The sequence below is a fragment of the Enterobacter sp. BIDMC92 genome (assembly GCF_001030225.1).
GTDB lineage: Bacteria > Pseudomonadota > Gammaproteobacteria > Enterobacterales > Enterobacteriaceae > Enterobacter > Enterobacter sichuanensis.
The window spans coordinates 629810-745152 of the sequence record NZ_KQ087598.1 but is presented as its reverse complement, the minus strand read 5'-3'; the positions used below and the strand labels follow the sequence as shown (position 1 = coordinate 745152).

The following is a 115343-nucleotide window of genomic DNA, read 5'->3' as shown; positions in this document are numbered from 1 at the left end:
GGCGTCGACAGCACTGGCTCCACGCCCGCCCCTGTGGATGCCGAAGGGCGCGTACTCGCGCTGCGCCCGGAGTTTGCCGACAACCCGAACGCCATGTTCGTGTTGTGGAAAGACCATACCGCCGTGGAAGAGGCCGAAGCTATCACCCGCCTGTGCCATCAGCCAGGTAAAACAGACTACTCGCGCTACATTGGCGGGATTTACTCCAGCGAATGGTTCTGGGCCAAGATCCTGCACGTTACCCGCGCGGACGCATCGGTTGCCCAGGCAGCCGTCTCCTGGATTGAACTGTGCGACTGGGTTCCCGCCCTGCTCTCTGGCACCACGCGGCCACAGGATATCCGCCGCGGCCGCTGCAGCGCCGGACATAAATCCCTCTGGCACGAAAGCTGGGGCGGCCTGCCTCCGGCGGCGTTCTTCGATGAACTCGACCCGATCATCAACAAAAACCTGAAATACCCGCTGTTTACCGACACCTTCACCGCCGATATTCCCGTCGGCACGCTTTGCGAAGAGTGGGCGACGCGTCTCGGCCTGCCGCAGAACGTGGCGATCTCCGGCGGCGCGTTTGACTGCCATATGGGCGCCGTCGGTGCCGGCGCGCAGCCTAATACGCTGGTGAAAGTGATTGGCACCTCCACCTGCGACATCCTGACGGCGGATAAAGCCACCGTCGGCGAGCGTGCGGTGAAAGGTATTTGCGGCCAGGTTGACGGCAGCGTGGTGCCGGACTTCATTGGCCTCGAAGCCGGTCAGTCCGCGTTTGGCGATATCTACGCCTGGTTTGGTCGCGTGCTGGGCTGGCCGCTGGATCAGCTGGCGGCCGCGCATCCGGAACTGAAAGCGCACATTGCCGAGAGTAAAAAACAGCTTCTGCCGCAGCTCACGGACGCCTGGGCAAAAAATCCGTCTCTCGATCACCTGCCGGTAGTGCTGGACTGGTTTAACGGTCGCCGCACGCCGTTTGCCAACCAGCGCCTGAAAGGGGTCATTACCGATCTCAACCTCGCGACCGACGCACCAGCGCTGTTCGGTGGCCTGATTGCCGCCACCGCCTTCGGTGCCCGCGCGATTATGGAGTGCTTCACCGAGCAGGGCATCGACGTGAATAACGTGATGGCGCTGGGGGGCATTGCCCGTAAAAACCCGGTCATCATGCAGGCCTGCTGCGACGTGCTGAACCGTCCGCTGCAGATTGTCGCGTCCGATCAATGCTGCGCGCTGGGCGCGGCAATTTTTGCCGCCGTGGCCGCCGGTGTTCATGCCGATATCCCGACTGCGCAGCAGCACATGGCAAGCGCCGTTGAAAATACGCTCCAGCCGCGTACCCAGCAGGCAGAACGCTTCGAACAGCTTTATCAGCGCTACCAGCAATGGGCAAAAAGCGCCGAACTTCACTATCTCCCTGTCGCCGCCCCGGCCAAAAGCACCGCGGACACTACGGCAACCCTGACCCATTAAGGACACGATGATGACCATTTTTAATAACTATGAAGTGTGGTTTGTGATTGGCAGCCAGCATCTGTACGGACCACAGGCGCTGCAACAGGTAACGAAACACGCGGAGCACGTTGTTAACGCGCTGAATGCGGAAGCCAAACTGCCCTGCAAACTGGTGCTGAAACCGCTGGGCACGACACCGGATGAGATCACCCATATCTGCCGCGACGCGAACTACGACGATAAATGCGCCGGTCTGGTGGTGTGGCTGCACACCTTCTCACCGGCCAAAATGTGGATCAACGGTCTCTCCATCCTTAACAAACCGCTGCTGCAGTTCCATACCCAGTTCAACGCCTCCTTGCCGTGGGACAGCATTGACATGGACTTCATGAACCTGAACCAGACCGCGCACGGCGGCCGCGAGTTCGGCTTCATCGGCGCGCGTATGCGTCAGCAGCACGCGGTGGTGACCGGCCACTGGCAGGACAGCCATGCACAACAACGTATCGGCTCCTGGATGCGCCAGGCGGTCTCTAAACAGGACACCCGCCATCTGAAAGTGGTGCGTTTTGGCGACAACATGCGTGAAGTGGCGGTGACCGACGGCGACAAAGTGGCCGCGCAGATCAAGTTTGGCTTCTCCGTCAACACCTGGGCCGTGGGCGACCTGGTACAGGTGGTGAATGAAATCAGCGACGGCGACGTCAGCGCGCTGGTGGATGAGTACGAAAGCCGCTACCGCCTGACGCCTGCGGCACAAATCAACGGCGACAAGCGCCAGAACGTGCTGGATGCGGCACGCATTGAGCTGGGCATGAAGCGCTTCCTGGAACAGGGCGGTTTCCACGCCTTTACCACGACGTTTGAAGATCTTCATGGCCTGAAACAGCTGCCCGGCCTGGCAGTACAACGTCTGATGCAGCAGGGCTACGGCTTTGCCGGGGAAGGCGACTGGAAAACTGCCGCTCTGCTTCGCATCATGAAGGTGATGTCGACCGGTCTGCAGGGCGGCACCTCCTTCATGGAGGACTACACCTACCACTTCGAGAACGGCAACGATCTGGTGCTCGGCTCACACATGCTTGAGGTGTGCCCTTCTATCGCGGTGGAAGAGAAGCCGATCCTCGACGTGCAGTACCTCGGCATTGGCGGTAAAGCCGATCCGGCACGTCTGATCTTCAACACCCGTACCGGCCCGGCCATCAACGCCAGCCTGATCGATCTGGGGGATCGTTTCCGCCTGCTGGTGAACTGCGTTGATGCCGTTGAAACGCCCCATTCTCTGCCAAAACTGCCGGTCGCTAACGCCCTGTGGAAAGCACAGCCGGATCTGCCAACCGCGTCAGAAGCGTGGATCCTGGCCGGCGGCGCGCACCATACCGTCTTCAGCCACGCGCTGGATCTGAACGACATGCGTCAGTTCGCCGAGCTGCACGATATCGAGCTGACCGTGATTGATAACGATACCCGCCTGCCGGCTTTCAAAGACGCGCTGCGCTGGAACGAAGTTTATTACGGTTCAAAACGCTAAGCCCTGAATGCCCGGTGGCGCTGCGTTGACCGGGCCTACGGTTCTGTAGGCCGGATAAGCGAAGCGCCATCCGGCAGGAGACAACAATGTTAGACGATCTCAAACGTCAGGTTCTCGAAGCTAACCTGGCGCTGCCGAAACACAATCTCGTCACCCTCACCTGGGGCAACGTGAGCGCCGTTGACCGTGAAAAAGGCGTCTTCGTGATCAAGCCTTCCGGCGTGGATTACACGGTGATGACCGCAGACGATATGGTCGTTGTCAGCATCGAAACGGGTGAAGTGGTGGAAGGGAACAAAAAGCCCTCCTCCGATACGCCAACCCACCGGTTGCTGTATCGTTCATTTCCGACCATCGGCGGTATTGTGCATACCCATTCGCGCCATGCCACCATCTGGGCGCAGGCGGGCCAGTCCATTCCGGCGACCGGCACCACCCACGCAGACTACTTTTACGGCACCATCCCCTGCACGCGCCTGATGACCGACGCTGAAATTAACGGCGAGTACGAGTGGGAAACCGGCAACGTGATTGTTGAAACCTTCGAGAAACAGGGAATCGACGCGGCGCAAATGCCCGGCGTGCTGGTACACTCCCACGGCCCATTCGCCTGGGGTAAAAACGCGGAAGATGCGGTGCATAACGCGATTGTGCTTGAAGAAGTTGCCTATATGGGGATCTTCTGTCGCCAGCTGGCGCCACAACTGCCTGACATGCAGCAAACCCTGCTGGATAAACATTATCTGCGCAAGCACGGTGCAAAGGCCTACTACGGGCAGTAAGCTGTATATATCCCCAGCATAAAACATTCAACCAGGCTATAATCAGGCCTGGTTTTGTTTTATGGGATAACGGCGTGGCGCAGGCGCAAGAAGGCTTTTTACTGACCCGACACTGGCGGGATACCCCTCAGGGCACTGAAGTTGAATTCTGGCTGGCAACGGACAACGGCCCGCTGCAGGTCACGCTGCCCCCACAGGAGTCCGTCGCGTTTATTCCTGAAGCGCATGTCGGGAAAGTAAAGCAGCTGCTGCGCGGCGAAAACGGCTGGCGTTTGACACCGCTTGAACTGAAAGACTTCCACCGTCAGCCGGTTTTCGGCCTCTACTGCCGCGCACATCGCCAGCTGATGCGCTATGAAAAACTGCTTCGTGAAGCGGGCGTGACGCTCTACGAAGCCGATATCCGCCCACCTGAACGCTTTCTGATGGAGCGGTTTATTACCGCTCCCGTCTGGGTCGATGGCTCATTGCAAAACGGCAAAATTAGCAACGCGCGCCTGAAGCCGAACCCGCACTACCGCCCGCCGCTAAAATGGGTGTCGCTGGATATCGAAACCACCCGCCACGGTGAACTGTACTGCATCGGTCTTGAAGGCTGCGGCGATCGCGTTGTCTATATGCTTGGGCCGCCGAACGGTGATGCCTCCGCGCTGGATTTCCGGCTTGAGTATGTTAACAGCCGGCCACAGCTGCTGGAGAAGCTCAACCAGTGGTTTGCCGACTACGATCCCGACGTCCTGATCGGCTGGAACGTGGTGCAGTTCGATCTGCGCGTACTGCAAAAACATGCCGAGCGGTATCGCATCCCGCTGATGCTCGGGCGCGGCAACAACGAGCTGGAGTGGCGCGAACACGGTTTTAAAAACGGCGTCTTCTTCGCCCAGGCGACTGGCCGCCTGATTATCGATGGCATTGAGGCGCTGAAATCCGCCTTCTGGAATTTCTCTTCCTTCTCCCTTGAAGCGGTCGCACAGGAGCTGCTTGGCGAGGGCAAATCCATCGACAACCCCTGGGACAGAATGGATGAGATTGACCGGCGCTTTAACGAAGATAAACCGGCGCTCGCCACCTATAACCTTAAAGATTGCGAGCTGGTCACGCAGATTTTCCACAAAACCGAGATTATGCCGTTTTTGCTGGAGCGTGCGACGGTGAACGGTCTTGCGGCTGACAGGCACGGCGGCTCCGTGGCGGCCTTTAGCCACCTCTACTTCCCCCGGATGCACCGGGCAGGCTATGTCGCCCCTAACCTCGGCGAGGTGCCGCCGCAGGCCAGCCCTGGCGGCTACGTTATGGATTCCAGGCCAGGACTGTATGACTCCGTACTGGTGCTAGATTACAAAAGCCTCTATCCGTCGATTATCCGCACCTTTCTGATCGATCCCGTCGGGCTGATTGAAGGCATGGCCCAGCCGGATGATGAACACAGCACAGAAGGCTTCCTCGGCGCCCGCTTCTCGAGGGAAAAACACTGCCTGCCTGACATTGTGGGAAATATCTGGCATGGCCGCGACGAGGCAAAGCGCCACGGCAACAAGCCACTCTCACAGGCGCTGAAAATCATCATGAATGCCTTTTACGGTGTGCTGGGCACCAGCGCCTGTCGCTTCTTCGACCCACGGCTGGCTTCCTCGATCACCATGCGCGGGCACGAGATTATGCGCCAGACCAAAGCGCTGATTGAATCTCAGGGCTATGACGTTATCTATGGCGACACGGACTCCACTTTTGTGTGGCTTAAGGGCGTGCATTCAGAAGAGGACGCCGCGCACATCGGCAAAACGCTGGTCGAATTCGTGAACGGCTGGTGGCAGGAGCATTTGCAAAAAGCGCGGTTAACCAGCGCGCTGGAGCTGGAATTTGAAACCCATTTCGCCCGCTTTTTAATGCCCACGATTCGCGGGACCGAACAGGGCAGCAAGAAGCGCTACGCCGGATTGATTCAGGAAGGCGACACGCAGCGGATGGTCTTTAAAGGGCTGGAGACCGTACGTACCGACTGGACGCCCCTGGCGCAGCAGTTCCAGCAAACGCTCTATCTGCGGGTGTTTCGCAATGAGCCCTATCAGGATTACGTGCGCGAGACGATAGCCAGCCTGATGGCGGGTGAGCTTGACGCACAGCTGGTCTATCGCAAGCGCCTGCGCCGCCCGCTCGCAGAGTACCAGCGTAACGTCCCTCCCCACGTTCGCGCCGCGCGGCTGGCGGATGAAGAAAACGTGCGCCGGGGTCGTGCACCGCAGTATCAGAACCGGGGAACCATTAAATATGTCTGGACGATTAACGGCCCGGAACCTGTGGATTATCAACACTCTCCTCTGGATTACGATCACTATCTGACGCGTCAGCTTCAGCCCGTCGCAGACGGAATTTTGCCCTTCATCGACGACGATTTTGCTACACTGGTTACAGGGCAACTTGGCCTATTTTGACGCGTGACGAAATGGCTGCCATCCAGTACCATAGCGCCCTTTCCATTCCCGGACCCATTTTTCGATGACCGTCTTTTTTGACGGGGTCGAACTATTGCCTGCAATTAAAGATTAGAGCCGAACAACTATGCCTTTTACACTTGGTCAACGCTGGATCAGCGATACAGAAAGCGAACTTGGATTGGGAACCGTCGTTGCTGTCGATGCGCGTATGGTTACCCTCCTCTTCCCCGCCACCGGTGAAAACCGCCTGTACGCTCGCAATGACTCCCCTGTGACCCGCGTAATGTTTAATCCGGGTGACACCGTGACCAGCCATGATGGCTGGCAGCTCAAGATTGAAGACGTAAAAGAAGAGAATGGACTGCTCGCCTACATTGGCACTCGCCTGGATACCGACGAGACCAATGTCGTCCTGCGTGAAGTGCTGCTCGACAGCAAACTGGTTTTCAGCAAACCGCAGGATCGCCTGTTTGCCGGGCAAATCGATCGAATGGACCGCTTCTCGCTGCGCTATCGCGCGCGTAAGTTCCAGAGTGAACAGTACCGTATGCCGTGGAGCGGCCTGCGTGGCCAGCGTACCAGCCTGATACCCCACCAGCTGAACATCGCTCATGACGTGGGCCGTCGTCACGCCCCGCGCGTGCTGCTGGCAGATGAAGTGGGCCTGGGTAAGACCATTGAAGCAGGCATGATCCTGCATCAGCAGCTGCTTTCCGGCGCCGCCGAGCGCGTGCTGATTGTGGTTCCAGAAACCCTGCAGCACCAGTGGCTGGTCGAAATGCTGCGTCGCTTTAACCTGCGCTTCTCCCTGTTTGATGACGAGCGCTATGCCGAAGCCCAGCACGACGCGGATAACCCGTTCGAAACGGAACAACTGGTGATCTGCTCCCTGGACTTCGTACGCCGCAGCAAGCAGCGCCTTGAGCACCTGTGTGATGCCGAATGGGATCTGATGGTGGTCGATGAAGCGCACCATCTGGTCTGGAGCGAAGAGGCACCGAGCCGCGAATATTTGGCTATTGAGCAGCTTGCCGAGCGCGTGCCTGGCGTCCTGCTGCTGACCGCAACGCCGGAACAGCTGGGTCTGGAAAGCCACTTCGCCCGTCTGCGTCTGCTCGACCCTAACCGTTTCCACGATTTTGCGCAGTTCGTCGAAGAACAAAATAACTACCGTCCGGTCGCGGATGCCGTCGCCCTGCTGCTGGCGGGCAAGCGTCTCTCTAATGACGAACTTAATACCCTGAGCGATCTGATTGGCGAGCAGGACATTGAGCCGCTGCTGCAAGCTGCCAACAGTGAAAGCGATAACGCAGAATCCGCGCGTAAAGAGCTGATCGACATGCTGATGGACCGCCACGGCACCAGCCGCGTGCTGTTCCGTAACACCCGTAACGGTGTGAAAGGGTTCCCGAAACGCGAACTGCATACCATAAAGCTGCCGCTGCCGACACAGTATCAGACGGCGATAAAAGTCTCCGGCATCATGGGCGCACGCAAAACTCAGGAAGAGCGTGCTCGTGACATGCTCTATCCGGAACAAATCTACCAGGAATTCGAAGGTGATACCGGCACCTGGTGGAACTTCGATCCGCGCGTGGAGTGGTTGATGGGCTACCTGACCGCCCACCGTTCCCAGAAAGTGCTGGTGATCTGTGCCAAAGCGGCGACTGCGCTACAGCTGGAACAGGTCCTGCGTGAACGCGAAGGTATCCGCGCCGCCGTGTTCCATGAAGGCATGTCCATCGTTGAACGCGACCGCGCCGCGGCGTGGTTTGCCGAAGAGGACAGCGGCGCTCAGGTGATGCTGTGCTCTGAAATCGGTTCTGAAGGCCGTAACTTCCAGTTCGCCAGCAACCTGGTCATGTTCGATCTGCCGTTCAACCCGGATCTGCTGGAACAGCGTATCGGCCGTCTCGATCGTATCGGCCAGGCGCATGATATCCAGATCCATGTCCCTTATCTGGAAAAAACCGCCCAGTCCGTGCTGGTACGCTGGTTCCACGAAGGTCTGGATGCGTTTGAACATACCTGCCCGACGGGCCGCACGATTTACGATCAGGTGCATGGCGATCTGATCGGCTATCTTGCCGCACCGGAAAACGTGGACGGGTTCGATGAGCTGATCGCCACCTGCCGTGAGAAACACGAGGCGCTGAAAGCGCAGCTGGAACAGGGCCGCGACCGTTTGCTGGAGATCCACTCCAACGGCGGTGAAAAAGCGCAGGCGCTTGCCGAGAGCATTGAAGAGCAGGATGATGACACCAGTCTGATCAGCTTCTCCATGAATCTGTTCGACATCGTGGGCATTAACCAGGACGATCGCGGCGAGAACCTGATTGTCCTGACCCCGTCCGATCACATGCTGGTTCCGGATTTCCCGGGCCTGCCGGAAGATGGCTGCACCATCACCTTCGAGCGTGATGTGGCGCTCTCCCGTGAAGACGCTCAGTTCATCACCTGGGAACACCCGCTGATCCGCAACGGCCTGGACCTGATCCTGTCCGGCGATACCGGCAGCAGCACCATCTCCTTGTTGAAAAACAAGGCGCTGCCTGTCGGCACCCTGCTGCTGGAGCTGATTTATGTTGTGGAAGCGCAGGCGCCGAAACAACTGCAGCTCAACCGCTTCCTGCCGCCAACGCCTGTCCGTCTGCTGCTGGACAAAAACGGCACTAACCTGGCAGGACAGGTTGAATTTGAGAGCTTCAACCGCCAGCTGAGCGCGGTGAATCGCCATACGGGCAGCAAACTGGTTAACGCAGTTCAGCAGGATGTGCATGCCATTCTGCAACTGGGTGAAACCCAGATTGAAAAATCGGCCCGAGCGCTGATTGATACCGCGCGCAATGAAGCCGACGAGAAACTGTCTGCGGAGCTGTCACGTCTGGAAGCGTTAAAAGCGGTTAACCCCAACATCCGTGACGACGAACTGACGGCGATTGAAAGCAACCGTCAGCAGGTGCTGGAAAGCCTGAATCAGGCGAGCTGGCGTCTGGACGCCCTGCGTCTTATCGTTGTGACGCATCAGTAAACGGAGCGCAAGATGGTGATGGAGCCGTACAATCCACCGCAGGATCCCTGGCTGGTCATTCTGTATCAGGATGAGCATATTATGGTGGTCAACAAGCCCAGCGGCCTGTTGTCCGTGCCGGGGCGTCTGGATGAGCACAAAGACAGCGTGATGACGCGTATTCAGCGTGATTATCCTCAGGCGGAGTCCGTCCATCGCCTGGACATGGCCACCAGTGGTGTGATTGTGGTGGCGCTGAATAAAGCCGCGGAACGCGAGTTAAAACGCCAGTTCCGCGAGCGTGAGCCGAAGAAACAGTATGTCGCCCGCGTCTGGGGCCATCCTGCGCAGGCGGAAGGGCTGGTGGATTTACCCCTGATTTGCGACTGGCCGAACCGGCCAAAGCAGAAGGTGTGCTATGAAACCGGCAAGGCCGCGCAGACCGAGTATGAAGTGCTGGAGTACGCAACGGATAACACCGCGCGCGTCCTGCTTAAGCCGATTACCGGACGTTCACATCAGCTGCGCGTGCATATGCTCGCCCTGGGGCATCCGATTCTGGGCGACCGGTTTTACGCCCCGCCTGAGGCGCTGGCGTTAGCGCCGCGTCTTCAGCTCCATGCGCAGACGCTCACCATCACCCATCCGGCCTTCGGTAACGCGATGACGTTTAAAGCCCCGGTGGATTTCTAAAAAAAAGCCCGACATCGTCGGGCTTTTTTTATTTGAAACCTTTCTTCTCTTTAATGAGCTCGTAGGCCTTCTGGATTTCCTGCGCTTTTTGCTTCGCCATCTCCATCATTTCCGGCGGTAAACCTTTCGCGACCAGTTTGTCCGGGTGATGTTCACTCATCAGCTTGCGATAGGCACGTTTAATGGTGGTCACATCGTCGGTGGGCTTCACGCCTAGTACGTTGCAGGCATCTTCCAGCGTCGGGCCACGCTGCGCCTGCTGCCAGGTGCCGCCAGACGACTGCTGGTGATAACCGCCGCCAAACTGTGCCCCGCCCTGCATCATGCGCAGGAACTGGTCGAACTGCATACGGGAGATACCCAGCTCTTCCGCAATGACGTACAGTACGTCGCGTTCATTGGGGTGCAGGGAACCGTCGGCAAAGGCCGCCTGGATCTGGATTTCCAGAAACATCCGAATTAAATCAAAACGTCCGAAGCAGATGCTGCGGAACTGACGCATTTTTTCGCGCAGCGGATAGTTGTCCGATTTGCCAATGCGAAACGCATTCTGCGCGGCCAGACGGGAGTCACCATGCAGGTTCATGCGATCCATAAAGACGCTGGCAATCTGAATATCGGCTTCTGTTACCCGCCCTTTGGATTTGGTTAAGTGCCCCATCACCTCAAAGGTGGTAGAGAAAAAGAGCGACTGACGCTCGCGCTGATTGGCAAACCAGGCCATTTTGCGGCTGCGCGCCTTATCAAACATATGCCCGATAATCAGCCCAAGCACGATTCCCCAGAACCCGGCACCCATGATGATGGCGAACGCAACGCCGATTATTTTACCCCAATACTGCATATACTCCCCGGATAGTCATATTCCTTGCCGACGCAACGTCATCATCACTGTGTTCAAGTCACGGTCAATTGAAGGACATCGCCTATAATTTGCTTTATCATACTCGTCATTCGATAGCGAGCCTAACACTCTGGCACGCAAACAGGCAGGATTAACGCTGGTACTGCGCAGATGAGTAAGATAGTCTCTGAGCGTTTGTAAGCCGTAGCCACTGATGACGGAACAATAAAATACAACGTATGAAAAAACGTATCCCCACCCTCCTGGCCACAATGATTGGCTCCGCCCTGTACAGTCAACAGGGGCTGGCGGCCGATCTCGCCTCGCAATGTATGCTTGGCGTCCCAAGCTATAATCGTCCACTGGTGAAGGGCGATACAAATAGCTTGCCGGTAACCATTACTGCCGACAGTTCGAAAGGTACCTATCCTGACAATGCCACGTTTACGGGCAATGTGGATATTAACCAGGGCAACAGCCGCCTGCAGGCAGATGAAGTGCAGTTGCACCAGAAGCAGCCGGAAGGTGCGGCCGAGCCGGTACGAACGGTGGATGCGCTGGGTAATGTGCACTATGACGACAATCAGGTCATCCTGAAAGGTCCGAAAGCCTGGTCAAACCTGAACACCAAAGACACTAACGTCTGGGAAGGTGATTACCAGATGGTGGGTCGTCAGGGGCGTGGTAATGCAGACCTGATGAAACAGCGCGGTGAAAACCGTTATACGATCCTGGAAAATGGCTCCTTTACCTCCTGTCTGCCGGGTTCTAATACCTGGAGCGTGGTCGGAAGCGAGGTTATCCACGACCGTGAAGAGCAGGTCGCAGAGATCTGGAACGCCCGCTTCAAGCTGGGTCCGGTGCCCGTTTTCTACAGCCCTTATCTGCAGCTTCCTGTCGGTGACAAACGTCGCTCAGGCTTCCTGATCCCGAATGCCAAATACAGCACCTCGAACTATTTTGAGTTCTACCTGCCGTATTACTGGAACATCGCGCCCAACATGGACGCGACGATCACGCCGCACTATATCCATAAGCGCGGCAACGTCATGTGGGAGAACGAGTTCCGCTACCTGACCCAGGCGGGTACAGGCCTGATGGAGCTCGATTATCTGCCGTCAGATAAAGTCTTCCAGGATGAGCATCCGACCGAAGGCGATAAACATCGTTGGTTGTACTACTGGCGCCATGCGGGTGTGATGGATCAGGTCTGGCGTTTTAACGTCGACTACACCAAGGTCAGCGATCCTTACTACTTCAACGACTTTGACTCCAAATACGGTTCAAGTACCGATGGTTATGCGACGCAGAAATTCAGCGTTGGCTATGCTCTTCAAAACTTTAACGCCACGGTCTCAACGAAACAGTTCCAGGTCTTTAGTACCCAGACGCGAAGCACTTACGGCGCAGAGCCGCAGCTGGATGTGAACTGGTATCAGAACGATGTTGGGCCATTTGACACCCGCGTTTACGCGCAGGCGGTACATTTCGTGAATACCAACTCGGATATGCCGGAAGCCACACGTATCCACCTGGAGCCGACCATCAACCTGCCGTGGTCTAACGACTGGGCAAGCCTGAACACAGAAGCCAAGCTGATGGCGACACACTATCAGCAGAAAAATGTGGATGATTACAACGCCACTAACAACACCGATCTTCAGGAATCGGTTAACCGTACCCTTCCGCAATTTAAAATGGACGGTAAGCTGATCTTTGAACGTGATATGGGGTTACTGGCTGATGGCTATACGCAAACGCTGGAACCGCGGATGCAGTATCTCTACGTTCCGTATCGCGACCAGAGCAAAATCCAGAACTACGACTCGTCCTTCCTGCAGTCTGACTACAGCGGCCTGTTCCGTGACCGTACCTACGGCGGTCTTGACCGTATTGCCTCCGCTAACCAGTTAACGACCGGTGTCACAACGCGCGTATATGATGACGCTGCCGTTGAACGTTTTAACGTTTCTGTTGGTCAAATCTACTATTTCACCGAGTCTCGCACCGGTGATGACAACATTAACTGGGAGAAAGACAACAAGACCGGTTCCCTGGTCTGGGCGGGCGATACCTACTGGCGCATGACGGACCGCTGGGGCTTACGCGGTGGGCTGCAGTACGATACGCGTCTCGACAACATTGCGACCAGCAGTGCGGCAATTGAGTACCGTCGTGATGAAGACCGTATGGTGCAGCTGACGTACCGTTATGCCAGCCCGGAATATATCCAGGCGACATTGCCAGACTATGCGAACAGAGAACAGTATAAAGACGGTATTTCGCAGGTCGGTGGCGCAGCAAGCTGGCCTATCGCCGACCGTTGGTCAATCGTAGGTGCTTACTACTTTGACACCAACACCAGTAAGCCTGCCGACCAAATGGTCGGTTTGCAATATAACTCCTGCTGTTACGCGCTGCGCGTCGGTTACGAACGTAAGCTTAACGGCTGGAATACTGACAACAATCAGAGCAAATACGATAACGTGATTGGCTTCAATGTCGAGCTGCGCGGCCTGAGCTCCAACTATGGCCTGGGCACGCAGCAGATGCTGCGCTCGAACATTCTGCCTTACCGCAGTTCCTTGTAATGTGCTTGATTTGCAACGTAATCCGCTTTGCGGTTAATTGAAATGGAAAAAGTATGAAGAACTGGAAAACGCTGCTGCTCGGTGTCGCTATGGTTGCGAATACCAGCTTCGCGGCCCCCCAGGTTGTTGATAAAGTCGCCGCTGTGGTTAACAACGGCGTTGTACTCGAAAGTGACGTTGACGGTCTGATGAAGTCGGTGAAGCTCAATTCCGGCGAAGCAGGTCAGCAGCTGCCGGATGACGCCACATTGCGCCACCAGATCCTGGAGCGTCTGATCATGGATCAGATCGTTTTGCAGATGGGTCAGAAAATGGGCGTGAAGGTCACTGACGAGCAACTCGATCAGGCCATCGCTAACATCGCGAAGCAGAACAATATGTCTTTAGACCAGATGCGCAGCCGTCTGGCCTATGACGGTATCAGTTATGCCACCTACCGTAACCAGATCCGTAAAGAGATGCTGATTTCAGAAGTGCGTAACAATGAAGTGCGTCGCCGCGTCACGATCCTGCCGCAGGAAGTGGACGCGCTGGCAAAACAGGTGGGCAACCAGAATGACGCCAGTACAGAGCTGAACCTGAGCCACATTCTGATCCCGCTTCCTGAGAATCCAACCTCCGACCAGGCTGCGGAAGCCGAAAGCCAGGCGCGTTCCATTGTCGAGCAGGCGCGTAATGGCGGTGACTTCGGCAAGCTGGCCATTACCTACTCCGCTGACCAGCAGGCGCTGAAAGGCGGCCAGATGGGCTGGGGTCGTATTCAGGAGCTGCCTTCCATCTTCGCCCAGGCACTGAGCACCGCGAAGAAAGGTGATATCGTCGGTCCAATCCGTTCAGGTGTGGGCTTCCATATTCTGAAAGTGAACGATCTGCGTGGACAGAGCCAGAGTATTTCCGTCACCGAAGTGCATGCTCGCCACATTCTTCTGAAACCGTCACCGATCATGACTGACGATCAGGCTCGTGCAAAGCTTGAGCAGATTGCTGCTGACATTAAGAGCGGTAAAACCTCGTTTGCAAATGCGGCAAAAGAGTTTTCTCAGGATCCCGGCTCTGCTAACCAGGGTGGCGATCTGGGTTGGGCGGCTGCAGATATTTACGATCCTGCGTTCCGTGATGCCCTGATGAAGCTGAACAAAGGCCAGATCAGTGCGCCAGTACACTCTTCATTTGGCTGGCACCTCATCGAGCTGATGGACACCCGTAACGTGGATAAAACCGATGCGGCGCAGAAAGACAGAGCCTACCGTATGCTGTTTAACCGTAAGTTCTCTGAAGAAGCGGCAACCTGGATGCAGGAACAACGCGCCAGCGCTTACGTAAAAATTCTGAGCAACTAATGAAACAGCATCGTGTTGTGATCACGCCCGGCGAACCCGCCGGGATTGGGCCTGACCTCGTCGTTCAGCTTGCCCAGCGCAGCTGGCCGGTGGAGCTGGTCGTCTGCGCTGATGCAACACTGTTACAAGACCGGGCAACGCTGCTCGGTCTGCCTTTAACGCTCATCCCCTACGTTGAAGGCCAACAGCCTGCACCACAGCAAGCCGGTACGCTCACGCTCCTTCCTGTTCCCCTGCGTACACCTGTTATTCCGGGCCAGCTCAGCACGGAAAACGGTCACTATGTCGTTGAAACTCTTGCGCGCGCCTGCGACGGTTGTCTGAAGGGTGAATTTGCTGCCCTGATTACCGGCCCGGTCCACAAAGGCGTCATTAACGAAGCGGGTATTCCCTTTACCGGGCATACAGAGTTTTTTGAAGAGCGCTCGCACAGCCCGAAAGTCGTCATGATGCTGGCAACGGAGGCGATGCGTGTTGCGCTTGTCACAACCCATCTGCCCATCAAGGCCATTCCGGATGCCATTACCCCGGAACTGCTGCGGGAGATCATCGGGATCCTGCATCATGATCTGCAAACCAAATTCGGCATCAAGCAGCCGCACGTTCTGGTTTGCGGCCTGAATCCGCACGCCGGTGAAGGCGGGCATATGGGTACCGAAGAGATCGACACCATTATTCCGGTCCTTGAAGAAATGCGCGCAAAAGGGATGCACTTAAGCGGGCCGCTGCCTGCTGATACCCTTTTCCAGCCGAAATACCTGGATAATGCCGACGCCGTGCTCGCGATGTACCACGATCAAGGCCTGCCCGTGCTAAAATACCAGGGCTTTGGCCGCGGGGTGAATATCACTCTCGGTTTACCCTTTATTCGAACGTCCGTTGACCACGGTACTGCGCTGGATCTGGCAGGCCAGGGAAAAGCGGATGTCGGCAGTTTTATTACGGCGCTTAATCTCGCCATCAAAATGATTGTTAATACTCAATGACTAATCGAGTCCATCAGGGCCACTTAGCCCGTAAACGTTTCGGGCAAAACTTCCTTAACGATCAGTTCGTGATCGAAAGCATTGTCTCGGCTATCAACCCGCAAAAAGGTCAGGCGATGGTCGAAATCGGCCCGGGTCTTGCCGCACTGACCGAGCCGGTCGGCGAACGCCTTGACGCACTTACCGTCATCGAACTGGACCGCGATCTGGCCGCACGCCTGCAAACGCACCCGTTCCTTGGGCCGAAGCTGACCATTTATCAGCAGGATGCCATGACCATGAACTTTGGCGAGCTGTCAGAGAAAATGGGTCAGCCGCTGCGCGTGTTCGGCAACCTGCCGTACAACATTTCCACCCCGCTGATGTTCCACCTGTTTAGCTATACTGATGCCATTGACGACATGCACTTCATGTTGCAAAAAGAGGTTGTGAACCGTCTGGTTGCAGGCCCGAACAGTAAAGCGTATGGTCGTTTAAGCGTGATGGCGCAATATTACTGCAACGTGATCCCGGTTCTCGAAGTTCCGCCATCCGCCTTTACGCCACCACCGAAAGTGGATTCTGCGGTTGTACGCCTGGTGCCGCATAAAACGAAACCGTACCCGGTAAAAGATCTGCGTGTACTGAGCCGCATCACCACAGAAGCTTTTAATCAGCGCCGGAAAACGATCCGCAACAGTCTGAGCAATTCGTTCACCGTTGAGGTGTTAGCGGAACTGGGGATCGACCCGGCAATGCGTGCGGAAAACATTTCCGTAGAGCAGTACTGCAAGCTGGCTAATTACATCAGCGAAAATGCGCCGCCGAAGGAGAGTTAAGCCATGATTGATTCGCCCCGCGTATGTGTCCATGTACAAAGCGTCTATGTTGAATCGCAATCCTCGCCGGATGAAGAACGTTTTGTCTTTGCTTACACTGTGACCATTCGTAATCTGGGGCGGGTGCCTGTGCAGCTGCGTGGGCGCTACTGGCTTATTACCAACGGCAATGGCCGCGAAATCGAAGTTCAGGGAGAGGGTGTGGTCGGTGAACAACCCCACATCGCCCCTGGTGAAGAGTATCAGTACACCAGCGGTGCAGTGATTGAAACGCCGATGGGTACCATGCAAGGCCATTATGAAATGGTCGACGTCGATGGCAATGGATTCCGCGTTGCCATTCCTGTGTTCCGTCTCGCCGTTACAACACTCATTCATTAATCTAATGTCTACATATCTGATTGGCGACGTTCACGGTTGCTACGATGAACTGATCGCATTATTAAAACAGGTCGACTTTACGCCAGGGCAGGACACGCTCTGGCTGACGGGCGATCTGGTCGCGCGTGGCCCTGGCTCACTGGAGGTTCTGCGCTTCGTAAAATCACTCGGCGACAGTGTACGCATGGTGCTGGGCAATCACGATCTGCATCTGCTGGCGGTCTTCGCCGGGATCAGTCGCAACAAGCCTAAAGATCGCCTCACTCCGCTGCTGGATGCGCCGGACGCCGACGATCTGATTAACTGGCTGCGCCGTCAGCCCTTGCTGCAGATCGACGAAGAGAAAAAGCTGGTCATGGCGCATGCCGGGATCACGCCACAATGGGATCTGGAGACGGCGAAAACCTGTGCTCGTGACGTGGAGGCGGTACTGGCGAGCGACTCCTATCCTTTCTTCCTTGATGCCATGTACGGCGATATGCCGAACCACTGGAGCGAGGATCTCAGCGGCCTGGCTCGTCTGCGCTTTATCACCAACGCCTTCACACGTATGCGTTTCTGCTTCCCGAACGGGCAGCTGGACATGTATTCCAAAGAGACGCCGGAAAGCGCGCCAGCCCCGCTCAAGCCGTGGTTTGCCATTCCGGGGCCGGTGACAAGCGAGTACAGCGTGGTATTTGGTCACTGGGCGGCACTGGAAGGAAAAGGGACCCCGGAGGGGATTTACGGTCTGGATACCGGATGCTGCTGGGGTGGAGAGTTAACCTGTCTGCGCTGGGAAGATAAAGCTTACTTTGTTCAGCCATCCAACCGACAGCTGGACTTAGGGGAAGACGAGGCCGTTGCCTCCTGATACGTCATTCCCTCTCCCAACCGGGAGAGGGAAAAATCACTTAACGACGTTCCAGAATCTCGAAGCAGTAGCTGTGGGAGTTCTGAGCATCCGCGTCGTGGAATTCGCTGAATACGGATTCCCACTCGTCCGGATCGTAGTCCGGGAAATGGGTATCCCCTTCCACTTCCGCATCAATGTGGGTCAGATACAGCTTCTGCGCTTTTGGCAGGAACTGTTCATATACACGCCCACCGCCAATCACCATGATCTCTTCGGCATTGCCACACGCAGCAATCGCCTCGTCGACAGATTTTACCCATTCGACGCGATCGTCAGTGCCTGGCTGGCTACTGATAACGATATTCTTCCGGCCCGGCAATGGACGACCAATCGACTCCCAGGTCAGGCGGCCCATCACTACCGGCTTGTTTAACGTAGTACGTTTAAACCATGCAAGATCGGCAGGCAGGTTCCACGGCATGGCATTTTCCATACCGATAACGCGGTCCACCGCCAGCGCTGCAATCAGACTGATCATTGAAAATTTCCCGGATGCAAAAAATTGCCGCCACTATACGGAAAGCTTAATCTTTCGTCGACTGGCGGCAGGGTAAAGATAAAGAAATTTTTTATTATTGCTGGCAACTCCACTTCACGCGGAAGGTTTACTCTCAGGCTCATCAGCCGGATCGCCGGTGTGCTTGCCCTCTTCCGTGCCCTGCCAGCCATGACGCTGGATCAGCGACAGATGATTGCGGTCCTCATTAATGATTTCCGTCAGCATCGCACTGGTGCGTTTGAACACGGCCGCGCGCTCCGTGGCCGAGCTGCCAGCCATTGCCGCCATCTCTTCCACCATCCCGGTATTAAAGCGGCGGAACAGGTCTGCACGCTCGCGCGCTTCATACGCGCCGAGCCCCAGATTTTCCAGCGCCATACGGCCAGATTTCAGCGCACCTTCAAACGTTTCACGCTCCGGTGCTTCTACCCCAGCCTGCCGCAGCCGGATATAGTGATCTACATCGCGGGCGCGGGAGATAATGGTCAGCGCCGGGAAGTGCTCTTTGACCAGTTCCACCATCTGCATGCTGGTTTCCGGATCGTCAATGGCGTTAATCAGTACCTCGGCTTTTGCCGCGCCAGCAGATTCCAGCAGATCGACGCGCGTTGCGTCGCCGTAAAAGACTTTCATGTCGAACTTACGCAGGGTATCGACATGGTCGGGATCGTGATCGAGGATGACCATTTTCACGCCGCTCGACAGCAGTAAACGTCCCACGATCTGCCCATAGCGACCAAATCCGGCGATGATCACGCGCGGCTGCTCCTCGTCGATCTCATCAGCTTCGCGCTCCTGTTCGCTGCCCGATTTTTCCAGGCGCGTCAGTACGACCAGCAGGACGGGCGTCGCCGCCATCGACAGGGCGACCGCCAGCGTCAGGGCTTTCGCCCACTCCGGATCGAGAACATTTGCCATCTGCGCTGCGCCGAAGACCACGAACGCAAATTCGCTCCCCTGCCCCAGCAGAACCGCAAACCAGCTGCGCTGCTTATTTGGCACCTTCAGCGGACGCGCAATCAGCCACAGCATCGCCATTTTAATGACCAGGAAGCCGACAAGCAGGATGACAATACGCAGCGGGTGCGTCACCAGCGTGCCGAAGTCAACGGACATCCCCACGCCGATGAAAAACAGCCCCAGCAGCAATCCTTTGAACGGCTCGATATCGCTTTCCAGCGCGTGACGATATTCAGAACTCGCCAGCAGAACGCCGGCGAGGAACGCCCCCATCGCCATTGACAGCCCGGCCTCTTCCAGCAGCAGACCAAAGCCAAACACCAGGAACAGCGCCACGGCGCTGAACACTTCGCGCAAACCGGAGCGGGCAACAAACCGCAGCAGCGGACGGGTGACATAGCGTCCAAGCAGAACCACCAGCGCCAGAGCACCCACCACTTTCAGTGCGGACAGCGCGAAAGCGCCCAGCGTCGTCGAGGACCCACTGGCCGCCAGCAACGGGATCATCGCCACCAGCGGAATAGCGGCAATGTCCTGGAACAGCAGCACCGAGAACGCGCTGCGCCCCATCTGCGAAACCGTCAAATTGCGCTCGTTCATCGCCTGCATGGCAATCGCCGTCGAGGAGAGCGCCAGCGTCATGCCGATAAGCTCTGCCACTTTCCAGTCCATTCCCAACAGGATGCAGAACCCACCCAGCAGCAGGCCACAGGCCACCATTTGCAACGCCCCACCACCAAATACCGAAGCGCGAAGTTTCCACAGGCGCTGCGGATCGAGTTCCAGGCCAATCACAAAGAGCATCAGCACGACGCCAATCTCTGCGAAATGGAGAATCGCCTCGGCATCCGTCACCAGACGAAAGCCCCAAGGACCAATGACGCAGCCCGCAATCAGGTAGCCCAGAACAGAGCCCAGCCCCAGGCGAACCGCGACGGGCACAATCAGCGCCGCCGCGCCGAGGTAAATCAGCGCCTGTATTAGCGTATGGCTATCCATGATGCGTCTCCTGCCATTCAAGTAAGCGTTGTTTATAATGACGAGCCTGCGCCTGCAGCGTTTCATCATCGCAGACAAACGTACAGTGCATCGCAAATGGCGGGAGCCAGTTCAGACCGCAGTAGAGCGCCGTCGCCTGCAGCGGCTGCGCCAGAACGTCAAACCCCGGGAAGGTGCCAATATCAAAATGACTTTCCCCGCCGCCGGTGGTGACCGCCCACATCAGGCTTTTCCCTTTTAGCGCATGGCCATTGTGGCCATACGCCCAGCCGTGGGAGAACACTTTATCAATCCACAGTTTCAGAAGCGGGGGCGTGCTATACCACTGCATGGGATGCTGCCAGACGATCAGATCGGCACGGGAAAGTGCCTCCTGCTCGGCGGCGATATCGATATTAAAATCGGGATAGAGTTGATACAGGGAGCGTATCTCTACGTTATCAAGCGTCCTTACCTGCTCAAGCATCCGCTTATTCGCATGCGAGTGTTGCGGATAAGGATGGGCGTAAATTATCAGAATCATCAATGGGCCTGCGTTGACTGGCTTATCTCTCTTGTAGGTGTGAGTGTAGACAGTTAACCAGCCTGCTGAAAGTGTTGATTGGCATCGCAGATGCAAAACGCAAGTATTGCTACTCACGGTGCCCCATGCTCGTGATTATGCCAGCACTTATCTGAACATCGTTAATCTTATTAATCTCACCAATAAATGACTCTTTTTCATTTGCACATATGAAATATTAAGAATAATTAAAATCGCATTTTAATAAATAGATGTATACATAACCCATTGAAAATATAATAATTTAACCCCTTTCCGAATAACAACTCTCTTTAAAAGAGAAGATACTTCTTTGTTCTTCAACTTTCATTTTAAATGGATGTGAATATGAGTGACAAACACCACATATTAAACAGGACAACCCAATTGCTGGGAAAGTTATTTCCCGTCCTGTTAGTTTTTACGCCAATAATAAGCCATGCAGCAACCATTGATCAGTCGACTTCTGTCCCGCAAGATTTTTCCTCAGAATCTGAATATATCATTAATAAAAACGTCACGATTTCCTCTCTTGATAATGTTGCCGCAGTAACTGTTTCTGGTATGGACGTTACCTCTGTCACCAATAAAGGAAAAATCACCGCAAAAGCGGACGGACTTGATATTAATACTAACGCACAGCGTGTTGTGATTAACAACGAGGAGGGGGCAACTATTTCCTCAACAACCGCAAACGCAGTAAACATTCAATCCATGCAGGGCGAACTCAATAACAAAGGAAGTATCATTGGTTTTGAAAATGGTATTTATATTGATGAAGAGTCCTCAGCAGTAAATATTTCAAACAGCGCAACAGGCCTTATTGAAGGCAAGACGGGTATGCTGGTGAACATCGGCACGCCCATTAATAACGAGGGTTCTATCAAAGGCACTCAAAATGATGGAATTGCCCTAAGTGACGGAAACTCGAAAATTATCAATAGTGGTATTATTGATGGTTATCAGAATGGTATTAACGTCATGGGCTCATCCAAAATTGAGATCATTAATACAGGTTCAATTGGCGGCGGTAGTACTGCAATCCTGTTCGCCAGCAACAAAAATAATACACTGACGCTTAACACAGGATCGTCACTGTCAGGTGATGTCATTTCTACCCTTTCAAAAGGGAACATCCTAAGGCTGGTGGGAACCGGCGCCGAGGACAGCAATTTTATTGGGCTAAACGAAGGTGATGGTTTCGCTTCTCTTGCTATGGACGGGGAAGACTGGACGCTCACTGGTGATGTCGACATTATCGGCACGGGTGATTCACTGCAGGTCAATAGCGGCACTCTGACCCTGGCCGGAACCGTCGCAAATGCGGGGAACACGCTGGTCGCTGAAAATGCGGTTCTGCAGTTGGGTAATGGCGAAAGCGTCGCAAACCTGAGTGGGGGACTCACGAATAACGGCTCGGTTATCTTCAACCAGGGCGATAATTTCACCTTCACCACTAACATGACCGGCAGCGGGAGTGTTGAAAAAAGGGATTCGCATACGCTGACGTTGACCGGTAACAACAGCTACAGCGGTGATACTACCCTGTATAGCGGCACCACGCTGGTCGCGTCCGGTGCGACCCTGGGCGTTGAAAACAGTCATGCCACGGTGACCGTGCAGAGTGGAGCAACGTTTGCCACGGCCGGGACGGTATACGATAACATCTCTATTCTTGGCGGCGGCACGCTGGCTGCATGGAATGCCATTCAGGGCAACCCGACATTGCGCAACTCGGGCGCGGATACCATCAACGGCAACGTGACCAACAGCGGTACGCTTTTACTGAGCGCAGCGGATAATTCAGTCGGCAATGACTTTACCATCAATGGAGATTATACCGGCACTGCGGGGAGCCAAATCGTATTGAACAGCACGCTGGGCGCGGATGATGCACCTACCGATCATCTTACGATTACGGGCAGCAGCTTTGGGCAGTCAGGCGTTACTGTCTCCAATATGGGTGGGTTAGGCGCTCAAACGGTCAATGGCATGGAAATTGTCAGCGTGAGTGGAAGCTCTGAAGCTCAACTGACGCTTGCTAAACCCGTCGTTGCCGGCGCGTGGGAATATAATCTTTATCAACACAGTAATGGCAACTGGTATCTGGAATCGAAGGCTTCACCCTCCGACGATCCGGCTGACGATCCCGATAACGGAGATAACGGAGATAACGGTGGCAATGGTGACAACGGCGACAACGGTGACAACGGCGGTAACGGAGACAACGGCGACAACGGTGACAACGGCGGCAATGGTGACAATGGTGACAATGGTGACAATGGTGACAATGGCGGTAACGGAGACAACGGCGGTAATGGCAGCAACAATAACCCTGAAGTCATGGCTCCGGAAGTCGGCGCATATTTAGGCAACTACCTTGCTGCTCAAAGCATGTTCCTCCACAAGCGCGACGATCGCGATCAAATCACCTTCCGCAATGAAGATAACCTCAATACCTGGATGTACGTTAAGGGCCGCTATCATGAAAACGACGCAGGTGGCGACAGAGTCAATTATGACACCACCACTACCGTGCTTCAGATAGGCAGCGATTTCATGAGCAAGCCACTGGATAACGGTATCCTGCGAGCGGGCGGCATGTTTGGTGCGGGTCAGGCGAAAACCCATTCGGAGGCCAGACACAATGTGCGTGATGCGCAGGGTAAAGTCGACGGCTTCAATGCAGGTTTATACGCCACCTGGCAGGAAGATCAGAACTTACGCCTTGGCAGCTACATTGATACCTGGGCCGCCTATAGCTGGTACAACAATAAAGTGACCAGCAACCGTAATGACGAAGATTACGACAGTGAAGGTTTCGCTGCCTCTGTCGAAGTGGGTCATGCGTGGGTGATTAATTCAGAAAATGAGCGCACCTGGAAAATCGAACCTCAGGCGCAGATCGTTTACAGCTACCTTGATCAGGAAAACCATACCGACCGTGACGGCGTCCGGGTGACAACCCTGGACAACGACGGTCTGTTTGGTCGTCTGGGCGTCAAATCAAGCTACTTCCAGCAGAAGGATGTCAAAGCCTGGCAGCCGTACGTTGCCGTGAACTGGCTGAAGGGCGCGGGTCAAAACGATCTGGCGTTTAACGGTGAAACTGTCAGCAACGACACGCCGGAAGACCGTGGCCAGCTAGAGCTGGGCGTTACCGGGAATTTGAACGAGACTACCACCGTTTCTCTGCGGGCCAGCGGCGAATGGGGTGAAAACAGCTTTGCTGCCTATGGCGGTCATATCCTGTTGAACCACCGCTGGTAAGCGTTCCTGAAAGGCTAAAAGCCGTGGCATTTGCCACGGCTTTTTTATTAGTTATCCAGTTCGCCCATGGATTTCACCTGGTCACGGTTAATCTGCTCGGTTTGACCGGTTTCGGCGTTTTTATACGACACCAGACCGGTATCGTCATCCACCTGCGGTTTGCCGTCGGTGACAATGGTTTTGCCATCGGTCGTTTTTACAGCCTGGTTGGATGAACAGCCCGCAACGGTGAACAATGTTGTGGCAGACAGAAGAGACGCGATCAGTAATTTATTTTGCATGGTGTTTTCCCCTGCTCTCAGTTGAATTTCGTTATCGACCTAACAATTTTAGGCTAACTGACTGAATGCGGATGGAAAACCAGAAGGTTCTGAAGAGAGGGAGAGTGCCCGGCAACGCTACGCCGCCGGGCATGTGAACTTACTTATTAATCTGCGCGTGCATTTCCTGAACCGAAATCACCTTCTCGGTGGCATCCGCATTCAGCGCCATGGCCGTCGCGAAACCGCCGTTCAGGGTGGTGTCGTAGTGCACTTTATACTGCAGCGCGCTGCGGCGAATCAGCTTGGAGTCTTCAATCGCCTGGCGGCCCGCAGTGGTGTTGATGATGTAGGTATATTCGCCATTCTTGATGCGATCCTGAATGTGCGGACGACCTTCATGCACCTTGTTCACCAGACGCGGGTTAATACCGGCTTCACCCAGCACAATCGCCGTACCGTGAGTGGCATCCAGCTCGAAGCCCTGCTTAAGCAGCTTGGCAGCCAGGTCAACCACGCGCTCTTTATCGCCTTCGCGAACGGAGAGCAGCGCACGGCCAGATTTCTTCATGGTGGAGTTACTGCCCAGCTGCGCCTTCGCGAATGCTTCAGCAAAGGTGCGGCCCACGCCCATCACTTCCCCGGTAGAGCGCATCTCTGGCCCTAACAGCGGGTCAACGCCCGGGAATTTGTTGAATGGCAGAACCACTTCTTTCACCGAGTAGTACGGCGGAATGATCTCTTTGGTTACGCCCTGCTGAGCCAGCGTCTGGCCCGCCATCACGCGTGCCGCCACTTTCGCCAGCGGAATACCCGTGGCTTTGGAGACAAACGGGACGGTACGCGCCGCACGCGGGTTCACTTCAATCAGGTAAACTTCGTTGTCTTTCACCGCAAACTGAACGTTCATCAGACCACGAACCTGCAGTTCGAAGGCCAGCTTCTGTACCTGCTGGCGCATCACATCCTGAATTTCCTGACTCAGGGTGTACGCTGGCAGAGAACAGGCAGAGTCACCGGAGTGTACGCCCGCCTGCTCGATGTGCTCCATGATGCCGCCAATCAGCACCATTTCGCCGTCGCAGATGGCGTCAACGTCCACTTCCACCGCATCGTCGAGGAAGCGGTCGAGCAGAACTGGCGCATCGTTGGAGACGCTCACCGCCGTCTGGAAGTAGCGACGCAGGTCTGCTTCGTCATAGACGATTTCCATCGCGCGGCCGCCCAGTACGTAGGAAGGACGTACCACCAGCGGATAGCCAATCTCTTTCGCCTTCTCAACAGCCTGTTCAATGGCCGTTACGGTGGCGTTCGCCGGCTGCTTCAGCTTCAGACGATCAACCGCCTGCTGGAAACGCTCGCGGTCTTCCGCACGGTCAATCGCGTCCGGGCTGGTACCGATAACCGGTACGCCAGCGGCTTCCAGGGCACGCGCCAGCTTCAGTGGGGTCTGGCCACCGTACTGCACGATAACGCCTTTTGGCTTCTCGATACGCACGATTTCCAGCACGTCTTCCAGGGTAACGGGCTCGAAGTAGAGGCGATCAGAAGTGTCATAGTCGGTAGAGACCGTTTCCGGGTTACAGTTGACCATGATGGTCTCATAACCGTCTTCGCGCAGCGCCAGCGAAGCGTGCACGCAGCAGTAGTCGAACTCGATGCCCTGGCCGATACGGTTTGGACCACCGCCCAGCACCATAATCTTGTCGCGGTCAACGGACGGGTTCGCTTCGCACTCGTCTTCATAGGTGGAGTACATGTACGCGGTGTCGGTCGAGAATTCCGCCGCACAGGTATCCACACGCTTGTAGACCGGGTGCAGGTCATACTGGTCACGGAGCTTACGGATTTCCGCTTCACGTACGCCCGCCAGTTTTGCCAGACGCGCATCGGCGAAGCCTTTACGCTTCAGCATGCGCAGGAAGTCCGCGTCCAGACCGTTGATGCCCAGCTCTGCTACTTTCTCTTCGAGACGTACCAGCTCTTCAATCTGCACCAGGAACCAGCGATCAATGTTGGTCAGGTTGAATACGCCGTCGACGGAGAGGCCTGCACGGAAGGCATCGGCGATGTACCAGATACGCTCCGCGCCCGCGTCTTTCAGCTCGCGGCGGATTTTGGTCAGTGCTTCCGGGTCGTCCAGGCTCACTTTCGGATCGAAACCGGTCGCCCCCACTTCCAGGCCGCGCAGCGCTTTCTGCAGGGACTCCTGCTGCGTGCGGCCAATCGCCATCACTTCACCAACAGATTTCATCTGGGTGGTCAGACGGTCGTTCGCGCCGGCGAATTTCTCGAAGTTGAAGCGAGGAATTTTGGTCACAACGTAGTCGATGGACGGTTCGAAGGACGCAGGCGTGCGGCCACCGGTGATGTCGTTCATCAGCTCGTCAAGGGTATACCCCACCGCCAGCTTCGCTGCTACTTTGGCAATCGGGAAGCCGGTCGCTTTGGAGGCCAGCGCGGAAGAACGGGACACGCGCGGGTTCATTTCGATAACGATCAGACGGCCGGTTTTCGGGTTCACCGAGAACTGTACGTTTGAGCCGCCGGTTTCCACGCCGATTTCACGCAGTACCGCCATCGAGGCGTTACGCATGATCTGATACTCTTTATCGGTCAGCGTCTGGGCTGGCGCAACGGTGATGGAGTCACCGGTGTGGATCCCCATCGCATCGAAGTTTTCGATGGAGCAGACGATGATGCAGTTGTCGTTTTTATCACGCACCACTTCCATCTCGTACTCTTTCCAGCCAATCAGCGATTCATCAATCAGCAGCTCTTTGGTTGGGGAGAGATCCAGACCGCGTTCGCAAATCTCTTCGAACTCTTCGCGGTTGTAGGCGATACCGCCGCCGGTGCCACCCATGGTGAAGGATGGACGGATGATGCACGGATAACCCACTTCAGCCGCGACGGCCAGCGCCTCTTCCATATTGTGAGCAATACCGGAACGTGCGGTGTCGAGGCCGATTTTCTTCATCGCCACGTCGAAACGGCGACGATCTTCAGCTTTATCAATCGCGTCGGCGGTCGCGCCAATCATGGTTACACCGAACTCGGCCAGCACGCCCTGACGCTCCAGCTCCAGCGCACAGTTCAGCGCCGTCTGGCCACCCATGGTTGGCAGCACCGCATCCGGGCGCTCTTTTTCAATAATTTTACGTACCACTTCCCAGTGAATCGGCTCGATGTAGGTTGCATCCGCCATTTCCGGGTCGGTCATGATGGTAGCCGGGTTCGAGTTCACCAGGATAACGCGGTAACCCTCTTCACGCAGGGCTTTACATGCCTGCGCACCGGAGTAGTCGAATTCGCAGGCCTGGCCGATGACGATCGGGCCAGCGCCAAGGATCAGGATGCTTTTTATGTCTGTACGTTTTGGCATTGTCTTCTCGGCTCCTGATTATTTAGCGGTCTTACGGTATTGCTCGATAAGTTCGATGAAGTGATCGAACAGCGGCGCGGCATCGTGTGGGCCCGGACTGGCTTCCGGGTGGCCCTGGAAGCTGAACGCTGGCTTATCGGTGCGATGGATACCCTGCAGGGTGCCATCGAACAGTGACTTATGAGTCACGCGCAGGTTAGCCGGCATCGACGCTTCATCGACGGCGAAACCGTGGTTCTGCGCGGTAATCATCACCGTGTTGTTATCAATGTCTTTCACCGGGTGGTTACCACCGTGGTGACCGAACTTCATCTTGATGGTGTTCGCACCGCTCGCCAGCGCCAGCAGCTGATGGCCGAGGCAGATACCGAATACCGGGATGTCTGTTTCCAGGAAGGACTTGATGGCATTGATGGCGTAGTCACAAGGTGCCGGGTCGCCTGGGCCGTTAGAGAGGAAGATGCCGTCCGGATTCATTTTCAGCACCTCTTCAGCGGACGTTTTCGCCGGCACCACAGTCAGGCGGCAGCCGCGGTCAACCAGCATGCGCAGGATGTTGCGCTTGGCGCCGAAATCGTAAGCCACCACGTGGAACGGCAGCTCGCTCTCTTTTTTCGCTTCCGGCAGGTCGCCTTCGAGCGTCCAGCTCCCCTGCGTCCAGCTGTAGGCTTCAGCTGTGGTCACTTCTTTGGCCAGGTCCATGCCGTTCAGGCCCGGGAAGGCTTTCGCTTTTTCCAGCGCCAGAGCCGCATCCAGGTTATCCCCTGCGATGATGCAGCCGTTTTGTGCACCCTTCTCGCGCAGCAGACGCGTTAACTTACGGGTATCAATATCGGCAATCGCCACGATGTTATGGCGCTTCAGGTAAGAAGAGAGGTCTTCAGTGTTGCGGAAGTTGCTGGCAATCAGCGGCAGGTCACGAATGACCAGACCTTGCGCATGTACCTGAGAGGACTCTTCGTCAGCCGCATTGGTGCCGACATTGCCGATATGAGGATAAGTAAGAGTAACGATTTGGCGAGAATAGGAAGGATCAGTGAGGGTTTCTTGATAACCGGTCATTGAAGTATTGAAAACGACTTCCCCAACCGCCGAACCCGTTGCCCCTATGGCCCGACCGATAAACTGGGTTCCGTCTTCCAGAACCAATAGCGCTGACTTAATCAAAACACCCTCCAGAGAATATTCACTCACTTTATTTGCATATTAATTCATAACCATGTCATGGATCAATGCAAATGTGTTGCCAGCGGATTTTTGGCAAACGGCGGCATTCTGGAGATTTGGTCGGTAAAAGTCAACTTAAAACGGATATTTTGTTTACTCTTTTGCAGACCTGAAACGCGGAATGCAGCTTAAGCGACAAAAAGATCAGGTAAATCACTGCAGAAAACGCTTGCGCGGCTGGTTTAATAAAAAACCACGAGATGGAACATGATAAAGTGGACCAAATGGTCAAAATTTACATTTTAGCAACGAAAAATCAGAACAATAGACAGATTTTTAGAGGCTTAATGGAGAAAACGTAATGTACAGGCAAAAATAAAAGGGCAATAAAATATTGCCCTATGCAATCAATTAATTACGACTGCAATAACCACATCACGATGGGTAATAACATTTACAAATTGTTGAGATCCAGGACATCTCTCATATCAAAAAGCCCGTTCTCTTTGTTTTTTAGCCACAAAGCGGAGCGTACGGCACCATTGGCGAACGTCATTCGGCTGGAAGCTTTATGCGTGATTTCTACACGTTCGCCAATATCGGCGAACATCGCGGTGTGTTCGCCGACGATGTCACCCGCACGGACCGTGGCGAAGCCAATCGTGCCAGGCACGCGTTCACCGGTGTGACCTTCGCGGGTATAGACCGCGCAGTCTTTTAAATCTTTATCGAGTGCATGGGCAATCGCTTCACCCATCGCCAGCGCCGTGCCTGATGGCGCATCCACTTTGTAGCGGTGGTGAGCTTCCACGATCTCAATGTCGGTGTAGTCACCCATGACTTTCGCAGCCTTCTCCAGCAGCTTAAGCATGACGTTAACGCCCACGCTAAAGTTTGCGGCGAAGACAATCGCAATCTCTTTTGATGCATCCTGGATAGCCTGCTTACCCGCATCGTCAAAACCGGTGGTGCCGATCACCATCCCTTTGCCGTGCTGACGGCAAAACGCCAGATGCGTGAGCGTCCCTTCCGGGCGGGTAAAATCGATAAAGACATCGAAGTCCTCTTTTACCGCATCCAGACTGCTCTGTACGGTGACGCCCGTCCTGCCCGCGCCCGCCAGCTCGCCAGCATCGGTCCCCAGAAGCGATGAACCGTCACGCTCCAGCGCTGCGCCAAGGGCGACGCCCTCCATCTGAAGTGCCGCCTGAATCAGCTGACGACCCATACGTCCACCCGCGCCCGCAATGGCGACACGGATCTGTGCATCATGCATAGTTATTCTCTTACGTTAAAATGATGTAAACCGTTTTCAGATTAACCAGCCTTTCTGAGCACTGCCAACTGAAAACACCAATAATTAGAATTTAACGTGAAACCGACTTAAATATCAGTAAAAGACATGATTTTGTCGTCACGATAAAGTAACGGGTAAAAAAAAGGCCAGCACAGGAGGTGCTGGCCTTTCATCAGAAAAGGGATTATTCGACTTCCCGGGCATCGATTCTCAGTTCTTTCGGGACTTCGAAAACAATGTTCTCTTCACGTCCTTCCAGCGGCACCGCTTCGCCACCGCCCAGCTCCTGCAGACGGGCAATGACGTTCTGTACCAGAATATCCGGCGCAGATGCGCCGGCCGTCACGCCGACACAGGTCGCGTTTTTAACCCACGCTTCCTGAATATCCGTCGCGTCATCAATCAGGAAAGCCGTTTTCCCCATCCGTTGCGCCAGTTCGGCCAGACGGTTTGAGTTAGAGGAGTTTTTCGAGCCGACCACCAGCACCACATCCGCCTGTTCAGCCAGGGCACGCACCGCTTCCTGACGGTTCGTGGTCGCGTAGCAGATGTCATCCTTACGCGGACCGACGATCTTCGGGAAACGCTGGCGCAGGGCATCAATCACGTCAGAGGTATCGTCGACAGAGAGTGTTGTCTGGGTCATGAACGACAGACGGGCTTCATTTTTCACGTTCAGCGTAAGCACATCTTCTGGCGATTCAACCAGATACATGCCCCCTTCCGGGTTACTGTACTGGCCCATGGTGCCTTCGACTTCCGGGTGACCCGCATGGCCAATCAGAATCGACTCTTCACCACGACGGCTGGCACGTGCCACTTCCATATGCACTTTCGTGACCAACGGACAGGTAGCGTCAAACACTGTCAAATCGCGGCTTTTCGCTTCGTTACGTACTGCCTGAGAGACACCATGCGCAGAGAAAATCAGGATGGCACCGTCCGGCACTTCGCTGATTTGCTCGATAAAAATAGCACCGCGCTCGCGCAGACTGTCGACCACGTAACGGTTGTGCACCACTTCGTGACGCACGTAAATCGGCGCGCCGTAAATCTCCAGCGCGTTTTCAACAATGCTGATAGCGCGGTCTACACCGGCGCAGAAGCCGCGCGGGTTAGCCAACAGGATCTGCATTTCAGGCCTCCAGTACCGGATCAATCTCCAGCACTTCAATATCAAAATGGACAGTGCGCCCGGCAAGCGGATGGTTGAAGTCAACGGTAACAGAGTCGCCGTTGATTTCGCGGATCACGCCAGGCATTTCGCTGCCGTCCATAGCGGTAAAGAGCATAATCGCTCCGATTTCAGGTTCCCCCGCGTCCATAAACTCACGACGGGAGAAGTACTGGATCAGATCCGGGCTTGGCACGCCAAACGCCGCATCCGGCTCAAGCGAAAAGGCTTTTTTCTCCCCCTCTTTCAGGCCCAGAAGCTGCTGTTCAAGTCCTTCAGACAGGGAGGTATCGCCAAGACGAAACAGGGCCGGTTTGCCATTATTGCGGGTGGATTCAGCCGTGGAGCCGTCATCCAGTTTCAGCGTGAAGTGAACGAGAACCGCGCTGTTGCTCTGTACGGATTTAGACATGCACATTGCTCTTTATGTTGTCTCACCTGTGTGCCGGGTGGCGCTTCGCTTACCCGGCCTACAAGTGTCGGCATATTCGGTAGGCCGGGATCGCTACGCGTCACCCGGCTGGTTTTGTTACGCCTGCTCTTTCGCGGTCGGTTTCGGTAAGAAACCCTCCAGCACGATTAACGCCGCACCGATACAAATTGCGCTGTCGGCGAGGTTAAAGGTCGCGAAGTGCCAGTCGCCGACGTAGAAGTCGATCATATCGACCACAAAGCCGTGCCACAGGCGGTCAAACAGGTTACCTAACGCGCCGCCAATAATCAGCGCGTAGGCGATGTTGTTCAGCTTTTGCGTCGCTTTCGAACGGTACATCAGCAGCGTTAGCACCACACAGATACCGATTGCAATACCTGCAAAGAACCAGCGCTGCCAGCCACCGCTGTCAGCAAGGAAACTAAACGCCGCACCATAGTTACGTGCGTAGTGCAGGTTAAGCGACGGGAACAGCGAAACCGTATCCCCCAGCGCAAAATTCTGGAGGATCAGGAATTTGCTGCCCAGATCAATAATCAGCACCACCACAACCAGCCACAGCCAGCGCAGTCCTGTTGAACAGAGAGTTTTACTCATCAGGCAAACTTACGTTTTTCGCCGTCACCGGCGACGTTGCTTACACAGCGTCCGCAGATGTCTGCGTGTTCCGCCACCTGGCCAACATCGGTAGTGTAATGCCAGCAACGCGGGCATTTCTCACCGTCGGCTTTGCTCAGCGCGACTTTCAGTCCCTTGAGCAGTTCGCTCTGCTGAGCATCAGCAGTAGCTTCGGCATAATCCGCAACTTGCGCGCCTGAGGTCAACAGGACAAATCGCAATTCATCGCCCAGCGCCGTCAGTTTCGCCGCCAGCTCAGGTTCGGCGTACAGGGTTACTGCCGCTTCCAGAGAGCCACCGACTTTCTTGTCAGCACGCGCCTGCTCAATCACCTTGTTCACTTCACCACGCACTTTCAGCAGCTCGTCCCAGAAGGCATCGTTCATCGCTTCGGTGCTGGAGAGGTCGAACAGACCTTCGTACCACTCGCCGGTGAAGACATACTTCTCACGGTCGCCTGGCAGATAACCCCAGATTTCATCCGCGGTGAAGGACATGATCGGCGCCATCCAGCGCACCAGCGCTTCTGCGATGTGGAACAACGCGGTCTGGCAGCTACGACGCGCCACGCTGTCCGCTTTCGCGGTGTACTGACGGTCTTTGATGATGTCGAGGTAGAACGAACCCATCTCGATGGAGCAGAAGCGCATCAGACGCTGCACCACTTCATGGAAGTCGTAAGATTCATAGGCTTTCAGGATATCTTCCTGCGCCGCTTTCGCGCAGCCTACCGCCCAGCGGTCCAGCACCACCATCTCTTCCGGTTTCACCATGTCTTTAGCCGGATCAAACCCGTTCAGGTTCGCCAGCAGGAAGCGCGCGGTGTTACGGATACGACGATAGCTGTCTGCGGCACGTTTCAGGATCTCGTCAGACACCGCCATTTCGCCGGTGTAGTCGGTGGAAGCCACCCACAGACGCAGAATGTCTGCGCCCAGCTTGTTCATCACATCCTGCGGAGACACGGTGTTGCCGATAGATTTGGACATCTTACGGCCCTGACCATCCACGGTGAAGCCGTGGGTCAGTACCTGACGGTAAGGCGCTTTTCCTTTCATGGCGGTGGAGATCATCAGGGATGACATGAACCAGCCGCGGTGTTGGTCAGAACCTTCCAGATACATATCGGCGGCGTGACCGGCAAACTCAGGACGCACGTCAACCACGGAAGAGTGAGTGGATCCGGAGTCGAACCATACATCCAGGGTATCCGGCACTTTCTCGTAGTTGTCGGCGTCAGCGCCCAGGATGTCGCGGGCGTCGAGATCCCACCATGCCTGAATGCCGTCAACTTCGACGCGCTTCGCCACTTCTTCCATCAGTTCCAGGGTGTTCGGATGCAGTTCCTGCGTCTCTTTATGCACGAACAGCGACATCGGCACGCCCCAGGTACGCTGACGGGAGATACACCAGTCAGGGCGGTTAGCAACCATGGATTCGATACGCGCCTGGCCCCAGTCTGGGATCCACTGCACGCCTTTGATCTCTTTCAGAGACTGCGCACGCAGGCCTTTCTGATCCATGCTGATGAACCATTGTGGGGTCGCACGGAAGATGATCGGCGTCTTGTGACGCCAGCAGCACGGATAGCTGTGCTGCATTTTCTCAACGTGCAGCAGTGCGCCGCTGGTGCGCAGCATATCAACGATAATGTCGTTAGCTTTAAAGACGTTGATACCGTCCAGCGCCGGGTAAGTGCCAGGCAGGTAAGAACCGTCCGGCCCCACCGGGTTAGCGATTTCCAGACCGTACTTCAGGCTGATGTTGTAGTCGTCAGGACCGTGGCCACCGGCGGTATGGACCGCACCGGTACCGGCTTCCAGCGTGACGTGGTCGCCCAGGATCGCTGGCACATCAAAGTCCAGGAACGGGTGTTTAAAGCGCATCAGCTCCAGCGCGTCGCCTTTCACGGTGCCCAGCACGGTGTAGTCGGTGATATTCGCGCGTTTCAGCACGCTCTCGACCAGATCTTTTGCCAGGATAACCGCCTGACCGTCAACCTGCACCAGCGCGTAGTCGAACTCACCGGACAGGGAGATCGCACGGTTCGCTGGCAGGGTCCACGGGGTAGTGGTCCAGATCACCAGTGAGATCGGGCCATTAACGGAGGAGACGCCAAATTTGGCTTTCACCGCATCCTGATCAACGGCGTGGAACGCCACGTCGATAGACGGAGAGGTTTTGTCGTAATACTCCACTTCCGCTTCTGCCAGCGCAGAACGGCAATCCACACACCAGTGTACAGGCTTAGCGCCTTTGTGCAGGTGGCCATTACCGATGATTTTGCCCAGCGCACGGATGATGTTGGCTTCGGTTTTGAAGTCCATGGTCAGGTACGGGTGCGACCAGTCGCCCAGCACGCCCAGACGGATGAAATCCGCGCGCTGACCTTCAACCTGCGTAGCGGCGTATTCGCGGCATTTCGCACGGAACTCAGCGGCGGTGAATTTCTCACCTGGCTTACCGAATTCCTGCTCCACTTTCAGTTCGATTGGCAGACCGTGGCAGTCCCAGCCCGGAACGTATGGCGAGTCATATCCCGCGAGGCCTTTCGACTTCACGATAATGTCTTTCAGAATCTTGTTAACCGAGTGACCAATATGAATGCTGCCATTCGCATAGGGAGGGCCATCATGCAGAATGAAGGTTTTTTTGCCTTTTTTGGCTGCACGAATGATGCCGTACAGGTCATCATCAGTCCAACGCGCCAGCATTCCCGGTTCACGCTTGGCGAGATCGCCGCGCATCGGGAACCCTGTTTCCGGCAAATTCAGGGTTGATTTATAGTCACTCATCAGATTCTCGGTTCCGTATTTATCACGTAGGCAGTTAAGCCGGTTCTAAAGCCCAAAAAACTCGCGGGCCGTCAATTCATCTCGCGCAATTTGCGCTTTGAGTTCATCCAGCGAACCAAATCGCTGCTCGTTGCGTATTTTTTTACGCAGTATCACATCTATATGGCGACCATAAAGGTCCATTACAACGTCCAGCAGGTGCACTTCTAGCTGTTGACGCACACCGGCGACGGTCGGACGCGTGCCAATGTTGGCGACACCGTAAAACGGCTTATCGCCCAGTCCTGCCACTTCCACCGCATAGACCCCTTTGACCGGGGAAACCTGACGGCGTAGCGGTATATTCGCCGTCGGGAAACCAATGGTGCGGCCGAGAGCATCGCCATGGACGACGCGACCGGAAATAGTGAACGGATGCCCAAGCAGGGTTTCTGCCGTCCCCAGTTCATCATCGGCCAGCGCCTGACGTACCGCCGTGCTGCTGACGCGAACGCCGCCTTCACAGAAGGTCATCGCACTGGTGACGTCAAAACCGTACTCCAGACCAGCCTTCTGTAATAGCAAGAAATCGCCCTGACGACCAGCGCCAAAGCGGAAATCATCCCCCACGGCCAGAAACTGCACGCCAAGACGTTCAACCAGCAGGTCGCTGACGAAATTTTGTGCTGTCAGCGCGGCAAAGCGACGATCGAAACGTACGCACAAAACGTAGTCCACGCCGGACTCGGCCAGATAGCGCAACTTTTCGCGCAGGCGAGTGAGACGGGCGGGAGATTTATCGCCCGCAAACAGCTCCAGCGGCTGTGGTTCGAAAATCATCACTACTACGGGCAGGCCACGGGCCTCCCCTTCTTTACGCAATCCCTGCAACAGCGCCTGATGACCACGATGCACGCCGTCGAAATTACCAATGGTCAGCACGCACCCGTGCGGTGCTCTGCTGAGATTATGTATGCCGCGTATCAGCTTCATGTCTGGCTCAAAACAGTGAAAATCGCCAAAGTATACCTTGTACAGCGGTCAAGGTTAACCGGCGATTGTTCGCGCAAAACAGAAAGCCGTAATGATTTCATCAGGCTGACCTTTCACAGCGAAAAAATCTGCTCCTGAACTGCGATTTTTATGCCGAAAGGCTGTATTCAGGGAAGACAAGCTGGTAGAATCCTGCGCCATCACTACGTAACGTAGCGTCGCTAATTAACGGCGCTTATTTGCACAAATCCATTGACAAAAGAAGGCAAAGAGGGCATATTCCTCGGCCTTTGAATTGTCCACATAGATCATATTTGGGAGTTGGACTTGGCTAATATCAAATCAGCTAAGAAACGTGCCGTTCAGTCTGAAAAGGCTCGTAAGCACAACGCAAGCCGTCGCTCTATGATGCGTACTTTCATCAAGAAAGTATACGCAGCAATCGAAGCTGGCGACAAAGCTGCAGCGCAGAACGCATTTAACGAAATGCAACCAATCGTGGATCGTCAGGCTGCTAAAGGTCTGATCCACAAAAACAAAGCAGCGCGTCATAAAGCAAACCTGACCGCGCAGATCAACAAACTGGCTTAATTGCCGCTTGTTGTTGCTTGTTTAAAGAACCCGCTTAACGCGGGTTTTTTTATGCCTTCAGATTGCCGGTGGCGTAAACAGCGCCGAGTAGTCGCGGTTACAGATACGCTGCACCGCCGGGTGCTGAATCATCCTTTCGGCAAAAATCGCGTGATACTCTTCCATTACGTTATCGACCCGACCAATCTCCGTAATCTTGCTATCTGAATAGAGATCGTGCGCGTAGAGTGTCGGTGCAACGAAGATCGCATTGTGCGCTTCGCCAAAGGCTTTCATCAGCGCCGCATCGTCGAACTCACCGAGGATTTCGACATTCAGCCCCTGAGAGTTAAACCAGTTCAGCAGCTTGCGTCCCAGCATGGAACGTCTTCCTGGCACCAGCAAGCGACGCTCTTCCAGGCAGGCCGGGAAGGGTTTTTGCGGCGGCGGGTTAATACACCAGAAGCTTACGCCGCATTCACCAATCTTCACCGAAAACAGCCCTTCCTGCTGCGTGGAGTCGATCGGACAATCCGAGATGATCATGTCCAGCTTGTGCTGGCTCAGCTGTTCCAGCAGCATCTCGTGGGTGGATTCAAAACAGCGCAGATGGATTTGCTCATCTTCGACCACAGCCGCATCCAGCACGCCGCTCACCAGTCGTTTTGACAGCGCGTCCGCCACGCCAACATCAAAGAGCAGGTTCGACTCTTTGCGGTAGTTGACGATATCCAGCATTTCCTGGCTCAGGGTGAACATTTTATCCGCGTAGCGGAAAACCAGCTCACCCAGCTCGCTGGGTTCAATTCCGCGTCCCTTACGCTTGAACAGCTTGCCCTGCAGACGTTCTTCCAGCGCCTTGATCTGCCCGGTGATGGTTTGCGGCGTCAGGTAAAGCGCCTCTGCCGCCCCGACCACCGAGCCCTGTTTGTAGACATGCCAGAAGTAGTAAAGATGGTTGTAATTCAAATGAGACATCGCGTCTTCTCTCCCTGAGTGCCTGTCGGGAGAAGGTCACCCTCCTCCCGGTTTTCCGTTATGCCTGGACGGCCTGCCCGGACAACTTCACCTTCAACAAGGTGTAACCGATCACCGCGGCCAGTAATGACCCGATGAGAATGCCGAGTTTCGCCCAGACGATAAGCTCAGGTGCATGCGCACCAAACGCCAGCGTCGAGATAAAGATCGACATCGTAAAGCCTATCCCGCACAGCACGCCGACGGCCATGATCTGCGTAAACGTGGTGCCGTGCGGCAATGACGCCAGCTTAAGCTTCGTCGCCAGCCAGCAGAACAGGCTAATGCCCAGCGGCTTGCCGATAAACAACCCGGCGATGATACCCAGCGGCAGCACGGAGGTCAGCCCGTCCAGCGTCACGCCGCCGAGGGAAACACCCGCGTTAGCAAATGCAAACAGAGGCAGGATCATAAAGGCGACCCAGGGGTGCAGCACATGCTCCAGCTGCTTCGCAGGTGATTTGCCCTCCTGCGGTTTAAGCGGCACGAAGAAGCCGACGATCACTCCTGCCAGCGTGGCATGCACGCCCGATTTCAGCACCGCAGTCCACAGCACCATCCCCACGAGGATATAGATACCGATGCGACGAACATTCAGGATGTTCAGCAACGCCAGAACCGCAATCGCCCCTGCAGCCACGCTCAAAGACAGGATCGACAGATCGCTTGTATAAAACAGCGCGATAATCACAATTGCGCCCAGGTCGTCGATGATCGCCAGCGCCATCAGGAAGATTTTCAGGGCAACCGGAACGCGGCTTCCCAGTAAGGCCAGCACCCCGAGTGCAAAGGCGATATCCGTTGCCGCCGGGATCGCCCAGCCGTGACGTGCAACCGGATCCTGCCATGTAAACGCGAGGAAGAGCAGCGCCGGAACCACCATCCCACCGAGCGCGGCAATGACCGGGAACGCCGCTCGCTGGCGACTGGCAAGCGAACCCAGTACCAGCTCCCGCTTAACCTCAAGCCCGACAAGCAGGAAGAACACCGCCATGAGCGCATCGTTGATCCACAGCAGCATGTTCTTGTGGATTTCCAGCGCCCCAACCTTCAGCTCGACGGGCGTTTCCAGAAAAGCATGATACAGATCGCGGGTAAATCCGACGTTTGCCAGCACCATCGCGGCGGCGGCAGCCAAAATCAGGATCACGCCCCCGGATGCTTCGCTACTAAAAAAACGGTGTAGTAATTTCACTTTAATTCTCTCTTATACAGCAATACCTCGATAAAACCATAATACCAGGCCTTATAGCTCGGCAAAAACAGATTAATATTGAGTATTGATTCAGTTTAACCGAACAATACCGATAAACAAAAAAGCCCGGAATCTCTTCCGGGCTTTTGCGAATACCTGCGACAAACAGATTAGCGGGTCAAATCATCGAAGAATTTTTTGACGCCATCGAAGAAGCTTTTGGAGCGTGGGCTGTTTTTCTCACCCGTCGGGCCACCAAAGCTCTCCTGCAACTCTTTCAGCAGCTGTTTCTGCTTATCGTTCAGGCCAACCGGTGTTTCCACAACGACGCGGCACAGCAGGTCGCCCTGTGCGCCCCCGCGAACGGATTTAACGCCTTTACCGCGCATGCGGAACAGCTTACCGGTCTGGGTTTCGCCAGGAATTTTCAGGTTCACGCGGCCATCCAGCGTCGGGACTTCAATTTCGCCACCGAGGGCTGCCATCGCGAAGTTGATCGGCACTTCACAGTACAGGTTGTTGCCTTCGCGCTCGAAGATAGCGTGCTGCTTGACCTGCACCTGAACGTACAGATCGCCCGCCGGTGCGCCGTGTTCGCCGGCTTCGCCTTCGCCAGCCAGACGGATGCGGTCGCCCGTATCGACCCCAGCCGGGATTTTAACGGACAGGGTTTTGGTTTTCTCAACGCGACCGTGACCATGGCATTTGGTGCAGGGATCTTTGATCAGCGTACCGCGACCATGGCAGTGCGGACAGGCCTGCTGCACCGCGAAGAACCCCTGACGCATCTGTACCTGGCCAGAACCGTGACAGGTTGGACAGGTCTGCGGCTGAGTGCCCGCTTTCGCGCCGCTGCCGTGGCACACGTCACACTCTTCCAGCGTTGGAATACGGATCTCTTTGGTGACACCGCGAACGGCCTCTTCCAGCGTCAGCTCCATGTTGTAGCGCAGGTCCGCGCCACGCGCCGCGCGCTGACGTCCACGACCACCACCGAAGATGTCGCCAAACACATCGCCAAAGATATCGCTGAAGTCAGCGCCGCCGCCAAAGCCGCCGCCGCCGAATCCACCGCCGCCCATGCCGCCCTGTTCAAAGGCTGCGTGACCGTACTGGTCATAGGCTGCACGTTTTTGTGCATCGGTCAGGACTTCGTAGGCTTCTTTGATCTCTTTAAATTTGGCTTCAGCCTCTTTGTCACCCTGATTACGGTCCGGGTGGAATTTCATGGCCAGGCGCTTATACGCCTTTTTGATTTCACGCTCTTCCGCAGTTTTCGGAACGCCTAAAATCTCGTAATAGTCTTGCTTTGCCATTGGTTTTTTTAAGCCCCTTAACATGCGAGCACGGGCGTGGAGAATTCTCCTACGCCCGTGCCGATTAATTACCCTGCATCAGGGCGATTATTTTTTATCTTTAACTTCTTCGAACTCAGCGTCGACAACGTCGTCGTCTTTCGCGTTGTTCGCTGAAGCGTCAGCACCTGCCTGCTGTTGCGCGTGCTGCTGCTGAGCGATTTCCATCAGCTTCTGAGAAGCCTGAGCCAGTTCCTGCATCTTCGCTTCGATGTCCGCTTTATCTTCACCTTTCAGTGAGGATTCCAGCGCACTCAGTGCAGCGTCGATAGCCGTTTTGTCTTCCGCTGGCAGTTTATCGCCTGCTTCTTCAACCTGCTTACGGGTGCTGTGCAGCAGATGGTCGCCCTGGTTACGGGTCTGAACCAGCTCTTCGAACTTACGGTCAGATTCCGCGTTAGCTTCCGCTTCACGAACCATTTTCTGGATCTCTTCCTCGTTCAGACCGGAAGAGGCTTTGATGGTGATCTTCTGCTCTTTACCGCTGTTTTTGTCTTTCGCAGACACATGCAGAATACCGTCAGCATCGATGTCGAAGGTGACTTCGATCTGAGGCATACCGCGCGGCGCCGGGTTGATACCGTCCAGGTTGAACTGACCCAGAGACTTGTTATCAGATGCGCGCTTACGTTCACCCTGCAGCACATGGATGGTTACCGCAGACTGGTTGTCTTCGGCGGTAGAGAATACCTGGCTGTGCTTGGTTGGGATAGTGGTGTTTTTGTTGATGAGCGCAGTCATCACACCGCCCATGGTTTCGATACCCAGAGACAGCGGGGTAACGTCCAGCAGCAGTACATCTTTCACTTCACCGGTCAGTACGCCACCCTGAACCGCCGCACCGATAGCAACCGCTTCGTCCGGGTTAACGTCTTTACGTGGCTCTTTGCCAAAGAACTCCGCCACTTTCTTCTGAACCATTGGCATACGGGTCTGACCGCCAACGAGGATAACGTCGTTGATGTCAGACACGGACAGGCCGGCATCCTGCAGCGCTACTTTCAGCGGCTCGATAGAACGGTTCACCAGATCTTCTACCAGGCTTTCCAGTTTCGCACGGGTCACTTTGATGTTCATGTGTTTAGGACCGGTCGCGTCTGCAGTGATGTACGGCAGGTTCACGTCGGTCTGCTGAGCGGAAGACAGTTCGATCTTCGCTTTCTCAGCGGCTTCTTTCAGGCGCTGCATAGCCAGCGGGTCGTTACGCAGGTCAATGCCCTGATCTTTCTTGAACTCGTCAACGAGGTAGTTGATCAGACGGGTATCGAAGTCTTCACCACCCAGGTGAGTATCACCGTTGGTTGCCAGAACTTCGAAGGTTTTTTCGCCGTCAACGTCGTCGATTTCGATAATAGAGATATCGAAGGTACCACCACCCAGGTCGTAAACCGCGATAGTACGGTTGCCGACTTCTTTATCCAGACCGTAAGCCAGTGCAGCCGCGGTAGGTTCGTTGATGATACGTTTGACTTCCAGACCTGCGATACGGCCAGCATCTTTGGTTGCCTGACGCTGTGCATCGTTGAAGTAAGCAGGTACTGTGATAACAGCTTCAGTTACCGGCTCACCCAGGTAATCTTCAGCCGTTTTCTTCATTTTTTTCAGCACTTCAGCAGAGATCTGCGGTGGTGCAGTTTTGGTGCCTTTCACATCAAGCCACGCATCGCCGTTGTCTGCCGCGATAATTTTGTAAGGCATGATAGAAACGTCACGCTGAACTTCTTCGTCCTGGAAGCGGCGGCCGATCAGGCGTTTAATCGCAAACAGGGTGTTTTGCGGGTTTGTCACTGCCTGACGTTTAGCCGGCTGACCAACCAGAGTTTCACCATCCTGGGTATAAGCAATGATAGAAGGCGTGGTGCGATCGCCCTCGGCGTTCTCCAGCACACGTGCAGTAGTGCCATCCATAATCGCTACACAAGAGTTGGTCGTACCCAGGTCGATACCAATAATTTTACCCATCTAAACGTCTCCACTAAAAATTCAGTCAACATGTGGTTGTGTACCTGTAATAAGGGCAGATCGTGCTTTTTCAACTGCCCAGATTTGATTTTTTTCAGGTCCACACACTGCGGTTGACTACAAGATGGGGTCGCTGCGACATCCATCAAGGGGGAATGATAAAAAAAATTTTAATTTCACCCTGATGAGATCATAGACGCCATCGATTGCGCCCATTATGATGCCGCGCCCCGTCAGGGAGAACTGACGCGGGTTTAACCATTTCACCATTTTAATGATGATTTTTTTGAGGACTTATGGGCAACACTAAGTTGGCTAATCCGGCTCCGCTGGGCCTGATGGGTTTTGGCATGACCACTATTCTGCTGAACCTGCACAATATCGGGATGTTCCCGATGGATGGCATCATCCTGGCGATGGGCATTTTTTACGGCGGTATCGCGCAAATCTTCGCGGGCCTGCTGGAATATAAGAAAGGTAATACCTTCGGCTTAACCGCCTTCACCTCTTACGGTTCGTTCTGGCTGACCCTGGTCGCCATTCTGCTGCTGCCTAAAATGGGTATGGCAGAGGCGGCAAACGCCCACTTCCTGGGCGTCTACCTGGGCCTGTGGGGCGTTTTCACCCTGTTTATGTTCTTCGGTACTCTGAAAGGCAACCGCATGCTGCAGTTCGTTTTCCTGAGCCTGACCGTGCTGTTCGCCCTGCTGGCGATTGGCCACCTGGTGGATAACGAAGGCATTGTTCACGTGGCCGGCTGGATTGGTCTGGTTTGCGGCGCAAGCGCTATCTACCTGGCAATGGGTGAAGTGCTGAACGAACAGTTTGATCGCACCGTTCTACCGATTGGTGAAAAACACTGATCCCTCTGTCGTGCCCGTCTCGCGGGCACGACATCCCCACTCCTGACGAAGCCATATCCCCAGTACCAGCCCCATCACCGAAAGTGCGAGAACATACCAGGCGGGCGCCATCGGTGACACGCCCATCAGCACGGTAACCGCAATCGGCGTCAGTCCGCCAAAAATGGCATACGACACGTTGTAAGAGAATGAGATCCCGGTGAAGCGAACCTCTGGCGGGAACGCACGCACCATCACATAGGGCACCGCGCCGACAACGCCCACACACAGCCCGACCACGCCGTACAGCAGGAACAGCTGTTCAGGATGACTGCCTGCAAGGTGGTAAAACGCCCAGCTGGCGGCGGCCAGCAACAGGCTGCCGACGATAAAGCTGATGCTGGCACCGAAACGATCCGCCGCCAGCCCGGCGGCCAGGCAGCCAAAGCAGAGCATAATGGTTGCGATACTGTTCGCCTGTAACGTCACGGCTGGCGCGAAACCATACTGTTTCTGCAGCCAGACCGGCGACATTAATATCACCACCACAATCCCTGCTGAAAGCAGCCAGGTGAGCAGCATCGACACCACCACCGCTTTTTTATGGCGTACCACGACGGCTTTCACCGGCAGCTCCTGCGCCAGCGCCTTACGCTGCTGCATCTCGAGGAATATTGGCGTTTCCTGCAGCCAGCGACGCAGATACATCGCCACCAGACCAAACGCCCCGCCCAGCAGGAACGGCACACGCCAGCCCCAGTCGTGAACGGCCTGCTGCGTCATGCTGGTGTTTACAATGGTCGCGACCACCGACCCCAGCAAGATCCCGACGGTCAGACCCGCCGTTAAGGTTCCACAGGCGATACCCATCCGCCGCGCCGGAACATGCTCCGCTACAAACACCCAGGCTCCCGGGACCTCACCACCAATGGCTGCCCCCTGCAGCACGCGCATCAGTAACAGCAGCAATGGCGCGAGTATGCCTATCGAGGCATAGGTGGGCAACAAACCAATGGCCAGCGTGGGTACCGCCATCAGCAGAATGCTGAGGGTAAACATCTTCTTACGGCCAACCAGATCGCCAAAGTGAGCCATGATAATGCCGCCCAGCGGACGCGCCAGATACCCGGCGGCAAAAATGCCGAAGGTTTGTACCTGACGCAGCCACTCGGGGATATCCGCCGGGAAGAAGAGTTCTCCCACCACGGCGGCGAAGAAGACGAAGATGATAAAATCGTAAAACTCCAGCGCGCCGCCTAAGGCCGCAAGCGTAAGGGTTTTATAGTCCTGTCGATTCAGAGGTCGGGTGTTATGTGACATAGCGAACCCTTTAGCATAGTTGTGGATTTATTTTTACAGCAAACGTAAAGAAAAAATTACTATACCGTAAAACCTTTACCACGCCATCGCCGCTTCAGCTAATGTCACATAATCATTATTTTCAGGAGATTGTTTCGCGACGCGCGCTTTTAGGACGAAATGCTGCTACCACTTTCTCATCGGTTTCCACATAAGGACCGTCAAGCAGCTGTATACAATACGGTACACTGGCGAAAATGCCCTGCACGATGACGTTACCGTCGTCCGATTTCAGCCCTTCCAGCGTCTCTTTGATCGACTTCGGCTGGCCAGGCAGGTTCAGAATCAACGCCTGTTTGCGGATTACGCCCACCTGACGGGAGAGAATGGCCGTCGGGACAAAGTGTAGACTGATCTGCCGCATCTGTTCGCCAAAGCCCGGCATTTCACGATCGGCGATGGCCAGCGTCGCGTCCGGCGTCACATCGCGACGCGCAGGACCGGTTCCTCCGGTGGTCAGCACGAGGTGGCAGCTCATCTCATCCACCAGCTCACAAAGCGTCTGCTCAATGATTGGCTGTTCGTCAGGGATCAGGCGGGTCTGGATTTCAAACGGCGTGGTCAGCGCGTTGCCAAGCCACTCTTCAAGCGCAGGGATGCCTTTATCCTGATATACACCGCTGGAGGCGCGGTCAGAAATCGACACCAGGCCGATGCGTAAGGTATTCATATTCATTCCATTCAAAAGTACTGATTAAAGGGAATGATACACGCAGAGGGGAATTTCAGACAGAGTACGTAAGAAGTCGCGTGGCCGGGAACCCAGCCACGCGGAATGATTACAGCAGGTCGCCGATCATTTTTTCCAGTTTTTCCTGGTCGATAGCAAACTTACGGATACCGTCCGCCAGTTTGTCTACCGCCATTGGATCCTGGTTGTGCTGCCACAGGAACTCAGACTCAGTGATGCGCTCCGGACGTGCTTTCACTTCACCGGTGTAAGACAGTTTACGCTCCAGGGTACCTTCGCTTTCAGCCAGCTCTTTCAGCAGTGCAGGCGCGATGGTCAGGCGGTCACAGCCAGCCAGCTCAATGATTTCGCCGACGTTACGGAAGCTTGCGCCCATCACGACAGTCTCATAGCCGTGCTGCTTGTAGTATTCGTAGATTTCAGTCACGGAAATCACGCCTGGATCTTCAGACGCCGCGTACTCTTTCTTATCGGTGTTGGCTTTGTACCAGTCCAGAATACGGCCCACGAACGGAGAAATCAGGTACACACCGGCTTCGGCACACGCACGCGCCTGCGCGAAGGAGAAGAGCAGAGTCAGGTTACAGTTGATACCGTCTTTTTCCAGCTGCTCTGCCGCACGGATGCCCTGCCAGGTCGAAGCCAGTTTGATCAGGATACGGTCGTTGCTGATGCCCGCATCGTTGTACATTTTGATCAGGCGTTTTGCTTTCGCGATAGACGCTTCGGTGTCGTAGGACAGACGCGCATCCACTTCGGTAGAGATACGGCCAGGCACCAGCTTCAGAATTTCCAGACCGATGTTCACGGCCAGTTTGTCAGTGGCATCCACAACCTGCTGCGCGCGGTCGTTGCTCTGCGCTTTCGCCCAGGTCACAGCGTCGTCAATCAGTTTGCGATACTCAGGGATCTGTGCGGCGTTAAGGATCAGAGAAGGGTTAGTTGTGGCATCCTGCGGCTGGTACAGCTTCATTGCCGCGATATCTCCGGTGTCAGCTACGACAGTGGTGAACTGACGAAGGGAGGTCAATTTATCCGTCATGATAGTGTTTCTCTTTTAACGTGCCCTGGATAATTCACGCTACCGACAGCATGCCTGCAGCGGAAAAATGACAGGTTTACTTGTTAGGGGGATGTAACCGGTCTGCCCTGATGATAACACGACAGAGGGGTAGCGCAACCGCAGACAGTGCGCTTAGGCAGAGTATGATAAACTCGGAATATTAACAGCCTGCTAAGCAACAGCATGCTCAATCAGTGGTAGCGCTTACATATTCACTTTGGCATCAACAAGAGGGACGTTAATGCCTGATTTCTTTTTCTTTATTAACGAAGTCCTTTGGGGTTCGATAATGATTTACCTGCTTCTGGGAGCAGGTATTTGGTTTACGCTACGCAGCGGGTTTATCCAGTTTCGCTATATCCGCAAGTTTGGCAGAAGTCTGAAAAACAGCGTCACGCCCCAGCCGGGTGGATTAACCTCGTTCCAGGCACTCTGCACCAGCCTTGCGGCACGCCTCGGTAGCGGAAATCTGGCGGGGGTGGCGCTGGCCATCAGCGCCGGCGGGCCAGGCGCAGTGTTCTGGATGTGGGTGACGGCGCTGCTCGGTATGGCCACCGCTTTTGCCGAAAGCGCGCTCGCACAACTCTACAAAGAGAAAGACAAAAACGGTCAGTTCCGCGGAGGTCCTGCCTGGTACATGGCGCGTGGCCTGGGGATGCGCTGGATGGGCGTCCTGTTCTCGCTTTTTTTACTGCTCGCTTACGGTCTTATCTTTAACACCGTCCAGGCTAACTCGGTCGCCCATGCCCTGCGCTATGCCTTCGCGTGTCCGGAGTGGCTCGCCGGTAGCGTTTTAGCCCTCGTCGTTCTGCTCACCCTTTCTGCCGGTCTTAAAGGTATCGCCCGCCTGATGCAATGGCTGGTTCCTCTCATCGCGCTGATCTGGATCGCCGCGAGCCTGCTCGTCGCGGCACTGCATCTCGATCAGGTGCCGGGCGTCATAATGACCATCGTCAAAAGCGCCTTTGGCTGGCGTGAGGTCGCATCCGGCGCGCTGGGCTACACCTTCAGTCAGGCGCTGATGGCGGGTTTTCAGCGCGGCATGTTTTCCAATGAAGCCGGTATGGGGTCAACACCCAATGCAGCCGCAGCCGCGGCTTCGTGGCCGCCGCACCCGGCCGCACAAGGCATTGTGCAGATGATCGGCGTCTTTACCGATACCATCATTATCTGTTCCGCCAGCGCCATGATTTTGCTGCTGGCAGGCCCTGTCTCACATTCGTCGGGAACGGCCGGAATACAGCTTCTCCAGCAGGCGCTCGTGAACCTCACCGGCGGCTGGGGAGCGGGGTTTGTCTCGCTCATCCTGCTGCTGTTTGCCTTCAGTTCGATCGTGGTAAATTACCTCTACGCCGAAAACAACCTTATTTTCCTGAAGTTTGACTCCCGCGCCGCCATCGGCACGCTTCGCCTGGGCGTCATACTGATGGTGGTAGCAGGCTCCCTGCTCAGCATGCCGCTGGTCTGGCAACTGGCTGATATCATCATGGCGCTGATGGCGATCACTAACCTCACGGCGATCCTGCTGCTCTCGCCCGTAGTGACCCTGATTGCGAAAGACTACCTTCGTCAGCGTAAACTGGGTGTGCCACCGGTCTTTGATCCCGCGCGTTATCCGGATATTAAAGCGCAACTTGCCCCCGGCACGTGGGATGATTTGCCGCGGCAATAACAGCTATCGATCAATTCAGGGCGATTTTTTGCTAAAGTCGCTCTAAATTTCCTGCAAGGACTGGATATGCTGATTCTGATTTCACCTGCAAAAACGCTCGACTACCAGAGCCCGCTCGCCACCGAGCGCTATACCCAGCCTGAATTGCTGGACTATTCCCAACAGCTGATTCACGAAGCGCGCAAGCTCTCCGCACCGCAAATCGCCTCGCTGATGAGCATCAGCGATAAGCTGGCAGATCTTAACGCAACCCGTTTTCACGAGTGGCACCCGGATTTCACCCCCGCTAACGCCCGCCAGGCCATTCTGGCATTTAAAGGCGATGTCTATACCGGCCTGCAGGCGGAAGATTTTAGCGAAGCTGATTTCGATTTTGCCCAGCAGCATCTGCGCATGCTGTCGGGTCTGTATGGCGTACTGCGTCCGCTGGATTTGATGCAGCCGTACCGTCTGGAGATGGGCATTCGCCTGGAAAATGCCAAAGGCAAAGACCTGTACCATTTCTGGGGCGATATCATCACCGACAAGCTAAATGCGGCGCTGCGCGCTCAGGGCGATAACGTGGTGATTAACCTGGCGTCGGATGAATACTACAAGTCGGTGAAACCGAAAAAACTTGATGCGGAAATCATCAAGCCGGTATTCCTCGACGAGAAGAACGGTAAGTTCAAAGTGATCAGCTTCTACGCCAAGAAAGCGCGCGGCCTGATGAGCCGTTACATCATCCAGAACCGCCTGACGAAGCCGGAGCAATTAACCGCCTTCAACAGCGAAGGCTATTTCTTTGACGAGGCGTCGTCAGGGAAAGGTGAACTGGTGTTTAAGCGCCACGAGCAGTAAAACAGAACCCCGCCAGCTGGCGGGGTTTTGCATTAATGGTGTTTCCAGTCCGGGCCCGGACGATGATCGTCATGGCGACGATCGTCATGATGGTGGTCACGCTCGCGATGTTCATCGTGGGGACGCCAGTGGTTATCGCGCCAGTCATAATGCGCCTTCCACCAGTCATGATCGCGCCAGCGACCGCCATCCCAGTAGTGACCGTTATTATCCCGATCGCCAATCTGCAGTTTGACCGCCGGAACCAGAGTAATTTCGGATGCCTGTACCGCCATGGGAGCGACCAGCATCAGTGAAAGCGCAATCAGCGCAGGTTTCAGTTTTGACATCGGTGACTCCTTATTCTCTGTGCCCGATATGGGCCGATGTAAGGAGATTACGCGAGGGGAACGGGGGATGTTATTCTCTGCAATCCTAAACGCTAAGTGACCGCATTTATTGGGAATTTCTGCTTTTTCCCTGCTATTTTTCTCCTTAATTTCTTCACAAAAAAAACCGGGTGGCGGCTTCGCCTTACCCGGCCTACGTTATGAGCTGTTGTAGGTCGGGTAAGGCGTAACCGCCACCCGACGAAAATCACGCTCGAGCCATCATCAGCTTACGCAACGCGGCAAAATCCGCCGGCAGCTCATGGGACAGCAGCGGCAGGTCAGCACGCTCGGCCAGCTCTTTCGGCAGCGGCAGCGTTTCGCCGAGGATCGCTTCCACGCTCTCTTTGAACTTAGCCGGATGCGCGGTGCCCAGGAACAGGCCATATTCACCCGGATTCAGCTGGTCGCGCAGCGCACGGTAAGCAATCGCCGCGTGCGGTTCAGAAGTGTATCCGACCGCTTTTAACTCACGCATGGTGGATTTAGTGGTGTCATCCGTCACCGCCGCGTAGCCCAGGTCGCCCAGACGCCAGATCTTACGGCGGAACAGCTCTTCCACGCGCGGCCAGTTGTTCGGCTGGGAAACATCCATCGCGTTGGAGAGCGTCGCCTGCGTCGCGTTTGGTGCCCATTTACCGTCTTTCAGGAAGCGCGGCACGGTATCGTTGGCATTGGTGGCGGCGATAAAGCGTTTCACCGGCAGCCCCAGTGATTTCGCCAGCAGACCTGCCGTCAAATCGCCGAAGTTACCGCTCGGCACAGAAATCACCAGCTGGTTGCGGGCTTCCTGCGGCAGTTGCGCCACCGCTTCGAAGTAGTAGCAGATCTGCGCCAGCAGACGGCTGATGTTGATGGAGTTGGCGGAGTTCAGACCCAGCGCCACCTTCAGCTCTTCGTCGTCGAAGGCCTGCTTGACCAGCGCCTGGCAGGCATCGAAGTCGCCATCGATCGCCACAGTTTCAATGTTGCCGCCGAGGGTACAGAACAGTTTTTCCTGCAGCGGACTGATTTTGCCTTTCGGATAGAGGATCACCACGCGGACGTTTTTCAGGCCGTAGAAGGCATGGGCGACCGCCGCGCCGGTATCGCCGGAAGTTGCCGTCAGGATGGTTACCGGTTTGTCGCCGCTGATGTGGGTCAGCATCTGCGCCATGAAGCGGCCGCCGAAGTCTTTAAACGCCAGGGTTGGGCCGTGGAACAGCTCCAGACAACCGACGTCAGGCTCAACCTGCTGAACCGGTGCCGGGAACGCGAACGCCGTACGCACGCGTTCTTCCAGCAGCTCCTGCGGAATTTCGTCGCCGATAAACGCCGACAGAATTTTGGTGCTGCGGGTGACAAAGTCCAGCTTCAGCAGTTCATCAATCTCGGTCAGCTGAAATTCCGGCAGGTCATGTGGAAAGAACAGCCCCTGATTTTTGCCCAGTCCCTGCGTTACAGCCTGCGCGAAGCTGACCTGCTCGTTATGATCTTTAAGATTGTAGAGTTTCATTAATTATCCCAGTACTCGTGCGCCAGCCGTGTCCAGACGGCAAATATGAACAAAGCCTTCCTGATTTTGCAGGTAGTGTTTAGAGAGCCAGTCCGCCACGCGCTGCGCAGTGTCTGGCTTATCGCATAAGGCAAACAGCGTCGGGCCGGAGCCGGAGATGCCGCATGCCTGCGCGCCAATATCCATTGATGCCTGTCGCGCCTCGTTAAAGCCAGGCAGCAGCTTGGTGCGATACGGCTCGGCAATAACGTCTTTCATCAGTTTCGCCGCCAGCTGTGGCTGACGGGTGTAGCAGGCGTGGATAAAGCCCGCCAGATGACGCCCGTGGGCGATACAATCCTGACGTCGATACTGCGCGGGCAGGATCGCACGCGCTTCGGCCGTAGACACTTTGATGCCCGGATAGGCCAGCACCCACAGCCACTCATCAAACCCTGGCACCTGCTGGCTAATGATGCCATTTTCTTCGATCATCAGCTGCATGCCGCCGAGGAAGCACGGTGCAACGTTGTCGTAGTGAATGCTGCCGGAGATACGGCCTTCCAGCTCGCCCATTAGCCCCAGCAGACGGCTATTGTTGAGGGGCTTACCGCAGTGCTCGTTCATCGCCACCAGGGCAGCCACCACGGAACAGGCGCTGGAGCCCAGCCCGGAGCCAATCGGCATACTTTTTTCCAGCGTCATGGCGACCGGCACGTTTTTACCGATCTCCTGACAGAAGCGTTCCCAGCACTGATAGACGATATTCTCGCGTGGCTCCGACGGCAGCTTGCTGGCAAAACGCCCTACGTTATTCAGGCTGAAGCTTTCTGCCGCTTCAACCGTCACCGTGTCGCCCAACAGCGAACCGTCTACCGGCGTAACCGCCGCACCCAGCACATCAAATCCGACGCTCATATTGGCGCTGGAAGCCGGGGCATAAACTTTGACCATGTTAAACTCCTAACTTCCATGACAGGGTACGCAGCAGATCGGCAAACACACCCGCCGCTGTAACATCGTTCCCTGCGCCATAGCCGCGAAGCACCAGCGGCAATGGCTGATAATAGTGGCTGTAAAACGCGAGGGCGTTTTCGCCGTTTTTGACTTTGTACAGCGGATCGTTGCCGTCAACTTCGGCAATCTTTACCCGGCACACGCCATCTTCTTCAATGTTGCCAACATAGCGCAATACCTTACCTTCATCACGGGCTTTCGCAACGCGGGCGGCAAAAACGTCGTCAAGCTGCGACAGCCTGGCCATAAAGGCGCCGACATCACCGCTGCTGTCAAATTCTTCCGGCAGTACCGGTTCAATCACGATATCTGAAAGCTCAAGCTCGCGGCCCGTTTCACGCGCAAGGATCAGCAGCTTGCGCGCCACGTCCATACCGGAAAGATCGTCGCGCGGATCCGGCTCGGTGTAGCCCAGCTCACGCGCGGCGCGGGTCGCTTCCGACAGGCTCATGCCTTCGTCCAGTTTGCCGAAGATAAACGACAGCGAGCCGGAGAGAATGCCGGAGAATCGCTGCAGCTCGTCACCCGCGTTCAGCAGGTTCTGCAGGTTCTCAATCACCGGCAGGCCTGCCCCGACGTTGGTGTCGTAGAGGAACTTGCGGCGCGACTTGCTCGCCGCCAGACGCAGCTGGTGGTAGTAATCCATCGACGAGGTGTTGGCCTTTTTGTTCGGCGTGACCACGTGGAAACCTTCACGCAGGAAGTCTGCGTACTGATCGGCAACGGCCTGGTTTGACGTACAGTCAACAATCACCGGGTTAAGCAGGTGATACTCTTTTACCAGACGGATCAGGCGGCCCAGGTTGAACGGCTCTTTTGCCTCCTTCATCTCGGCCTGCCAGTTTTCCAGATTCAGACCGTGAACGTTGGTCAGCAGCGCTTTTGAGTTGGCAATCCCGCAGACGCGCAGATCGATATGCTTCTTCTTCAGCCACGCCTGCTGACGCTTCACCTGCTCCAGCAGTGCACCGCCCACGCCTCCGACGCCGATCAGGAACAGCTCGATGACCTGATCGGTGTTGAACAGCATCTGATGAACCACGCGAACGCCGGTGGTGGCATCGTCGTTATCCACCACCACGGAAATAGAGCGCTCTGACGAGCCCTGGGCAATTGCCACGATATTGATATTAGCCCGCGCCAGCGCGGCAAAGAATTTGGCAGAGATACCGCGCAGGGTGCGCATGCCGTCGCCCACCACGGAGATGATCGCCAGACGCTCCTGAATCGCGAGCGGCTCCAGCAGCTCTTCTTTCAGCTCCAGATAGAACTCTTCCTCCAGCGCGCGGCGGGCGCGCAGGCAGTCAGCCTGCGGCACGCAGAAGCTGATGCTGTATTCGGAAGAGGACTGGGTGATCAGTACCACAGAGATACCGTTGCGGGACATGGCCGCAAACACGCGGGCGGCCATGCCGACCATCCCTTTCATCCCCGGACCGGAGACGCTGAACATCGCCATGTTGTTCAGGTTAGAGATACCTTTCACCGGCAGACCGTCTTCATCGGTGCTGGCGCCAATCAGCGTACCCGGCGCTTGCGGGTTACCGGTGTTTTTAATCAGGCAAGGGATCTGGAACTGGGCAATCGGGGAGATGGTACGAGGGTGAAGCACTTTAGCGCCGAAGTAGGAGAGCTCCATCGCCTCCTGGTACGACATCGACTTCAGCAACCTGGCGTCCGGTACCTGACGCGGGTCGCAGGTGTACACGCCGTCGACGTCAGTCCAGATTTCACAACAGTCCGCGCGTAAACAGGCGGCCAGTACGGCGGCGGAGTAGTCGGAGCCGTTACGGCCCAGCACCACCAGCTCGCCCTTCTCGTTCCCGGCGGTGAAACCGGCCATCAGGATCATATGGTCAGACGGAATTTTGCTGGCGGCGATACGGCGGGTTGATTCGGCAATATCAACGGTGGATTCGAGGTAGTGGCCCACCGCCAGCAGTTTTTCAACCGGATCGATCACGGTCACGTTGTGGCCTCGCGCTTCCAGCAGGCCGGCCATGATGGCAATCGACAGCTTTTCACCGCGGCAGATCAGCGCCGCGTTGATGCTGTCCGGGCACTGACCCAGCAGGCTAATACCGTGCAGCACGTGCTTAATTTGCGCGAATTCCTGCTCAACAAAAGACTTAAGCTGTGCCAGCGGGAAGCCCGGTTGTGCCTCAGCCAGCCCCTGCAGCAGCTCAGCGAAGATACGCTCGGCGTCGCTGATGTTCGGGAGTGCATCCTGGCCACCGATGGTCTTTTCAATCATTGCCACCAGATGGTTCGTGATTTTTGCCGGGGCAGAGAGCACGGTCGCAACCTGCCCCTGCCTGGCGTTGCTCTCCAGGATATCGGCAACACGCAGAAAACGTTCTGCATTTGCCACTGATGTACCGCCGAACTTCAACACTCGCATGGTTCTACCTCGTTTCCTTTAGCCGAAAAAAAAGCCCGCACTGTTCAGGTGCGGGCTTTTTTCTGTTTTTCCTGTACGCGTCAGCCCGCATCGTTACCTGTGGTAATGATGATGGTTGTGGTAATGGTGGTGATGCTGATGCGTTTCATGGATGTTGTGTACTCTGTCATTATTATCTGTCTGTGCTGTATTCTTTTAGGGTTAAAGGATCGGGACCCTTAAGTCAATGGATTTTTAATTTGATCACATTTCAGAAGACTCTCACGTCCCGCTGCAGGCAGATTTATTTTCATCCGATTCCCCCAGATGCAACCCTTTGCAACAGACTTATCCGCCATAGTAAAAACTTATGGCAGCATTTTACTCGGCCAATTTTTTTTCAATATCGTGCAGCAAACGATGCAACATTGCGGTGTCCCGCTGCTCAAGACGCCCAAGACGCTGCTGCAGCCAGTCCGCCATTTTGCGATCGTCCGCCACCCCTAACCGGGATAACAGATGCTCAACGCGTGTGCGCAGCGCAGCCAGCTGGTTTTCATTTGCCCCTTCCGCCTGGGGCTGGGGAATTTGTATTAGGGAGGCTAATTGGTAGCAGTAGACCATGACCGCCTGGCCTAAATTCAGGGAAGGATAATCAGCCACCATGGGTGCCCCCGTTAGCACGTCAGCGAGTTCCAGCTCTTCGTTTGTTAATCCGGAATCCTCACGACCAAATACCAGCGCCGCTCTCTCCAGCCACTGGCTTTTCTCACTCAGCATCGGCACCAGCTCCGCGGGCGTAGCGTAATAGTGGAACTTCGCCCGGCTGCGCGCCGTGGTGGCAACGGTAAAGGAGATGTCGTGCAACGCCGCGGCAAGCGTGTCGTAAGTGGTTATATTATCGAGAATATCGCCTGAACCATGTGCCACCCAACGTGCCGAAGGCTCAAGGTGGGCGGTGCTGTCCACAATACGTAAATCGGTAAAACCCATGGTCTTCATGGCGCGCGCGGCAGCACCAATATTTTCTGCTCTGGCTGGGGCGACCAGTACAATCGACAGATGCATTTATGCTCTCTTTTTAATCGGTTAGCGGGTAGAAATGTGATGCGCTTCAACATATTACGCAGCGCGAATTTACAAAATTGCAACACAAATCACCGAAATAGCGTTTCATAACAAATTAAAAACGCTAAACTATTCCTTGTCTGAACAATCAGTTAGAATGTTAACAGAACACTATTATCCCTATGTTTTATAATGATAATAGCGGTATGAATACCCTATTCTGATTGGATTCGCTTCGTTTATAAATCAATGACCGCAACTAGTTGGTTTATTGAAAAATTGTGACAAAGGCTAGCATTCCGCTACGATGATTTCATCAAACTGTTAACGTGCTACAATTGAACTTGATATATGTCAACGAAGCGTAGTTTTATTGGGTGTCTGGTGTCACTTAGCCTGTTATGTTGCTGTTAAAATGGTTAGGATGACAGCCGTTTTTGACACTGTCGGGTCCAAAGGGAAAGTACCCAAGACCAAGCTAATGATGTTGTTGACGTTGATGGAAAGTGCATCAAGAACGCAATTACGTACTTTAGTCACGTTAAGCCGATCATGTTAATTTGCGACATGCATCAGGCAGGTCAGGGACTTTTGTACTTCCTGTTTCGATTTAGTTGGCAATTTAGGTAGCAAACATGCAGACCCCGCACATTCTTATCGTTGAAGACGAGTTGGTAACACGCAACACGTTGAAGAGCATTTTCGAAGCAGAAGGCTACGATGTCTTTGAAGCGACCGATGGCGCAGAGATGCATCAGATCCTTTCTGAAAATGATATCAACCTGGTGATCATGGACATTAACCTGCCGGGCAAAAACGGTCTTCTTCTGGCGCGCGAACTGCGTGAGCAGGCGAACGTCGCGTTGATGTTCCTGACGGGCCGTGACAACGAAGTTGATAAAATTCTTGGCCTGGAAATCGGTGCGGATGACTACATCACCAAACCGTTCAATCCTCGCGAGTTAACCATTCGTGCACGCAACCTGCTGTCCCGCACCATGAATCTGGGTACGGTCAGCGAAGAGCGTCGTAGCGTTGATAGCTACAAATTCAACGGCTGGGAACTTGATATCAATAGCCGTTCGCTGATTAGCCCGAACGGTGAGCAGTATAAACTGCCGCGCAGTGAATTCCGCGCGATGCTGCACTTCTGCGAAAACCCGGGCAAAATTCAGTCCCGTGCAGAACTGCTGAAGAAAATGACCGGCCGTGAGCTGAAACCGCACGACCGTACCGTAGACGTGACCATCCGTCGTATTCGTAAACATTTCGAATCTACGCCTGATACGCCGGAAATCATCGCCACGATCCACGGCGAAGGGTATCGTTTCTGTGGTGACCTGCAGGAGTAATCCCGCAGTTAACGCATGAAAAAACGGCGCATTAGCGCCGTTTTTTTTATTCCCGCCACGGCATAATCGGCACCGCGCTGATGGCGTTTTTCGGTGATCCCTCCACCACTTTGTCAGAATAGGCCAGGTAAGCCAGCGTATTGCGTTTCGCATCGTAGAAGCGCACGACCTGCAGCTTTTTAAACACCAGCGAGGTCCGTTTCTGGAACACCACGTCGCCCTGCGCTTTGCCGTTTTTAATTTTATCGCTCAGTTCAACCGGACCTACCTGCTGACAGGAGATCGCCGCGTCGGAGGTATCTTCCGCCAGCCCCAGACCGCCCTTAATCCCGCCCGTTTTCGCACGGCTGACATAGCAGGTGACGTTTTTCACGTCCGGATCGTCAAACGCCTCCACCACGATTTTGTGGTCCGGGCCAAACATTTTAAACACGGTATCGACGGAGCCAATCTGTTCAGCCTGCGCGGCGCGCCCGACCATCAGCATCAATGCGGTGAAGATCAAAGTCTTGTATTTCATATTGTTACCATTCTTAAAAATTACGCTGAGCGATTATTCAACACTTTAGACAAAAATGTAGCAAGATCACAGGATTAGAATATATTTGCCCATAATGTGCGCCAAAAAGCATGAATGCGCAAAAAAAACACTGAATGCTAAAACATCAAAAAATGCTATTATCCGCTAACCTGTTATCAGGCACCTGCTGTTTTAAGGATGAGGATAGTATATGGATCAGGCTGGAATTATTCGCGACCTGCTCACCTGGCTGGAAGGTCACCTCGACCAGCCTTTGTCACTGGACAATGTGGCGGCTAAAGCAGGCTATTCCAAGTGGCATCTGCAAAGGATGTTCAAGGATGTCACCGGTCATGCTATCGGGGCCTATATACGCGCACGTCGTCTGTCAAAATCTGCTGTGGCATTGCGCCTGACCGCGCGCCCGATCCTGGATATTGCCCTGCAGTATCGTTTCGATTCGCAGCAGACCTTTACCCGCGCCTTTAAAAAACAGTTCTCGTTGACGCCAGCGCTTTATCGTCGCTCGCCTGACTGGAGCTCGTTTGGTATGCGTCCGCCGCTGCGTCTGGGCGAGTTCGCGATGCCGAAATATGAAATCGTCACGCTGCCTGAAACCCATCTGATCGGGACAACGCAGAGTTACTCGTGCTCCCTTGAGCAGATTTCTGAGTTCCGTCATCAGATGCGCGTCCAGTTCTGGCGCGACTTCCTGAGCCACGCGCCGGCGATCCCGCCGATTCTGTATGGCCTCAACGAAACGCACCCAAGCCAGGAAAAAGATGACGAGCAGGAGGTGTTCTACACCACCGCGCTGACGCCAGACATGGCCAATGGCTACATTCAGGGTTCAAAGCCTGTGGTGCTGGAAGGCGGCGAGTACGTGATGTTCGCCTATGAAGGACTGGGAACGGGTGTTCAGGAGTTCATCCTGACCGTTTACGGGACCTGCATGCCAATGCTGAATCTGAATCGCCGTAAAGGTCAGGACATTGAGCGCTACTACCCGGCGCAGGACGCTAAACCGGAAGAAGGCCCAATCAATCTGCGTATGGAATTCCTGATTCCAATACGTCGTTAACGCTGCAGTTCATCGAGCGCAGGGGCATCAAGATGTGAAATGTCCCCTGCCATCTCCACCACCCAACCCGACGCCAGCCATGCGCTTTCCTGATAATCAATTCGGGAAATGGAGCAGTTACGCAGACGCAAACGGCGCTCAGCATAAGCGGGTAATCCGAGGATCGTGCTCACCAGGCAACCCAACGCAATCCCGTGACTCACCAGCAGCGGACGGCTTCCCGCCGGCAGCTTCAGGCATTCCGCCAGTGCGGCATGCATACGTACGCTGAGCTCCTGCATGGATTCACCTTCAGGGATACGGCCATCTTCGGTACCGTTCACCAGCGTGCGACGCCAGCCCTCTTCCGTTTCAGTCAGCGTATCGATATGACGTTTTTCCAGCACGCCCATATCCAGCTCACGCAGACGCGGCTCAAGCATAACATCACAGCCGCAGGCGTCCGCGATGATGCGCGCCGTCTGCTGTGTGCGACCTAAGTCGCTGGTGATGACGTGGGTAATGCCCAGCGTTCTGGCACGCTCTGCCACCTGCCACGCTTGCTGCACACCCTTCTCAGTGAGAGGACTGTCTGACTGGCCTTGAATACGTCGCTCGGCGTTCCACTGCGTTTCACCGTGGCGAACAAGGTATACCTGTAACATGCTTTTTTTCCGTTATACTGCGATGAGTTTTTTTTGAATCGAGCTTAATTATGCACCATGTTGTCTCTGCTACCACTAATCCTGCCAAAATTCAGGCAATTCTAAGGGCATTTGAAGAGATCTTCGGCGCAGGATCCTGCCATATTGAAGCCATCGGCGTCGAGAGTGGCGTTCCTGAACAGCCGTTTGGCAGCGAGGAAACGCGCGCTGGCGCACGAAATCGCGTGGCAAATGCCAGAGCGGCAGCACCGGACGCTGACTTTTGGGTCGCCATTGAAGCCGGTATCGATGAAGGCGCAACCTTTAGCTGGGTGGTGATTGAAAGTCGTGAACAGCGCGGTGAAGCGCGTTCGGCCACCCTGCCGCTGCCGGCGATCATTCTGGAAAAAGTGCGTGCGGGTGAAGCGCTCGGGCCGGTGATGTCGCAGTACACCGGCATTGACGAAATTGGCCGTAAAGAAGGGGCGATCGGCGTCTTTACCGCCGGCGCGCTGACGCGTTCAGGTGTTTACCACCAGGCGGTGATCCTGGCGTTAAGCCCGTTCCATAACGCGATTTATCGTTAGGCATTTTTCAACAACACCGCTTCCAGCCACTGGCGCAGCTCGACCGGGGCCGACTTCAGGCTGTTCGAGCCGCGGGTAATCGTTGCGATGCCCGCGCCGAGCTCATTTTTGAGCTCGCGCTGGCTCATCTCACCGCGCAACAACTCTTCAATGATCCGCACGCGCGTGCCCAGCGCCTCGCGCTCGTCCGGCGTGAGCATCAGCTGCATCAGGGGTAGATGCAGATCCTGATCGTATGACTGGCGAAGCAACTCCACAAAACGAAGCCACTCCTGGTGACGTTGTTCGGCCATTGCCGAGGAATACGGGGAATGCGGGGTCATGTTATGCTGCCTCTTGTACTCATTAGCGAGTACAGCATAACACAACCCACGCCGATCAGTAACGTCTCTGCCACTCGGCATCGCTCATCAGGGTATCTTTCTGCCCCATGAAGTAGCGATAGTAGGCATCATACGCCAGCACGTTTTTCACGTATCCGCGGGTTTCCGAGAACGGAATACTCTCGACAAACGCCACGGCGTCGATGCGTCCGGCGCTGTTGCCGAGCCAGGTACGCACGCGACCCGGCCCCGCGTTATAGGCCGCCGAAGAGAAGATGCGGTTATTGCCGAACTGCTGATACACGTACTGGAGATAGCTGGTACCGATGTTAATGTTTGTATCCGGATCCAGCAGCTGTGACGGGCTGCTGTACCCTGGAATATTAAACATCTTCACCGTATGCGTCGCCGTACCCGGCATGATCTGCATCAGGCCACTGGCACCTACCGGGGAACGGACTTTCGGGTTCCACGCGCTCTCCTGACGGGCAATCGCCATCGCGTAACTTTGCGGGATATCTTTACCGCGGGTGTAGCGTTCGAAAAGATCGTTATAAGCCAGCGGGAAACGCTCTTCGAGATGATCCCACAGCTTACCGGCTATCGTCGCCTGCACGCTCAGATCCCACCAGTGATTATCAAAGGCATAGCGGGCAAGCTGGGCTTTTTCGTCGGTGGTGCGGCTGGTCACCAGATTCGCCCACTCGCTGCGCGCGGTATTGTCCATGTTCCAGTACATCAGCTCGCGCACGCGCGCCATTTCCGGCCCCTGCGTCAGCGCCGGGTTAGCATTCGCGGGCGCTTTATCAATGCGGAAGGTGTACTCCTCGCCCAGACGCTGTGCGGCCGCCATCGGGTAGAACCCGCGCTGCTGCATCAACGCATGGAGGATCTCTTTGGCTTCATCATCACGACCGCGCTCCATTAGCAGATCGGCCTGCCAGTAACGCCATTCGTCCTTCTCTTTGGCTTCCATAGGCAAACGCGCCAGCCAGGTATTCAGCCCCCGGCGATCGCCCGTCCCCAGCGCCATTCGCACACGACGTTCCACCAGCGAGGTGGAGTTTGAGCGCATAATCGCATCGTCTCGCCAGCGCGCCTGTTCGTCGGTCACATCCGTGCCCATCAGTCGCCATGCAACGATGTCGCGCAACTCCTGGGTTTGGTCTTCATTAAGCTGCTGCGCCTGCACCAGCTGCGGGATCATCAGCCGCGCGTTTTCCACATCGTCACGCGCTACGCTGGCAAAGGCTACCGCCGCCATCTGGCGGGTAAAATCAGTCGCCCCCGTACTGCGCGCAAAGGTGAGAACGCTGTTGGGATCGTTTGCCAGTGCAATAACTGCCGAGGAGATCGTCTGGTAATCAGACGGCATCTGCCCCGCCAGCGCGGTCACCAGACGCGTGTTTCCGGCTTTCATCGCCAGACGGATGCGCTCAAGGTAGGCCAGCGGGTCCTGCTTGCCGGAGGCGCGCCATGCGCCAAACAGCGAATCGCAGGCGTTTGGCTGGCTTTTTCCGGTCAGCCACAGCTCTTTCGCCCCAGCCCAGGCCTCCTCCTGCTGACCGGTGGCCCATTTTGCATAGTAGTAGTTACACTGGGCTTCGGTGGTAGTCGGCTTATCAGGACTGAACGCCAGCAGGCCACGCCAGTCTTCACGGCGCGCCAGTTCGTTCACAAAGCGAGACTGCAGAGTCCGCGCCGGCGGCAGGGTCGGGTTCGCCTGAATGAAATTATTCACGGTGACGGTCGGTTGATTCATGAGATCGTCCGTGATCTGACGATACTCCAGATACGGATACAGCGGATAATCCTTCAGCGTCGGCATCAGCGCCTGCACGGTCTCCATCTGCTTGTTGTCCCACGCCTGTTTAATCTGGGCGTAGCGGTTACGTTGTTCATCCAGTGAATCGGCATGCACCGCCTGGCTTACCGCCATTACGCATACGCTGGCAGCCAGCAGACGCCAGACCACCCGTTTGGCTTTTTCCACAAGCTCTTCCTCATTGTTTTTTCGTCAATTGCAGCGTCTTGCCACGTCAAAGTCTAATCAACTTATGCTAACCAGGCATCCTGCAACGCGCCACGTCATGGACACTTTTTTACCTTTCTTGCGCGTTTTAACACTCCCGACGTTCCTGGCTGGGATTAGGACGGGAAAAAGGCTACACTTCGAGGCTGAATTCCATTCTCATTACGATAAAAGAGGCGAAGTCCAACGTGGCTCAATTCGTTTATACCATGCATCGTGTCGGCAAAGTGGTTCCGCCGAAACGTCATATTCTTAAAAATATCTCGCTGAGCTTCTTCCCGGGCGCAAAAATTGGTGTTCTGGGTCTCAACGGTGCCGGTAAGTCCACCCTGCTGCGCATCATGGCCGGCATCGATACAGACATCGAAGGTGAAGCCCGTCCGCAGCCTGGCATCAAAATTGGTTACCTGCCGCAGGAACCTCAGCTGAACCCGGAACACACCGTCCGTGAGTCCGTCGAAGAAGCCGTTGCTGAAGTCGTCAACGCGCTGAAAGGCCTGGATGAAGTGTATGCCAAATACGCCGAGCCGGATGCGGACTTCGATAAACTGGCCGCACAGCAAGGCAAGTTTGAAGAGATCATCCAGGCGCATGACGGCCACAACCTGAACGTGCAGCTGGAGCGCGCCGCTGACGCTCTGCGTCTGCCGGACTGGGATGCGAAAATTGCAAACCTCTCCGGTGGTGAACGCCGCCGCGTGGCGCTGTGCCGCCTGCTGCTGGAAAAACCAGACATGCTGCTCCTCGACGAACCAACTAACCACCTGGATGCAGAATCCGTAGCGTGGCTGGAACGCTTCCTGCACGACTTCGAAGGCACCGTGGTGGCGATTACCCACGACCGTTACTTCCTCGACAACGTTGCCGGCTGGATCCTGGAGCTGGACCGCGGTGAAGGTATTCCATGGGAAGGCAACTACTCTTCCTGGCTGGAGCAGAAAGATCAGCGTCTGGCGCAGGAAGCGTCTCAGGAAGCGGCGCGTCGTAAGTCTATCGAGAAAGAACTGGAGTGGGTACGTCAGGGCACGAAAGGCCGTCAGTCCAAGGGCAAAGCCCGTCTGGCACGCTTTGAAGAGCTTAACAATACCGAATACCAGAAACGTAACGAAACCAACGAACTGTTTATTCCACCTGGAGCACGTCTGGGGGATAAAGTGGTTGAAGTGACCAACCTGCGTAAGTCCTACGGCGACCGTGTGCTGATCGACGATCTCTCTTTCTCCGTACCGAAAGGGGCTATCGTTGGGATCATCGGTCCGAACGGCGCGGGTAAATCGACCCTGTTCCGCATGATGTCCGGTCAGGAACAGCCTGACAGCGGTTCTATCACCCTGGGTGAAACCGTGAAGCTGGCGTCCGTTGACCAGTTCCGTGACGCGATGGATAACAGCAAAACCGTCTGGGAAGAAGTTTCCGGTGGTCTGGATATCATGCGTATCGGCAACACCGAGATGCCAAGCCGCGCCTACGTTGGCCGCTTTAACTTCAAAGGCACCGACCAGGGCAAACGCGTAGGCGAGCTGTCCGGCGGTGAGCGCGGTCGTCTGCACCTGGCGAAGCTGCTGCAGGTGGGCGGTAACGTACTGCTGCTCGATGAACCAACCAACGACCTGGACATCGAAACCCTGCGCGCGCTGGAAAACGCCCTGCTGGAGTTCCCGGGCTGCGCGATGGTTATCTCGCACGACCGCTGGTTCCTTGACCGTATCGCAACCCACATTCTGGACTACCAGGATGAAGGTAAAGTGGAGTTCTTCGAAGGTAACTTCACCGAATACGAAGAGTACAAGAAACGCACGCTGGGCGCAGACGCGCTGGAGCCGAAGCGTATTAAGTACAAGCGTATTGCGAAATAAAAGCAAAACGGCAACTTCGGTTGCCGTTTTTTATGGTTGCTCCCTCTCCCCGTGGGAGAGGGTCAGGGTGAGGGCATCAGGCCGCACATAATCACCCGCCCACGTAATACCGCTTCACCTCATCAAACTGCATTGCAAAGTCGATATAGCTCATCAGCGCAGGCGAGTTGAGCTTACGGCTCGGGTAGGCCAGCCACAGGTCGTTTCCTTCGACGCGCCATTCCGGCAGCACCTGCACCAGTGCCCCTTTCTCGACTTTATCTTCCAGCAAAAATGCCGGAAGCAGCGTGATCCCCGCACCGGCAATCGCACACTCGCGGGCGTATACCAGATTATCGGTCATGTGCGCGTTATCCGGCAGGTAGCGGTAATCTTCGCCTGCGCTTTGCAGCAGCCACTCAGACCAGGCTTTGTGGGTAATACAGCGGTGCTCCACCAACTGGCGAGGATGCGTCAGCGGCTCCCGACGCGCCAGATACGCCGGTGAGGCCATCATATAGCGCGGGCAGTGGCCGATCATCCGACCTATCAGAGAGGAGTCCTGCGGCTTACCGGTTCGCAGTGCCACATCAAAGCCTGACTCGACCAGATCCAGCACGTCGTCAGAAATGGAAACATCGAGCGAAACGTCAGGATAGCGGAGCTGAAATTCGGCGTTCAAATGCGCCAGTAATGTCGCACCAATCCCTGCCGGGCAGGTGATGCGAAGCCGCCCGCTTGGGTTTTCGCGCAGGCGCTGTATGGCGTACTCTGCCCGCTCGCTGGCCGCCAGCATCTCCCGGCAGTGGACAAGATAGTGTTCACCCGCAAACGTCAGATTCAGCCGGCGCGTGGTGCGGTTAAGCAGGCGGATCCCCACCTGCTGTTCAAGCTGGCTGATGCGCTGGCTCACGCTGGATTTCGGCAGACCGGCTTTCTGCGCTGCGGCAGTGAAGCTCCCCATCTCAGCCACCAGCGCAAACAGCGTCATGTCCTGCAGCTGTTTAAACATGATTGTTCATCCTGTACGAACGCTGAGTTCTTGATTGTCCATCTTATCACGCGCATGGCCACTTAATAGACTAGTCTCAACAAAACGTATTCCATTGAGGAGCACACCATGTCAGTCAAAGCCATTGCCGTTAACCCAGAAAATCCTTCCACTTTCATTGAAATCACTTCGCCAATGCCGCAGCCCGGCGAGCACGATCTGCTGGTAGAGGTGAAAGCCGTCTCCATTAACCCGGTGGACACCAAGGTGCATGCAAGCCTGACCCAAAACGGGCTGAAAGCGCCGCGCGTGCTCGGATGGGATGCCAGCGGGATCGTCAAAGCCGTAGGGGCGGGCGTCACCGGATTCAAACCGGGGGATGAAGTGTGGTACGCAGGGGACATCACCCGTCCGGGCAGCAACACCACCCATCAGTTGATTGACGCGCGCATTGTCGGGCACAAACCCTCAAGCCTCGGCTGGGCGGCTGCCGCTGCTCTCCCGTTGACCGCACTCACCGCGTGGGAAGGCCTGTTTGAACGGCTGAACATTCAGGATGCTGGCGCAGACAAAACGCTGCTGATCATCGGCGGTGCGGGTGGGGTGGGATCGCTGGCGATCCCCTTTGCGAAGCACAACAGCAAGGTGAAGATCATTGCCACGGCTTCACGAGACGATTCCGCCCGGTGGTGTCGCGATCGCGGTGCAGATATGGTGGTGAACTACCACGACCTGAAAGGCGAGCTGGCGAAACAGGGACTCACCTTTGTGGATTATATTTTCATCCTCAACGACACCGACGGACACTGGGATGCGGTAAGTGACCTGATTGCGCCTCAGGGCCATATCTGTTCCATCGTTGAGAACGCGCATCCGCTGAACCAGGACAAACTGAAATCGAAATCCGCCGCCCTGCACTGGGAATTTATGTACACCCGCAGCATGTACCAGACCGCTGATATGGCACGTCAGGGTGAAATCTTAAATGAGGTGGCGAAGCTCGTGGATACCGGCGTGGTGGAAAGTTCGCTGAGTGAAACGCTGCACGGGCTGAGCGTGGAAAGCATTACCGAGGCGCACCGTAAAGTGCTGGACGGACATATGCGCGGGAAAGTGGTGGTTGAGTTCTGAGTGGTTTGATGCCCTCACCCCAGCCCTCTCCCACAGGGAGAGGGCGGTTAACGCTTATCCCTGCTCCCCCATCATCTCCCTCACCAGCTCGACGCAGCGCAGGAAACGGGAGTCGTAATCCGACTCTTCCACATGCACAAACTCAACGTTGTTCTCCCTGAGCATATCCACCAGCATGGTCTGGAACTCACGCCTGTCCACGGAGCTGCCAAGGCTACGCATGCCGTCAGCCACCCACGGGGTGTTGTTTTCCAGCAGGATCACCAGGTCAAAGCGGTATTCATCAATCAGCGCCTGCACGAACGGGTGTTCGCGCCCTTCGTACTTTTTACAGAACGCCTGCGTGGTCACGAAATCGGTATCGATAAACGCCACCTTGTTGGCGTATTTCACCGCGAAATCAATGTACTGGGCATGCCCAAGCGCGATTTTATCGTAGTCGGAATACTGCAGGGCCATCTCATCCCCACCCAGATGGGAGAAGACATAATCGCGTCCGTACTCCCAGGCGCTGGTGGTGTTGAAGATATTCGCCAGCTTGTTGACCAGCGTTGATTTCCCGCTCGACTCGCCGCCCAGGATCGCCACCGTACGCACGAAAAACGGCTTCACCTCAGTCGGGATGTAATCCCAATAGCGGAACGGGTTTTCGCGGATCTGCGCCCCGCTGATGTTCATAAAGGTGCGCTTCGGATCGATAAGCACCGTTTCAATGCCCAGATGCTCGCGGAACTGCGGCGCGTCGGACGCTTCAGAGGTGTAGATCCAGTTCGGGGCAATGCCCTTCTCTTCCATAAACGCCTTAATGCCGTTGCTCCACACGTCCCAGCCGTGCGGATAGGGCTCCATGCCCTCTTCATTGAAAGCATGAATGCGAATATTTTTCTGATACTTGAAGGTCTGAAGCAGCCAGCGCAGGCGGTCCGGCACCGTCGGCTGCTGCGACATGGCGCTGTCCTCAAACAGCTGGCGATCGCGGGTTTCGTCGTACCCCATGATGATATGCAGTTCATCCACCTGACTACAGGCGCGCTGGATCAGATAGATATGCCCGGTATGCAGGGGATAAAACTTGCCAAACACCACGCCGATGTTCTTTTGCATACGCGGGAATTCAAGCCCCAGAAAGCGGTGCAGCGCTTCCAGCTTCTGCGCGCTGGGGCTTTTGATTTTGGCGTTCAGCAGCTGGCTAAGGTAGCCTTTGGTCATACCGCTGGCGTCCGCCACCTGCTGCAGCGTGCAGCCCTTCTGACGGATTGCGGTTTTGATGTAGTCAAATGATGACATAAATTACGGTGCCTCCTGCAAAATCGAATACGTAATTATAAGTCGTCAAAGACATTTAACGCATCTGCGAGTTTTTTCACGCCAAATACCTGCATCCCTTCCGGGATTTTTTTCGGCACGTTAGCGGCCGGAACGATCGCCCGGCGGAAACCGTGTTTTGCCGCCTCGGAGATACGCTCTTGCCCGCTGGGCACCGGACGGATTTCCCCGGCGAGGCCCACCTCGCCGAAGACGACCAGATCCTGCGGCAACGGTCGGTCACGCAGGCTGGAGACCATCGCCAGCAGCAGCGCCAGGTCCGCGCTGGTCTCAGTGACTTTGACGCCGCCGACCACGTTAACGAAAACGTCCTGATCCGCCATCTGCAGCCCGCCATGACGGTGCAGCACCGCCAGCAGGATCGCCAGACGGTTCTGTTCCAGACCGACCGCCACGCGCCGCGGGTTGCCCATCATCGAGTGATCGACCAGCGCCTGAATTTCGACGAGCAGCGGGCGCGTCCCTTCCCACAGCACCATCACCGAACTGCCGGAGGTGATTTCATCGCCACGACTCAGGAAGATGGCCGACGGGTTGCTGACTTCACGCAGCCCTTGTTCGGTCATGGCAAACACCCCCAGTTCGTTCACCGCCCCAAAGCGGTTTTTGTGGCTGCGCAGGGTACGGAAACGGGAGTCCGCGTCGCCGTCGAGCATTACGGAGCAGTCGATACAGTGTTCGAGCACTTTTGGCCCCGCCAGCGAGCCGTCTTTCGTGACGTGGCCGACCATCACAATTGCCACGCCGCGCGTTTTGGCAAAGCGCGTCAGGTAGGCCGCCGTTTCACGCACCTGCGCCACGCTGCCCGGCGAGGACTGAATGTCCGCCATATGCATCACCTGGATGGAGTCGATCACCATCAGCTTCGGCTGCTCTTCTTCGGCGATCATACAGATCTGCTCGATGCTGGTTTCTGACAGCATGTTCAGGTTGCCAGTGGGCAGACCCAGACGGTGCGCGCGCATCGCCACCTGCTGCAGCGACTCTTCGCCCGTGACGTACAGGGTTTTCATCTGCTCGGCGAGCTTGCAGAGCGTTTGCAGCAGCAGGGTCGATTTACCCGCGCCAGGGTTACCGCCGATAAGAATGGCGCTGCCCGGCACCACGCCGCCGCCGAGCACGCGGTCAAACTCTTTGAAGCCGGTGGAGAAGCGCGGCAACGCTTCAAGACTGATGTCCGAAAGCTTTTGTACTTTCGCCACACCGGCATTACCCGCATAGCCGCTCAGGCGTTCGTTGCGCGCCACGCTCGGCGAAGCCGCCACACCACGCACTTCGGTGATGGTGTTCCAGGCATGACAGGCGCTGCATTGCCCCTGCCAGCGCGGATAATCCGCACCACATTCATTACAGACAAATGCGCGTTTTGGAGCTTTCGCCACGTTTTACCTCGTTATTTCTGATTAAGGCTGCCGGAGAGAATGCAGAACACCCCCATCAGGTCAGCATGACGGATAGTCACTTCCGTCTTTTCATTCACTTTTGGTTTGGCATGGTAGGCAATGCCAAGTCCGGCCGCTTTGATCATCGGCAGGTCGTTTGCGCCGTCCCCGATGGCGACGGTCTGCACGACCGGAATCTCATATTTTTCCGCCAGACGGGTCAGGGTGTTGGCTTTGTACTGGGCATCCACAATATCGCCGATCACCTGGCCGGTCAGTTTACCGTCCATGATCTCCAGCTCATTAGCCACCACGGTGGTCAGATGCAATTTTTCCCGCAGATAATCTGCGAAGAAGGTGAAGCCCCCGGAGGCAATCGCCACTTTCCAGCCAAGGGACTGCAGCTTCAGCACCAGCTGCGTCAGCCCTGGCATTAGCGGCAGCACATCGCGCACCTGGCGCAGGATGTTGGCATCGGCCCCTTTCAGGGTCGCCACGCGCTGTCGCAGGCTGGCGGTGAAGTCCAGCTCACCGCGCATCGCACGCTCGGTCACTTCCGCTACCAGCTCGCCGCTGCCCGCCAGTTTGGCGATCTCGTCGATACATTCGATCTGGATCGCCGTCGAGTCCATGTCCATCACCAGCAGACCCGGCGTCTTCAGGTGCGGAATTTTCCCCAGCGGGGCGACATCCAGCCCGGCGTCATGCGCCAGACGCGTTGCGCGCTGCGTCAGGGAACCAGCCAGGCGAATGACCTGGTAGTCTTCCACGCACCAGGCGGCGACGATAACCATCGCAGCGCCCAGCTTGCTTTGATACTGGGTCAGGCGTTGCTTATCCAGACCGCGTCCGTAGAGGAGCCAGCCGCTACGACCGGCGTGGTAATCCAGAGGCATCACCTCATCGCCACTTAAAGAGAGCGGCAATCCTGGCCATAAAGAGACATCCGTTGGCAGGTCACACCAGGTAATGTTCGGCATTAAAGCTCCTGTAATTTCGTTCGCGCCGGAAGGTTGCAGAGGGAAAATAACGCATGAGGCTACCCTGTAACCATCACTTCTGGCAACATTAAGCCGTAAATTTTCAGCAGGTGGAATATGGCTCGCGCAAAACTGAAATTCCGGCTCCATCGCGCCGTGATTGTCCTCTCCTGTCTCGCACTGTTAGTGGTGCTGATGCAAGGGGCGTCGTGGTTCAGCCAGAATCATCAACGGCAACGCAATCCGCAGTTTGAAGAGCTGGCCCGCACGCTGGCACGCCAGGTGACGTTTAATATTGCGCCGTCCATGCGTACCGAAACGCCGGACGAAAAACGTATAGGCCAGGTTTTACGTCTGCTGACGGAAAACAGCCGCATCCTGGATGCCGGTGTCTATGATGAGCAAGGCGACCTGATTGCCCGCGCGGGCGAACATGTCGACGTACGCGACAGGCTGGCGCTGGACGGTAAAAAAGCCGGCGGCTATTTCAACCAGCAGATTGTCGAACCCATTCAGGGGAAGAATGGTCCGCTGGGCTATCTGCGCCTGACCCTTGATACGCATACTCTGCCAACCGAAGCCAAACAGGTTGATAACACCACCAACATTCTGCGCCTGATGCTGCTGCTTTCGCTCGCCATTGGCGTGGTTCTCGCACGCACCCTGCTTCGGGGCAAACGCTCGCGCTGGCAACAATCCCCGTTCCTGCTGACCGCCAGCAAATCCGTTCCCGAAGACGAAGAGAGCGAGAAGAAAGAATAGTGATAAAGTAGGCGGATGATTCGGAAAAGGAACTCTGCCATGACGACGTTACGCCTGCTTATCTCTGACTCTTACGATCCCTGGTTTAATCTCGCGGTTGAAGAGTGCATCTTCCGTCAGATGCCCGCTACCCAGCGCGTCCTGTTTCTCTGGCGCAACGCCGATACGGTGGTTATTGGCCGCGCGCAAAACCCGTGGAAAGAGTGCAACACCCGGCGTATGGAAGAGGACAATGTTCGTCTGGCGCGCCGCAGCAGCGGCGGTGGCGCGGTGTTTCACGATCTGGGCAATACCTGCTTTACCTTTATGGCGGGTAAACCGGAATACGACAAAACCATCTCCACCTCGATTGTGCTCAACGCGCTGAATTCACTCGGCGTGACGGCTGAAGCTTCCGGACGTAACGATCTGGTGGTCAAAACGCCCGAGGGAGATCGCAAAGTGTCCGGCTCTGCCTATCGCGAAACGATGGATCGCGGGTTCCACCATGGCACCCTTCTTCTTAACGCCGATCTCAGTCGTCTGGCGAACTACCTGAATCCCGACAAGAAAAAGCTGCAGGCGAAGGGAATTACCTCCGTGCGCGGCCGCGTGGCGAACCTGGTCGAGCTGCTGCCGGGGATTACCCATGAGAAAATCTGTGAGGCCGTGCGCGAGGCGTTCTTCGCGCATTACGGCGAGCGCGTGGAAGCAGAAGTCATTTCGCCGGATAAGACGCCAGACCTGCCAAACTTTGCAGAAACGTTTGCCCGCCAGAGCAGTTGGGAGTGGAACTTCGGCCAGGCACCGGCCTTCTCTCACCTGCTGGACGAGCGTTTTACCTGGGGCGGTGTGGAACTGCACTTTGACGTCGAGAAAGGGCATATCACCCGCACACAGGTGTTTACGGACAGTCTGAATCCGGCGCCGCTGGAAGCGCTTGCTGCACGTTTACAGGGCTGTTTGTACCGGGCGGATATGCTGCAGCAGGAATGTGACGCGTTGATTGGGGATTTTCCGGAGCAGGAAAATGAGCTGCGGGAGCTGTCAGCGTGGATTGCGCAGGCCGTGCGCTAGGTGCGGTCTGGTGCCCTCACCCCGGCCCTCTCCCACAGGGAGAGGGAGGGAAGAGACAGAATTACTCTTTATCGCCCAGCAGAACGGATTCCAGCGCGATTTTGATCATATCGTTAAAGGTGGTCTGACGCTCGGCAGCGGTGGTCTGCTCGTGGGTACGGATGTGGTCAGACACGGTGCAGATGGTCAGCGCTTTCGCACCGAACTCAGCCGCGACGCCGTAGATGCCCGCCGCTTCCATTTCCACGCCCAGGATGCCGTATTTTTCCATCACGTCGAACATCTCGCCGCCGTCTGGTGCATAGAACAGGTCAGCGGAGAACAGGTTACCCACGCGCGCGTCCACGCCCAGCGCTTTTGCCGCGTCAACCGCGTTACGCACCATGCCGAAGTCGGCAATCGCCGCGAAGTCATGATCTTTAAAACGCATACGGTTAACTTTGGAATCGGTGCAGGCACCCATACCAATCACCACGTCACGCAGCTTAACGTCCATGCGCACCGCACCGCAGGAGCCGACGCGGATGATTTTCTTCACGCCGAAGTCGGTGATCAGCTCTTTGGTGTAGATAGAGCAGGACGGGATACCCATACCGTGGCCCATTACAGAGATTTTGCGGCCTTTGTAAGTCCCGGTGAAGCCCAGCATGCCGCGAACGTTGTTCACTTCACGCACGTCTTCGAGGAAAGTTTCTGCAATGTGCTTCGCGCGCAGCGGGTCGCCCGGCATCAATACGACGTCAGCGAAATCACCCATTTCTGCATTAATGTGAGGAGTTGCCATCTTCAGTTCCTTTTACATTGTTGTTTTTGCCGGGTGGCGGCTACGCCTTACCCGGCCTACATTCTCTTCTCCCTCTCCCTGTGGGAGAGGGTTGGGGTGAGGGCATCAGGCCGCACCCAACATCATTCAGAACATAGCCTTGCCATATTCCATGTCAGACGTACCAAAGTATTTCGCGATAGTCTGGCCGATGTCCGCGAAGGTTTCACGGTGACCGAGCGAACCGGGTTTCACTTTCGGGCCGTACACCAGCACCGGAATGTGCTCACGGGTGTGGTCGGTACCGGTCCAGGTTGGGTCACAGCCGTGGTCCGCGGTCAGGATCAGAATGTCATCTTCTCCTACCAACTCCATCAGCTCCGGCAGGCGGCGGTCAAACAGCTCCAGACCGGCTGCATAACCCGCTACGTCGCGACGGTGACCCCAGGAGGAGTCGAAGTCCACGAAGTTGGTAAAGACGATGGTGTTGTCGCCCGCATCTTTCATCTCTTTGATGGTGGCATCAAACAGCGCATCCAGACCGGTCGCTTTCACTTTCTTCGTGATACCGCAGTTGGCGTAAATATCCGCGATTTTACCCACGGAAACCACCTGACCGCCTTTTTCATCAACCAGCTTCTGCAGCACAGTAGGCGCCGGTGGCTCAACGGCCAGGTCATGACGGTTACCGGTACGCTGGAAATTACCCGCTTTGTCGCCGATAAACGGACGCGCGATAACGCGGCCAATGTTGTAGCCGCCTTCGGTCAGCTCTTCACGGGCGATTTCGCACAGCTCGTAGAGTTTATCCAGGCCAAACGTTTCTTCGTGGCAGGCTATCTGGAACACGGAGTCAGCAGAGGTGTAGAAAATCGGCTTGCCGGTTTTCATGTGCTCTTCGCCCAGCTCGTCCAGAATCACGGTACCGGAGGAGTGGCAGTTACCGAGGTAGCCCGACAGATTGGCACGCTTCACCAGCTTATCCAGCAGTTCCTGCGGGAAGCTGTTCTCGTGATCGGAGAAATAACCCCAGTCGAACAGCACCGGCACACCGGCGATTTCCCAGTGCCCTGACGGGGTGTCTTTACCGGAAGAGAGTTCGTGCGCCCAGGCGTAGGCACCCACTACTTCCGCGTTGCCGTCCATACCGGCGGCGATTTTGCCGGTAGAACCTTCATGCGCTTTGACCAAGCCGAGGCGGGTCAGGTTGGGTAGAGTCAGAGGGCCTTTACGACCGTTGTCCGCTTCGCCTTTTGCACAGGCTTCCGCGATGTGACCCATGGTATCGGAACCCACGTCACCAAAACGTTCTGCATCTTCGGTTGCGCCGATGCCGAATGAGTCCAGCACCATAATAAATGCACGTTTCATAATTGTTCTCCGTACGTAGTGCTTCAAAAATTATCGATCAGATCAGTATACCGCTATTCGGTGATACGGCGATAGACCGTCGGTGTGGTTTCTGGCGCTTTGTCATCAAGCACAATGGCCGCTTTCACCGCTTTCGCCGCTTCCTGCCAGCTGGCTTCGTCTTTCGCGTGGATCACCGCCAGCGGACGTTGGCCGTCAACGCTGTCGCCCAGGCGGGCCATATCGGTAAAGCCAACGCTGTAATCAATGGTGTCTGAGGCCTGACGACGACCGCCGCCCATCGAGACCACCGCCATACCCAACGCACGGGTGTCCATGGCGGAGACAAACCCTTCACTGTCGGCATACACTGCTTTGCTGAGCGTCGCGGTTGGCAGATATTTCGCGTATTGTTCAACAAAGTCGGTCGGGCCTTTCTGCGCCGCAACCATGCGGCCGAAGATCTCCGCCGCTTTGCCGTTGTCCAGCACCGCCTGCAGCTTCACACGCGCGTCAGCATCGTCTTTCGCCAGCTTGCCGGAGATCAGCATCTCCACGCACAGCGCCATGGTGACGTCGAACAGGCGCGGGTTACGGTATTCACCCGTCAGGAACTGCACCGCTTCACGCACTTCAACTGCGTTACCGGCGCTGGAGGCCAGCACCTGGTTCATGTCCGTCAGGAGCGCGGTGGTGCGCACGCCAGCGCCATTGGAGACGCCAACGATCGCTTCGGCCAGCGCTTCAGAGAGTTCATAGGTTGGCATAAACGCACCGCTGCCCACCTTCACGTCCATCACCAGCGCGTCCAGCCCTTCCGCCAGTTTCTTCGCCAGGATAGAGGCGGTGATCAGCGGGATGGAGTCAACGGTCGCGGTAATATCGCGGGTGGCGTAGAAACGTTTGTCTGCCGGAGCAAGTGAGCTGGTCTGGCCGATAATCGCCACACCAACGTCTTTAATAATGTCGCGGAAGCGGTTGTCATCCGGGAAGATATCGAAGCCCGGAATGGCTTCCAGTTTGTCGAGCGTACCGCCGGTGTGGCCCAGGCCGCGTCCGGAGATCATCGGAATGTAACCGCCGCAGGCGGCTACCATGGGGCCAAGCATCAGCGACGTCACATCGCCCACACCGCCGGTAGAGTGTTTGTCGACAATCGGGCCGTTAAGATTGAGGCTCTTCCAGTCCAGAACGGTTCCTGAATCTCGCATTGCCATGGTCAGCGAGACACGCTCGGGCATCGACATATCGTGGAAGAAGATGGTCATCGCCAGGGCCGCAATCTGCCCTTCAGAGATGGTGTTATCACGAATGCCGTTGATAAAGAAGCGAATCTCTTCGTCGCTTAATGCATGACCATCACGTTTTTTACGAATAATTTCTTGTGCGAGAAACACGGTAACCCCCATGAGGAATCGGGTGAAGGGTGGCGGGTACGGTTTACCCGACCACGATCCGGGTAGGCCGGGTAAGCGTAGCGCCACCCGGCAATTCAAACTCAGTAGCTGCTTGCGCTCTTGCCGTCGCCGTGTCCCAGCGCTTTCAGCAGGCTGGCCAGCAGGCTTGACGCGCCGAAGCGGTAGTGACGAGAATCAGCCCAGTCAGCGCCGAACAGTTCATCTGCAATGGCGAGGAATGTCTGTGCATCTTCAGCAGTACGCACGCCGCCCGCCGGTTTGAAGCCCACGGTTTTTTCCACGCCCATATCGCGGATCACTTCCATCATGATGCGTGCGCTTTCCGGGGTCGCGTTCACCGGCACTTTACCGGTTGAGGTTTTGATGAAATCGGCACCGGCTTTGATGGAAATTTCAGAAGCTTTACGGATCAACGCCTCTTCTTTCAGCTCGCCGGTTTCGATGATCACCTTAAGCAGCACGTTTGCCGCCGCGCAGGCCTCTTTACAGGCTTTCACCAGGTCAAAGCCCACCTGCTCGTTGCCGGCGATCAGCGCACGGTACGGGAAGACCACGTCAACTTCGTCTGCGCCGTAAGCAATCGCCGCACGGGTCTCAGCCAGCGCAATCTCGATATCGTCGTTGCCGTGCGGGAAGTTAGTCACGGTTGCAATGCGCACGTCCGGGGTACCCTGCTCTTTCAGCGTCTTACGGGCAATCGGGATAAAGCGCGGGTAGATACAGATGGCTGCAGTGTTACCGACGGGCGTTTTCGCCTGATGGCACAGGGCGATGACTTTTTCATTGGTGTCGTCATCGTTCAGGGTGGTCAGGTCCATCAGTTTCAACGCGCGCAGGCTGCTTGCAGTTAAATCGGTCATAACATTCTCCAACGGCAGTGCCGTATCAATTTTACCTTGCGGGTCTGTGAGTATTCTAACATCTACCCGCATCCACACTTCGACATTCATCACAGTTAATGAAAACTACGTGCAAATTTGCATTACTGTAATGAGATCTTCTTCAAACTTTAGTACGGAAATCGTCGACTAAAACAGCGATTCCCCCTGTCAGATCAAAAGCCCTGACGGGCCGGCTTCCTACAATCCGTTCACCATCCGCAGAATATTGAAGGAAGCGAACATGTCCCACGCCAGCCCCGACGCCCTGCAACAACGTTGCCAGCACATTGTGACAAGCACGGTGTTAACCCCGGAACAAAAACGGCATTTTCTGGCGCTGGAAGCGGAAAATAATCTGCCTTATCCGGCACTACCAGAGGCTGCCCGAGCCGCGCTGGACGAGGGGTTTATCTGCGACATGTTCGAAGGCCACGCGCCCTACAAACCCCGTTATGTTCTGCCGGATTACGCAACATTTCTGGCTAACGGTTCAGAGTGGCTGGAGCTTGAGGGGGCGAAAGATCTTGATGACGCCCTCTCGCTGTTAACCATCCTCTACCATCATGTTCCGTCCGTCACATCGATGCCGGTCTATCTCGGCCATCTCGATGCACTTCTGCAACCGTATGTTAGAATTCTAACACAAGACGAAATCGATATTCGAATAAAACGTTTCTGGCGTTACCTCGACCGCACCTTGCCCGACGCCTTTATGCACGCCAATATCGGCCCGGCAGATACGCCCGTCACGCGCGCCATTTTACGCGCTGACGCAGAGCTGAAGCAGGTCGCACCGAATCTGACGTTTATTTATGACCCGGAGATCACGCCTGACGATCTGCTGCATGCGGTCGCTAAAAACATTTGCAAATGCAGCAAACCGCATATTTCGAATGGCCCGATGAATGATAGAATTTTCACAAAAGGCCGTTACGGTGTCGTGAGTTGCTACAACTCCCTGCCGCTGGCTGGCGGTGGCAGTACCCTGGTGCGCCTCAACCTCAAAGCCATTGCCGAACACAGCACCTCCCTGGACGATTTTTTCACCCGTACGCTTCCCCACTACTGCCAGCAACAGATCGCCATCATCGATGCCCGCTGCGATTTTCTGTATCAACAGTCCGGCTTCTTTGAGAATAGCTTCCTGGTGAAAGAGGGGCTGATTGATGCCGATCGGTTTGTTCCCATGTTTGGCCTGTACGGCCTCGCGGAAGCGGTCAACGCGCTCTGTGAAAAAGCAGGTATCGCAGGGCGTTACGGCAAAGATGAGCAGGTCAACGCGCTGGGCTATCGCATCAGTGAACAGCTGGCGGCGTTTGTTGAAAATACGCCGGTGAAACATGGCTGGAAGCAGCGCGCGATGCTGCATGCGCAGTCGGGGATCAGCTCTGATTCGGGGACCACACCGGGCGCGCGTCTGCCCTATGGCGATGAGCCGGATCCCATCAGCCACCTGCTGGCCGTGGCCCCTCATCACCAGCACTATCATGCCGGGATAAGCGACATACTGACGCTGGATGAAACGGTAAAACGGAATCCGCAGGCGGTGGCTCAACTCTGTCTCGGCGCGTTCAACGCGGGCATGCGGGAATTTACGGCCAACGTCGCGGGTAACGATCTGGTCCGCGTGACCGGCTATATGGTGCGATTATCGGATCTGGAGAAATACCGGGAAGCAGGTTCGAGAACCAATACCACGTGGCTGGGTGAAGAGGCCGCGCGCAATACCCGTATTCTGGAACGACAGCCACGCGTGATAAGCCATGAACAGCAGATGCGCTTTAGTTAGTCAGGTCATTCCTTTTTCCTGCGTGGACGGGCCGGGCAGCCGGCTGGCCCTGTTCCTGCAGGGCTGCAACCTGCGCTGCAAAACCTGCCACAATCCGTGGACGATCGGCCGCTGCAACGACTGTGGAGACTGCGTTCCCCACTGCCCTCATGAAGCCCTTAGCATTCAGGCCGGACGCGTCTGGTGGCAGGAGAGTCACTGTCAGCAGTGCGATACCTGTCTGCACCTGTGCCAGCAACAGGCGACGCCCATGGCACACCGCCTGAGCGTGGAGGAGATCCTCGCGCAGATCCGCAAAGCAGCGCCATTTATTGAAGGCATCACCGTGAGTGGCGGTGAAGCCACGATGCAATTACCCTTTTTAGTCACGCTGTTCACCGCGATCAAAGCCGATCCTGCCCTGTGCCATCTCACCTGCCTGGTCGACAGCAACGGTCTGTTAAGTGAAACCGGCTGGCAAAAGCTGCTGCCGGTACTGGATGGCGCGATGCTGGATCTCAAGGCGTGGGGAAACGAACACCACCGCTTCCTGACCGGGCGCGATAACCCTCTGATCAAGCAAAGTATTCGCTGGCTGGCAGAACGTCATCGTTTGACGGAACTCCGTCTGCTGGTCATTCCGGAGCAGTGTGACTATCTGGAACAGCTCAAGCCGCTGACGACGTTTATCCATGGGCTTGGAAATGTGCCAGTGCGCATTAACGCCTTTCATGGGCAGGGTGTCTACGGTGAGGCGGCGTCCTGGCGCAGCGCTACGCCAGAGGACGTTGAACCGCTGGCGCAGGCACTGGAAAAACAGAAGATAACGGTGATCCGTCCGGCGCTGTATCTATAGCGTGATGCCAAATACTGACCGCGTATTCTCCAGCAGCGCATCGGCAATCACCTCTTCAGGCTCTTTTCGCAGTTCACAAAGGGAGGTAAACACGCGCGCCGCCTGTTCCGGGCGATTCGGCTGCCCCTGAAAACCGTTCAGCGGCATATCCGGTGCGTCGGTTTCCAGCAGCAGGGCCGACAAGGGCAGCTGGGTCATCACGTCGCGGGTTTTACTGGCCCGTGGATAGGTGATGGTGCCGCCCACGCCGATTTTATAGCCCAGTTCAATAAAACGCTGCGCCTGCTGCAGGCTGCCGGAGAAACCGTGTACAACACCTTTTCGCGGCAGATCGATGCGTTTCAGGTGCATTGCCAGCTTATCGTGCGTGCGTCGTGAGTGGAGGATCACCGGCAGATCGTGACGCTTCGCCAGCCTGAGCTGCGCGTCGAGGATCGTCTGCTGGCGCTCAAACTGCGGATCCTCACGGTAAAGATCGAGGCCGATCTCACCGATGGCGACAAGTTTGTCTCCTGCGGTCAGCAGTACCTCATCGAGCCTCTCAATATGCTCGTCAAGATGTCGCTCAATCACGATCGGATGCAGGCCAAGCGCGGCAAAGAGCGCGGGGTGTTGTGCTGAAAGCGCCAGCACGCGGGAAAAATAAGCCGCTTCAACTGAAGGCACAATAATGGCCTGAACGCCTGCCTCGGCGGCTTTCGCAATGCTTTGCGCTTCATCCCCTGTAAACGGCGGAAAATCGAAGTGGCAGTGGGTATCAACAAAGCGGTGCGTCACGCCAGATCCTCGTTATCTAATAAAGCGTCATTCGCCTGCGGGATATCCACCAGCGGCATCGTCAGGGCGTCGTTGGCCACAATCGCAGGCGGCGTAATAATGCGTTTATGCCGGTGAAGCGGCGGTTGCTCCGCCAGCATTTTTCCCACCGTCGCCAGGAAGTAGCGTCCGCATAGCCGGCCCGTTTTGTAATCCATGCGCAGCACAGGAATGCGGCTGCCCAGCGCCATGCTCAGCAGCGGCTTAGGGGGATAAATTTCAAAAATACGCAGCTTACCCGGCGGTTTTTCAATGAAACGCTGCATCGCGCCGTAGGTGGTTTCATGCTGCTTCGCGATATTCACCAGCGGCTGCAGACTGCTGTCGCCCAGCCAGCGCTCCATCCGCTTAAACCACTGCGGCGTGTAGTACATTTGCGACGGCACGGTACGGATCACCACAATGGTTTTCGCCCCGCGCCGGGCAGCTTCCTGCACCGGCACCGCGTCACTGATGCCGCCGTCCAGATAGCTAATGCCATCCAGTAGCGCACCGGTACGATAAAAACCGGGAATGGCGCTGGAGGCGCGAATGATATCCAGCCAGTTCTCCTTCTGAGGAGAAAAATAGCCCGGCGAATAGTCATCCCCCCGGCTGGCGCACATCCAGAATTCTTTACCGCTATCAAACAGGCGGGCAGCGGTGTCCATGGCCAGCGGCATCTGGCTGGAGGTCGACTCCAGCAGCCAGTCGAGGTCGATCAGGTTACCGCCGCGCACAAAGCGCAGCGGATTAAAAAATTCTTTTGCCGTGGTGTAGCGCATGATGACCTTGCGCGCGTAGCCAGGCTGGTTACAGACATAAGCAGAGAGGTTTTGCGCCCCGGCAGACGTGCCGAAGTACAGGTCAAACGGGTTGAATTGCGCGCGCATAAACTCATCCAGCACGCCAGCGGTGAAAATACCGCGCTGTCCGCCTCCCTCGCAAACGAGCGCGAGTTGGCCTGCGCGAAACGGCTTTAACGTCAGCGGCGCAATATTGCCGAGCGTAACGGGAATTCGTTGCCCCACCTCTGCTTTCCTGTTTTGATTATTTTATAACACCACAGTAACGCACCCGGCCGGCAACGCAAATAAGAAAAAGCCAGTCGCAGTGACTGGCTTTTCTTTGTTGACAGAATATTGCGTTTGCTACGGACGTCGACGTCCCGTAAACAGGCTGACCAGGAACAGAATAATACCGACAACGAAGACAATTTTAGCTGCCCATGCTGCAGTACCTGCCAGACCACCAAAGCCCAATGCGGCGGCAATTAACGCGATAACCAGAAATATAATGCCCCAACGAAACATAAGCTTCTCCTTTACCATAGTTAATGTCGGCCGCTAAACGTGAGCGCTCAGGTCGCTCACCGGCGTTTTTCCAGAGTCGTTCTTATTTCGCCCGCCGGATTCAGCCAGACGGGCGAATGGTCCAGATTTACTTCGCTTTCAGATCGTTTTTAACGCTTTTCACACCATCAATGGCTTTCGCAATAGATTCGGCGCGTTCAATTTGCGCCTGAGAATCAACCGTACCGGAAAGCTGTACCACACCATCGGTGGTTTCCACTTTCACCTTACGGGACGGCACGATGTCATCTGCTAAAAGTTTAGCTTTGATTTCGCTGGTGGTGGCAGCATCACCGGCATAACCTTTCACCGACGCGTTTTTGCTGTCACGAACGTGCAGTTTATCGCTAACGGAGGCGACACCTTCGACGCCCTTAGCCACTTTCACCGCCTGTTCCGCCTGAGCCTGGCTTTCGACAAAGCCGCTCAGCGTGACCACTTTCTTGTCGGTCTTCACGGAAATATCGGTGCTCTTGATGGCTTCGTCATCCACCAGTGCGGCTTTCACTTTTGCTGTGATTGAGCTGTCATCCATGAAATTGCCGACTTTATTCATAGAGCTATCGATTTTTTGCCCTGCGGTATCCGCCGTGGACTGTGCTTTATCCATGGTGCTGCTTTCCGCCAGCGCGGAGCCGCTAGCCAGAACGCTACCCAGTGTTACAGCCAGCAGAGTTTTAGAAATCTTCAGTCTTGTCATATTCATCGATCTATTCCTGTGTTTACCCGTTATTCGGGCTACATACTTCCTTAGTAGTTATATATATTGCGAATAAACACGCAGACGAAATGGATAACCTAAAGTCATGCATTGAACAGTCAATTTATCCATACCCGGTGCTAAACACTGAGTTAAATATAGATCACTCTCACAGAGCCGCTTTCAGATTCGGGTAAAAAACGTGCAAAAAGCGCGAAAATGCAGTGAATTAAGAACATTCCGCAAGGGATTAATAAGACAGGAATTAAAGAAGAGCACGGCGACTGCCGTGCTCTGAGAGGGGATTAGTGTTCGCGCGTTTTGCGGAACTGAACGTCAGGATAACGTTCCTGAGTCAGGTTGAGGTTCACCATGGTTGGCGCGATATAAGTCAGGTTATCACCGCCATCCAGCGCCAGCTGAACTTCATTCTTACGCTTAAATTCTTCGAATTTCTTCACGTCAGAACACTCAACCCAGCGCGCGGTCGCCACGTTCACTGATTCATAAATCGCTTCCACGTTGTATTCGCTCTTCAGGCGCGCAACAACCACGTCGAACTGCAGCACACCCACGGCCCCTACGATCAGATCGTTGTTGGCGATGGGGCGGAACACCTGCACCGCGCCCTCTTCGGAGAGCTGAACCAGGCCTTTCAGCAGCTGTTTCTGTTTCAGCGGATCCTTCAGACGAATACGACGGAACAGTTCCGGGGCGAAGTTCGGAATACCGGTGAACTTCATCATTTCACCCTGGGTGAAGGTATCGCCGATCTGAATCGTGCCATGGTTGTGCAGCCCGATAATGTCGCCCGGATACGCCTCTTCCACGTGCGAACGGTCGCCCGCCATAAAGGTCAGCGCGTCGGAGATCACCACATCTTTACCGATACGCACCTGGCGCAGCTTCATACCCTTTTCATATTTACCGGACACCACGCGCATAAAGGCCACGCGGTCGCGGTGTTTCGGGTCCATGTTGGCCTGGATTTTGAAGACAAAGCCGGTGAATTTCTCTTCTTTCGCTTCCACTTCACGGGTATCGGTTTTGCGTGGCATCGGCTGCGGCGCCCACTCCACCAGACCATCGAGCATGTGGTCAACGCCAAAGTTACCCAGCGCAGTACCGAAGAAGACCGGGGTGATTTCACCGCTCAGGAACAGATCTTTATCGAATTCGTGAGACGCGCCCTTCACCAGCTCCAGCTCGTCACGCAGCTGCGCGGCCAGCTCTTCACCAACAGCCGCGTCCAGATCCGGGTTGTCCAGACCTTTCACGATGCGCACTTCCTGAATAGTGTGGCCTTTACCGGTCTGGTACAGGTAAGTTTCGTCTTTGTAGAGGTGATACACCCCTTTGAACAGCTTACCGCAGCCAATGGGCCAGGTGATTGGCGCACAGGCGATTTTCAGCTCGTTTTCCACTTCATCCATCAGTTCCATCGGGTCACGGATGTCACGGTCGAGTTTGTTCATGAAGGTGAGGATCGGCGTATCGCGCAGACGGGTCACTTCCATCAGCTTACGTGTCCTGTCTTCTACCCCTTTCGCGGCGTCGATGACCATCAGACAGCAGTCCACCGCCGTCAGGGTACGGTAAGTATCTTCAGAGAAGTCTTCGTGGCCCGGGGTATCCAGCAGGTTCACCAGGCAGTCATGATACGGGAACTGCATCACGGAGGTGGTAATCGAAATACCACGCTGCTTTTCCATCTCCATCCAGTCAGATTTTGCATGCTGGCTGGAGCCACGGCCTTTAACGGTACCCGCAGTCTGGATAGCCTGTCCGAACAGTAACACCTTCTCGGTGATGGTCGTTTTACCGGCATCCGGGTGCGAGATAATGGCAAAAGTGCGGCGCTTGGCCACCTCTTGCAGATAAGGAGACAACGTCATAATCAAATCTTCTTATATAAGCGCGGCAGCACGCCACGCATCATGGAATACAAAATTGCGGCTATTTTACCCATCAACAGGGGGCAGGCAATCATTGTTTACACAGGAGTTGCTCCAGTTCGTTCAACGACGTCACGGTCCAGGTCGGCTCGATGCCTTCAGGCTTCACGCGGCCATGCGCGTTAAGCCAGACGGTCGACAAACCGGCATTCATGCCGCCCAGAATATCTGACTCTGCGGTGTCACCCACCATCAGGACGCGATCGCGGTCAGGGTTGCCGGCCTGCGCCAGCGCATAATCGAAAATACGCGGATCCGGTTTCGGCACGCCGACCTCTTCCGAGATCACCAGCGCGTCGAAATGATCGCGCAGGCCGGTACGCTCAAGGCGGATCTGCTGCAGGGCGGTAAAACCGTTGGTGATGATCCCCAGTTTTACTTTGCCTTTTAGTGCATTCAACAACGACACCGCCCCCGGCAGCGGCGCACAGATATCGGCCATGGCGTTCAGGAAGGCCTCGTTTAGCGTTCCCGGACTGACATTTAAGCGTTCCGCCCAGACGTCAAAGCGCTGATGCTGAAGCTGTAACGCAGTGATGGCACCGTTCTGATAATCCACCCACAGCGGTTTGTTGACCGCCTGATAGTTCTGAAAATCCTCAGCGGTGAAGGTCACGCTATAGTCGAGAAACATCCGCTGTAGACCCCCGAACGAATCGAACGTAAACAGCGTTTCGTCGGCGTCAAAGAAAATCCAGTCCCATTTCATCGTTACAACCTTATTTTCGTTATCCAATCGGCAGAGCCATAATAATGGCGTCTTCACGTCCCTCTGCGGTGGGGTAGTAGTTACGGCGGATTGTCGCCTCGTTAAAGCCTAAGCTTTCATAGAGCGCGATGGCGGCGACATTCGACGCGCGCACCTCCAGCCACAGGGTGAAAACGTCACGGGTTTCAAGCTCACGGATGAGGTGCGTAAGCAGTTCTCTTCCCAGCCCACGGCGCTGAAACGCAGGATCAACCGCGATATTAAACAGCGTCGCCTCATCCAGAACAACCTGCGTAATCGCGAAGGCGGCCATGGTGCCGTCAACATCCAGGCGGTAGTTGAGATACCGTTCGCCCTGATTACTGGCGAAGGTTTTTTCGCTCCACGGAAACGCATGGGCGCGTGTTTCAATCGCAAACGCTGTGGTCAGGTCAGGCGTCGTGAGGGAAGAAATCGTGTTCATATTCGCAGATTTGTTGCCATAGCGCGCTTCGCGCTTTTGGGTTGGCTTTCAGTTCGTCCAGCGCTGGCGTGCAGATCTGGCTTCCCTGGAGCGGGATCGCATTTGCCTCTCCAATACGCCAGCTGTTACAGCGGCTGTCAGGAGGCAGCATAGCGACCCGCTCTGGCGTCAGCTGTAAAACCTGGTCGGCCGTCAGCTTCAGGCTGCGAAGGACATCACCGATCAGGGGTTCATTCAGGGCAGGCAGTTCTTCCGCCACCATCACCAGGCGAACGTGCGCCGGGATGGAGATAGCGATTTCGCCCTGCAACGCCGTCGGGCGACGCAAAGCCCACTGGGTAATGCCCAGCTGCTGCAACTGCCAGTCTCGTCGGGATGTCATAGGGAAAACTCCTGTCTCTCAGGCGCGCAAATATAGCAAATGTGTCGAAACTGCGCCATCTACCTACTATAATCCCCGCCTGAGTTTATTGAGGAACAATTCATGTCTGCATTTACCCCGGCAAGTGAAGTCTTGCTGCGTCACAGTGATGATTTCGAAGAAAGCCGTATTCTGTTTGCCGGAGATATGCAGGATGACCTGCCCGCGCGTTTCGACTGTGCTGAAAGCCGTGCCCACACCCAATATTACCATCACTGGCAGGTGCTGAGCCGCCAGATGGGTGAGCGCGCACGCTTTAGCCTGGTGGCAGAGCAGAGCGATATCGCCGACTGCGATACGCTGATCTACTACTGGCCGAAGAACAAACCGGAAGCCCAGTTCCAGCTGATGAACCTGCTCTCCCTGCTGCCGGTCGGCTGCGATATTTTCGTCGTCGGTGAGAACCGCAGCGGCGTGAGAAGCGCAGAGCAGATGCTGGAAGAGTATGCCCCGCTGAATAAAGTCGACAGTGCCCGCCGCTGTGGTCTGTACCATGGCCGTCTGGAAAAACAGGCAACATTTGATGCCGCGACATTCTGGGACGAATACACGCTTGACGGTTTGACCATTAAAACCCTGCCGGGCGTGTTCAGCCGTGACGCCCTGGATGCGGGCAGCAAGCTGCTGCTTTCCACCCTCACGCCGCATACCAAAGGCAAAGTGCTGGATGTCGGCTGCGGTGCGGGCGTGCTGGCAACCGTGCTCGCCAGCCATTCACCAAAAGTCCGTTTAACCCTGTGTGACGTCAGCGCACCGGCGGTAGAGGCCAGCCGCGCAACGCTTGCCGCTAACGGTATTGAAGGCGACGTGATTGCCAGTAACGTCTTTTCTGATGTCACCGGTCGTTTTGATATGATCATCTCTAACCCACCGTTCCACGACGGTATGGAGACCAGCCTCGAAGCCGCGCAAACGCTGATCCGTGGTGCAGTGCGCCATCTCAACAGCGGCGGTGAATTGCGCATCGTCGCGAACGCCTTCCTGGCATACCCGAAAGTGCTGGATGAAACCTTCGGCTTCCACGAAGTCATCGCACAGACGGGACGTTTTAAAGTCTACCGCACCGTGATGACCCGTCAGGCCAAAAAGTAATCCCTCCCTCCAGGCCGGATAAGCGAAAGCGCCATCCGGCTATACACAACGCGCCTATCGGCCATTTTTGCATCAATCAAGGCATCACGCGCACTTTTCTGTTGACGTAAAGCTGAAAACATCTAGAATGCGCCTCCGTGGTTACGATACTTTTACAGTATCGATGGTATGCGAAGGTGGCGGAATTGGTAGACGCGCTAGCTTCAGGTGTTAGTGTCCTTACGGATGTGGGGGTTCGAGTCCCCCCCCTCGCACCAACGAGGCGATATCAAACCAGTAAGATGACTGTGCGAAGGTGGCGGAATTGGTAGACGCGCTAGCTTCAGGTGTTAGTGTCCTTACGGATGTGGGGGTTCGAGTCCCCCCCCTCGCACCAATTATCTTACACCCCTTCTGAGTGTTCTCTTCTCCCTGTTATTTCAGACTCATCAGTATCACCAGCATTGCACTGACCAGTGCGACACAGGATGGCAGTAACACAAAGTGACGCAGTTGCTTGTGCCAAATCATGGCTGACGTGACCAATAGCCCTGCCACGATAATGGCTTTCCAGACAGCAAGGGAGAGATCGGCAAACATCAACCCGCCGAGAACGGCTCCCGGTAGCAATACCCCCCAACCACTTCCCAGCGCCCTGTGCAGCATGGTTCCGCCTCTTACAATGGTAATGATAACCAATATCATATGACAAAGATTATCATTTGTCAGCTGAATGAATTAAAAACCACCGACCTTTACCTTTCCCGTAATGACAGGAATTGCCTAAGGTGATAAATTGCGCACCTGTTAACAACATCTAAAGATTTTCTGATAATTACTCTTTGAGTTTTTTTCATATTTTATTGCGAAACAACACCTACTTATTTGTTTTAATTAAATTTTAATAAAAACACACGACTATGACATCACAATCCTGGCGGTCTTTGGTTCACAGAAAATATCAATTATCGTTACGTTTATTTTTATTTCTGAACGCAACCTCTGCAGTGTTCTCGGTAACAAATCCGCTCAATTCGGTACGCGTGTTATCTGCCCCCCTGATTGCTATTTTCTCCATCAGTACCGGTCTGTTCGTCTGGCACTGGAGAAAGAGAGCGCGGAAGATCAATATTCCTGTCGTTTCAGCAATCTTCGGTATTTTGTGGGCCTGGCAAATTGCCTCCAAATTCGCCTTAATTACCCACGACCAAACGACCTATTTGTTAATCGCCCTGTTAACCGTGCTTTTTATCGGGACGCTGGCATTCGCCAGTAATATCAAAGCATTTACCCTGCACTCACTGCCCGCGTTTATTGTCTGCCTGTGGCTAAGTGAGCACGATATATGGCTGAGAATGTCCTACTCTTTCGCACTTCCTGTCGTGGCAATTGCCATACATAACATTTTGCAACGACGTAACGATCGTTTCGCGCAGGAGTTGCTCTCTCGCTTGCTGGAAGAACGAGAGACCCTGACCGACCTGAGCATGATGGATCCTCTTACCGGACTCTATAATCGTCGTGGTCTGCAAAGCCGTCTGGAAAACCTGCCGACGGTAGAAAATGGCGAGCACTTCGTCCTGCTGATGGATATCGATCACTTCAAAGCCTATAACGACCACTATGGTCATATGATGGGCGACCAGGCACTGAAACGTGTCTCTGCCGCCATCCGCGATGCCGTACGTTCTCGCGATATTGTGGCGCGTTTTGGTGGGGAAGAATTTATGGTGCTGCTGACCAATATTTCCCTTGAGCATGCCCGCCAGACTGCAGAGCGGATCCGTCAGAAAGTTTACGATTTGAAAATCCCGCATTTGTTTAACGAAAGCGTCGCGACAAATGTCACCATCAGCATTGGTATCGCCATTTTCGAGAATGACGACGTAGAAGGCGCGCTGGAAAAAGCGGATAAAGCGCTCTACGAAGCCAAGCATATGGGGCGCAACAATATTCTGTTGAGTGAAGAGTTGCAGACGGCGTAAACACGACGGCAACGTCACCAGGACAAAAGTCTTGCCATTGGTATGAGCAATAGTTAGGATTGGCAATCATTATCATTTAGATTTCTATCCAAACTATGGCCACGCATACCGCACATATTGTCGAGCCCCTCCTCTGGCGAGCCCCCCTCACCAGCGGGAATGGTTCGCTTGCGGATGCCATACGGGATAAGATTGCCAAAACGCGCGCCCACCTGCTGGACTTTATCCGGCTTGATGAAGCGCACCCGCATCACGCCATGACGCTCGCAGAGTGGCGTCAACCGGCAAAACTGCAATCGCTGCTTGCCACCTATTCCGACCATATTTATCGCAATCAGCCTGCCATGACGCGGGAAAATAAGCCCCTGCTCTCTCTCTGGGCGCAATGGTATATCGGACTGATGGTACCTCCGCTGATGCTGGCGCTGTTAACCCAGAAGAGCATGCTGGAACTCTCACCTGAGCATTTCCACGTCGAGTTTCACGAAACCGGACGCGCGGCCTGTTTCTGGATTGATCTTCATGAAGACCAGAGCGCAGAGCGACTGACTGCCCGGGAACGTATGGAGCTGTTGATCACACGGGCGCTGATCCCGGTCGTGGATGCGCTGGAAGCCACGGGAGAGATTAACGGGAAGCTTATCTGGAGCAATACCGGCTATTTAATCCACTGGTATCTCACGGAAATGAAGCCGCTGCTCGGTGAGGAGAGTGTTGATGCTCTGCGTCAGTCCTGTTTCTTTGCAAAACAGCTTTCCGACGGCCGAGACAACCCGTTATTCCGTACCGTTGTCCTTCGTGATGGGCTTCTGGTGCGCCGCACCTGCTGCCAGCGCTATCGCCTGCCGGACGTTAAGCAGTGCGGGGATTGCACGCTGAAATAGTCGGGCTCAGCCTGATGCCCTCACCCTAGCCCTCTCCCACGGGGAGAGGGAACAAACACTAAAAACGGCAACCTGCGTTGCCGTTTTGCTTTTACCTAAGCCACCTGCTGATTATCCTCTTCCGCATTACGCTGTGCTTCTTCCGCTTCCTGCTCCAGCAGCTGTTTCTCGTAAACTTTGAAGAACGGGAAGTAGATGATTGCCGATACGCAGGCCAGAACCACAACCAGGATCGCCGCGCGGAAATCCCATCCCAGGGCCCACGCTGCGCCTATCGGCGCCGGTGCCGTCCAGGGTACCACTGAGATGACGCGGCCAATCAGATCAAAGGTCATTGCCGCCCAGGCCAGCACAGCGTTGACCATCGGTGCCAGCAGGAAGGGGATAAAGAACACCGGGTTCATCACGATCGGCGTACCGAAAATGACCGGTTCGTTGATGTTAAAGAAGCTGGGCACCACACTTAAACGCCCGATAGAGCGTAAATGAGCGGAACGGCTGCGCAGATAGCAAATCACCAGCCCCATTGTGGCGCCCGACCCGCCAATCACGATAAAGAACGTCCAGAACGCTTCCATGAAAATATGCGGCAGAGGCTGACCGGCGGCCAGCGCGGTCTGGTTTGCGCCAAGGTTAGTCAGCCAAAACATCTGCAGCATCCCGGAGACGATAGCGGCACCGTGGATCCCGGCGAACCACAGCAGATGACCAATCAGCACGGCCAGCAGAATGGCTGGCAGCGAATCTGCCGCGGAAACCAGTGGTTTAAAGACCGACATAATCGCCTGTGGGATCAGCATGCCAAACTGTGACTGAATCACCAGACTGAGCGGATAGAGTGTCAATACAACCACCAGCACCGGGATCAACAGATCAAAAGAGTTTTTGATCATCGGTGGAACCTGGTCCGGAAGACGAATACCGATGTTATGCGCTTTAAGGAAACGCATCATCTCAACGCAGTAAATGGCCACCAGAATCGCCGTAAAAATCCCTGTTCCACCCAGGCTGTCGACGGGCAGCGTGCCTTTGGTTTTCGGTGCCGCAACAAGCAGAAACGCCATCAGCGACAGCATGGCGCACATAAACGGATCCAGCTGATGTGATTTGACGTAGTGTTTACCCAGGTTGTAGGCAATGGCCGCACAAATATAGATGGACATAATACCCATCGTCATATCAAACGGCGTCAGGATCTGGCCTTCAAATTGCTTCGCCATATTCAGCCAGGCGCGTGCGAAGCCCCAGGTGGTATCCGGCGAAAATGGAGGGTAAGCGAACACTAATAAAAAAGAACCCACAATCATAAATGGCATCGCGGAGATAAACCCATCGCGGATAGCCATAACATGACGCTGGGAAGAGATCCGCCCGGCAATCGGGCTGACGTAATTTTCAACGAAACGGAATATCAGGTTAAACGCAGCATGGTTGGCAGACATGGCAGATCTCCTGTCAGACGTTTATTACAGGCGCATTCGCGCCGTACGTTGTTCCATAAATTAGCTTCACAACCTTGCTGGCTTGTGTACCCGCGGTACTGCTCAGACGAAATGGTTTCATAATTTGCTCTTATTATTGGATACAGGGGACGTTACGTACTCAGTATTAATCTACGCACCACGCTCTGCAACCGGTTACTGTAACCGGTTTCTGTGATTGTGAAGGGGATCCAGAATTTTGCCGTCCGGGATCTTTGTTACTTAAGAGATATTTACAGAGCATAATTTCTTATGACAGATTACGCAGGATATTTGTCAGGAGGAAACAATGAGTTTGCAGTCTGTACAGCAGTTTTTTGCCGACAACGCGCCGGATATAGACATCATCGAGCTTAGCCAGAGTACTGCTACCGTTGCGTTGGCTGCTGCCGCCCATCGTGTTGAGCCGGGACAGATCGCCAAAACCCTGTCACTGAAGGTGAAGAATGAAGTGATTCTGGTGGTGGCGAAAGGCGATGCGCGTCTGGATAACAAAAAACTGAAAGACACCTTTGGTGCGAAAGCGCGCATGCTCAGCAGTGATGAAGTAGTTACCATTACCGGTCATCCGGTTGGCGGTGTGTGCCCGTTCGGACTGGAAAATCCACTCGCGGTCTACTGCGATATCTCTTTAAAGCAGTATGCTGAAGTGCTGCCAGCCGCAGGTGCCATCCACAGTGCTGTGCGTATTTCACCTGACAGAATGGCAGAGCTGACTTCCGCAAAATGGGTTGATGTCTGCATCTGACCGAAGCGCCAGAGCCCATCTGGCGCGTATAAGAAGGATTATAAAAATGTGGCCTTGCTGAGGGCCAAACTTTGCGGATCCCTTGCCGGAAGATGGGTAAGAATATCCGCCGCATCGAGTAGCCCTACGTCAGAATTGACCCCCAGCTTCACCATCGCATTAAACTTGTGCGCCCGGATGGTCTTAATATTGCGTTCAAGCTCAGCCGCGATTTCAGGAATGGAATAACCGCAAGACATGTAACGTAGAATTGCCCTTTCCGTTGGGCTTAACATCCTGTTTTGACTGTGGTACCAGTGATTGAGCATATTGTCATTGATGCGCAGCGTTTCATTCAACAACACCACGAATTCATTTTGCAACTGCTCAAGCGTCATTGACTTACTGACCACGCCGTGAAGACGTGACGGCGAAAGATGGCTAATTAACCGAGCCTCTGTCACATCAGAGACCAGGATAATGCGCTGGATATGGCTATGCGTGAACGCGAGGTCCCGCAGATGTGCCAGGCAGTTACGCCGTTCTTCTCGCGCATCGGAAAGTGAATAGATGAGCGAGAAAAAATTGACCTGATGAAGCGCCTTCTTAAAGCTGTCAAATTCACTGAACAGGTGCAGCTGATAATGGTTCAGCGTGGACAGAGTAAAAAGATTCTGTAACCCAATAGCACTCATCGTGCAATTTTCGATGACGGCGATATGTCTTGGTGAATCGGTTTTTTCCATTCCTCGAACTCTCCATAGGCTGACATTAAACTCAGCTCTCTCATTCCCTGCGTACTGTTGATCCAGGCGTACATATCGGCATTACTTCGTAAGGAGAGCCGTCGCATCGCACTGTTTTTTTGGGCACTAATCGTTTTATTGCTCTTCTTGAGCAACGTGGCGATTTGGTTAATACCCCATCCCTTACCCAACAGCCGTAATACCTTGCGTTCGGAGTGGGTGAGCGCGATAAATGACTCGTCTTCTTCTTCCACTCCCTGAGGTTCCGGGGTTAATAACGTCTGGCTTATCCGCTCCGCCCGTTCGCGACCAGCCCGAATAGCCGCCACCACGCCTTCAATCGGCTCCATTTCAGAAAGCAACGTGCTTTCTGGCCGCATCAGTAGCTCAACGGCAACAGGATATAGCGGGCGCGAAACTAAAAAGATCCAGTGAATTTCCCGATATTGATTCAATAATGCGTAATACTCTTCGAGCGTGCCCCGAGGATTCCTGTATTCACCTGAAATATCGGCAATAATGACATCTGCGCGGCGTAGCTGAAGCAGGGTTAACTCCTGCAGTGAACGGCAATACGTCAATTCAACATCAGGGAAATGACGTGACATCACGCCCCCTAACCCATTTTGCATGACGGGTATCCGGCTAATAACCACGCCATGCTTACCATGCAATGACAACATAGACCCTCCGTGTCCATTTTTCCTAGAATGCGTAACGTCAAAACACATCGTTCTATCACTATTTTCGTCCCTGAGTATAAAACCGATTAATACAAGCAGAAGATGAGATATGTTTTTTAGTTTAGAAAATGCCTAAAACAACGGTAATATCTCACAAAGCGCAAATAAATTTAATTCCGAACCCATTAAAATAATGACAATATAAAATTAGAATAACTTAATACAAATATTTTATATCTCTATATAAAGAATTCACTGCATTAATAGATTAATCCCCCGCCCTTCAGCGACACGGGGTGCCACTGTTTGCATAAACCTTGATCTGACCCACAGCAAGAGACACTGCACTTTGTGCTAAAAGTAATCATCGTGAGCTAAACGGCAACTCTCCATCATCATCTTCGGGACAATACATGCAGGCAGATCGGTCAACGCAGCGTGCTATCACGCGGCTCTGTATAAAGTGCGGACTTTTTTTGCTCCAGCACGGCGCGGAAAGCGCGCTGGTTGAGGAGCTTTCAACCCGGCTGGGGCTGGCTTTGGGTATGGACAGCGTAGAAAGCGCCATCTCATCCAATGCCATTGTGCTGACCACCATCAAAGACGGTCAATGCCTGACCTCCACCCGCAAAAATCATGACCGTGGCATTAACATGCACGTAGTGACCGAAGTGCAACATATCGTCATTCTTGCTGAACATAAGCTTCTCGATCTCAATGAGATAGAAAAACGGTTCAACCAGATTAAGCCATTACGTTATCCACGCTGGCTGGTCGTATTGATGGTGGGGCTCTCGTGCGCCTGCTTTTGTAAGCTCAATAAAGGCGGCTGGGATGGGGCGATCGTCACCTTTTTTGCCAGCAGTATCGCCATGTATGTTCGCCAACTGCTGACGCACCGGCAGCTACATCCGCAAATTAACTTCTGCATTACCGCATTTGTCGCCACCACGGTGTCTGGCCTGCTCCTGCGTCTGCCGCAGTTTGCCAGCACCCCAACGATCGCCATGGCCGCCAGTGTCCTTCTGCTGGTACCGGGCTTCCCGTTGATTAACGCCGTCGCCGACATGTTTAAAGGGCATATCAATACTGGCCTGGCACGCTGGGCTATCGCCAGTCTGCTGACCCTGGCGACCTGCATCGGCGTGGTCATGGCCATGACACTCTGGGGGTTACGCGGATGGGCGTGATAGATTTTCTGCTGGCGCTGGCTGAGGATATGGCCCTGGCCGCCATTCCTGCCGTCGGCTTTGCGATGGTATTTAACGTTCCGCAACGCGCTCTGCCATGGTGTGCACTGCTGGGCGCCATCGGTCATGGATCGCGCATGGTGATGATGACGGCAGGTTTTAACATCGAATGGTCGACCTTTATGGCCTCTATGCTGGTCGGCAGCATCGGTATCCAGTGGTCGCGCTGGTATCTGGCGCATCCGAAAGTCTTCACCGTCGCCGCCGTGATCCCGATGTTCCCCGGTATTTCGGCCTATACGGCGATGATTTCGGCGGTGAAAATCAGCCATTTTGGCTACACCGAACCGCAGATGATCCTTCTTCTCAGCAACTTTCTTAAGGCCTCATCCATTGTCGGCGCGCTCTCTATCGGATTGTCGATCCCCGGACTCTGGCTCTACCGTAAACGCCCACGCGTTTGATATTTGTGTTATCCCGCTGCCATGGAGATAATCTTTCTGGTCCGTTTGGTGAACATAAGGAAAGGATGTGGCTAACCCTGGCAGCGAACTCCCTGAAGAATCCAGCCTGAAAGAGAAAATTTTTCAGAGCGCTATCGCGCTTTTTGCCGAATATGGGTTGAACGGCGCCCGCATGGAGCAGATCGCAGAGAAAGCAGGCACCACCAAGCGGATGGTGGTTTACCATTTTAAGAACAAAGAAAACCTGTATCTCCTCGTACTGGAATATGTTTACACACAGATCCGCGCCAGTGAAAAAGCGCTTAGCCTCGCAGACATGTCACCGGTCGAAGCGCTGGTCGAACTGGTGGAAACCACCTTTGACTACCACGCCGACCACCCGGATTACATCCGGATTATTTGCATGGAAAACATGCAGCGTGGCCGCTTTATGCAGCAGTCGAGTTACCTCCGCCAGGTCAACCGTAGCGCGCTCGATCTGCTGGAAGGGATCCTGCGCCGGGGGAAAGAAAAACAGTTGTTCAGCCAGACGGTTGACGCGCGCGATCTGCATCGTCTGATCAGCAGTTTCAGCTTCCATTACGTTGCCAACAGCTACACCTTTACGCTGCTGTTTGAAGAGGGTGCAGATGAAGCGGCGCAGCGCCAGCACTACCGTAAAATGGCCGTTCAGGTGGCCCTGCGTTATACCTGCCCATAAAATTGCTTGCAATTAAATCGTGCACTATCTATATTTATCTCATGAACGCGAAAACACACGACGCAACCGCTGCGCTCAGGCTGGATAACCAGCTCTGCTTTGCCCTTTATTCGGCAAATCTGGCGCTAAATAAGCTGTACCGGCAACTGCTGGCACCGCTGAACCTGACCTACCCGCAATACCTGGTCATGCTGGTGCTGTGGGAGCAGGATGACATCACGGTGTCGGACATCGGTGAACGGCTGTTTCTGGATTCTGCCACCCTGACGCCGCTGTTAAAACGTCTGGAAAGTGCCGGGCTGATCAATCGTCAGCGCTCGCGCAAAGATGAACGTCATGTCGCCGTTACCCTGAGTGACGCGGGACGTGAACTTCAGCAGCAGGCAGCGGGTATCCCCCATGCAGTGGGATGCGCAGCACAGTGTGATACCGACACCCTGCTGTCGCTCAAGCAGCAGCTGGAGCTTTTGCGACAACATATTCAGCGCGCGTAAGGCTATACTTTACGCGTCTTTATTTAACCATATATATCGCACGCTATTTAATAGCGAACATTAAGCAAGATGAGGAACCTGCCATGTCTTTAGAAAAAGTTGTTTATACCGCCAAAGCAAAAGCAACCGGTGGCCGTGACGGCCGCGCGACCTCTTCCGATGGTGTACTGGATGTCAAACTGGGTGTGCCAAAAGAGATGGGCGGCATGGGCGGAGACGTCACCAACCCTGAGCAGCTGTTTGCTGCAGGCTACTCCGCCTGCTTCCTGGGTGCGATGAAGTTCGTGGCCGCGCGCGACAAATTTACCCTGCCAAAAGACGCCTTTATTGAAGGTGAAGTGGGTATTGGTCCACTGCCAACCGGCTTTGGTATTGAAGCAAAGCTGAACATCCATGTTGAAGGTATGGATCCGGCGGAAGCCAAAAAGCTGGTGGATGCCGCGCACATTGTATGCCCGTACTCTAACGCGACCCGCGGCAACATCGACGTGACCCTGAATATCATCGCGTGATAAATGCCTGATGGCGCTGCGCTTATCAGTCCTGCCACTGTAGCCCCGGTAAGCGCAGCGCCACCGGGGAAATCCCCCTCCATTCCCTCATCCTCTCTGTGCTACCATAAGCCCATATCACGCCCGAAGTCATTCAGTAGAGAAAGCGTTATGTCCTCCAGAATCCTGACCACCAGCATTGCTGGTATTGATGCCTTTATGCGCGACCCACGCGGTGTGTTGACCCACGCCGAAGGTGGCACGGTTGCGGTTTTTGCCGACAACGCTCCGGCGTTTTACGCAATCACACCGGAACGTCTGGCACAGCTCCTGGAAACTGAAGCGCAATTGTCACGCCCGGCGAGTGATATCACGCTGGATAACCAGTTCTTCGATGAGCCGGTTAACGCGCCCGTGACCGTTCCGATGGGAAAATTTGCCCTCTACGCGGGCTGGCAACCGGATGCAGATTTTCAGCGCCAGGCCGCGCTGTGGGGCATTGCGTTAACCCAGCCGGCTACCGCTGAAGAGCTCGCCGCATTTACCGCCTGGTGGCAGGCGGAAGGTAAAGTCTTCACCCATATTCAGTGGCAGCAAAAGCTCGCGCGTCACCTGCAAATTACCCGCGCCAGCAACAATGGCCAGCCAAAACGCGATATCAACGCGTTTTCCGAACCGGATAAACAGATCCCGAGTGGATTTCGAGGTGCGAAATGAAGAATGTCGGCGACCTGATGAAACGACTGCAAAAAATGATGCCTGCCAACGTAAAGCCCGCTTTCACGACGGGGGAAGAGCTGCTGGCGTGGCAAAAAGAGCAGGGAAAGATCCGCGCCGCGGCTCTCGCCCGCGAAAACCGGGCGATGAAAATGCAGCGCACCTTCAACCGTTCCGGTATTCGTCCCCTGCATCAGAATTGCTCGTTTGATAACTATAAAATCGAGACCAACGGGCAGATGAACGCGCTCGCCGCCGCACGTCAGTATGTTGATGAATTCGACGGCAATATCGCCAGCTTCATCTTCAGCGGTAAGCCGGGCACCGGTAAAAACCACCTCGCCGCCGCCATTTGCAACGAACTGCTTCTGCGCGGGAAGTCGGTCCTTATCATCACCGTGGCCGATATCATGTCTGCGATGAAAGACACCTTCAGCAACCGGGAAACCAGCGAAGAGCAGCTGCTTAACGATCTGAGTAATGTGGATCTGCTGGTCATTGATGAGATCGGGGTTCAGACCGAATCCCGTTATGAAAAGGTGATCATCAACCAGATTGTCGATCGCCGCTCCTCCTCCAAGCGCCCCACCGGCATGTTAACGAACCACAATATCGATGAGATGACCCGCTTGCTGGGGGAACGCGTCATGGACCGCATGAAGCTGGGTAACAGCCTGTATGTCATCTTCGACTGGGAAAGTTACCGCAGCCGCGTCACCGGCAAAGAGTATTAAGACAGTTCCAGGAATCGCCGACAGGGCGCAGGTATATACTGGAACCCCTTCCGGCCCAAAACGGACCTTTTTGAGAAAGCCAATATGAAAAAACAGATTGTTATCAGCACCTTTTTAGGCGCGCTGCTGGTTACCGGCGCAGCGCAGGCAGCGTCCTGGCAGGAGTCGTTGTCAAGCGCCGCAAACCAGTTGACCAAAGAGAGCGGCAGCTCTCAGGGCGGACTCTCCGCCTCTTCCCTCACCAGCCTGCTGGGCAACAGCAGCCAGAGCCTGAGCGCGGGCACGATGAACAACGCGGCGGGGATTCTGGAATATTGCGCGAAGCAAAAACTGGCCTCCGTGACCGACGCGCAAAACGTGAAAAACCAGGTGCTGGGTAAACTGGGTCTGGATACCCAGGAGCAGAAAGCGGATACCAACTATATGGACGGTATTCAGGGTCTGCTTAACGCGCAAAACGGCCAGCAGCTTAACCTGAGCACTCTTGGCAACTCGTCTCTGGCAAAAGAGGTGAAAACCAAAGCCTGCGATCTGGTGCTGAAACAAGGCGTTAATTTCATCTCCTGATCGCCCCCATTTTCTGCCACAACACGCCGCGTTTAATGCGATAGTCTTGCAACGCGGCGCTAAACGACCATTTTCCCCACCAGCCACCGTCAGAGCGTCCGTTTGTCAGGATGCGACACCCTTCATAAAAACGATTTTCTAAACCAAATCCTAACAACAGCACACTTTCGTGACACTAAAATTGCAGCTAAACGACATCGCAATTACATTGTATGACCTAAAAAATAAACAGTTAGCCAGCGAAGCACCTGGCGTCATGAGGATATGCTGTTGTCAGAATTAATGTCCCTTGCCCTTTTTCTGGCTTCTGTCGGCGTCTATGCCTGGAAAGCCGGCCGTAACACCTGGTGGTTTATCGCCACGCTGGTAGTGCTTGGCATTTTTATTATTTTAAACATTACTTTATACGCCAGCGATTACTTTACCGGTGACGGCATTAACGACGCGGTGCTCTACACGCTGACGAACAGCCTGACCGGCGCAGGCGTAGGTAAGTACATACTTCCGGGGCTCGGCCTCGTCGTCGCGCTGGTGACAATTTTTGGCGCGCTTGCCTGGGTCTTGCGTCGACGTCGCCATCATCCGCACCACCATGGTTACAGCCTGCTGGCGTTAGTCCTGGCGCTGGCCTCCGTCGACGCCAGCCCGGCGTTCCATCAGATCACCGAACTGGTGAAATCCCAGTCGCGCGACGGCGACCCGGATTTTGTGGCCTACTACAAAGAACCGTCGAAAACGATCGCCAACCCGAAACTCAATCTGGTCTATATCTACGGTGAAAGCCTGGAGCGCACCTATTTTGATAACGACGCTTTCCCGAACCTGACGCCAGACCTGGGCGCACTGAAAAACGAAGGCCTCGATTTCAGCCACACCATGCAGTTACCCGGTACGGATTACACCATCGCCGGAATGGTCGCCTCCCAGTGCGGTATTCCGCTGTTTGCCCCTTTTGAAGGGAACGCCTCAGCCTCAATGTCGACGTTCTTCCCCCAGAATATTTGCCTCGGCGACATCCTGAAAAACTCCGGCTACGAAAACTATTTTATGCAGGGGGCAAACCTGCGCTTCGCCGGAAAAGATGTGTTCCTGAAATCCCACGGTTTTGACCATCTGTACGGCTCGGAAGAGTTAAAAACGACGGTGGCCGACCCGGGCTACCGTAACGACTGGGGCTTCTATGACGATACCGTGCTGGACGAAACCTGGAAGAAATTCGAGGAACTCTCCCGCGCGGGCAAGCGCTTCTCGCTCTTTGCACTGACGGTGGATACGCATCATCCGGATGGATTCGTCTCACGCACCTGTAAGCGCAAACGCTATGATGTCGATGGCAAAAACAACACCTCCTTCAGCGCCGTGACCTGTAGCCAGGAGCACATCGCCGCGCTGGTCGAGAAGATCAAAGCCTCGCCCTGGTTTAAAAACACCGTCATCGTCGTCTCGTCTGACCATCTGGCGATGAAAAACAGCGCCTGGGATCAGCTCAACAAGCTGGATCGCAGCAATCTGTTCTTCGTCCTGCGCGGCGACCAGCCGCGGCAGGAGGTGATCGCCACCAAACGCAACTCCATGGATAACGGGGCAACCGTGCTGGACATTCTGGGCGGAGATAATTTTATTGGCCTTGGCCGCAGCACGCTGTCGGGGCAATCCCTGTCGGAAGTGTTTCTCAACATGAAGGAGAAAATCCTCGCCTGGAAGCCAGACATCATCCGCCTCTGGAACTTCCCGAAAGAGATGAAAGACTTCACCATCGATCGCGATAAAAACACCATTGCCTTCTCGGGCAGCAACTTCCGCCTGCCGCTGCTGTTACGCGTGTCGGAGAGTCGCGTCGAGCCGCTGCCGGAGAGCGAATATTCCGCGCCGCTGCGTTATCAGCTCGCCGATTTTGCCCCGCGCGATAACTTCGTCTGGGTCGACAGATGCTACAAAATGGGCCAGCTTTGGTCCCAGCCGCTGGCGCTCTCTACCGACTGGTGCGTCTCTCAGGGCCAGCTTGGCGGGGAGCAAACCGTTCAGCATGTAGATAAAGCGGTATGGAAAGGCAAAACCGCTTTCAAAGACGCGGTGATTGATACCGCGCGCTATCAGCGTAACGTCGACATGCTGAAAATCGTCGATAACGACATTCGCTACAAGGCGGACAGCTTTATCTTTAACGTGGCCGGCGCGCCGGAAGAGGTGAAACAGTTTAGCGGCATCTCCCGTCCGGAGTCCTGGGGGCGCTGGTCGAACGCGCAACTGGGCAACGAGGTGAAAATTGAGTACACCCATCCTCTGCCGGAACAATTTGATCTGGTGATCACGGCCCGAGCGTACGGCCCCAACGCCAACAAGCCCGTGCCGGTCCGCGTGGGCGATAGCGAGCAGACGCTGACGCTTGGAAACGACGTGACCACACACACGCTGCATTTTGACAATCCCTCACGCAGCAATACCCTGGTGATTGTGCCACCTGACCCGCAGTCGACGAATGAGGGGAATATCCTTGGGCACTCACCGCGTGAGATTGGGATTGGCATGGTAGAGATCAAAATTGTGAGAACCGCAGGCTGATGGTTGACCTTCACATTACCGTTCGTCCCACACGTTCCGGCGATGTGACCGCCCTGTCCGCTATTGAACGCGCGGCGGCCGGACGATTTCGTGACATCCCGGAATTCGCCTGGCTTGCTGACGGCGAGGTCATTACCGCTGAGCAACACCTCGACTATGCCGAACGCGGGTTCAGTTGGCTGGCGCTGGCGAACGACCGCCCCGTGGGGTTTATCCTCACCGAAGCGCACGCGTCGTCGCTGTTTATTGTGGAGCTTTCGGTTGATCGGGCCTGGCAGGGAAAAGGGATAGGTCGACAACTCATCGCCTGTGCGGCTGACCATGCCCGCAAAATGGGGCTGACAGCGTTAACGTTGACGACGTTTCGCGAGGTGCCATGGAATGCGCCGTTCTATGCGCGGCTGGGGTTTGAATACGTCACTGAACTCACGCCTGAGCTACGTCAGAAGAGGGAAGAAGAGGCAGAGCACGGTCTGGCGTATGACGCTCGCTGCGCCATGCGCCTGCCTCTTTAATATCGCCCACCGGGCCTAAAAAACCTGAACCGTAGGCCGGGTAAGGCGAAGCCGCCACCCGGCACCACCCACGGCGTTAGAAGGTTTCCCAGTTATCACCGGCATCGGCAGTCGCGGTTTTACGCGTCATCACCGGCGCGGACACCGTTTTTGCGGATGCAAACTCGCGCGCTTTCATCTGCTCCTGCTGAATGCGGAACACCGCCACAGCCTGCGTCAGGCGGCTCGCCTGCTCTTCCAGCGCGGCCGCAGCCGCGGCAGACTCTTCTACCAGCGAGGCGTTCTGCTGGGTCACACGATCCATCTCCGCCACCGCCAGACCCACCTGGTCGATACCGCGGCTCTGTTCGTCAGACGCAGAGGCGATCTCCCCCATGATGTCCGTTACGCGGGTGACCGCATTCACGATCTCACCCATGGTTTCACCGGCACTTTCCACCAGGGTTGAGCCCACTTCCACGCGGCCCACGGAGTCTTCGATCAGGCTCTTGATCTCACGTGCCGCCTGGGCGCTGCGCTGTGCCAGGTTACGCACTTCACCTGCCACCACCGCAAAACCACGACCCTGCTCGCCCGCACGCGCCGCTTCAACCGCCGCGTTCAGTGCCAGAATGTTGGTCTGGAAAGCAATACCGTCGATCACGCTGATAATGTCGGCAATTTTCTGCGAACTGCCCGCGATATCGCGCATGGTTTGCACCACGTTATCCACCACTTTACCGCCTTTCTGCGCGGTTTCAGAGGCGCTCAGCGCAAGATGGCTCGCCTGACGGGCGTTCTCGGCGTTCTGCTTAACGGTCGCCGTCAGCTGTTCCATACTGGCAGCGGTCTCTTCCAGGGAAGCCGCCTGCTGTTCAGTACGGGAGGAGAGGTCGTTATTGCCCATCGCGATTTCGCTCGCGCCGCTGTAGATAGCATTCGCGCCGTTACGCACGTCACCAACGGTCCGCACCAGCTCACTCTGCATATGACGCAGCGAGTCGGCCAGTTCACCCATCTCGTTAGCGCCTTGCACCTCAATGCGCTTCACCAGGTCGCCGCTGGCGATATGGCGAATGTTGTCGATCAGACGCGTCAGCGGGGAGATCAGCGCCTGCTTGATACCCAGCCAGACGGCCACGATCACCACCAGCACGGCAATCAGCACGCTTACCAGCACCCAGATAGCCTGGCTGAAGGAGCTGTTGCTGTCTTCAACCGCAATCTGGTACAGCTTGTCGTTCTGCTGCAGGTAGCTCACATACTGCTTCTCAAAACCGTCCTGGTAGCTCTGGGTCGGTTGATCGAAGAAGGCGTTGATTTTGCCTGCACCCAGCAGTTGAATCAGCTCCGCCAGCGCACCGTGGTAAATGTCATAGTTGCGTTTGATCTCCATCGCTTCAGCGTCGTTTTGACGCGGATCGCGCGGCAGGGCTTCGTAGGCAGCCCAGTTTTTTTCCGCCTGTTTCAGAGACGCAGATGCAATTTGCATCAAATCGTTAACGGTCGCGCCGCTGCCGATATTGCTCTGATCCATCATATAGCGGATACCCGCACGGTTCAGGGTATTACGGGTTTGCAGCAACGCTACCCAGCTGGCGTTCAGCGTGGACTGTTGCTGACGAATGGTTTGCAGAACAGTGAAATTCTCTTTGTCATGCTTAAGGGCATTGAAGAAAAGACCACCGGATGTGAGTTGTAAAAGGCCAAATATCGCTAAAACCAGCATTAAACTGGTGACAATCTTGATACGGTTTAACATGTTTTCTCTTTCCTCAGACAGATACAGAATTTTCGGCCTGGAAAGAGAAAACTTTACGAAAATCATCCTGGAATTTGGGGTTTTTACTCTTCTTCCCGCGCTGCGTTATGCCGGTTTCCGAGCGCAATAAACTCTTCCAGCAGCGCGGTCAGCTGTTTCATCTTCTCCGGGGTATATTCCGCCTCAATCTGCTGATACGCCTCTTCCACCTGTGCCTGGGCGTGCTCATACAGCGCAGTGCCCTCTTTGGTGAGCGACACGTACAGCTTGCGTTGGTCGTTCACCGGCTTTAAGCGCAGCACCAGGCCGTCGCGCTCCATCCGCGTCAGAATGCCGGTCAGGCTCGGGCGCAAAATACAGGTACGAAACGCCAGATCGTGAAAATCCATCGACGGATGTTCAGCCAGCACGCGCACAATCCGCCACTGCTGCTCGGTCAGGTTATGGCGCTTCACAATCGGTCGGAAGTACGACATCGCCGCTTCCCGCGCCTGTAACAGCGCAATGGTTAATGAGTCATGCATAGCTCTCCCCTTCACATCATTAACAAGTAAACAATCACTAAAAGATGTTTTTATAAACAACGCGTTTTCTGTCAAAAAGTCTAACAGAAACCCACCAATTTTATTAACACACTGATTTACTTTGAAATAATGATTGATATGTAAATTTATTGTTATTCATATCACAAATTCTTCACTTCTGATTGCGAAATATACAGCAAAAGCTTAAAACCAGATCATTAACATATTAATGAAATCACCACCCGGACCACCGGGGTGAGGAGTATGTGAATGAAAGGTACTGTTTTTGCCGTGGCGCTGAACCATCAAAGCCAGCGTGAAGCCTGGCGTGAGGCGTTCGAAAAAGCCCCCTACAACACCCCGCCAAAAACGGCGGTGTGGTTCATCAAGCCACATAACACCGTGATTCGCGCCGGCGAGCCGATACCGTTCCCGCAGGGAGAAACGGTATTAAGCGGCGCGACGGTCGCACTGGTGGTGGGCAAAACCGCCAGCAGGGTGCGCGTCGAGAATGCCGCGGAGTACATCGCGGGATATGCGCTGGCCAACGAGGTGAGCCTGCCGGAAGAGAGCTTCTACCGCCCGGCCATCAAGGCCAAATGCCGCGACGGATTCTGTCCGCTCGGCGAGCTGGCCACCGTTGATAACGTGGATAACCTGACCATCATCACCGAGATCAACGGTCGCGAAGCGGACCACTGGAACACCGCCGATCTGCAGCGTAACGCCGCCGAACTGCTGAGTGCCCTGAGCGAGTTCGCTACCCTCAATCCGGGTGATGCCATACTGCTCGGCACCCCACACTCCCGCGTCGCGCTGCAGCCGGGAGATCGCGTGCGCATTCTGGCGAAAGGATTTCCGCCGCTGGAAAACCCGGTGGTGGCTGAACGCGACGTGGCCATCGCTTACGGCGCGCATCCGCATCCCACGCTGTTTGCCCTCGGTCTGAACTACGCCGATCACGCCAGCGAGCTGGACTTCAAGCCGCCGACCGAGCCACTGGTGTTTATCAAAGCGCCGAACACATTCAACGGCGACAACCAGGCCTCGGTACGCCCGAACAACGTTGAGTACATGCACTACGAGGCGGAGCTGGTGGTGGTTATCGGGAAAACCGCACGCAAGGTCAGTGAAGCCGAGGCGATGGACTATGTCGCGGGGTATACGGTCTGCAACGACTACGCCATCCGCGACTACCTGGAAAACTACTACCGCCCGAATCTGCGGGTCAAAAGCCGCGATGGGCTGACGCCCATTTCCCCGAACATCGTGCCGAAAGCGGCCATTCCCGACCCGCACAACCTCACCCTGCGCACCTTCGTCAACGGCGAGCTGCGCCAGGAAGGGACCACGGCGGATCTGATCTTCAGCATCCCGTACCTGATTGCGTATCTGAGCGATTTTATGACCCTGCAGCCGGGCGACATGATTGCCACCGGCACACCGAAAGGGCTCTCCGACGTGGTGCCGGGCGATGAAGTGGTGGTGGAAGTGGAGGGCGTTGGACGCCTGGTGAACCGGATTGTGAATGAGGAGACGGCAAAATGAAACAAATTAACCACTGGATCAACGGCAAAAACGTGGCGGGAAGCGACTACTTCCACACTACCAACCCGGCCTCCGGCGAGGTACTGGCAGAAGTGGCCTCCGGCGGTGAAGCCGAAGTCCATCAGGCTGTAGCGGCTGCAAAAGAGGCCTTCCCGAAATGGGCCAATCTGCCAATGAAAGAGCGCGCGCGCCTGATGCGTCGCCTGGGGGAGCTGATCGACCAGAACGTGCCGGAGATCGCCGCCATGGAGACCGCCGATACCGGCCTGCCGATCCACCAGACCAAAAACGTCCTCATTCCGCGCGCCTCGCACAACTTCGAATTCTTCGCCGAGGTGTGCCAGCAGATGAACGGCAAAACCTACCCGGTTGACGACAAGATGCTCAACTACACCCTGGTGCAGCCGGTGGGCGTCTGCGCGCTGGTGTCGCCGTGGAACGTGCCGTTTATGACCGCCACCTGGAAGGTCGCCCCGTGCCTGGCGTTAGGCAATACCGCGGTGCTGAAGATGTCTGAACTCTCCCCGCTGACCGCCGACCGTCTGGGCGAGCTAGCGCTGGAGGCGGGCATTCCGGCGGGCGTGCTGAATGTGGTGCAGGGCTACGGCGCCACGGCGGGCGACGCGCTGGTGCGCCATCATGACGTACGCGCCGTCTCCTTTACCGGCGGCACCGCCACCGGGCGCAACATCATGAAAAACGCCGGGCTGAAGAAGTACTCCATGGAGCTGGGCGGCAAATCTCCGGTGCTGATTTTTGAGGATGCCGACATCGAGCGCGCGCTGGACGCCGCCCTGTTCACCATCTTCTCCATTAACGGCGAGCGCTGCACCGCCGGCTCGCGCATCTTCATCCAGCAGAGCATCTATCCGGAATTCGTGAAGCGCTTTGCCGAGCGCGCCAACCGCCTGCGCGTGGGCGACCCGACGGATCCGAACACCCAGATTGGCGCGCTGATCAGCAAGCCACACTGGGAAAAAGTCTCGGGCTACATTCGCCTTGGCATTGAGGAAGGCGCGACCCTGCTGGCGGGCGGTCCGGACAAGCCGACCGATCTGCCTGCGCACCTGAAGGGCGGCAACTTCCTGCGCCCGACCGTGCTGGCGGATGTCGACAACCGCATGCGCGTGGCGCAGGAAGAGATCTTCGGGCCGGTGGCCTGCCTGCTGCCGTTTAAAGATGAAGCGGAAGGCCTGCGTCTGGCCAACGACGTGGAGTACGGCCTGGCGTCATACATCTGGACCCAGGACGTCAGCAAAGTGCTGCGTCTGGCGCGCAACATCGAAGCGGGCATGGTGTTCGTCAACACCCAGAACGTGCGCGACCTGCGCCAGCCGTTTGGCGGCGTCAAGGCCTCCGGCACCGGGCGCGAGGGCGGCGAGTACAGCTTTGAGGTATTCGCGGAGATGAAGAACGTCTGCATCTCCATGGGCGACCATCCGATTCCAAAGTGGGGGATCTGATCATGGGGAAACTGGCGTTAGCAGCAAAAATCACCCACGTGCCGTCGATGTACCTCTCCGAGCTGCCGGGCAAAAACCACGGCTGCCGTCAGAGCGCCATCGACGGGCATAAAGAGATCAGTAAGCGCTGCCGCGAGCTGGGCGTGGACACCATCATCGTGTTCGACACCCACTGGCTGGTGAACAGCGCCTATCACATCAACTGTGCGGACCATTTCTCTGGCGTCTACACCAGCAACGAGCTGCCGCACTTTATTCGCGACATGACCTACGACTACGACGGCAACCCGGAACTTGGCCAACTGATTGCCGACGAGGCGGTGAAGCTCGGCGTGCGCGCCAAAGCGCACAACATTCCGAGCCTCAAGCTGGAGTACGGCACGCTGGTACCGATGCGCTACATGAACGCGGATAAGCACTTCAAAGTGGTCTCCATCTCGGCGTTTTGCACGGTTCACGACTTCGCCGACAGCCGCAGGTTGGGCGAGGCCATCGTCAGCGCCATCGAAAAATACGACGGTACCGTGGCGGTGCTCGCCAGCGGCTCGCTGTCGCACCGCTTTATTGACGACCAGCGCGCGGAGGAAGGGATGAACAGCTACACCCGCGAGTTCGACCGCCAGATGGACGAGCGTGTGGTGAAGCTCTGGCGCGAGGGTCAGTTCAAAGAATTCTGCAGCATGCTGCCGGAGTACGCCGACTACTGCTACGGCGAGGGCAACATGCATGACACGGTGATGCTGCTAGGGATGCTCGGCTGGGACAAATACGACGGCAAGGTGGAGTTTCTCACCGAGCTGTTCGCCAGCTCCGGCACCGGCCAGGTTAACGCCGTTTTCCCCCTGCCCGCCTAAGGAGCCACCATGCCGCACTTTATTGCTGAATGTACCGACAACATCCGCGAGCAGGCCGACCTGCCGGGGCTGTTCGCTAAAGTCAACGAGGCGCTGGCCGCCACGGGCATCTTCCCGCTCGGCGGTATCCGCAGCCGCGCCCACTGGCTGGATACCTGGCAGATGGCCGACGGTAAACATGATTACGCCTTTGTCCATATGACACTGAAGATAGGTGCCGGGCGCAGCCTGGAGAGCCGGGAAGAGGTGGGTGAAATGCTGTTTGCGCTGATCAAAACGCATTTTGCAGAGCTGATGGCGAGCCGCTATCTGGCGCTGTCGTTTGAGCTGGACGAACTGCACCCGACGCTCAATTACAAACAAAACAACGTGCACGCGTTGTTTAAATAGCGAGCGCACACCGCCCCTTACATCATAGGCCGGGTCAGCGAAGCGCCACCCGGCAACAGCCGCACAAAGGATATCGCCATGCTCGACAAACACACACATACCCTGATCGCCCATCGCCTGCATCAGGCGGAGCAGTCCCGGGAACAGATCCGCCAGATCTCCCTCGACTACCCGACGATCACCCTTGACGACGCCTACGCCGTTCAGCGCGAATGGGTCAGCCTGAAAATTGCCGAAGGCCGCGTGCTGAAGGGCCACAAGATCGGCCTTACCTCCAAAGCGATGCAGGCCAGCTCGCAGATTAGCGAACCGGACTACGGCGCACTGCTGGACGACATGTTCTTCCACGACGGCAGCGACATCCCCGTCGATCGGTTTATCGTCCCGCGCATCGAAGTGGAGCTGGCCTTCGTGCTGGCAAAACCGCTGCGCGGCCCGAACTGCACCCTCTTCGACGTCTATAACGCCACGGATTACGTCATCCCGGCGCTGGAGCTGATCGACGCCCGCTGCCACAACGTCGACCCGGAGACCCAGCGCCCGCGCAAGGTCTTCGACACCATCTCCGATAACGCCGCCAACGCGGGGGTGATCCTCGGTGGCCGCCCGATTAAGCCCGACGAGCTGGATCTGCGCTGGATCTCCGCCCTGCTTTACCGCAACGGCGTCATTGAAGAGACCGGCGTCGCCGCAGGCGTGCTTAACCACCCGGCCAACGGCGTGGCGTGGCTGGCAAACAAGCTCGCCCCGTATGACGTGCAGCTGGAGCCCGGGCAGATCATCCTCGGCGGCTCGTTTACCCGCCCGGTGACCGCCAGCCGGGGCGACACCTTCCACGTGGACTACGGCAACATGGGCGCCATCAGCTGCCGCTTTGTTTAGGAGAGAACGATGCAAAACGCATTCAAAGTGGCACTGCAGACAGGCCGCCCACAAATTGGTTTATGGCTGGGGCTGACCAGCAGCTACAGCGCGGAGTTACTGGCTGGCGCCGGCTTCGACTGGCTGCTGATCGACGGCGAACATGCGCCGAACAGCGTGCAGACCGTCTTAACCCAGCTGCAGGCCATCGCCCCTTATCCGAGCCAGCCGGTGGTCCGCCCGTCGTGGAACGATCCGGTGCAGATCAAACAGCTGCTGGATGTGGGGGCACAAACCCTGCTGGTGCCGATGGTGCAAAACGCCGATGAGGCCCGTCTGGCGGTACGCGCGACGCGCTATCCGCCCGCGGGCATTCGCGGGGTGGGCAGCGCTCTGGCGCGCGCCTCGCGCTGGAACCGCATTCCGGACTACCTGCAGCAGGCTAACGACGCCATGTGCGTGCTGGTGCAAATCGAAACCCGCGAAGCGCTGAAAAACCTGCCGCAGATCCTGGACGTGGACGGCGTCGACGGGGTGTTTATCGGCCCGGCGGATCTCAGCGCCGACATGGGTTTTGCCGGCAATCCACAGCACCCGGAAGTGCAGGCCGCCATCGAACAGGCGATCGCGCAGATCCTCAGCGCCGGTAAAGCCCCCGGCATTCTGATGGCCAACGAGGCGCTGGCAAAACGCTATCTCGATCTCGGCGCGCGGTTTGTTGCCGTCGGCGTTGACACTACCCTGCTCGCCCGCGGCGCGGAAGTGCTGGCGGCACGTTTTATCGAAAACCCGGTTACGTCAGTTAATAACAATAAATCCATCTACTAAACGTAAGATCTGGAGCGCATCATGACGACCTCTACCCTGCAAAATAATCACGCTGTTGAACAGCGCGCCATTAACAAACTGTTCCGGCGTTTGATCGTCTTTCTCTTTATCCTGTTTGTCTTCTCGTTTCTCGATCGCATCAACATCGGCTTTGCCGGGCTGACGATGGGTAAAGATCTGGGCCTGACTTCCACCATGTTTGGCCTGGCCGCGACGCTGTTTTACGTCACCTACGTGCTGTGCGGCATCCCGAGCAACATCATGCTGGCAAAAATCGGCGCACGTCGCTGGATCGCCGGGATCATGGTGGTATGGGGGATCGCCTCCACCTGCACCATGTTCGCCACCAGCCCGGAAACGCTCTACGTGCTGCGCATGCTGGTGGGCATTGCCGAAGCGGGTTTCCTGCCGGGGATCCTGGTGTATCTCACCTGGTGGTTCCCGGCGTATCACCGCGCCCGCGCCAACGCGCTGTTTATGATCGCCATGCCGGTGACCATGATGCTCGGCTCGATCCTATCCGGCTACATTCTGGCGATGGACGGGCTGTGGAACCTGAAAGGCTGGCAGTGGTTATTCCTGCTGGAGGGGCTGCCGTCCGTGGTGCTCGGCGTGGTGACCTGGTTTTACCTCAACGACACGCCGGATCAGGCCAGCTGGCTGGATGATGACGAGAAACGGGCGCTGAAAACGATGATCGCCCGCGAGCAGGAGGTCGCCATTGCCCGGCCCGTCACGCCGAAATCAACGCTGCGCGAGGTGCTGACCCCGGCGGTGTTACTCTACACGCTGGCCTATTTCTGCCTGACCAACACGCTGAGCGCGATCAACATCTGGACGCCACAGATCCTGCAAAGCTTTAACACCAGCAGCAGCAATATCGTGATTGGCCTGCTGGCGGCGATCCCGCAATTTTGTACCATCCTCGGGATGATCTGGTGGAGCCGCCGTTCAGACAGGCTGAAAGAGCGAAAAAAGCACACTATCCTGCCGTACCTGTTTGCCGCGGCGGGATGGATGCTGGCCTCGGCCACCGATCACAGCCTGATCCAACTGCTTGGCATCATCATGGCCTCAACCGGATCGTTTACCGCCATGGCGATATTCTGGACCACGCCGGATCGGGTCATTAGCCTGCAGTCCCGCGCGGTGGCGCTGGCGGTGATCAACGCCATCGGCAACGTCGGTTCTGCCGTCAGCCCGCTGCTGATTGGCATCCTGCGCGACGCCACCGGCAGCTTCAGCTCCGGGTTGTGGTTCGTGGCCGGGCTGCTGGTGGTCGGCGCGCTGGTGCTGACGCGCATCCCGATGACGCAGCGGGATCAACAGAGGAACGATCATGTGCCAGAGCCCTATCGCCAACATTGATATCAGCAAGGAGTACGACGAAAGCCTGGGCACCGACGATGTACACTACCAGTCTTTCGCCCGCATGGCGGCCTTTTTTGGCCGCGACATGCAGGCGCATCGTCACGACCAGTACTTTCAGATGCACTTTCTCGATACCGGGCAGATTGAGCTGCAGCTCGACGATCACCGCTATTCGGTGCAGGCCCCGCTGTTCGTCCTCACGCCGCCGTCGGTGCCGCACGCGTTTATCACCGAATCCGACAGCGACGGTCACGTCCTGACGGTGCGCGAGGATCTGATCTGGCCGCTGCTGGAGGTGCTCTACCCCGGCACGCGGGAGGCGTTTGGCCTGCCGGGGATCTGCCTCTCACTGGCGGATAAGCCGGACGAGCTGGCGGCGCTCAGGCATTACTGGCAGCTGATTGCCCGGGAATCCACGGAACAGCTGCCCGGTCGTGAGCATACCCTGGTCCTGCTGGCCCAGGCGGTTTTCACCCTGCTGCTGCGCAACGCGAAGCTCGACGACCACGCGTCAGGCGGCATGCGCGGCGAGTTAAAGCTGTTCCAGCGCTTTACCCAGCTGATAGATGCCCACTACCACCAGCACTGGACGGTGCCGGAATATGCCAGCGAGCTGCACCTGACCGAATCCCGGCTGACCGATATCTGCCGCCGCTTCGCCAACCGCCCGCCGAAGCGGCTGATCTTCGACCGGCAGCTGCGTGAAGCGAGGCGGCTGCTGCTCTTCTCCGACAGCGCGGTCAGCGAGATTGCCTGGCAGCTGGGGTTTAAAGATCCGGCCTATTTTGCCCGCTTTTTTAACCGCTTAGTGGGGTGCTCGCCAAGCGCGTACCGGGCGCAGAAAGTACCGGTTTCCCCTCACCCCGGCCCTCTCCCCATAGGGGAGAGGGTGTAATTGTTCCCTCTCCCCTATGGGGAGAGGGTTAGGGTGAGGGGACAACGATCACAAATCCCTTCTCCACCCGAAAAGTACCTGCCGTTGTCCCAAACGTCCCTTCACGTCCCGCCCCTCTCAGGCTTCAATTAAACAACAAAAACAAAACATAAATTTAACAACCCAATTCCGATACGAGGTCCCTATGAAGCCTGAAGAGTTCCGCGCTGACGCCAAACGCCCGTTAACCGGTGAAGAGTATTTAAAAAGCCTGCAGGACGGGCGCGAGATTTACATCTACGGCGAGCGCGTCAAAGACGTCACCACCCATCCGGCCTTTCGCAATGCGGCGGCGTCCATCGCGCAAATGTACGACGCGCTGCACAAGCCGGAGATGCAGGACACGCTGTGCTGGGGCACCGACACCGGCAGCGGCGGCTACACCCATAAATTCTTCCGGGTGGCAAAAAGCGCCGACGATCTGCGCCAGCAGCGCGACGCCATTGCCGAGTGGTCACGCCTGAGCTACGGCTGGATGGGCCGCACACCGGACTACAAGGCCGCGTTCGGCTGCGCCCTCGGCGCCAACCCAACCTTCTATGGCCAGTTCGAGCAGAACGCCCGCAACTGGTACACCCGCATTCAGGAAAGCGGCCTGTACTTCAACCACGCCATTGTTAACCCGCCCATCGACCGCCACAAACCGGCGGACGAGGTGAAAGACGTCTACATCAAGCTGGAGAAAGAGACCGATGCCGGGATCATCGTCAGCGGGGCGAAAGTGGTGGCCACCAACTCGGCGCTGACCCACTACAACATGATCGGCTTTGGCTCCGCGCAGGTGATGGGGGAAAACCCGGACTTCGCGCTGATGTTCGTCGCGCCGATGGATGCCGAGGGCGTGAAGCTGATCTCCCGCGCCTCTTACGAGATGGTGGCAGGCGCAACCGGCTCGCCGTATGACTACCCGCTCTCCAGCCGCTTCGACGAGAACGACGCGATCCTGGTGATGGATCACGTGCTGATCCCATGGGAAAACGTGCTGATCTACCGCGATTTCGACCGCTGCCGTCGCTGGACGATGGAGGGCGGCTTTGCCCGCATGTACCCGCTGCAGGCCTGCGTGCGTCTGGCGGTAAAACTCGACTTCATCACCGCCCTGTTGAAGAAATCCCTGGAGTGCACCGGTACCCTGGAGTTCCGCGGCGTACAGGCGGATCTCGGCGAAGTGGTGGCCTGGCGCAACATGTTCTGGGCGCTGAGCGACTCCATGTGTTCCGAAGCCACCCCGTGGGTCAACGGCGCGTATCTGCCGGATCACGCCGCGCTGCAAACTTACCGCGTGATGGCGCCGATGGCCTACGCCAAGATCAAGAACATCATCGAGCGTAACGTGACGTCCGGGCTTATCTACCTGCCGTCCAGCGCGCGGGATCTGAACAACCCGCAGATCGACCAGTACCTGGCGAAATACGTGCGCGGCTCTAACGGCATGGATCACGTCGAACGCATCAAGATTTTGAAGCTGATGTGGGATGCCATCGGCAGCGAGTTTGGCGGCCGTCACGAGCTGTATGAGATCAACTACTCCGGTAGCCAGGATGAAATCCGCCTGCAGTGTCTGCGCCAGGCGCAGAGCTCCGGCAACATGGACAAGATGATGGCGATGGTCGACCGCTGCATGTCCGAGTACGACCAACACGGCTGGACGGTGCCGCACCTGCACAACAACAGCGATATCAACATGCTGGATAAGCTGCTGAAATAATGCAGCGGGAGGTTATCATGCAATCAGAACAACGCCTGCGTTTTCGCGACGCCATGGCCAGCCTGTCGGCCGCGGTCAATGTGGTGACCACCGAGGGTGAGGCAGGCCGCTGCGGCATTACCGCCACCGCCGTCTGCTCGGTCACGGACACCCCGCCGTCGGTGATGGTGTGCATCAACGCCAACAGCGCCATGAATCCGGTATTTCAGGGCAACGGCAGGCTGTGCGTTAACGTGCTGAACCATGAGCAGGAGATCATGGCTCGCCATTTCGCCGGGATGACCGGTATGGCAATGGAGGAGCGCTTTGCCCTCTCCTGCTGGCAAAAAGGCCCGCTGGCGCAGCCGGTGCTGAAGGGCGCGCTGGCAAGCCTGGAAGGCGAGATTTGCCAGGTGCAAACCATCGGCACGCATCTTGTTTATCTTGTTGAAATTAAAAACATCATTCTGAGTGATGCGGGACACGGCCTGATCTACTTCAGACGCCGTTTCCACCCGGTCATGCTGGAGACGGAAGTCGCCGTGTAAACCCCTTCGCGCTGGCCTTTTTACCGGCCAGCGCCGCTTTCTACAAAAACTCCTAAGGTTTCCGCTAAATCACGCCGTTATATAACCATAAGATAAATTTTCTGTGCCTGAATACTGACACCGCGTGTCAGTGCACCCGCATCATTCAGCGCATACCTCAATATACAGGAAGACCTTATGGCTAAAACGACGCGGAGCCGCTCGGCTGAACGTCTGGTCGATATTCTCCTTGAACTACATTTAAACGGTGTGGTAAATCGCAGTGCGCTAATGGAGAAATTTAATATTACCGAACGTACCGTCTACCGGGATTTAAATGCCCTTTCTCCGATTGTAGAACATACCGGTAATGGGCTATATCGACTGATCCACTCTGCACAATCGCCCGGCGGGCAAGGCTTACACCACACCCTTGCTAACTTCCTGAATGCTGACAGCTTTTTCCCGGACAGAAATACGGAGTTCTGGCAGAAGCTGGAAACGCGCGTCGACGAAAATCATATTCTTATTCTTGCTAATGAAGCCGAACACACGGTACAACGCGATATTCGCCGCCATTTAACGAAAATCGAGAAATCGATTAAAAACCATAATGTTTGCCAGATAGTTTATAAGGGTAAAACCCGGCTGATTAATCCCTATAAACTCATTAACAAAAAAAATATATGGTATTTACAGGCTACCGAAAATAGCCACCTGAAATCCTTCTCATTGAGCCAGATTAGCTGGTTTGATATTCAGAAAACGACATTCACCCCGGAAGAAAATGTCCTTGAGCTGCTGGAGAAAAGCCCCGATCCCTGGGTATCTGAAGATACTTTCGCAGTGAAAATATTTATCAAAGATAATATTTCACATTACTTCCTGCGCCGGGATCTTCTCCCGGAACAGGAACTGCTGGAGGAGCAGCAGGACGGTGTCACGCTGCGCTGCCAGGCGGCGCACGAGAACCAGATCCTGCCGCTGCTGTTCTACTGGCTGCCCAATATTCAGATCCTGGAACCGAACTGGCTGAAGGAAAAACTGCTCAGAACGCTGGAGGGCTACCTGGCCGTGGAGCGTAACCCGAATAATCAAGTGATCTCAATCACATAATTTCGCCCACTGGCGGCGAGCTGGAACCGCTCGCCGCCCTCTTTGACCGCTCACCCGGCACTTTCTACCACTCATTCACTTACCCTCCCTTACGCGCGCGACGTTCTGGCACGATCGCTCCAGCATTAATCACCACCTCCTCACAACGAACCCTGACCCTTTTTTCGTTACATAAAAAACCAGGTCTTACTATGGATACTAAAAAACTACTGAAGCACGTGCCCTGGGCCTTACTCGGGATCCTCGGCGCTTTTTGTCTGGCGGTTGTCGCACTACGCCGGGGCGAACACGTAAGCGCCCTGTGGATCGTGGTCGCGTCGGTTTCCGTCTATCTTGTGGCTTATCGCTACTACAGCTTGTACATCGCGCAGAAGGTCATGAAGCTCGACCCGACGCGTGCCACCCCGGCGGTCATTAACAATGACGGCCTGAACTACGTACCCACCAACCGCTACGTGCTGTTTGGTCACCACTTTGCCGCTATCGCTGGCGCTGGCCCGCTGGTCGGCCCGGTGCTGGCTGCACAAATGGGCTACCTGCCGGGCACCCTGTGGCTGCTCGCCGGTGTGGTGCTGGCGGGTGCGGTGCAGGACTTTATGGTGCTGTTTATCTCTTCGCGCCGTAACGGTGCCTCTCTGGGTGAGATGGTCAAAGAAGAGATGGGCCGCGTACCGGGGACTATCGCCCTGTTCGGCTGCTTCCTGATTATGATCATCATCCTTGCGGTGCTGGCGTTAATCGTGGTGAAAGCGCTGGCCGAAAGTCCGTGGGGGGTCTTCACCGTCTGCTCAACCGTGCCGATTGCGCTGTTCATGGGGATCTACATGCGCTTTATCCGTCCGGGCCGCGTGGGTGAAGTGTCGGTCATTGGTATTGTGCTGCTGGTCGCCTCCATCTACTTCGGCGGCGTGATTGCACACGACCCTTACTGGGGCCCGGCGCTGACCTTCAAGGACACAACGATTACCTTCGCGCTGATTGGCTATGCGTTTATCTCCGCGCTGCTGCCGGTCTGGCTGATTCTGGCCCCGCGTGACTACCTGGCCACCTTCCTGAAAATCGGCGTGATCGTCGGTCTGGCGAT

At 55.7% G+C, this 115343-nt stretch carries 105 protein-coding genes, 2 tRNA genes and 1 other annotated feature (2 of these 108 running past the window's edge); of the genes, 54 read left to right on the top strand and 53 right to left on the bottom strand.

Translation table 11 applies throughout. From position 1 onward, the window contains the following. The 6 genes from araB to rluA form a co-directional block, all read left to right on the top strand. Positions 1-1461 carry the 3' portion of a ribulokinase gene (araB, locus tag SP99_RS03380; RefSeq protein ID WP_047957738.1) on the top strand. The gene continues 249 nt to the left of window position 1, outside the view, so the window shows 1461 of its 1710 coding nt (coding positions 250-1710); its start codon lies off the left edge, out of view; it ends in the stop codon at positions 1459-1461. Between the two features lie 10 nt (positions 1462-1471). Then, the gene (araA, locus tag SP99_RS03375; protein WP_025758011.1) at positions 1472-2974 is read left to right on the top strand and encodes an L-arabinose isomerase; all 1503 of its coding nucleotides are present in this window, start codon (positions 1472-1474) and stop codon (positions 2972-2974) included. Between the two features lie 86 nt (positions 2975-3060). Beyond that, the gene (gene araD, locus SP99_RS03370; protein WP_025758012.1) at positions 3061-3756 is read left to right on the top strand and encodes an L-ribulose-5-phosphate 4-epimerase; all 696 of its coding nucleotides are present in this window, start codon (positions 3061-3063) and stop codon (positions 3754-3756) included. Positions 3757-3830: 74 nt separating this feature from the next. Then, positions 3831-6188: a DNA polymerase II gene (polB, locus tag SP99_RS03365; protein ID WP_047957737.1), complete on the top strand. Its 2358-nt coding sequence runs from the start codon at positions 3831-3833 to the stop codon at positions 6186-6188. 127 nt (positions 6189-6315) lie between these two features. Continuing rightward, complete coding sequence (rapA, locus tag SP99_RS03360; RefSeq protein WP_047957736.1) at positions 6316-9222, top strand: RNA polymerase-associated protein RapA; 2907 nt, start codon at positions 6316-6318, stop codon at positions 9220-9222. Positions 9223-9234: 12 nt separating this feature from the next. After that, complete coding sequence (rluA, locus tag SP99_RS03355; protein WP_047957735.1) at positions 9235-9894, top strand: bifunctional tRNA pseudouridine(32) synthase/23S rRNA pseudouridine(746) synthase RluA; 660 nt, start codon at positions 9235-9237, stop codon at positions 9892-9894. A gap of 28 nt (positions 9895-9922) precedes the next feature. On the opposite strand, the gene djlA is transcribed toward rluA, so the two are convergent. Then, on the bottom strand, positions 9923-10738 hold the full coding sequence (gene djlA, locus SP99_RS03350; RefSeq protein ID WP_025758016.1) for a co-chaperone DjlA: 816 nt from the start codon (positions 10736-10738) through the stop codon (positions 9923-9925). 239 nt (positions 10739-10977) lie between these two features. Here djlA and lptD point away from each other — a divergent pair, with 239 nt between their 5' ends. From lptD to apaH, 6 genes are read left to right on the top strand one after another with little or no spacing between them, the layout of a single operon-like run. Further along, positions 10978-13329, top strand: a complete 2352-nt coding sequence (gene lptD, locus SP99_RS03345; protein ID WP_047957734.1) for an LPS assembly protein LptD — start codon at positions 10978-10980, stop codon at positions 13327-13329. 53 nt (positions 13330-13382) lie between these two features. Beyond that, complete coding sequence (surA, locus tag SP99_RS03340) at positions 13383-14669, top strand: peptidylprolyl isomerase SurA (RefSeq protein WP_047957733.1); 1287 nt, start codon at positions 13383-13385, stop codon at positions 14667-14669. After that, the gene (gene pdxA / locus SP99_RS03335; RefSeq protein WP_047957732.1) at positions 14669-15655 is read left to right on the top strand and encodes a 4-hydroxythreonine-4-phosphate dehydrogenase PdxA; all 987 of its coding nucleotides are present in this window, start codon (positions 14669-14671) and stop codon (positions 15653-15655) included. Before surA ends, pdxA begins: the two co-directional genes overlap by 1 nt. Further along, positions 15652-16473 (top strand): 16S rRNA (adenine(1518)-N(6)/adenine(1519)-N(6))-dimethyltransferase RsmA, encoded by an 822-nt coding sequence (gene rsmA / locus SP99_RS03330; RefSeq protein ID WP_047957731.1) that lies wholly within the window; start codon positions 15652-15654, stop codon positions 16471-16473. The genes pdxA and rsmA overlap by 4 nt, the downstream gene beginning before the upstream one ends. 3 nt (positions 16474-16476) lie before the next feature. Then, on the top strand, positions 16477-16854 hold the full coding sequence (apaG, locus tag SP99_RS03325) for a Co2+/Mg2+ efflux protein ApaG (protein WP_025758021.1): 378 nt from the start codon (positions 16477-16479) through the stop codon (positions 16852-16854). Between the two features lie 4 nt (positions 16855-16858). Next, positions 16859-17707, top strand: a complete 849-nt coding sequence (gene apaH / locus SP99_RS03320) for a bis(5'-nucleosyl)-tetraphosphatase (symmetrical) ApaH (protein WP_025758022.1) — start codon at positions 16859-16861, stop codon at positions 17705-17707. A 40-nt stretch (positions 17708-17747) separates the two neighbouring features. Here apaH and folA read toward each other — a convergent pair whose 3' ends face one another. From folA to kefF, 3 genes are all read right to left on the bottom strand, one after another. Beyond that, complete coding sequence (gene folA, locus SP99_RS03315; RefSeq protein ID WP_008502023.1) at positions 17748-18227, bottom strand: type 3 dihydrofolate reductase; 480 nt, start codon at positions 18225-18227, stop codon at positions 17748-17750. A 114-nt stretch (positions 18228-18341) separates the two neighbouring features. Next, the gene (kefC, locus tag SP99_RS03310; RefSeq protein WP_047957730.1) at positions 18342-20207 is read right to left on the bottom strand and encodes a glutathione-regulated potassium-efflux system protein KefC; all 1866 of its coding nucleotides are present in this window, start codon (positions 20205-20207) and stop codon (positions 18342-18344) included. Next, positions 20200-20730, bottom strand: coding sequence for a glutathione-regulated potassium-efflux system oxidoreductase KefF (kefF, locus tag SP99_RS03305; RefSeq protein ID WP_025758024.1), 531 nt, complete (start codon positions 20728-20730; stop codon positions 20200-20202). The genes kefC and kefF overlap by 8 nt, the downstream gene beginning before the upstream one ends. Before the next feature lie 366 nt (positions 20731-21096). Between kefF and SP99_RS03300 the strand changes: the two genes are divergently transcribed. Beyond that, the gene (locus SP99_RS03300; RefSeq protein WP_156167783.1) at positions 21097-24018 is read left to right on the top strand and encodes an autotransporter family protein; all 2922 of its coding nucleotides are present in this window, start codon (positions 21097-21099) and stop codon (positions 24016-24018) included. 47 nt (positions 24019-24065) lie between these two features. On the opposite strand, the gene SP99_RS03295 is transcribed toward SP99_RS03300, so the two are convergent. The 9 genes from SP99_RS03295 to ribF all read right to left on the bottom strand — a co-directional run bounded on the left by SP99_RS03295 (position 24066) and on the right by ribF (position 36119). Next, on the bottom strand, positions 24066-24299 hold the full coding sequence (locus SP99_RS03295; protein WP_025758026.1) for a YgdI/YgdR family lipoprotein: 234 nt from the start codon (positions 24297-24299) through the stop codon (positions 24066-24068). Positions 24300-24438: 139 nt separating this feature from the next. Continuing rightward, on the bottom strand, positions 24439-27663 hold the full coding sequence (gene carB, locus SP99_RS03290; protein WP_025758027.1) for a carbamoyl-phosphate synthase large subunit: 3225 nt from the start codon (positions 27661-27663) through the stop codon (positions 24439-24441). Positions 27664-27681: 18 nt separating this feature from the next. Next, positions 27682-28830, bottom strand: a complete 1149-nt coding sequence (gene carA / locus SP99_RS03285) for a glutamine-hydrolyzing carbamoyl-phosphate synthase small subunit (RefSeq protein ID WP_047957729.1) — start codon at positions 28828-28830, stop codon at positions 27682-27684. Positions 28831-29284: 454 nt separating this feature from the next. Continuing rightward, positions 29285-30106: a 4-hydroxy-tetrahydrodipicolinate reductase gene (gene dapB, locus SP99_RS03280; protein WP_047957728.1), complete on the bottom strand. Its 822-nt coding sequence runs from the start codon at positions 30104-30106 to the stop codon at positions 29285-29287. A 205-nt stretch (positions 30107-30311) separates the two neighbouring features. Next, complete coding sequence (gene ispH, locus SP99_RS03275) at positions 30312-31262, bottom strand: 4-hydroxy-3-methylbut-2-enyl diphosphate reductase (protein WP_025758030.1); 951 nt, start codon at positions 31260-31262, stop codon at positions 30312-30314. A 1-nt stretch (position 31263) separates the two neighbouring features. Then, positions 31264-31713, bottom strand: a complete 450-nt coding sequence (fkpB, locus tag SP99_RS03270) for an FKBP-type peptidyl-prolyl cis-trans isomerase (protein WP_047957727.1) — start codon at positions 31711-31713, stop codon at positions 31264-31266. A gap of 117 nt (positions 31714-31830) precedes the next feature. Continuing rightward, the gene (lspA, locus tag SP99_RS03265) at positions 31831-32331 is read right to left on the bottom strand and encodes a signal peptidase II (protein ID WP_025758031.1); all 501 of its coding nucleotides are present in this window, start codon (positions 32329-32331) and stop codon (positions 31831-31833) included. Further along, on the bottom strand, positions 32331-35147 hold the full coding sequence (ileS, locus tag SP99_RS03260; protein ID WP_045284817.1) for an isoleucine--tRNA ligase: 2817 nt from the start codon (positions 35145-35147) through the stop codon (positions 32331-32333). The genes lspA and ileS overlap by 1 nt, the downstream gene beginning before the upstream one ends. Positions 35148-35192: 45 nt before the next feature. Next, a complete protein-coding gene (gene ribF / locus SP99_RS03255; protein ID WP_025758033.1) occupies positions 35193-36119 on the bottom strand; it encodes a bifunctional riboflavin kinase/FAD synthetase in 927 nt (308 codons plus the stop codon). A gap of 327 nt (positions 36120-36446) precedes the next feature. On the opposite strand from ribF, the gene rpsT reads away from it, so the two are divergent. Further along, on the top strand, positions 36447-36710 hold the full coding sequence (rpsT, locus tag SP99_RS03250; protein WP_003856458.1) for a 30S ribosomal protein S20: 264 nt from the start codon (positions 36447-36449) through the stop codon (positions 36708-36710). A gap of 57 nt (positions 36711-36767) precedes the next feature. On the opposite strand, the gene nhaR is transcribed toward rpsT, so the two are convergent. The 4 genes from nhaR to dnaK all read right to left on the bottom strand — a co-directional run bounded on the left by nhaR (position 36768) and on the right by dnaK (position 42218). Further along, positions 36768-37667, bottom strand: a complete 900-nt coding sequence (gene nhaR, locus SP99_RS03245) for a transcriptional activator NhaR (RefSeq protein WP_047957726.1) — start codon at positions 37665-37667, stop codon at positions 36768-36770. Positions 37668-37725: 58 nt separating this feature from the next. After that, positions 37726-38901 (bottom strand): Na+/H+ antiporter NhaA, encoded by a 1176-nt coding sequence (nhaA, locus tag SP99_RS03240; RefSeq protein WP_047957725.1) that lies wholly within the window; start codon positions 38899-38901, stop codon positions 37726-37728. A 170-nt stretch (positions 38902-39071) separates the two neighbouring features. Beyond that, positions 39072-40217, bottom strand: a complete 1146-nt coding sequence (gene dnaJ / locus SP99_RS03235; RefSeq protein WP_014830600.1) for a molecular chaperone DnaJ — start codon at positions 40215-40217, stop codon at positions 39072-39074. Positions 40218-40304: 87 nt separating this feature from the next. Further along, a complete protein-coding gene (gene dnaK / locus SP99_RS03230; protein ID WP_045284820.1) occupies positions 40305-42218 on the bottom strand; it encodes a molecular chaperone DnaK in 1914 nt (637 codons plus the stop codon). A 296-nt stretch (positions 42219-42514) separates the two neighbouring features. Between dnaK and satP the strand changes: the two genes are divergently transcribed. Next, the gene (gene satP, locus SP99_RS03225) at positions 42515-43081 is read left to right on the top strand and encodes an acetate uptake transporter (protein WP_025758037.1); all 567 of its coding nucleotides are present in this window, start codon (positions 42515-42517) and stop codon (positions 43079-43081) included. Here satP and SP99_RS03220 read toward each other — a convergent pair. The 3 genes from SP99_RS03220 to tal form a co-directional block, all read right to left on the bottom strand. After that, a complete protein-coding gene (locus tag SP99_RS03220) occupies positions 43058-44380 on the bottom strand; it encodes an MFS transporter (protein WP_047957724.1) in 1323 nt (440 codons plus the stop codon). The two genes, satP and SP99_RS03220, sit on opposite strands and share 24 nt — an antisense overlap. A gap of 121 nt (positions 44381-44501) precedes the next feature. After that, a complete protein-coding gene (gene mog, locus SP99_RS03215) occupies positions 44502-45089 on the bottom strand; it encodes a molybdopterin adenylyltransferase (RefSeq protein WP_025758039.1) in 588 nt (195 codons plus the stop codon). Between the two features lie 109 nt (positions 45090-45198). Further along, positions 45199-46152 (bottom strand): transaldolase, encoded by a 954-nt coding sequence (tal, locus tag SP99_RS03210; RefSeq protein WP_025758040.1) that lies wholly within the window; start codon positions 46150-46152, stop codon positions 45199-45201. A gap of 262 nt (positions 46153-46414) precedes the next feature. Between tal and SP99_RS03205 the strand changes: the two genes are divergently transcribed. Together SP99_RS03205 and yaaA are read left to right on the top strand one after the other, a co-directional pair. Further along, complete coding sequence (locus SP99_RS03205; RefSeq protein ID WP_047957723.1) at positions 46415-47845, top strand: alanine/glycine:cation symporter family protein; 1431 nt, start codon at positions 46415-46417, stop codon at positions 47843-47845. A gap of 66 nt (positions 47846-47911) precedes the next feature. Continuing rightward, on the top strand, positions 47912-48685 hold the full coding sequence (yaaA, locus tag SP99_RS03200; RefSeq protein WP_025758042.1) for a peroxide stress protein YaaA: 774 nt from the start codon (positions 47912-47914) through the stop codon (positions 48683-48685). Between the two features lie 32 nt (positions 48686-48717). Here yaaA and SP99_RS03195 read toward each other — a convergent pair whose 3' ends face one another. The 7 genes from SP99_RS03195 to yjjY all read right to left on the bottom strand — a co-directional run bounded on the left by SP99_RS03195 (position 48718) and on the right by yjjY (position 55532). Then, the gene (locus SP99_RS03195) at positions 48718-49014 is read right to left on the bottom strand and encodes a DUF2502 domain-containing protein (protein ID WP_047957722.1); all 297 of its coding nucleotides are present in this window, start codon (positions 49012-49014) and stop codon (positions 48718-48720) included. A 247-nt stretch (positions 49015-49261) separates the two neighbouring features. After that, complete coding sequence (thrC, locus tag SP99_RS03190; RefSeq protein WP_025758044.1) at positions 49262-50548, bottom strand: threonine synthase; 1287 nt, start codon at positions 50546-50548, stop codon at positions 49262-49264. A 3-nt stretch (positions 50549-50551) separates the two neighbouring features. Continuing rightward, entirely contained in the window at positions 50552-51481 is a 930-nt protein-coding gene (gene thrB, locus SP99_RS03185; RefSeq protein WP_047957721.1) for a homoserine kinase, read from the bottom strand. A gap of 1 nt (position 51482) precedes the next feature. Continuing rightward, complete coding sequence (gene thrA, locus SP99_RS03180) at positions 51483-53945, bottom strand: bifunctional aspartate kinase/homoserine dehydrogenase I (RefSeq protein ID WP_047957720.1); 2463 nt, start codon at positions 53943-53945, stop codon at positions 51483-51485. A 24-nt stretch (positions 53946-53969) separates the two neighbouring features. Continuing rightward, positions 53970-54087, bottom strand: a sequence feature (Thr leader region). Then, positions 54026-54094, bottom strand: a complete 69-nt coding sequence (thrL, locus tag SP99_RS23490) for a thr operon leader peptide (protein ID WP_015572623.1) — start codon at positions 54092-54094, stop codon at positions 54026-54028. Its footprint overlaps the feature before it by 62 nt. A gap of 211 nt (positions 54095-54305) precedes the next feature. Beyond that, a complete protein-coding gene (locus SP99_RS03175; protein WP_047957719.1) occupies positions 54306-54992 on the bottom strand; it encodes a tRNA/rRNA methyltransferase in 687 nt (228 codons plus the stop codon). A 399-nt stretch (positions 54993-55391) separates the two neighbouring features. Further along, complete coding sequence (gene yjjY / locus SP99_RS24505) at positions 55392-55532, bottom strand: YjjY family protein (RefSeq protein ID WP_085928893.1); 141 nt, start codon at positions 55530-55532, stop codon at positions 55392-55394. Positions 55533-55627: 95 nt separating this feature from the next. On the opposite strand from yjjY, the gene arcA reads away from it, so the two are divergent. After that, the gene (gene arcA, locus SP99_RS03170) at positions 55628-56344 is read left to right on the top strand and encodes a two-component system response regulator ArcA (RefSeq protein ID WP_003856501.1); all 717 of its coding nucleotides are present in this window, start codon (positions 55628-55630) and stop codon (positions 56342-56344) included. 46 nt (positions 56345-56390) lie between these two features. Here the strand turns inward: arcA and creA are convergent, their stop codons facing one another. Beyond that, positions 56391-56864 (bottom strand): protein CreA, encoded by a 474-nt coding sequence (creA, locus tag SP99_RS03165; protein WP_045284830.1) that lies wholly within the window; start codon positions 56862-56864, stop codon positions 56391-56393. Positions 56865-57075: 211 nt separating this feature from the next. On the opposite strand from creA, the gene robA reads away from it, so the two are divergent. After that, complete coding sequence (gene robA / locus SP99_RS03160; RefSeq protein ID WP_025758049.1) at positions 57076-57945, top strand: MDR efflux pump AcrAB transcriptional activator RobA; 870 nt, start codon at positions 57076-57078, stop codon at positions 57943-57945. Here robA and gpmB read toward each other — a convergent pair. Then, on the bottom strand, positions 57942-58589 hold the full coding sequence (gene gpmB / locus SP99_RS03155) for a 2,3-diphosphoglycerate-dependent phosphoglycerate mutase GpmB (RefSeq protein ID WP_008502057.1): 648 nt from the start codon (positions 58587-58589) through the stop codon (positions 57942-57944). The two genes, robA and gpmB, sit on opposite strands and share 4 nt — an antisense overlap. Positions 58590-58639: 50 nt before the next feature. On the opposite strand from gpmB, the gene yjjX reads away from it, so the two are divergent. Beyond that, entirely contained in the window at positions 58640-59155 is a 516-nt protein-coding gene (yjjX, locus tag SP99_RS03150; protein WP_025758050.1) for an inosine/xanthosine triphosphatase, read from the top strand. Here yjjX and trpR read toward each other — a convergent pair. Both trpR and sltY read right to left on the bottom strand, forming a co-directional pair. Continuing rightward, on the bottom strand, positions 59152-59478 hold the full coding sequence (gene trpR, locus SP99_RS03145; RefSeq protein ID WP_025758051.1) for a trp operon repressor: 327 nt from the start codon (positions 59476-59478) through the stop codon (positions 59152-59154). The genes yjjX and trpR overlap by 4 nt on opposite strands. A gap of 55 nt (positions 59479-59533) precedes the next feature. Further along, entirely contained in the window at positions 59534-61471 is a 1938-nt protein-coding gene (gene sltY, locus SP99_RS03140) for a murein transglycosylase (protein ID WP_047957718.1), read from the bottom strand. Positions 61472-61698: 227 nt separating this feature from the next. Between sltY and ettA the strand changes: the two genes are divergently transcribed. Next, on the top strand, positions 61699-63366 hold the full coding sequence (gene ettA, locus SP99_RS03135) for an energy-dependent translational throttle protein EttA (RefSeq protein WP_025758053.1): 1668 nt from the start codon (positions 61699-61701) through the stop codon (positions 63364-63366). Between the two features lie 91 nt (positions 63367-63457). On the opposite strand, the gene SP99_RS03130 is transcribed toward ettA, so the two are convergent. After that, complete coding sequence (locus tag SP99_RS03130) at positions 63458-64357, bottom strand: LysR family transcriptional regulator (RefSeq protein ID WP_047957717.1); 900 nt, start codon at positions 64355-64357, stop codon at positions 63458-63460. Between the two features lie 108 nt (positions 64358-64465). Between SP99_RS03130 and SP99_RS03125 the strand changes: the two genes are divergently transcribed. After that, a complete protein-coding gene (locus SP99_RS03125) occupies positions 64466-65467 on the top strand; it encodes a zinc-binding alcohol dehydrogenase family protein (protein ID WP_047957716.1) in 1002 nt (333 codons plus the stop codon). 54 nt (positions 65468-65521) lie between these two features. Here the strand turns inward: SP99_RS03125 and nadR are convergent, their stop codons facing one another. From nadR to serB, 3 genes are read right to left on the bottom strand one after another with little or no spacing between them, the layout of a single operon-like run. Continuing rightward, positions 65522-66754 (bottom strand): multifunctional transcriptional regulator/nicotinamide-nucleotide adenylyltransferase/ribosylnicotinamide kinase NadR, encoded by a 1233-nt coding sequence (nadR, locus tag SP99_RS03120; RefSeq protein ID WP_025757503.1) that lies wholly within the window; start codon positions 66752-66754, stop codon positions 65522-65524. Positions 66755-66789: 35 nt separating this feature from the next. Continuing rightward, on the bottom strand, positions 66790-68175 hold the full coding sequence (gene radA / locus SP99_RS03115) for a DNA repair protein RadA (protein ID WP_045284834.1): 1386 nt from the start codon (positions 68173-68175) through the stop codon (positions 66790-66792). 11 nt (positions 68176-68186) lie between these two features. After that, on the bottom strand, positions 68187-69155 hold the full coding sequence (gene serB, locus SP99_RS03110; RefSeq protein WP_025757501.1) for a phosphoserine phosphatase: 969 nt from the start codon (positions 69153-69155) through the stop codon (positions 68187-68189). Between the two features lie 117 nt (positions 69156-69272). Between serB and SP99_RS03105 the strand changes: the two genes are divergently transcribed. Further along, entirely contained in the window at positions 69273-69917 is a 645-nt protein-coding gene (locus SP99_RS03105; RefSeq protein WP_025757499.1) for a YtjB family periplasmic protein, read from the top strand. Positions 69918-69956: 39 nt separating this feature from the next. Beyond that, positions 69957-70973 (top strand): lipoate--protein ligase, encoded by a 1017-nt coding sequence (lplA, locus tag SP99_RS03100; protein ID WP_047957715.1) that lies wholly within the window; start codon positions 69957-69959, stop codon positions 70971-70973. Positions 70974-71034: 61 nt separating this feature from the next. Here the strand turns inward: lplA and deoD are convergent, their stop codons facing one another. The 4 genes from deoD to deoC all read right to left on the bottom strand — a co-directional run bounded on the left by deoD (position 71035) and on the right by deoC (position 75364). Continuing rightward, positions 71035-71757, bottom strand: a complete 723-nt coding sequence (deoD, locus tag SP99_RS03095; protein WP_013095492.1) for a purine-nucleoside phosphorylase — start codon at positions 71755-71757, stop codon at positions 71035-71037. Between the two features lie 126 nt (positions 71758-71883). Then, on the bottom strand, positions 71884-73107 hold the full coding sequence (gene deoB, locus SP99_RS03090) for a phosphopentomutase (protein ID WP_047957714.1): 1224 nt from the start codon (positions 73105-73107) through the stop codon (positions 71884-71886). A gap of 53 nt (positions 73108-73160) precedes the next feature. Beyond that, the gene (gene deoA, locus SP99_RS03085; RefSeq protein ID WP_047957713.1) at positions 73161-74483 is read right to left on the bottom strand and encodes a thymidine phosphorylase; all 1323 of its coding nucleotides are present in this window, start codon (positions 74481-74483) and stop codon (positions 73161-73163) included. Positions 74484-74584: 101 nt separating this feature from the next. After that, complete coding sequence (gene deoC, locus SP99_RS03080; protein WP_032672469.1) at positions 74585-75364, bottom strand: deoxyribose-phosphate aldolase; 780 nt, start codon at positions 75362-75364, stop codon at positions 74585-74587. A gap of 262 nt (positions 75365-75626) precedes the next feature. Here deoC and SP99_RS03075 point away from each other — a divergent pair, with 262 nt between their 5' ends. Further along, positions 75627-77174: a YjjI family glycine radical enzyme gene (locus SP99_RS03075; protein WP_047957712.1), complete on the top strand. Its 1548-nt coding sequence runs from the start codon at positions 75627-75629 to the stop codon at positions 77172-77174. Next, positions 77149-78009 (top strand): YjjW family glycine radical enzyme activase, encoded by an 861-nt coding sequence (locus SP99_RS03070; RefSeq protein ID WP_047957711.1) that lies wholly within the window; start codon positions 77149-77151, stop codon positions 78007-78009. The genes SP99_RS03075 and SP99_RS03070 overlap by 26 nt, the downstream gene beginning before the upstream one ends. On the opposite strand, the gene SP99_RS03065 is transcribed toward SP99_RS03070, so the two are convergent. The 8 genes from SP99_RS03065 to SP99_RS03035 form a co-directional block, all read right to left on the bottom strand. After that, the gene (locus SP99_RS03065) at positions 78004-78786 is read right to left on the bottom strand and encodes a TatD family hydrolase (RefSeq protein ID WP_047957710.1); all 783 of its coding nucleotides are present in this window, start codon (positions 78784-78786) and stop codon (positions 78004-78006) included. The two genes, SP99_RS03070 and SP99_RS03065, sit on opposite strands and share 6 nt — an antisense overlap. Further along, complete coding sequence (locus SP99_RS03060; RefSeq protein WP_047957709.1) at positions 78783-79835, bottom strand: patatin-like phospholipase family protein; 1053 nt, start codon at positions 79833-79835, stop codon at positions 78783-78785. Before SP99_RS03060 ends, SP99_RS03065 begins: the two co-directional genes overlap by 4 nt. Positions 79836-79955: 120 nt before the next feature. Next, on the bottom strand, positions 79956-80117 hold the full coding sequence (locus SP99_RS23030) for a DUF1328 domain-containing protein (protein ID WP_003856556.1): 162 nt from the start codon (positions 80115-80117) through the stop codon (positions 79956-79958). A gap of 127 nt (positions 80118-80244) precedes the next feature. Beyond that, entirely contained in the window at positions 80245-80862 is a 618-nt protein-coding gene (osmY, locus tag SP99_RS03055; RefSeq protein WP_047957708.1) for a molecular chaperone OsmY, read from the bottom strand. 299 nt (positions 80863-81161) lie between these two features. Further along, positions 81162-82751, bottom strand: a complete 1590-nt coding sequence (prfC, locus tag SP99_RS03050) for a peptide chain release factor 3 (RefSeq protein ID WP_045284844.1) — start codon at positions 82749-82751, stop codon at positions 81162-81164. 91 nt (positions 82752-82842) lie between these two features. Further along, the gene (gene yjjG, locus SP99_RS03045; RefSeq protein WP_047957707.1) at positions 82843-83520 is read right to left on the bottom strand and encodes a pyrimidine 5'-nucleotidase; all 678 of its coding nucleotides are present in this window, start codon (positions 83518-83520) and stop codon (positions 82843-82845) included. Positions 83521-83539: 19 nt separating this feature from the next. After that, positions 83540-83983 (bottom strand): ribosomal protein S18-alanine N-acetyltransferase, encoded by a 444-nt coding sequence (rimI, locus tag SP99_RS03040; RefSeq protein ID WP_025757481.1) that lies wholly within the window; start codon positions 83981-83983, stop codon positions 83540-83542. Then, positions 83952-84365 (bottom strand): DNA polymerase III subunit psi, encoded by a 414-nt coding sequence (locus SP99_RS03035; protein WP_025757479.1) that lies wholly within the window; start codon positions 84363-84365, stop codon positions 83952-83954. The genes rimI and SP99_RS03035 overlap by 32 nt, the downstream gene beginning before the upstream one ends. Before the next feature lie 102 nt (positions 84366-84467). Between SP99_RS03035 and rsmC the strand changes: the two genes are divergently transcribed. The 3 genes from rsmC to SP99_RS03020 all read left to right on the top strand — a co-directional run bounded on the left by rsmC (position 84468) and on the right by SP99_RS03020 (position 85872). Then, on the top strand, positions 84468-85496 hold the full coding sequence (rsmC, locus tag SP99_RS03030; RefSeq protein ID WP_025757477.1) for a 16S rRNA (guanine(1207)-N(2))-methyltransferase RsmC: 1029 nt from the start codon (positions 84468-84470) through the stop codon (positions 85494-85496). Positions 85497-85666: 170 nt separating this feature from the next. Further along, positions 85667-85753 (top strand) — tRNA-Leu (locus tag SP99_RS03025). A gap of 32 nt (positions 85754-85785) precedes the next feature. Then, positions 85786-85872, top strand: a tRNA-Leu gene (locus SP99_RS03020). Between the two features lie 38 nt (positions 85873-85910). Here the strand turns inward: SP99_RS03020 and SP99_RS03015 are convergent. After that, the gene (locus tag SP99_RS03015; protein WP_072049130.1) at positions 85911-86180 is read right to left on the bottom strand and encodes a DUF1435 domain-containing protein; all 270 of its coding nucleotides are present in this window, start codon (positions 86178-86180) and stop codon (positions 85911-85913) included. Between the two features lie 215 nt (positions 86181-86395). Here SP99_RS03015 and SP99_RS03010 point away from each other — a divergent pair, with 215 nt between their 5' ends. Beyond that, complete coding sequence (locus tag SP99_RS03010; RefSeq protein WP_025757474.1) at positions 86396-87460, top strand: GGDEF domain-containing protein; 1065 nt, start codon at positions 86396-86398, stop codon at positions 87458-87460. Positions 87461-87555: 95 nt separating this feature from the next. Continuing rightward, on the top strand, positions 87556-88344 hold the full coding sequence (gene fhuF / locus SP99_RS03005) for a siderophore-iron reductase FhuF (RefSeq protein WP_025757472.1): 789 nt from the start codon (positions 87556-87558) through the stop codon (positions 88342-88344). A gap of 95 nt (positions 88345-88439) precedes the next feature. Here fhuF and SP99_RS03000 read toward each other — a convergent pair whose 3' ends face one another. Beyond that, positions 88440-89786: a PTS sugar transporter subunit IIC gene (locus SP99_RS03000; RefSeq protein WP_047957705.1), complete on the bottom strand. Its 1347-nt coding sequence runs from the start codon at positions 89784-89786 to the stop codon at positions 88440-88442. Between the two features lie 328 nt (positions 89787-90114). Here SP99_RS03000 and SP99_RS02995 point away from each other — a divergent pair, with 328 nt between their 5' ends. Further along, the gene (locus tag SP99_RS02995) at positions 90115-90573 is read left to right on the top strand and encodes a YbaK/EbsC family protein (RefSeq protein WP_047957704.1); all 459 of its coding nucleotides are present in this window, start codon (positions 90115-90117) and stop codon (positions 90571-90573) included. A 38-nt stretch (positions 90574-90611) separates the two neighbouring features. On the opposite strand, the gene bglJ is transcribed toward SP99_RS02995, so the two are convergent. Together bglJ and SP99_RS02985 are read right to left on the bottom strand one after the other, a co-directional pair. Beyond that, on the bottom strand, positions 90612-91247 hold the full coding sequence (bglJ, locus tag SP99_RS02990; protein WP_047957703.1) for a DNA-binding transcriptional activator BglJ: 636 nt from the start codon (positions 91245-91247) through the stop codon (positions 90612-90614). Continuing rightward, on the bottom strand, positions 91244-91981 hold the full coding sequence (locus tag SP99_RS02985) for a helix-turn-helix transcriptional regulator (RefSeq protein ID WP_025757468.1): 738 nt from the start codon (positions 91979-91981) through the stop codon (positions 91244-91246). The genes bglJ and SP99_RS02985 overlap by 4 nt, the downstream gene beginning before the upstream one ends. A 413-nt stretch (positions 91982-92394) precedes the next feature. Between SP99_RS02985 and SP99_RS02980 the strand changes: the two genes are divergently transcribed. The 10 genes from SP99_RS02980 (at position 92395) to SP99_RS02935 (ending at position 100415) form a co-directional block, all read left to right on the top strand. Next, positions 92395-93171 (top strand): threonine/serine exporter family protein, encoded by a 777-nt coding sequence (locus SP99_RS02980; protein ID WP_025757466.1) that lies wholly within the window; start codon positions 92395-92397, stop codon positions 93169-93171. Next, complete coding sequence (locus SP99_RS02975) at positions 93162-93635, top strand: threonine/serine exporter (protein ID WP_045286457.1); 474 nt, start codon at positions 93162-93164, stop codon at positions 93633-93635. The genes SP99_RS02980 and SP99_RS02975 overlap by 10 nt, the downstream gene beginning before the upstream one ends. A 67-nt stretch (positions 93636-93702) precedes the next feature. Further along, positions 93703-94335 (top strand): TetR/AcrR family transcriptional regulator, encoded by a 633-nt coding sequence (locus SP99_RS02970; protein ID WP_047957702.1) that lies wholly within the window; start codon positions 93703-93705, stop codon positions 94333-94335. 41 nt (positions 94336-94376) lie between these two features. Beyond that, the gene (locus SP99_RS02965) at positions 94377-94829 is read left to right on the top strand and encodes a MarR family winged helix-turn-helix transcriptional regulator (protein WP_047959764.1); all 453 of its coding nucleotides are present in this window, start codon (positions 94377-94379) and stop codon (positions 94827-94829) included. An 83-nt stretch (positions 94830-94912) separates the two neighbouring features. Then, the gene (locus SP99_RS02960) at positions 94913-95341 is read left to right on the top strand and encodes an organic hydroperoxide resistance protein (RefSeq protein WP_008502092.1); all 429 of its coding nucleotides are present in this window, start codon (positions 94913-94915) and stop codon (positions 95339-95341) included. A 150-nt stretch (positions 95342-95491) separates the two neighbouring features. Beyond that, positions 95492-96037, top strand: a complete 546-nt coding sequence (gene dnaT / locus SP99_RS02955; RefSeq protein WP_025757460.1) for a primosomal protein DnaT — start codon at positions 95492-95494, stop codon at positions 96035-96037. Continuing rightward, positions 96034-96771, top strand: coding sequence for a replicative helicase loader DnaC (dnaC, locus tag SP99_RS02950; protein ID WP_014168503.1), 738 nt, complete (start codon positions 96034-96036; stop codon positions 96769-96771). The genes dnaT and dnaC overlap by 4 nt, the downstream gene beginning before the upstream one ends. Positions 96772-96855: 84 nt before the next feature. Beyond that, a complete protein-coding gene (locus tag SP99_RS02945) occupies positions 96856-97338 on the top strand; it encodes a YjjA family protein (RefSeq protein WP_047957701.1) in 483 nt (160 codons plus the stop codon). A gap of 270 nt (positions 97339-97608) precedes the next feature. Continuing rightward, complete coding sequence (gene opgB / locus SP99_RS02940) at positions 97609-99900, top strand: phosphatidylglycerol--membrane-oligosaccharide glycerophosphotransferase (protein WP_047959763.1); 2292 nt, start codon at positions 97609-97611, stop codon at positions 99898-99900. Then, entirely contained in the window at positions 99900-100415 is a 516-nt protein-coding gene (locus SP99_RS02935) for a GNAT family N-acetyltransferase (RefSeq protein ID WP_047957700.1), read from the top strand. Before opgB ends, SP99_RS02935 begins: the two co-directional genes overlap by 1 nt. Positions 100416-100491: 76 nt before the next feature. Here SP99_RS02935 and tsr read toward each other — a convergent pair whose 3' ends face one another. Together tsr and hpaR are read right to left on the bottom strand one after the other, a co-directional pair. After that, positions 100492-102156 carry a methyl-accepting chemotaxis protein gene (gene tsr, locus SP99_RS02930; RefSeq protein WP_025757452.1) on the bottom strand — a complete coding sequence of 555 codons (1665 nt, stop codon included), beginning with the start codon at positions 102154-102156 and terminating at the stop codon, positions 100492-100494. A gap of 83 nt (positions 102157-102239) precedes the next feature. Then, positions 102240-102680, bottom strand: a complete 441-nt coding sequence (gene hpaR, locus SP99_RS02925) for a homoprotocatechuate degradation operon regulator HpaR (protein WP_025757450.1) — start codon at positions 102678-102680, stop codon at positions 102240-102242. A 270-nt stretch (positions 102681-102950) separates the two neighbouring features. Between hpaR and hpaG the strand changes: the two genes are divergently transcribed. From hpaG to SP99_RS02865, 12 genes are all read left to right on the top strand, one after another. Next, on the top strand, positions 102951-104228 hold the full coding sequence (gene hpaG, locus SP99_RS02920) for a 4-hydroxyphenylacetate degradation bifunctional isomerase/decarboxylase (protein ID WP_047957699.1): 1278 nt from the start codon (positions 102951-102953) through the stop codon (positions 104226-104228). Beyond that, a complete protein-coding gene (gene hpaE, locus SP99_RS02915; RefSeq protein WP_047957698.1) occupies positions 104225-105691 on the top strand; it encodes a 5-carboxymethyl-2-hydroxymuconate semialdehyde dehydrogenase in 1467 nt (488 codons plus the stop codon). The genes hpaG and hpaE overlap by 4 nt, the downstream gene beginning before the upstream one ends. 2 nt (positions 105692-105693) lie before the next feature. Then, entirely contained in the window at positions 105694-106545 is an 852-nt protein-coding gene (gene hpaD, locus SP99_RS02910; protein WP_024908288.1) for a 3,4-dihydroxyphenylacetate 2,3-dioxygenase, read from the top strand. A gap of 9 nt (positions 106546-106554) precedes the next feature. Further along, entirely contained in the window at positions 106555-106935 is a 381-nt protein-coding gene (locus tag SP99_RS02905) for a 5-carboxymethyl-2-hydroxymuconate Delta-isomerase (protein ID WP_025757445.1), read from the top strand. A gap of 78 nt (positions 106936-107013) precedes the next feature. Further along, complete coding sequence (gene hpaH, locus SP99_RS02900) at positions 107014-107817, top strand: 2-oxo-hept-4-ene-1,7-dioate hydratase (protein ID WP_025757444.1); 804 nt, start codon at positions 107014-107016, stop codon at positions 107815-107817. 9 nt (positions 107818-107826) lie between these two features. After that, on the top strand, positions 107827-108624 hold the full coding sequence (gene hpaI / locus SP99_RS02895) for a 4-hydroxy-2-oxoheptanedioate aldolase (protein ID WP_047957697.1): 798 nt from the start codon (positions 107827-107829) through the stop codon (positions 108622-108624). Positions 108625-108645: 21 nt separating this feature from the next. Continuing rightward, positions 108646-109992 (top strand): 4-hydroxyphenylacetate permease, encoded by a 1347-nt coding sequence (gene hpaX, locus SP99_RS02890; RefSeq protein WP_047957696.1) that lies wholly within the window; start codon positions 108646-108648, stop codon positions 109990-109992. Beyond that, entirely contained in the window at positions 109964-110890 is a 927-nt protein-coding gene (gene hpaA / locus SP99_RS02885) for a 4-hydroxyphenylacetate catabolism regulatory protein HpaA (RefSeq protein ID WP_047957695.1), read from the top strand. The genes hpaX and hpaA overlap by 29 nt, the downstream gene beginning before the upstream one ends. A 184-nt stretch (positions 110891-111074) precedes the next feature. Beyond that, on the top strand, positions 111075-112637 hold the full coding sequence (gene hpaB / locus SP99_RS02880; RefSeq protein ID WP_025757441.1) for a 4-hydroxyphenylacetate 3-monooxygenase, oxygenase component: 1563 nt from the start codon (positions 111075-111077) through the stop codon (positions 112635-112637). A 17-nt stretch (positions 112638-112654) separates the two neighbouring features. Next, complete coding sequence (locus SP99_RS02875) at positions 112655-113164, top strand: 4-hydroxyphenylacetate 3-monooxygenase reductase subunit (RefSeq protein ID WP_047959762.1); 510 nt, start codon at positions 112655-112657, stop codon at positions 113162-113164. Positions 113165-113341: 177 nt separating this feature from the next. After that, on the top strand, positions 113342-114259 hold the full coding sequence (locus SP99_RS02870) for a helix-turn-helix transcriptional regulator (RefSeq protein WP_047957694.1): 918 nt from the start codon (positions 113342-113344) through the stop codon (positions 114257-114259). Between the two features lie 191 nt (positions 114260-114450). Further along, a protein-coding gene (locus tag SP99_RS02865; protein ID WP_047957693.1) for a carbon starvation CstA family protein crosses the window boundary here: on the top strand, positions 114451-115343 show its beginning. It continues 1261 nt past the right edge of the window; the window shows 893 of its 2154 coding nt (coding positions 1-893); the start codon lies at positions 114451-114453; its stop codon lies off the right edge, out of view.

Bases quoted from the DNA above. Each gene is read 5' to 3' on its own strand.
- thrA (WP_047957720.1), bottom strand. From the start codon at position 53,945: ATGCGAGTGTTGAAGTTCGGCGGTACATCAGTGGCAAATGCAGAACGT.
- lplA (WP_047957715.1), top strand. From the start codon at position 69,957: ATGACGACGTTACGCCTGCTTATCTCTGACTCTTACGATCCCTGGTTT.
- rsmA (WP_047957731.1), top strand. From the start codon at position 15,652: ATGACTAATCGAGTCCATCAGGGCCACTTAGCCCGTAAACGTTTCGGG.
- kefC (WP_047957730.1), bottom strand. From the start codon at position 20,207: ATGGATAGCCATACGCTAATACAGGCGCTGATTTACCTCGGCGCGGCG.
- ribF (WP_025758033.1), bottom strand. From the start codon at position 36,119: ATGAAGCTGATACGCGGCATACATAATCTCAGCAGAGCACCGCACGGG.
- trpR (WP_025758051.1), bottom strand. From the start codon at position 59,478: ATGACCCCGCATTCCCCGTATTCCTCGGCAATGGCCGAACAACGTCAC.
- hpaI (WP_047957697.1), top strand. From the start codon at position 107,827: ATGCAAAACGCATTCAAAGTGGCACTGCAGACAGGCCGCCCACAAATT.
- kefF (WP_025758024.1), bottom strand. From the start codon at position 20,730: ATGATTCTGATAATTTACGCCCATCCTTATCCGCAACACTCGCATGCG.
- rapA (WP_047957736.1), top strand. From the start codon at position 6,316: ATGCCTTTTACACTTGGTCAACGCTGGATCAGCGATACAGAAAGCGAA.
- SP99_RS03295 (WP_025758026.1), bottom strand. From the start codon at position 24,299: ATGCAAAATAAATTACTGATCGCGTCTCTTCTGTCTGCCACAACATTG.
- deoB (WP_047957714.1), bottom strand. From the start codon at position 73,107: ATGAAACGTGCATTTATTATGGTGCTGGACTCATTCGGCATCGGCGCA.
- SP99_RS03035 (WP_025757479.1), bottom strand. From the start codon at position 84,365: ATGACATCCCGACGAGACTGGCAGTTGCAGCAGCTGGGCATTACCCAG.
- SP99_RS02870 (WP_047957694.1), top strand. From the start codon at position 113,342: ATGGCTAAAACGACGCGGAGCCGCTCGGCTGAACGTCTGGTCGATATT.
- apaG (WP_025758021.1), top strand. From the start codon at position 16,477: ATGATTGATTCGCCCCGCGTATGTGTCCATGTACAAAGCGTCTATGTT.
- SP99_RS02995 (WP_047957704.1), top strand. From the start codon at position 90,115: ATGAGTTTGCAGTCTGTACAGCAGTTTTTTGCCGACAACGCGCCGGAT.
- SP99_RS03220 (WP_047957724.1), bottom strand. From the start codon at position 44,380: ATGTCACATAACACCCGACCTCTGAATCGACAGGACTATAAAACCCTT.
- hpaH (WP_025757444.1), top strand. From the start codon at position 107,014: ATGCTCGACAAACACACACATACCCTGATCGCCCATCGCCTGCATCAG.
- rimI (WP_025757481.1), bottom strand. From the start codon at position 83,983: ATGAACACGATTTCTTCCCTCACGACGCCTGACCTGACCACAGCGTTT.
- hpaG (WP_047957699.1), top strand. From the start codon at position 102,951: ATGAAAGGTACTGTTTTTGCCGTGGCGCTGAACCATCAAAGCCAGCGT.
- osmY (WP_047957708.1), bottom strand. From the start codon at position 80,862: ATGAATATGACAAGACTGAAGATTTCTAAAACTCTGCTGGCTGTAACA.
- thrB (WP_047957721.1), bottom strand. From the start codon at position 51,481: ATGGTCAAAGTTTATGCCCCGGCTTCCAGCGCCAATATGAGCGTCGGA.
- rluA (WP_047957735.1), top strand. From the start codon at position 9,235: ATGGTGATGGAGCCGTACAATCCACCGCAGGATCCCTGGCTGGTCATT.
- carB (WP_025758027.1), bottom strand. From the start codon at position 27,663: ATGCCAAAACGTACAGACATAAAAAGCATCCTGATCCTTGGCGCTGGC.
- deoD (WP_013095492.1), bottom strand. From the start codon at position 71,757: ATGGCAACTCCTCACATTAATGCAGAAATGGGTGATTTCGCTGACGTC.
- arcA (WP_003856501.1), top strand. From the start codon at position 55,628: ATGCAGACCCCGCACATTCTTATCGTTGAAGACGAGTTGGTAACACGC.
- robA (WP_025758049.1), top strand. From the start codon at position 57,076: ATGGATCAGGCTGGAATTATTCGCGACCTGCTCACCTGGCTGGAAGGT.
- nadR (WP_025757503.1), bottom strand. From the start codon at position 66,754: ATGTCATCATTTGACTACATCAAAACCGCAATCCGTCAGAAGGGCTGC.
- yjjG (WP_047957707.1), bottom strand. From the start codon at position 83,520: ATGAAATGGGACTGGATTTTCTTTGACGCCGACGAAACGCTGTTTACG.
- hpaE (WP_047957698.1), top strand. From the start codon at position 104,225: ATGAAACAAATTAACCACTGGATCAACGGCAAAAACGTGGCGGGAAGC.
- dnaT (WP_025757460.1), top strand. From the start codon at position 95,492: ATGTCCTCCAGAATCCTGACCACCAGCATTGCTGGTATTGATGCCTTT.
- hpaD (WP_024908288.1), top strand. From the start codon at position 105,694: ATGGGGAAACTGGCGTTAGCAGCAAAAATCACCCACGTGCCGTCGATG.
- prfC (WP_045284844.1), bottom strand. From the start codon at position 82,751: ATGACGTTGTCTCCTTATCTGCAAGAGGTGGCCAAGCGCCGCACTTTT.
- SP99_RS03175 (WP_047957719.1), bottom strand. From the start codon at position 54,992: ATGCATCTGTCGATTGTACTGGTCGCCCCAGCCAGAGCAGAAAATATT.
- fkpB (WP_047957727.1), bottom strand. From the start codon at position 31,713: ATGTCTAAATCCGTACAGAGCAACAGCGCGGTTCTCGTTCACTTCACG.
- bglJ (WP_047957703.1), bottom strand. From the start codon at position 91,247: ATGAGTGCTATTGGGTTACAGAATCTTTTTACTCTGTCCACGCTGAAC.
- deoC (WP_032672469.1), bottom strand. From the start codon at position 75,364: ATGACCGATTTAACTGCAAGCAGCCTGCGCGCGTTGAAACTGATGGAC.
- mog (WP_025758039.1), bottom strand. From the start codon at position 45,089: ATGAATACCTTACGCATCGGCCTGGTGTCGATTTCTGACCGCGCCTCC.
- fhuF (WP_025757472.1), top strand. From the start codon at position 87,556: ATGGCCACGCATACCGCACATATTGTCGAGCCCCTCCTCTGGCGAGCC.
- SP99_RS03195 (WP_047957722.1), bottom strand. From the start codon at position 49,014: ATGTCAAAACTGAAACCTGCGCTGATTGCGCTTTCACTGATGCTGGTC.
- SP99_RS03105 (WP_025757499.1), top strand. From the start codon at position 69,273: ATGGCTCGCGCAAAACTGAAATTCCGGCTCCATCGCGCCGTGATTGTC.
- ileS (WP_045284817.1), bottom strand. From the start codon at position 35,147: ATGAGTGACTATAAATCAACCCTGAATTTGCCGGAAACAGGGTTCCCG.
- SP99_RS02945 (WP_047957701.1), top strand. From the start codon at position 96,856: ATGAAAAAACAGATTGTTATCAGCACCTTTTTAGGCGCGCTGCTGGTT.
- serB (WP_025757501.1), bottom strand. From the start codon at position 69,155: ATGCCGAACATTACCTGGTGTGACCTGCCAACGGATGTCTCTTTATGG.
- SP99_RS02960 (WP_008502092.1), top strand. From the start codon at position 94,913: ATGTCTTTAGAAAAAGTTGTTTATACCGCCAAAGCAAAAGCAACCGGT.
- yjjX (WP_025758050.1), top strand. From the start codon at position 58,640: ATGCACCATGTTGTCTCTGCTACCACTAATCCTGCCAAAATTCAGGCA.
- dapB (WP_047957728.1), bottom strand. From the start codon at position 30,106: ATGCATGATGCACAGATCCGTGTCGCCATTGCGGGCGCGGGTGGACGT.
- SP99_RS03070 (WP_047957711.1), top strand. From the start codon at position 77,149: ATGAACAGCAGATGCGCTTTAGTTAGTCAGGTCATTCCTTTTTCCTGC.
- SP99_RS03205 (WP_047957723.1), top strand. From the start codon at position 46,415: ATGCCTGATTTCTTTTTCTTTATTAACGAAGTCCTTTGGGGTTCGATA.
- SP99_RS03010 (WP_025757474.1), top strand. From the start codon at position 86,396: ATGACATCACAATCCTGGCGGTCTTTGGTTCACAGAAAATATCAATTA.
- satP (WP_025758037.1), top strand. From the start codon at position 42,515: ATGGGCAACACTAAGTTGGCTAATCCGGCTCCGCTGGGCCTGATGGGT.
- nhaR (WP_047957726.1), bottom strand. From the start codon at position 37,667: ATGTCTCATTTGAATTACAACCATCTTTACTACTTCTGGCATGTCTAC.
- hpaX (WP_047957696.1), top strand. From the start codon at position 108,646: ATGACGACCTCTACCCTGCAAAATAATCACGCTGTTGAACAGCGCGCC.
- lspA (WP_025758031.1), bottom strand. From the start codon at position 32,331: ATGAGTAAAACTCTCTGTTCAACAGGACTGCGCTGGCTGTGGCTGGTT.
- rsmC (WP_025757477.1), top strand. From the start codon at position 84,468: ATGTCTGCATTTACCCCGGCAAGTGAAGTCTTGCTGCGTCACAGTGAT.
- SP99_RS03130 (WP_047957717.1), bottom strand. From the start codon at position 64,357: ATGTTTAAACAGCTGCAGGACATGACGCTGTTTGCGCTGGTGGCTGAG.
- tal (WP_025758040.1), bottom strand. From the start codon at position 46,152: ATGACGGATAAATTGACCTCCCTTCGTCAGTTCACCACTGTCGTAGCT.
- creA (WP_045284830.1), bottom strand. From the start codon at position 56,864: ATGAAATACAAGACTTTGATCTTCACCGCATTGATGCTGATGGTCGGG.
- SP99_RS02875 (WP_047959762.1), top strand. From the start codon at position 112,655: ATGCAATCAGAACAACGCCTGCGTTTTCGCGACGCCATGGCCAGCCTG.
- hpaA (WP_047957695.1), top strand. From the start codon at position 109,964: ATGTGCCAGAGCCCTATCGCCAACATTGATATCAGCAAGGAGTACGAC.
- SP99_RS02975 (WP_045286457.1), top strand. From the start codon at position 93,162: ATGGGCGTGATAGATTTTCTGCTGGCGCTGGCTGAGGATATGGCCCTG.
- pdxA (WP_047957732.1), top strand. From the start codon at position 14,669: ATGAAACAGCATCGTGTTGTGATCACGCCCGGCGAACCCGCCGGGATT.
- SP99_RS23030 (WP_003856556.1), bottom strand. From the start codon at position 80,117: ATGTTTCGTTGGGGCATTATATTTCTGGTTATCGCGTTAATTGCCGCC.
- araA (WP_025758011.1), top strand. From the start codon at position 1,472: ATGACCATTTTTAATAACTATGAAGTGTGGTTTGTGATTGGCAGCCAG.
- SP99_RS03300 (WP_156167783.1), top strand. From the start codon at position 21,097: ATGAGTGACAAACACCACATATTAAACAGGACAACCCAATTGCTGGGA.
- yaaA (WP_025758042.1), top strand. From the start codon at position 47,912: ATGCTGATTCTGATTTCACCTGCAAAAACGCTCGACTACCAGAGCCCG.
- SP99_RS02980 (WP_025757466.1), top strand. From the start codon at position 92,395: ATGCAGGCAGATCGGTCAACGCAGCGTGCTATCACGCGGCTCTGTATA.
- thrC (WP_025758044.1), bottom strand. From the start codon at position 50,548: ATGAAACTCTACAATCTTAAAGATCATAACGAGCAGGTCAGCTTCGCG.
- SP99_RS03000 (WP_047957705.1), bottom strand. From the start codon at position 89,786: ATGTCTGCCAACCATGCTGCGTTTAACCTGATATTCCGTTTCGTTGAA.
- SP99_RS03075 (WP_047957712.1), top strand. From the start codon at position 75,627: ATGTCCCACGCCAGCCCCGACGCCCTGCAACAACGTTGCCAGCACATT.
- hpaR (WP_025757450.1), bottom strand. From the start codon at position 102,680: ATGCATGACTCATTAACCATTGCGCTGTTACAGGCGCGGGAAGCGGCG.
- gpmB (WP_008502057.1), bottom strand. From the start codon at position 58,589: ATGTTACAGGTATACCTTGTTCGCCACGGTGAAACGCAGTGGAACGCC.
- SP99_RS02965 (WP_047959764.1), top strand. From the start codon at position 94,377: ATGAACGCGAAAACACACGACGCAACCGCTGCGCTCAGGCTGGATAAC.
- surA (WP_047957733.1), top strand. From the start codon at position 13,383: ATGAAGAACTGGAAAACGCTGCTGCTCGGTGTCGCTATGGTTGCGAAT.
- SP99_RS02985 (WP_025757468.1), bottom strand. From the start codon at position 91,981: ATGTTGTCATTGCATGGTAAGCATGGCGTGGTTATTAGCCGGATACCC.
- SP99_RS02935 (WP_047957700.1), top strand. From the start codon at position 99,900: ATGGTTGACCTTCACATTACCGTTCGTCCCACACGTTCCGGCGATGTG.
- apaH (WP_025758022.1), top strand. From the start codon at position 16,859: ATGTCTACATATCTGATTGGCGACGTTCACGGTTGCTACGATGAACTG.
- dnaK (WP_045284820.1), bottom strand. From the start codon at position 42,218: ATGGGTAAAATTATTGGTATCGACCTGGGTACGACCAACTCTTGTGTA.
- SP99_RS02905 (WP_025757445.1), top strand. From the start codon at position 106,555: ATGCCGCACTTTATTGCTGAATGTACCGACAACATCCGCGAGCAGGCC.
- ispH (WP_025758030.1), bottom strand. From the start codon at position 31,262: ATGCAGATCCTGTTGGCTAACCCGCGCGGCTTCTGCGCCGGTGTAGAC.
- djlA (WP_025758016.1), bottom strand. From the start codon at position 10,738: ATGCAGTATTGGGGTAAAATAATCGGCGTTGCGTTCGCCATCATCATG.
- SP99_RS03015 (WP_072049130.1), bottom strand. From the start codon at position 86,180: ATGATATTGGTTATCATTACCATTGTAAGAGGCGGAACCATGCTGCAC.
- folA (WP_008502023.1), bottom strand. From the start codon at position 18,227: ATGATCAGTCTGATTGCAGCGCTGGCGGTGGACCGCGTTATCGGTATG.
- hpaB (WP_025757441.1), top strand. From the start codon at position 111,075: ATGAAGCCTGAAGAGTTCCGCGCTGACGCCAAACGCCCGTTAACCGGT.
- araD (WP_025758012.1), top strand. From the start codon at position 3,061: ATGTTAGACGATCTCAAACGTCAGGTTCTCGAAGCTAACCTGGCGCTG.
- lptD (WP_047957734.1), top strand. From the start codon at position 10,978: ATGAAAAAACGTATCCCCACCCTCCTGGCCACAATGATTGGCTCCGCC.
- tsr (WP_025757452.1), bottom strand. From the start codon at position 102,156: ATGTTAAACCGTATCAAGATTGTCACCAGTTTAATGCTGGTTTTAGCG.
- dnaC (WP_014168503.1), top strand. From the start codon at position 96,034: ATGAAGAATGTCGGCGACCTGATGAAACGACTGCAAAAAATGATGCCT.
- dnaJ (WP_014830600.1), bottom strand. From the start codon at position 40,217: ATGGCAAAGCAAGACTATTACGAGATTTTAGGCGTTCCGAAAACTGCG.
- SP99_RS03125 (WP_047957716.1), top strand. From the start codon at position 64,466: ATGTCAGTCAAAGCCATTGCCGTTAACCCAGAAAATCCTTCCACTTTC.